93 protein-coding genes, 1 tRNA gene and 1 riboswitch are annotated in these 97252 nt (G+C 63.1%); of the genes, 48 read left to right on the top strand and 46 right to left on the bottom strand.

Annotated features, from left to right (window positions below; genetic code table 11):
- The 5 genes from ACX80B_RS16960 to folE form a co-directional block, all read right to left on the bottom strand.
- The coding region (locus ACX80B_RS16960; RefSeq protein ID WP_459298315.1) for a DUF222 domain-containing protein at positions 1-876 on the bottom strand (876 nt) is incomplete at its 3' end.
- A 176-nt stretch (positions 877-1052) separates the two neighbouring features.
- Entirely contained in the window at positions 1053-1997 is a 945-nt protein-coding gene (locus ACX80B_RS16955) for a pyrimidine reductase family protein (protein WP_459298313.1), read from the bottom strand.
- Positions 1994-2938 (bottom strand): dihydropteroate synthase, encoded by a 945-nt coding sequence (folP, locus tag ACX80B_RS16950; protein WP_459298311.1) that lies wholly within the window; start codon positions 2936-2938, stop codon positions 1994-1996. The genes ACX80B_RS16955 and folP overlap by 4 nt, the downstream gene beginning before the upstream one ends.
- Position 2939: 1 nt before the next feature.
- Positions 2940-4160 carry an NAD(P)/FAD-dependent oxidoreductase gene (locus ACX80B_RS16945; RefSeq protein ID WP_459298309.1) on the bottom strand — a complete coding sequence of 407 codons (1221 nt, stop codon included), beginning with the start codon at positions 4158-4160 and terminating at the stop codon, positions 2940-2942.
- A 20-nt stretch (positions 4161-4180) separates the two neighbouring features.
- Positions 4181-4888, bottom strand: a complete 708-nt coding sequence (folE, locus tag ACX80B_RS16940) for a GTP cyclohydrolase I (RefSeq protein ID WP_459298307.1) — start codon at positions 4886-4888, stop codon at positions 4181-4183.
- Between the two features lie 96 nt (positions 4889-4984).
- Here folE and ACX80B_RS16935 point away from each other — a divergent pair, with 96 nt between their 5' ends.
- The gene (locus ACX80B_RS16935) at positions 4985-5701 is read left to right on the top strand and encodes a helix-turn-helix transcriptional regulator (RefSeq protein WP_459298305.1); all 717 of its coding nucleotides are present in this window, start codon (positions 4985-4987) and stop codon (positions 5699-5701) included.
- Here the strand turns inward: ACX80B_RS16935 and ACX80B_RS16930 are convergent.
- Positions 5698-6087, bottom strand: a complete 390-nt coding sequence (locus tag ACX80B_RS16930) for a lipopolysaccharide assembly protein LapA domain-containing protein (protein ID WP_459298303.1) — start codon at positions 6085-6087, stop codon at positions 5698-5700. The two genes, ACX80B_RS16935 and ACX80B_RS16930, sit on opposite strands and share 4 nt — an antisense overlap.
- Positions 6088-6172: 85 nt before the next feature.
- Between ACX80B_RS16930 and ACX80B_RS16925 the strand changes: the two genes are divergently transcribed.
- The gene (locus ACX80B_RS16925; RefSeq protein ID WP_459298301.1) at positions 6173-7240 is read left to right on the top strand and encodes a glutathione S-transferase family protein; all 1068 of its coding nucleotides are present in this window, start codon (positions 6173-6175) and stop codon (positions 7238-7240) included.
- A 20-nt stretch (positions 7241-7260) separates the two neighbouring features.
- Here the strand turns inward: ACX80B_RS16925 and ACX80B_RS16920 are convergent, their stop codons facing one another.
- Positions 7261-8064, bottom strand: a complete 804-nt coding sequence (locus ACX80B_RS16920) for a GAF and ANTAR domain-containing protein (RefSeq protein WP_459298299.1) — start codon at positions 8062-8064, stop codon at positions 7261-7263.
- 268 nt (positions 8065-8332) lie between these two features.
- On the opposite strand from ACX80B_RS16920, the gene ACX80B_RS16915 reads away from it, so the two are divergent.
- From ACX80B_RS16915 to ACX80B_RS16895, 5 genes are all read left to right on the top strand, one after another.
- Positions 8333-9358 (top strand): FecCD family ABC transporter permease, encoded by a 1026-nt coding sequence (locus ACX80B_RS16915; RefSeq protein WP_459298327.1) that lies wholly within the window; start codon positions 8333-8335, stop codon positions 9356-9358.
- Positions 9359-10465 (top strand): FecCD family ABC transporter permease, encoded by a 1107-nt coding sequence (locus tag ACX80B_RS16910; protein WP_459298297.1) that lies wholly within the window; start codon positions 9359-9361, stop codon positions 10463-10465. It abuts the gene before it with no gap.
- Positions 10466-10476: 11 nt separating this feature from the next.
- The gene (locus ACX80B_RS16905; protein WP_459298295.1) at positions 10477-11355 is read left to right on the top strand and encodes an ABC transporter ATP-binding protein; all 879 of its coding nucleotides are present in this window, start codon (positions 10477-10479) and stop codon (positions 11353-11355) included.
- Positions 11352-12428, top strand: a complete 1077-nt coding sequence (locus ACX80B_RS16900; protein ID WP_459298293.1) for a siderophore-interacting protein — start codon at positions 11352-11354, stop codon at positions 12426-12428. Before ACX80B_RS16905 ends, ACX80B_RS16900 begins: the two co-directional genes overlap by 4 nt.
- A gap of 134 nt (positions 12429-12562) precedes the next feature.
- Entirely contained in the window at positions 12563-12772 is a 210-nt protein-coding gene (locus ACX80B_RS16895; RefSeq protein ID WP_459298291.1) for a hypothetical protein, read from the top strand.
- 311 nt (positions 12773-13083) lie between these two features.
- Here the strand turns inward: ACX80B_RS16895 and ACX80B_RS16890 are convergent, their stop codons facing one another.
- Positions 13084-14109, bottom strand: coding sequence for an NAD-dependent epimerase/dehydratase family protein (locus ACX80B_RS16890; RefSeq protein ID WP_459298289.1), 1026 nt, complete (start codon positions 14107-14109; stop codon positions 13084-13086).
- An 89-nt stretch (positions 14110-14198) separates the two neighbouring features.
- On the opposite strand from ACX80B_RS16890, the gene ACX80B_RS16885 reads away from it, so the two are divergent.
- Together ACX80B_RS16885 and ACX80B_RS16880 are read left to right on the top strand one after the other, a co-directional pair.
- Positions 14199-14972 carry an SGNH/GDSL hydrolase family protein gene (locus tag ACX80B_RS16885; RefSeq protein WP_459298287.1) on the top strand — a complete coding sequence of 258 codons (774 nt, stop codon included), beginning with the start codon at positions 14199-14201 and terminating at the stop codon, positions 14970-14972.
- A 29-nt stretch (positions 14973-15001) separates the two neighbouring features.
- Positions 15002-17137: a S9 family peptidase gene (locus ACX80B_RS16880; protein ID WP_459298285.1), complete on the top strand. Its 2136-nt coding sequence runs from the start codon at positions 15002-15004 to the stop codon at positions 17135-17137.
- Between the two features lie 98 nt (positions 17138-17235).
- Here the strand turns inward: ACX80B_RS16880 and ACX80B_RS16875 are convergent, their stop codons facing one another.
- Positions 17236-17871, bottom strand: coding sequence for an NADPH-dependent F420 reductase (locus ACX80B_RS16875; protein ID WP_459298283.1), 636 nt, complete (start codon positions 17869-17871; stop codon positions 17236-17238).
- Between the two features lie 161 nt (positions 17872-18032).
- Here ACX80B_RS16875 and ACX80B_RS16870 point away from each other — a divergent pair, with 161 nt between their 5' ends.
- The 7 genes from ACX80B_RS16870 (at position 18033) to ACX80B_RS16840 (ending at position 24620) form a co-directional block, all read left to right on the top strand.
- Positions 18033-18515, top strand: a complete 483-nt coding sequence (locus ACX80B_RS16870) for a MarR family winged helix-turn-helix transcriptional regulator (RefSeq protein ID WP_459298281.1) — start codon at positions 18033-18035, stop codon at positions 18513-18515.
- Between the two features lie 414 nt (positions 18516-18929).
- Positions 18930-19166, top strand: coding sequence for a 50S ribosomal protein L28 (rpmB, locus tag ACX80B_RS16865; protein WP_026536584.1), 237 nt, complete (start codon positions 18930-18932; stop codon positions 19164-19166).
- The gene (rpmG, locus tag ACX80B_RS16860; RefSeq protein ID WP_026536585.1) at positions 19166-19333 is read left to right on the top strand and encodes a 50S ribosomal protein L33; all 168 of its coding nucleotides are present in this window, start codon (positions 19166-19168) and stop codon (positions 19331-19333) included. The genes rpmB and rpmG overlap by 1 nt, the downstream gene beginning before the upstream one ends.
- Positions 19334-19335: 2 nt before the next feature.
- Entirely contained in the window at positions 19336-19641 is a 306-nt protein-coding gene (gene rpsN, locus ACX80B_RS16855; protein ID WP_026536586.1) for a 30S ribosomal protein S14, read from the top strand.
- A 278-nt stretch (positions 19642-19919) separates the two neighbouring features.
- On the top strand, positions 19920-20198 hold the full coding sequence (locus tag ACX80B_RS16850; protein WP_459298278.1) for an HU family DNA-binding protein: 279 nt from the start codon (positions 19920-19922) through the stop codon (positions 20196-20198).
- A gap of 214 nt (positions 20199-20412) precedes the next feature.
- Positions 20413-22536 (top strand): cytochrome c oxidase assembly protein, encoded by a 2124-nt coding sequence (locus ACX80B_RS16845; protein WP_459298276.1) that lies wholly within the window; start codon positions 20413-20415, stop codon positions 22534-22536.
- Complete coding sequence (locus ACX80B_RS16840) at positions 22536-24620, top strand: NHL domain-containing thioredoxin family protein (protein ID WP_459298274.1); 2085 nt, start codon at positions 22536-22538, stop codon at positions 24618-24620. The genes ACX80B_RS16845 and ACX80B_RS16840 overlap by 1 nt, the downstream gene beginning before the upstream one ends.
- Positions 24621-24623: 3 nt before the next feature.
- On the opposite strand, the gene ACX80B_RS16835 is transcribed toward ACX80B_RS16840, so the two are convergent.
- The 7 genes from ACX80B_RS16835 to ACX80B_RS16805 all read right to left on the bottom strand — a co-directional run bounded on the left by ACX80B_RS16835 (position 24624) and on the right by ACX80B_RS16805 (position 31630).
- Positions 24624-25616: a zinc ribbon domain-containing protein gene (locus ACX80B_RS16835; protein WP_459298272.1), complete on the bottom strand. Its 993-nt coding sequence runs from the start codon at positions 25614-25616 to the stop codon at positions 24624-24626.
- A gap of 73 nt (positions 25617-25689) precedes the next feature.
- Entirely contained in the window at positions 25690-26961 is a 1272-nt protein-coding gene (locus ACX80B_RS16830; RefSeq protein ID WP_459298270.1) for an ABC transporter ATP-binding protein, read from the bottom strand.
- 62 nt (positions 26962-27023) lie between these two features.
- Positions 27024-27866, bottom strand: a complete 843-nt coding sequence (locus ACX80B_RS16825; RefSeq protein WP_459298268.1) for a carbohydrate ABC transporter permease — start codon at positions 27864-27866, stop codon at positions 27024-27026.
- Positions 27866-28810: a carbohydrate ABC transporter permease gene (locus tag ACX80B_RS16820; protein ID WP_459298325.1), complete on the bottom strand. Its 945-nt coding sequence runs from the start codon at positions 28808-28810 to the stop codon at positions 27866-27868. Before ACX80B_RS16820 ends, ACX80B_RS16825 begins: the two co-directional genes overlap by 1 nt.
- An 11-nt stretch (positions 28811-28821) precedes the next feature.
- On the bottom strand, positions 28822-30141 hold the full coding sequence (locus ACX80B_RS16815; RefSeq protein WP_459298266.1) for an extracellular solute-binding protein: 1320 nt from the start codon (positions 30139-30141) through the stop codon (positions 28822-28824).
- A 194-nt stretch (positions 30142-30335) separates the two neighbouring features.
- Positions 30336-30752, bottom strand: a complete 417-nt coding sequence (panD, locus tag ACX80B_RS16810; RefSeq protein ID WP_459298264.1) for an aspartate 1-decarboxylase — start codon at positions 30750-30752, stop codon at positions 30336-30338.
- 23 nt (positions 30753-30775) lie between these two features.
- Positions 30776-31630: a LysR family transcriptional regulator gene (locus tag ACX80B_RS16805; RefSeq protein ID WP_459298262.1), complete on the bottom strand. Its 855-nt coding sequence runs from the start codon at positions 31628-31630 to the stop codon at positions 30776-30778.
- A 251-nt stretch (positions 31631-31881) separates the two neighbouring features.
- Here ACX80B_RS16805 and ACX80B_RS16800 point away from each other — a divergent pair, with 251 nt between their 5' ends.
- The 4 genes from ACX80B_RS16800 to ACX80B_RS16785 all read left to right on the top strand — a co-directional run bounded on the left by ACX80B_RS16800 (position 31882) and on the right by ACX80B_RS16785 (position 35684).
- On the top strand, positions 31882-33240 hold the full coding sequence (locus tag ACX80B_RS16800) for an MFS transporter (protein ID WP_459298260.1): 1359 nt from the start codon (positions 31882-31884) through the stop codon (positions 33238-33240).
- Positions 33241-33540: 300 nt separating this feature from the next.
- Positions 33541-34365 (top strand): DUF2382 domain-containing protein, encoded by an 825-nt coding sequence (locus tag ACX80B_RS16795; RefSeq protein ID WP_459298258.1) that lies wholly within the window; start codon positions 33541-33543, stop codon positions 34363-34365.
- 29 nt (positions 34366-34394) lie between these two features.
- Positions 34395-34667 (top strand): hypothetical protein, encoded by a 273-nt coding sequence (locus ACX80B_RS16790; protein ID WP_459298256.1) that lies wholly within the window; start codon positions 34395-34397, stop codon positions 34665-34667.
- 18 nt (positions 34668-34685) lie between these two features.
- Positions 34686-35684, top strand: coding sequence for a hypothetical protein (locus tag ACX80B_RS16785; protein WP_459298254.1), 999 nt, complete (start codon positions 34686-34688; stop codon positions 35682-35684).
- Positions 35685-35745: 61 nt separating this feature from the next.
- Here the strand turns inward: ACX80B_RS16785 and ACX80B_RS16780 are convergent.
- The 3 genes from ACX80B_RS16780 to ACX80B_RS16770 form a co-directional block, all read right to left on the bottom strand.
- Positions 35746-35816: transfer RNA gene (locus ACX80B_RS16780), tRNA-Gly, on the bottom strand.
- 138 nt (positions 35817-35954) lie between these two features.
- Positions 35955-37154 carry a cation:proton antiporter gene (locus tag ACX80B_RS16775; RefSeq protein ID WP_459298252.1) on the bottom strand — a complete coding sequence of 400 codons (1200 nt, stop codon included), beginning with the start codon at positions 37152-37154 and terminating at the stop codon, positions 35955-35957.
- A gap of 6 nt (positions 37155-37160) precedes the next feature.
- Complete coding sequence (locus ACX80B_RS16770) at positions 37161-37643, bottom strand: cation:proton antiporter regulatory subunit (protein WP_459298250.1); 483 nt, start codon at positions 37641-37643, stop codon at positions 37161-37163.
- 81 nt (positions 37644-37724) lie between these two features.
- On the opposite strand from ACX80B_RS16770, the gene kynA reads away from it, so the two are divergent.
- Both kynA and dcd read left to right on the top strand, forming a co-directional pair.
- Positions 37725-38582 (top strand): tryptophan 2,3-dioxygenase, encoded by an 858-nt coding sequence (gene kynA, locus ACX80B_RS16765; RefSeq protein ID WP_459298248.1) that lies wholly within the window; start codon positions 37725-37727, stop codon positions 38580-38582.
- Positions 38583-38632: 50 nt separating this feature from the next.
- Positions 38633-39208 (top strand): dCTP deaminase, encoded by a 576-nt coding sequence (gene dcd / locus ACX80B_RS16760; RefSeq protein ID WP_459298323.1) that lies wholly within the window; start codon positions 38633-38635, stop codon positions 39206-39208.
- Between the two features lie 46 nt (positions 39209-39254).
- Here the strand turns inward: dcd and ACX80B_RS16755 are convergent, their stop codons facing one another.
- Positions 39255-40637, bottom strand: a complete 1383-nt coding sequence (locus ACX80B_RS16755) for an MFS transporter (RefSeq protein ID WP_459298246.1) — start codon at positions 40635-40637, stop codon at positions 39255-39257.
- Between the two features lie 207 nt (positions 40638-40844).
- Between ACX80B_RS16755 and ACX80B_RS16750 the strand changes: the two genes are divergently transcribed.
- From ACX80B_RS16750 to ACX80B_RS16720, 7 genes are all read left to right on the top strand, one after another.
- Positions 40845-43838 (top strand): Na+/H+ antiporter subunit A, encoded by a 2994-nt coding sequence (locus ACX80B_RS16750; RefSeq protein ID WP_459298244.1) that lies wholly within the window; start codon positions 40845-40847, stop codon positions 43836-43838.
- On the top strand, positions 43835-44314 hold the full coding sequence (locus ACX80B_RS16745; protein WP_459298242.1) for a Na(+)/H(+) antiporter subunit C: 480 nt from the start codon (positions 43835-43837) through the stop codon (positions 44312-44314). Before ACX80B_RS16750 ends, ACX80B_RS16745 begins: the two co-directional genes overlap by 4 nt.
- A complete protein-coding gene (locus ACX80B_RS16740) occupies positions 44314-45924 on the top strand; it encodes a Na+/H+ antiporter subunit D (RefSeq protein WP_459298321.1) in 1611 nt (536 codons plus the stop codon). Before ACX80B_RS16745 ends, ACX80B_RS16740 begins: the two co-directional genes overlap by 1 nt.
- A complete protein-coding gene (locus tag ACX80B_RS16735; RefSeq protein WP_459298240.1) occupies positions 45921-46517 on the top strand; it encodes a Na+/H+ antiporter subunit E in 597 nt (198 codons plus the stop codon). Before ACX80B_RS16740 ends, ACX80B_RS16735 begins: the two co-directional genes overlap by 4 nt.
- Complete coding sequence (locus ACX80B_RS16730) at positions 46514-46774, top strand: monovalent cation/H+ antiporter complex subunit F (RefSeq protein WP_459298238.1); 261 nt, start codon at positions 46514-46516, stop codon at positions 46772-46774. The genes ACX80B_RS16735 and ACX80B_RS16730 overlap by 4 nt, the downstream gene beginning before the upstream one ends.
- Before the next feature lie 4 nt (positions 46775-46778).
- Positions 46779-47297 (top strand): monovalent cation/H(+) antiporter subunit G, encoded by a 519-nt coding sequence (gene mnhG / locus ACX80B_RS16725; protein WP_459298236.1) that lies wholly within the window; start codon positions 46779-46781, stop codon positions 47295-47297.
- 170 nt (positions 47298-47467) lie between these two features.
- Entirely contained in the window at positions 47468-48169 is a 702-nt protein-coding gene (locus tag ACX80B_RS16720) for a DUF2306 domain-containing protein (protein ID WP_459298234.1), read from the top strand.
- 56 nt (positions 48170-48225) lie between these two features.
- Here the strand turns inward: ACX80B_RS16720 and ACX80B_RS16715 are convergent, their stop codons facing one another.
- Positions 48226-48495, bottom strand: a complete 270-nt coding sequence (locus ACX80B_RS16715; protein WP_459298232.1) for a DUF4235 domain-containing protein — start codon at positions 48493-48495, stop codon at positions 48226-48228.
- A 97-nt stretch (positions 48496-48592) separates the two neighbouring features.
- Positions 48593-48732, top strand: a riboswitch (TPP riboswitch).
- Between the two features lie 86 nt (positions 48733-48818).
- On the opposite strand from ACX80B_RS16715, the gene ACX80B_RS16710 reads away from it, so the two are divergent.
- Genes ACX80B_RS16710 through ACX80B_RS16700 form a run of 3 tightly spaced genes read left to right on the top strand, consistent with a single transcriptional unit; the run spans position 48819 to position 51779 of the window.
- The gene (locus tag ACX80B_RS16710) at positions 48819-49439 is read left to right on the top strand and encodes an ECF transporter S component (protein ID WP_459298230.1); all 621 of its coding nucleotides are present in this window, start codon (positions 48819-48821) and stop codon (positions 49437-49439) included.
- A gap of 5 nt (positions 49440-49444) precedes the next feature.
- On the top strand, positions 49445-50995 hold the full coding sequence (locus ACX80B_RS16705; RefSeq protein WP_459298229.1) for an ABC transporter ATP-binding protein: 1551 nt from the start codon (positions 49445-49447) through the stop codon (positions 50993-50995).
- Positions 50985-51779: an energy-coupling factor transporter transmembrane component T family protein gene (locus ACX80B_RS16700; RefSeq protein WP_459298227.1), complete on the top strand. Its 795-nt coding sequence runs from the start codon at positions 50985-50987 to the stop codon at positions 51777-51779. Before ACX80B_RS16705 ends, ACX80B_RS16700 begins: the two co-directional genes overlap by 11 nt.
- A 3-nt stretch (positions 51780-51782) precedes the next feature.
- On the opposite strand, the gene ACX80B_RS16695 is transcribed toward ACX80B_RS16700, so the two are convergent.
- From ACX80B_RS16695 to ACX80B_RS16665, 7 genes are all read right to left on the bottom strand, one after another.
- The gene (locus ACX80B_RS16695) at positions 51783-52664 is read right to left on the bottom strand and encodes an aminodeoxychorismate lyase (RefSeq protein ID WP_459298225.1); all 882 of its coding nucleotides are present in this window, start codon (positions 52662-52664) and stop codon (positions 51783-51785) included.
- Positions 52661-53821 (bottom strand): FAD-dependent oxidoreductase, encoded by a 1161-nt coding sequence (locus ACX80B_RS16690; RefSeq protein WP_459298223.1) that lies wholly within the window; start codon positions 53819-53821, stop codon positions 52661-52663. The genes ACX80B_RS16695 and ACX80B_RS16690 overlap by 4 nt, the downstream gene beginning before the upstream one ends.
- Complete coding sequence (locus ACX80B_RS16685; RefSeq protein ID WP_459298221.1) at positions 53818-55938, bottom strand: chorismate-binding protein; 2121 nt, start codon at positions 55936-55938, stop codon at positions 53818-53820. Before ACX80B_RS16685 ends, ACX80B_RS16690 begins: the two co-directional genes overlap by 4 nt.
- Positions 55925-56425, bottom strand: a complete 501-nt coding sequence (locus ACX80B_RS16680) for a low molecular weight protein-tyrosine-phosphatase (protein WP_459298219.1) — start codon at positions 56423-56425, stop codon at positions 55925-55927. The genes ACX80B_RS16685 and ACX80B_RS16680 overlap by 14 nt, the downstream gene beginning before the upstream one ends.
- Before the next feature lie 10 nt (positions 56426-56435).
- Positions 56436-58022, bottom strand: a complete 1587-nt coding sequence (locus ACX80B_RS16675) for a phytoene desaturase family protein (RefSeq protein WP_459298319.1) — start codon at positions 58020-58022, stop codon at positions 56436-56438.
- A 69-nt stretch (positions 58023-58091) separates the two neighbouring features.
- Entirely contained in the window at positions 58092-58949 is an 858-nt protein-coding gene (locus tag ACX80B_RS16670) for a phosphatase PAP2 family protein (protein WP_459298217.1), read from the bottom strand.
- A 294-nt stretch (positions 58950-59243) separates the two neighbouring features.
- The gene (locus tag ACX80B_RS16665) at positions 59244-60053 is read right to left on the bottom strand and encodes a class I SAM-dependent methyltransferase (protein ID WP_459298215.1); all 810 of its coding nucleotides are present in this window, start codon (positions 60051-60053) and stop codon (positions 59244-59246) included.
- A 227-nt stretch (positions 60054-60280) separates the two neighbouring features.
- On the opposite strand from ACX80B_RS16665, the gene dnaK reads away from it, so the two are divergent.
- The 4 genes from dnaK to ACX80B_RS16645 all read left to right on the top strand — a co-directional run bounded on the left by dnaK (position 60281) and on the right by ACX80B_RS16645 (position 64458).
- Complete coding sequence (gene dnaK / locus ACX80B_RS16660; protein ID WP_459298213.1) at positions 60281-62173, top strand: molecular chaperone DnaK; 1893 nt, start codon at positions 60281-60283, stop codon at positions 62171-62173.
- A gap of 2 nt (positions 62174-62175) precedes the next feature.
- Positions 62176-62874, top strand: coding sequence for a nucleotide exchange factor GrpE (locus tag ACX80B_RS16655; protein WP_459298211.1), 699 nt, complete (start codon positions 62176-62178; stop codon positions 62872-62874).
- Positions 62875-62981: 107 nt separating this feature from the next.
- The gene (locus tag ACX80B_RS16650; RefSeq protein ID WP_459298209.1) at positions 62982-63962 is read left to right on the top strand and encodes a DnaJ C-terminal domain-containing protein; all 981 of its coding nucleotides are present in this window, start codon (positions 62982-62984) and stop codon (positions 63960-63962) included.
- A 67-nt stretch (positions 63963-64029) separates the two neighbouring features.
- A complete protein-coding gene (locus ACX80B_RS16645) occupies positions 64030-64458 on the top strand; it encodes a heat shock protein transcriptional repressor HspR (protein WP_459298317.1) in 429 nt (142 codons plus the stop codon).
- Here the strand turns inward: ACX80B_RS16645 and ACX80B_RS16640 are convergent.
- Positions 64455-64805: a UPF0758 domain-containing protein gene (locus ACX80B_RS16640; protein ID WP_459298207.1), complete on the bottom strand. Its 351-nt coding sequence runs from the start codon at positions 64803-64805 to the stop codon at positions 64455-64457. The genes ACX80B_RS16645 and ACX80B_RS16640 overlap by 4 nt on opposite strands.
- A gap of 183 nt (positions 64806-64988) precedes the next feature.
- On the opposite strand from ACX80B_RS16640, the gene ACX80B_RS16635 reads away from it, so the two are divergent.
- Positions 64989-66203 (top strand): amidohydrolase, encoded by a 1215-nt coding sequence (locus ACX80B_RS16635; protein WP_459298205.1) that lies wholly within the window; start codon positions 64989-64991, stop codon positions 66201-66203.
- 82 nt (positions 66204-66285) lie between these two features.
- On the opposite strand, the gene ACX80B_RS16630 is transcribed toward ACX80B_RS16635, so the two are convergent.
- Both ACX80B_RS16630 and ACX80B_RS16625 read right to left on the bottom strand, forming a co-directional pair.
- Complete coding sequence (locus tag ACX80B_RS16630; RefSeq protein ID WP_459298203.1) at positions 66286-67581, bottom strand: MFS transporter; 1296 nt, start codon at positions 67579-67581, stop codon at positions 66286-66288.
- Between the two features lie 20 nt (positions 67582-67601).
- Positions 67602-68807: a M20 metallopeptidase family protein gene (locus ACX80B_RS16625; RefSeq protein WP_459298201.1), complete on the bottom strand. Its 1206-nt coding sequence runs from the start codon at positions 68805-68807 to the stop codon at positions 67602-67604.
- A 126-nt stretch (positions 68808-68933) separates the two neighbouring features.
- Here ACX80B_RS16625 and ACX80B_RS16620 point away from each other — a divergent pair, with 126 nt between their 5' ends.
- Both ACX80B_RS16620 and ACX80B_RS16615 read left to right on the top strand, forming a co-directional pair.
- A complete protein-coding gene (locus tag ACX80B_RS16620; RefSeq protein WP_459298199.1) occupies positions 68934-69944 on the top strand; it encodes an Lrp/AsnC family transcriptional regulator in 1011 nt (336 codons plus the stop codon).
- 49 nt (positions 69945-69993) lie between these two features.
- Entirely contained in the window at positions 69994-72264 is a 2271-nt protein-coding gene (locus tag ACX80B_RS16615) for a transglycosylase domain-containing protein (protein WP_459298197.1), read from the top strand.
- Between the two features lie 182 nt (positions 72265-72446).
- Here the strand turns inward: ACX80B_RS16615 and ACX80B_RS16610 are convergent, their stop codons facing one another.
- The gene (locus ACX80B_RS16610; RefSeq protein WP_459298195.1) at positions 72447-73349 is read right to left on the bottom strand and encodes a hypothetical protein; all 903 of its coding nucleotides are present in this window, start codon (positions 73347-73349) and stop codon (positions 72447-72449) included.
- A gap of 195 nt (positions 73350-73544) precedes the next feature.
- Between ACX80B_RS16610 and ACX80B_RS16605 the strand changes: the two genes are divergently transcribed.
- Positions 73545-74042, top strand: coding sequence for a sigma-70 family RNA polymerase sigma factor (locus ACX80B_RS16605; RefSeq protein WP_459298193.1), 498 nt, complete (start codon positions 73545-73547; stop codon positions 74040-74042).
- Positions 74039-74752, top strand: coding sequence for a zf-HC2 domain-containing protein (locus ACX80B_RS16600; protein ID WP_459298191.1), 714 nt, complete (start codon positions 74039-74041; stop codon positions 74750-74752). The genes ACX80B_RS16605 and ACX80B_RS16600 overlap by 4 nt, the downstream gene beginning before the upstream one ends.
- Here the strand turns inward: ACX80B_RS16600 and trmB are convergent.
- Positions 74722-75522, bottom strand: a complete 801-nt coding sequence (gene trmB, locus ACX80B_RS16595; RefSeq protein WP_459298189.1) for a tRNA (guanosine(46)-N7)-methyltransferase TrmB — start codon at positions 75520-75522, stop codon at positions 74722-74724. The genes ACX80B_RS16600 and trmB overlap by 31 nt on opposite strands.
- Positions 75523-75843: 321 nt before the next feature.
- Between trmB and ACX80B_RS16590 the strand changes: the two genes are divergently transcribed.
- A complete protein-coding gene (locus tag ACX80B_RS16590) occupies positions 75844-77499 on the top strand; it encodes a DEAD/DEAH box helicase (RefSeq protein WP_459298187.1) in 1656 nt (551 codons plus the stop codon).
- Between the two features lie 265 nt (positions 77500-77764).
- Here the strand turns inward: ACX80B_RS16590 and ACX80B_RS16585 are convergent, their stop codons facing one another.
- Positions 77765-78907 carry a diaminopropionate ammonia-lyase gene (locus ACX80B_RS16585; RefSeq protein ID WP_459298185.1) on the bottom strand — a complete coding sequence of 381 codons (1143 nt, stop codon included), beginning with the start codon at positions 78905-78907 and terminating at the stop codon, positions 77765-77767.
- 104 nt (positions 78908-79011) lie between these two features.
- Here ACX80B_RS16585 and ACX80B_RS16580 point away from each other — a divergent pair, with 104 nt between their 5' ends.
- On the top strand, positions 79012-79416 hold the full coding sequence (locus ACX80B_RS16580; RefSeq protein ID WP_459298183.1) for a YccF domain-containing protein: 405 nt from the start codon (positions 79012-79014) through the stop codon (positions 79414-79416).
- A gap of 9 nt (positions 79417-79425) precedes the next feature.
- Here the strand turns inward: ACX80B_RS16580 and ACX80B_RS16575 are convergent, their stop codons facing one another.
- Together ACX80B_RS16575 and ACX80B_RS16570 are read right to left on the bottom strand one after the other, a co-directional pair.
- Positions 79426-80280 (bottom strand): formate/nitrite transporter family protein, encoded by an 855-nt coding sequence (locus tag ACX80B_RS16575; RefSeq protein WP_459298181.1) that lies wholly within the window; start codon positions 80278-80280, stop codon positions 79426-79428.
- A gap of 43 nt (positions 80281-80323) precedes the next feature.
- Entirely contained in the window at positions 80324-81637 is a 1314-nt protein-coding gene (locus ACX80B_RS16570; protein ID WP_459298179.1) for an MFS transporter, read from the bottom strand.
- Between the two features lie 84 nt (positions 81638-81721).
- Here ACX80B_RS16570 and ACX80B_RS16565 point away from each other — a divergent pair, with 84 nt between their 5' ends.
- On the top strand, positions 81722-82717 hold the full coding sequence (locus ACX80B_RS16565; protein WP_459298177.1) for an aldo/keto reductase: 996 nt from the start codon (positions 81722-81724) through the stop codon (positions 82715-82717).
- A 108-nt stretch (positions 82718-82825) separates the two neighbouring features.
- Here the strand turns inward: ACX80B_RS16565 and ACX80B_RS16560 are convergent, their stop codons facing one another.
- Genes ACX80B_RS16560 through ACX80B_RS16550 form a run of 3 tightly spaced genes read right to left on the bottom strand, consistent with a single transcriptional unit; the run spans position 82826 to position 86372 of the window.
- On the bottom strand, positions 82826-83320 hold the full coding sequence (locus ACX80B_RS16560; protein ID WP_459298175.1) for a metallophosphoesterase family protein: 495 nt from the start codon (positions 83318-83320) through the stop codon (positions 82826-82828).
- Between the two features lie 27 nt (positions 83321-83347).
- Positions 83348-84304 carry an alpha/beta fold hydrolase gene (locus ACX80B_RS16555; RefSeq protein ID WP_459298173.1) on the bottom strand — a complete coding sequence of 319 codons (957 nt, stop codon included), beginning with the start codon at positions 84302-84304 and terminating at the stop codon, positions 83348-83350.
- Between the two features lie 25 nt (positions 84305-84329).
- A complete protein-coding gene (locus ACX80B_RS16550) occupies positions 84330-86372 on the bottom strand; it encodes a penicillin-binding transpeptidase domain-containing protein (RefSeq protein ID WP_459298171.1) in 2043 nt (680 codons plus the stop codon).
- A gap of 92 nt (positions 86373-86464) precedes the next feature.
- Between ACX80B_RS16550 and ACX80B_RS16545 the strand changes: the two genes are divergently transcribed.
- A complete protein-coding gene (locus tag ACX80B_RS16545) occupies positions 86465-87085 on the top strand; it encodes a LysE family transporter (protein WP_459298169.1) in 621 nt (206 codons plus the stop codon).
- Positions 87086-87135: 50 nt separating this feature from the next.
- Here ACX80B_RS16545 and ACX80B_RS16540 read toward each other — a convergent pair whose 3' ends face one another.
- Together ACX80B_RS16540 and ACX80B_RS16535 are read right to left on the bottom strand one after the other, a co-directional pair.
- On the bottom strand, positions 87136-87585 hold the full coding sequence (locus tag ACX80B_RS16540) for a hypothetical protein (RefSeq protein ID WP_459298167.1): 450 nt from the start codon (positions 87583-87585) through the stop codon (positions 87136-87138).
- Positions 87582-87992, bottom strand: a complete 411-nt coding sequence (locus ACX80B_RS16535) for a cupredoxin domain-containing protein (RefSeq protein ID WP_459298165.1) — start codon at positions 87990-87992, stop codon at positions 87582-87584. Before ACX80B_RS16535 ends, ACX80B_RS16540 begins: the two co-directional genes overlap by 4 nt.
- Before the next feature lie 294 nt (positions 87993-88286).
- On the opposite strand from ACX80B_RS16535, the gene clpB reads away from it, so the two are divergent.
- Positions 88287-90896, top strand: a complete 2610-nt coding sequence (clpB, locus tag ACX80B_RS16530) for an ATP-dependent chaperone ClpB (protein ID WP_459298163.1) — start codon at positions 88287-88289, stop codon at positions 90894-90896.
- On the opposite strand, the gene ACX80B_RS16525 is transcribed toward clpB, so the two are convergent.
- Both ACX80B_RS16525 and ACX80B_RS16520 read right to left on the bottom strand, forming a co-directional pair.
- On the bottom strand, positions 90893-91906 hold the full coding sequence (locus ACX80B_RS16525; RefSeq protein ID WP_459298161.1) for a septum formation family protein: 1014 nt from the start codon (positions 91904-91906) through the stop codon (positions 90893-90895). The genes clpB and ACX80B_RS16525 overlap by 4 nt on opposite strands.
- A complete protein-coding gene (locus tag ACX80B_RS16520; RefSeq protein ID WP_459298159.1) occupies positions 91903-92289 on the bottom strand; it encodes a hypothetical protein in 387 nt (128 codons plus the stop codon). The genes ACX80B_RS16525 and ACX80B_RS16520 overlap by 4 nt, the downstream gene beginning before the upstream one ends.
- Positions 92290-92567: 278 nt before the next feature.
- On the opposite strand from ACX80B_RS16520, the gene ACX80B_RS16515 reads away from it, so the two are divergent.
- Together ACX80B_RS16515 and ACX80B_RS16510 are read left to right on the top strand one after the other, a co-directional pair.
- Entirely contained in the window at positions 92568-92801 is a 234-nt protein-coding gene (locus ACX80B_RS16515) for a DUF3073 domain-containing protein (RefSeq protein ID WP_459298157.1), read from the top strand.
- A 242-nt stretch (positions 92802-93043) separates the two neighbouring features.
- Positions 93044-93823 carry a VOC family protein gene (locus tag ACX80B_RS16510; protein ID WP_459298155.1) on the top strand — a complete coding sequence of 260 codons (780 nt, stop codon included), beginning with the start codon at positions 93044-93046 and terminating at the stop codon, positions 93821-93823.
- A gap of 194 nt (positions 93824-94017) precedes the next feature.
- Here the strand turns inward: ACX80B_RS16510 and purM are convergent, their stop codons facing one another.
- The 3 genes from purM to ACX80B_RS16495 are packed head-to-tail and all read right to left on the bottom strand — an operon-like array spanning position 94018 to position 97090.
- Positions 94018-95142, bottom strand: coding sequence for a phosphoribosylformylglycinamidine cyclo-ligase (purM, locus tag ACX80B_RS16505; protein ID WP_459298153.1), 1125 nt, complete (start codon positions 95140-95142; stop codon positions 94018-94020).
- Positions 95139-96686 (bottom strand): amidophosphoribosyltransferase, encoded by a 1548-nt coding sequence (gene purF, locus ACX80B_RS16500; RefSeq protein WP_459298151.1) that lies wholly within the window; start codon positions 96684-96686, stop codon positions 95139-95141. Before purF ends, purM begins: the two co-directional genes overlap by 4 nt.
- A gap of 50 nt (positions 96687-96736) precedes the next feature.
- Positions 96737-97090 (bottom strand): hypothetical protein, encoded by a 354-nt coding sequence (locus tag ACX80B_RS16495; protein ID WP_459298149.1) that lies wholly within the window; start codon positions 97088-97090, stop codon positions 96737-96739.
- Between the last annotated feature and the right edge of the window lie 162 nt (positions 97091-97252).

Genomic DNA, 97252 nt, shown 5'->3' with positions numbered 1-97252 from the left:
TGAGCCGGGGGACGGATTCCCACCCCTGCCACGATCGTTGTTGTTGTCATCGTTCAGGCCCGCAATTGGTCCATCTGGGATCGGCCCGGCGCCGAGGAGGAGGTCGGTGAACACGTCGGCACTCAGTTGGGCGCCGGTCCGCTCCTCGTCCGGGGAACGCAGGGACCGGGCGGCGTCGGTGATTCGGTTGAAGGCGGCGGTGGCGGCTTCGGCGGGCAGGTAGGCGCCGAGCCAGGCCATGCCGTCTTCGGCGGGCTGGAACCAGGCCCTGCGGTCGCAGGCTGCTTTCTTTTTCCGCCGGGCGCCGGATTCGGGATGCATCCGTTCGCGCAGGCGCTCGGCCTTGCCGGCCAGCTTCGGCCGTGGCAGGCCGGGAGCTTCGGTAAGCACTTCCTTCTCGAATTCGGGTTGGGCGTCTTCGGGGAGGGTTTGTGCCTGGTCGATGATGACCATGGCCTGGTCCCGGTTCAGTTCCCCGGTTTCGAGGCGTTCGAGCGTGGCGGGGAAAGAGCCGACCAGTTCGGTGCTTTCGAAAATGAGTTTCTGCGCTGTCCTCGTTGCGATGGTCAACGCCCCGCTGACTTCGCCCTCGACGTTCATCCGGGCCAGGCGTTCGGCGTTCCGTGACGGGCCGGCGGGATCGGCCTGGGGGACCGTGCCGGCGGAGGTTTCACAGAGCCGGGTGACCAGGCGGGCTTTGAGCCCCTCCGCCCACGCGATGAGCTGCCCGGCCGAGACCAGGGCCATGGTCGCTTCATCGAAGGACAAGACCCCGGGCACCACGTCGCCGAGTGGGCCGGCCAGTTCGGGAAGCTCGAAGGCACCGGTGGGAGCGCCGTCGCTGCTCCCGCCCTCTGGTGCTTCCTCGTTTGCCATACCTTCAGTACACCAGCCGCCACTGACATTATTCGAACAGGACGACGAGAACAGGTAACGAAACAATAACGAAAACGGCTCCGAGGTATTAGAAGTGGCTCAACGGAGGGGGCAGAGTGGTGCCGTAGTGGAGCGGGAGCAGGCAACACGTCCATCGATCCGCCGGACGACTGCCGCTAGACGGGATCGCCTGAGCCAGCATCCGTATTGACGTCGGAGTCCGTTTTCTCTCTGTTCGCTAAGTAGCGCATGAAAAGCATGTCTCCGGCGGCAAGCACGTGCCGCAGCGCCATTGGGATAGCGGCATTGCCCGCCACTGGGTTAGGGGCGTTGCTGGCTGTTCCGGGAACGCCTTCCTCAGGAGTGCTAACGGCAATCCGCATATCCTGCCCGGCAACCAGCGTCGGACTGAGGGAAAGGCAAAGTTCGTCGACAAGCCCAGCCTGCTGGAAGGAGCCAAACAGGTGCGGGCCGCCTTCGCACAGGATCTGCCGGTGTCCCCGCCCGGCGAGTTCCTTGAGCAGTATGTCAATGTCGATCCGGTTCTCCCCGCAGACGATCAAATCCGCACACCGCTCAAACTGCCGCCGTCGTTCCGGGGATGAATTCCCGCCGGTGACAACGATGGGCTTGACCGGCGCCTCGGTAAAAAAGGCACTGGCGGGCTCGAGATGCAAGCTTCCGGACACGACGGCGGGAACCGGGTGCTCTGTCAGGCCATGTTCCTGTCGCCATCGCCGGCCGTTTTCGTCCAGCAGGGAGCCGGCGTACCCCTCCGCCCGAACGGTCTGGGCGCCGATCAGGATGACATCGGCGGGCCAGCGGAGCAGATTGAAAATGCGCTTGTCCGCCTCTGATGCCAGTCCGCCGGACAAACCGTGCAGAGTCGCGGAACCGTCGAGGCTCGAGATGAAATTGAACCGCACCCAGGGATTCGCGTCACCAGCAGCTGGCGGGGCATACCACTCGAGCAGTTGCCCGTCCGTGGCTTCATCGACTGTGGGCCAGGGGAGCAGGCGGCGGATCGGAATGGAGGACGGGGCCGACGGCGGGGCGGAAGCAGCCGGGCTTGTCGCGGAAACAGGAGCGGGAAGCGGGCCGGGATTCGCTGTGTCAGTCACTCGTTCACGTCTCCCATGTTGTGCCGCAGGTATGCGGGCGGCCGGAACCCGAGGGTGGCCTCAGTGAACCGGACCGCGGAGTTGGCTGCTGCGACGTCATGCATCCGCACAATCCGGGCGCCGTTCAGGATGCATATGATGGCGGCGGCGAGCGATCCGTCCGTCCGCTGCCGTTTCTCCTGGTCCAGGGTCTCGCCAATGAAGTCTTTGTTCGAAACCGCTGCCAGGGTGGGGAATCCGAGGGCAGCAATCTCGTTGAATCGGCGGGTAAGTTCCAGTGAATGCATCGTGTTCTTGTTCAAATCGTGGCCGGGATCGATGATGATTTTGTCCGCCGAGATGCCCAGGTCCATCGCGAGTTCGGCCTTCGCCCAGAGAAAATCCGCCACCTCGGCCACCACATCCCGGTATTGCGGGCGGGGGTAGGGCGTACGCGGCGCGGCGAGGCTGTGCGTGATCACCAGATGCGCGCCGGAACGGGCGACGACGTCGGCAAGCTCCGTATTCTGCAGTCCAGTGGTGTCATTGACGACGGCGGCTCCCGCGGTAATTGCGGCCGCGGCAACTTCGGGACGGAAAGTGTCGACTGAAATAACGACGTCGGAAGCGGCGTGCACGCGTTCGATGACCGGGACCACGCGGTCCAGCTCCTCCGCAATGCTGACTTCACGGCCGGGCGCAAAGGGGGCGCCGCCAATGTCCACCCAATCAGCACCGGCGTCGACGGCGGCCAGCGCGGCAGTCACCGCAGCCTCCAATGCGAAGGTGCTGCCGGCGTCATAAAACGAATCCGGCGTGCGGTTCACGATGGCCATCAGTGCAATCTGGCGGTCAAAGTCCATAACGCGCGTGCCGAAGTCGTGTACCGCGTGCCGCAAGTCTGGCTGGAAGAAGGATGAGGCTGATGGGGAGGCGCTCAGCTCCGTTGCGCTTTTCGTCATATCAGACCTCGTCCAAGGGGACGTCCGGATCCGCCAGCCGCGTGGTTTCGACAGGGCGTGCGGAGCGGATCAGTTCCTGAATGCCGTCCTGGACGTCCCAGACATTGACGTTCATCCCGGCGACGACCTTTCCGTGCCGCAGCCAGAAGGCGATGAACTCACCGGACTCGACCGAGCCGCGGGTGACGATATCCGCACCCGGAGTCAGTGGGCCGTAGCCGGAGTACTCCATCCCGAGGTCGAACTGATCGGTATAGAAGTACGGGATATCGTTCTGCTGCACGGTCTGGCCGAGCATGGCCTTGGCCGCGGTTTTGCCTCCGGTGATTGCGTTGGCCCAGTGCTCGCTCCGCAGTCTGTCCTGCAGTACGGGATGGAAGGCGTTGGCGACGTCGCCCGCGGCGTAGATATTCGGGTCGGAGGTCTGCAGCGACTCATTGACCAGGATGCCGTTGCCGGTCGCGAGCCCGGCTTGCTCGGCCAGGCCGGTATTCGGAACGACGCCGATCGCAATCAGCATGACGTCAGCATCAATCCGGCTGCCGTCGTTTGTCACTACATGGGTGACTTTGCCGCCGTCGCCACTGATTTCCACGGCCGAGCCGGGTAGCTTGAAACGCACGCCGTGGCTGATGTGCAGGTTCTGGAAGGCGGTGCCCAGCTTGGGACCGAGCACACCCGACAGCGGGACGTCTTCGAGCCCCAGGACAGTCACCTCGTTGCCCAGCATGCTGGCGCTGGCCGCGACCTCCATGCCAATCCAGCCGGAGCCGACGACGACGAGCCGCCGGCCGCCGCCTGCAAGTGCGGCATGCAACCGGTCACTGTCTTCGACAGTACGGAGATAATGAACGCCGTCCAGCTCCGCTCCAGGAATGGGCAACTTCCGCGGGCTGCACCCGGTGGCCAATAGGAGGCGGTGGTAGCGAAGGCTGCGGCCGGACTCCAGCTGCACCTGTGACGCGGCGGGATCCAGGCTGGAAACCGAGTCGGTGACCAGTTCGACGTCGTGCTCCTTGTACCAATTTTCGGCGAGCACCGGCAGAACGGCGGCGTCGCCGGTCTGCAGGTATTCCTTGGAGAGTGGCGGGCGCAGGTACGGCTGATGATTCTCCGAGCCAATCAGCACGACCGGTCCGTCGAATCCCTCCGAGCGCAGCGTCTCGGCCGCCGTCGCTCCGGCCAGCCCGCCACCGGCAATCACCATTGATTCGGTTGTCATGATCGTTCCTCGTTCGTTCCTTATAGGTTCATCGGGGCGGAGAACTGGTCCCGCATGGGTCCGGCCACGGCAAGATCACCGTAGAAAGTTGAGGTCTGCGTCCGGGAGCCGCTGACCGCTACGCCGCGCAGGGACATGCATAAGTGCTCTGCCTCGAGGACGACACCGACCCCGCGCGGTTGCAGCGTTGCCTGCAGCCAGTCGGCCACTTGCTTGGTCAGCCGTTCCTGGATCTGCAGGTCGCGGGCGAAGAGTTCCAGTCCGCGGGCGAGCTTGGACAGGCCGAGCAGCCGGTCGCCGGGCAGGTAGCCGATGTGCGCGGTTCCGCGGAAGGGCAGTAGATGGTGGGCACACAGCGAGTGGAAGGGGATGTCCTTAACCAGGACCAGCTCCGAGTAGCCCTCGCTGTTCGGGAAGGTGGTCCACGTGCTGGTGCGAGGGGTGAGGAGCTCGTCGAAGGCATGGGCGACCCGGCGGGGTGTGTCGGCCAGGTGCGGGTCGGACGGGTCGCGGCCGAGCGCTTTGAGGAACTGCCGCATGGCCTGCTCGGCGGCGGCGAGATCGACCGTCGTCTCGAGCTCCGGCCCGGTGGGTTCGGCCAGGTCTGAACCGGTATGTTCCGCCAGCTCCGGCCGGGTAGGTTGGACAAGGTCCGGCCCGGTAGCCGTACCTGATGGTGCCTGCATCGAATCGAGCAGCATTTCCTGGGAGTCGGCGTCCAGTAACATGAAACCCACCTCATCGGATCTTCTATAATTGACAATTCTGACTTTAGAAGCGGATACTGTTGGTGTCAATAGCAGACGTCGACAGACAGGTTTCTGATGCAGGAGTTGCCGCACAGCCAGCGGATATCCGCTGTGACGTGCCTCGACGATCCATCGCGCCGGGCTTTGTTCGACCTGGTGTCCCGCAGCGGAGATCCGGTGAGCCGGGACGATGCGGCGGCGGCGCTGGAGATGTCCCGCAGCACGGCCTCATTCCATTTGGACCGGTTGGTTAAGGAAGGCCTGCTGGTCACCGAATTCCACAAGCTGGGCCAGAAGCAAGGTCCGGGCTCAGGCCGTCCGGCGAAGTTTTACCGGCCGGCGGTCAGCGAGGTATCGGCGTCAATTCCGGACCGGCACTATGAATTGGCCGGCGACCTGATGGCCGCTGCGATCACGGAATCTGCGACGTCGGGGGAGCCGGCCTCGGTCGTGCTTCAGCGGCTGGCCCGGGCGGCAGGCGAGAAAATGGGCGCCGAGGCAGGCACCATCGAAGCGGTCCTGGAACGCAATGGTTTCGAACCGGAGTCCGACGACGCCGGTGGTTTCGTGCTCGGCAACTGCCCCTTCCACCGGCTGGCGCGGAACCATATCGACGTCGTCTGCAGTCTTAACGGCGCATTGCTCGAGGGCGCGGTGGCCGGCTGCCAGGACAACCGGCATGAAGCGATTCCGGATCCCGAGGGCGTGTATTGCTGCGCCCGGATCGTCGTGAATGAACCGCGAAAGTCAGCGGCAGCGGAGCCAGGCGATGCTGGCGCCGCGGTCACTTAGCCTTGCTGTTTCCGGGCACGCCGTGCGTTGATCCGTATCTGTGCCAGCCGGGCGATGCCGGCAATGGCGACGACGGCGGCGCCCGCCACTGCCGCAATCAGCAGGGCCATGCCGAGCGGGACTGATCCTTCAAAACCGAAGAAAACGATGCTGACAGGTCCGTTATTCTGCAGGATGAAAATGATCAGCAGAATCAACAGCACGATCGACGCTGTAGTGGAAACCCACAACGCGCCGGTGCGTGAGCCGTGCTTTCGTCGCGGGCCGGCTCGGGAACCTGGCTGCTCCTTCGGGGCGGGGCCCCCAGTGCCCTCGGGGGCGGACCCAGCGGGGCCGCGTCCGCTCTCTGGCTCCGATGCCGGCGTTGAATCCGGGTTCTGGCTCATTGCGTAGTCCCTTCGGCTGTTGTTGCCCTTGACGATAGGCTAACAGCCAGTGGCCTTAGTATTTCACGAACGTGTAGGAGCAGTCATGAGCCAGACGAGCGAGAAGCAGGCAAAGACGATGGGCGAAAACAGCACGAAGGGCGCGTACGTCACGGGCGGCCAGGAGTTCAAGCGGGACACTAACTACATCGAAACGCGGATTACCAGGGATGGAGCCGACGGATACCCGGTTGAAGCCGGCCGCTACCGGCTGATCGCTGCGCGCGCATGCCCCTGGGCAAACCGGACCATCATCGTCCGTCGCCTGCTCGGGCTCGAAGACGCGCTGTCCATTGGATTCCCCGGACCCACGCATGACAAGCGGAGCTGGACCTTCGATCTGGATCCGGGCGGCAAGGATCCGGTGCTGGGCATCGAGCGGTTGCAGGAGGCGTTCTTCAAGCGCGATCCCGAGTATCCCCGCGGAATCACGGTGCCCGCCGTCGTCGACATTCCCTCCGGCGCTGTTGTTACGAATAATTTCCCGCAGATGACTTTGGATTTCTCCAGCGAATGGACTGAGTTCCAGCGCGACGGGGCCCCTGATCTTTACCCGGAGGACAAGCGCGACGAGATCGATAAGGTCAACAAGCGGGTCTTCACCGAGGTCAACAACGGGGTTTACCGCTGCGGTTTTGCCGGTTCACAGCAAGCGTACGACGACGCCTACGATCGCCTTTTCACCGCGCTCGACTGGCTGGAGGAGCGCCTGACCGGTCAGCGCTACCTGGTCAGCGACACGATTACAGAAGCGGATGTGCGGCTGTTCACCACATTGGTGCGCTTCGATCCGGTCTACCACGGGCACTTCAAATGCAACCGGAACAAGCTCAGCGAGATGCCGGCGTTGTGGGGCTACGCCCGCGACCTGTTCCAGACTCCCGGTTTCGGCGACACGATCGATTTTGAGCAGATCAAGCAGCACTACTACATCGTGCACGAGGACATTAATCCCACCCAGATCGTCCCCAAGGGTCCGGATCTGTCCGGCTGGATGAGTGAACATGGTCGAGAAGAGCTGGGCGGGCGGCCGTTCGGAGACGGAACTGCTCCGGGAACCGTGCGCGACGACGAGAAGGTCACCGCCGGGCACAGCCCCCACTACCCGGCCTGATCATCTCGAACCGGGTCCGATTACCGGGCTTCTTGACCGGGGATCTCGCCGGTGTCGGCGAGCTCTCCGGCCACGTCGATCAGCTTCATGTTGGCGTTCTGGCTGGCCTTGGCGAGGACGAGGAAGGCCTGCTGGCCGGTGAGTTTATGCCTTTCCATCAGGATTCCTTTGGCCTGGCCAATCAGATCCCGTGAGGAGAGCGCTTCATTAAGCTGCCTGGTCTTCTGTGAATCGGCAAAGGCGACGGCGGCATGTGCGGCGACCAGCAGGCCGATATGTTCGGATTCATCGCTGAAAACGTCGACGTCGCCGGCGTAGAGGTTCAGGGCACCAAGGTTGTCACCTTCGACGAAGAGCTGGAACGAGAGCATGCTTCCGGCGCCGGCCTGGAATGCGCGCGGGCTGAACTGCGGCCAGCGCTGCTCTTCTTTCATGTTGGCCACCCGGACTGTCTGCTGTTCGTAAACCGCGTCCAGGCAGGGGCCCTCTCCTACCTCCATCTGGATGGCATCGATCCGTTTTGGCAACTCGCTGGAGGCGGCACGTGAATTGACCTCCTTGCGTCCGGTCACAACGCTGACGGAGCCTTGTTCGACGCCGGGAATCAGCTCGATGGCGGCGTGCACCATGGACCGGAGGATGTCGTCGGGGTCTTCTTCGTTCTGCATGGAACGGGCGAGTTTGCTGAGGTGGACCGCGAGGTCGTCCTCGTGCGCCGCGGTTCCTTCGTTGCTGGCCGAGGGTCGGGCCACGCCGCCGGTCGATTCATCGGCAGGATCCCTGTCGTTGGATTCCTGGTCTTCTCCCTGCGGTTCTGCACTCATGCGTACAGTCTTGCACCGTCCTGGTTGCCGTGTCAGCAAGGATCCGGACGGCTGAATTAGGGTACAGATTCGTTTCCTATTAGGCGCCGCCATAGGCTAGCCTTACTTAAGTTCAGTTCAAAGGAATCGAGGAGGTGCTTACGTGGCCGTGGCCCCTGATACCCGGCGCACCCCTGCGGACGGAACAATCAGCACAAGGTTGCCTCCTTCCACCACCGGCGATGAAGCATCGGCCTCCTCCGTGGACCTGCACGCCGACGCTGAATCCATCCGGGAAGTCGACTCTCTCGGCCGGCCGCCAAAGAGCCGGAACGCACTCAAACTCCTGGCCGGCGTCGTCCTTCTTGTCCTCTTCTGTGCAGCCTCCCTGGCCTTCGGCGCCAGAGCGACAAGCTTCGAGGTCGTCATCGATGCCCTGTTCAACTTCAATCCAGCCAGTGGCGACCATGCGGTGGTCCGTGCCCGGATACCTCGAACCATTACCGGCCTTTGCGTGGGTGTTGCCCTCGGCCTGGCCGGAGCCGCGATGCAGGGCGTGGCACGCAACCCGCTCGCCGACCCGGGCATACTAGGCGTGAACGCGGGCGCCGCGCTTGCCGTCGTATTCGCCATCTACTTCCTCGGCATCACCGACCTGACCGGCTACATCTGGTTCGCCTTCATTGGCGCTGCTTTTGCCTCCGTTGTCGTATATGCCATCGCGAGCATGGGTCGTGAAGGTGCGACGCCGGTCAAACTCGCGCTCGCCGGGGCCGCCCTGACCGCCGGGCTGGCTTCAATTATGAATGCCATCCTCGTCTCCTCCCAGGAAACGCTGGACAATTTCCGCTTCTGGCAGGTCGGTTCGGTTTCCGGCCGCGATTGGGACCTGATTCTGCCGGTCCTGCCGTTCCTGCTGGTCGGGCTGCTGATGACGATGTTGACCGGCCGGATCCTCAACGGTCTCTCGCTTGGCGATGATGTCGCCCGCGGGCTCGGCCAGAAGGTGGGCCTGACCCGGGCGTTTACCGCTGTAGGAGTCGTCGTTTTGTGCGGGTCCGCTACGGCGATGGCCGGTCCGATCGGGTTCGTCGGGCTGGTGATCCCGCATATGGTCCGCACGATCTGCGGTCCTGACTACCGTTGGATTCTTCCCTTCTCAGCGGTCGCCGCCCCGCTGCTGGTGATCGGCGCCGATGTGGTGGGCCGGGTCATCCTGCCCCCAAGTGAAATCCAGGCTGGAATTATGACCGCGCTGGTCGGTGCGCCAGTGTTCATCTGGCTGGTCCGGCGGCGGAAGCTGGTGACACTCTAGATGGCTTCGCTTTCGCAACGGCAGGTCCTGTACCAGCACGCGGATTCCGCCCGGAATTCTCAGCGGGAACCGCTGGAATCTCCGCACATCGAGACTGTCAGGCTGGCACGCCGCAGCAACTCGCGGCGCACCAGGGTGGTGTTGCCGTCCTTGCTGTTTGCCGTCGTCGTACTCTTTTTCGTGAATATTCTGTTGGGGACATATACGGTCACGATCCCGGACTTTTTCCGGTTGATTGGTGGGGCGGAAATTCCCGGGGCGAGCTTCATCGTGATGGAATACAAGCTTCCGCGTGCGGTGGTGGCCGTGATGATCGGCGTTGCATTCGGCGTTTCCGGCACGATTTTCCAAACCATGCTCCGCAACCCGCTGGCCAGTCCTGACATCATTGGCATCAGCTATGGAGCCAGCGCCTCGGCGGTGTTCGCCATCGTCGTTTTTGGCGCTGCCGGGCTGGCCGTGTCCCTAGCAGCCTTGATCGGTGCGCTGGTAATCGCCGGCGCCATTTATGCGCTGTCCAGGCGCGGGGGTGTGGCCGGCTACCGGCTCATCCTGGTGGGCATTGGTTTCGCCGCCATCATGGCTGCAGCCGTGTCCTATCTGTTGACCCGGACGGATATCAATACCGCCCAGGATGCTTTGGTGTGGATGAACGGATCATTGAATTCGAGCAACTGGGACCGCGCGTCCATCCTCGGCATTTCCCTGCTGGTCCTGCTGCCCCTGGCCACGGTGCTGTCCAGGAGCCTGCGCGGCTTGGAAATGGGTGACGACGCCGCAGCCGGACTTGGCGTACGGGTGGAGAAGTCGCGGCTGTTGCTGGTGCTGGCCGGCGTCGCACTTGCCGCCGTCGCCACCGCAGCTGCCGGGCCGGTCGCCTTCATCGCCTTCCTGTCCGGACCCATCGCCCGGCGGGCGCTGGGCGGCAAGGCCTCATTGACCGCGGCGGCCCTGATTGGTGCGCTGATCGTGCTCGCCGCCGATTTCGTGGCCGCCAACATGATTCCCGGAGTGTCCCTGCCGGTCGGCGTCATTACCGGTGCCATGGGGGCGCCGTTCCTGCTCTGGCTGCTGGTCTCCGCCAACCGCAACGGCACGGCCGGTTAGGAAGGACCGACATGACCACTACACATTTCCTGCAGGCGCAGGATCTGACTCTGGCCTATGACGAGCGCACCGTCGTCGAAGATTTGACGATCACCATTCCCAGCGGCAAGGTAACGATGATCGTCGGCGCGAACGCCTGCGGCAAGTCGACGCTGCTGCGCGGGCTGGCACGGCTGCTAAAACCCCGTTCCGGCTCGGTTCTGTTGGATGGAAAATCGATCCACTCGGTGCCGACCCGGCAGGTGGCCACCATGCTCGGGCTGCTGCCGCAGACACCTGTCGCGCCGGACGGAATCACCGTTGCCGATCTGGTGGGCCGCGGACGCTACCCGCACCAGGGCTGGTTCCGGCAGTGGAGCAAGGGCGACGACGCCGCCGTCGCCGCTGCTTTGGCGGCTACCGACACCCTGGAACTCGCCAGCCGGTCCGTGGACGAACTGTCCGGCGGCCAACGCCAGCGCGTTTGGATTGCCATGGCGCTGGCCCAGGAAACCGACATCCTGCTTCTCGACGAACCGACCACCTTCCTGGATGTGAGCCACCAGATTGAGGTGCTGGACTTGCTGACGGACCTGAATCACCGCGCGGGCACCACTATCGCGATTGTGCTGCACGACCTGAATCTCGCCGCCCGCTACGCCGACCACTTGATCGCGATGAAGAACGGACGGATCGCAGCCACCGGTGCACCCGCCGAAGTGGTGACCGAGGCCATGGTGCAGAACGTGTTTGGAATGGATTCCCGGGTTATCGCCGATCCCATCTCGGGCACACCCATGATCATTCCCATTGGCCGACACCATGGCGCAGCGACGGCAGCGCAGGAAGCTAAAGAAACACCGCACGAGACGAATACCAGCACCGATACGCATGCAGAGGTAAGTTCATGACCGCCACCGTTGAAGCACCTCCAATGCTGACCTTCGAGGTCGAGGTAGCAGGCATTGCCGAGCTCAGCCCCAATTTCCGCCGCATCACGTTCACGGGGGAGAGGCTCGCGCAGTTCAGCCGGGGTCCGGTCGACGAACGTGGGATACGGTCCACGCTGGACTTGCGGATTAAGCTGATGGTGCCTTCGCTGGGCCACCCGTTGCCCAGGTTCGGCACGCTGGCCCAGGGGTGGTACCAGCAGTGGCTGGCGATGGATCCGGAAACCCGCGGCCACATGCGCACGTATACGGTGCGGAATGCGCGCCTCGACGGTCCGGAAGCGGAAGCGTATGGCCCGCAGATCGATGTCGATTTCGTGATCCATCTGGACGCCGATGGCAATGGCGGACCTGCCTCGAACTGGGCGTCGAAGGCGAAGGTGGGGGACCGGTTGACCATCATCGGTCCCAATGAACTCAATGGGTCCTGCCCCGGCATCGAGTGGCGGCCTCCGGCCATGGCGCGGGGCGCGGCGGCGGGCTATGTCGACGAGCTGCACCCGCACACCCGCCGTGTCCTGCTCGCCGGCGACGAAACCGCCCTGCCCGCGATCAGCTGCATCCTCGAATCGCTTCCGGCAGACTTCACCGGTAATGCCTACGTGGAGGTACCGGATGCGGACGATTTTGTCGACATCGATACCGCTTCCGGCGTTGAGATCACCTGGCTTGCCCGCAACGGCCGTCCCCATGGAGAGGCGCTGGATGCTGCTGTCCGCGGCGGGCGCGGACTGCTCAGCACCGCTGGAATGAACCACAGGGGCGAAGAACCCGAAGATGTCGACATTGATGAAGTGATTCTCTGGGATACTCCGACGACGGCGGCGCAGCGGGCTGAGGCGGCCCCAGCGGTATCGCCGGCCCGGGACAGCCCGAACGAGCACGCCGAGTCCACGAACTTCTATGCCTGGATCGCAGGCGAGGCCGGAACGGTTAAAGAGCTGCGCCGGTATCTGGTGCGGGATCTCGGCGTCGACCGTAGACGGGTGGCCTTTATGGGGTACTGGCGGCGTGGAAAGTCCGAAGGCATCTAAGCGGCGCCGGCAAAGCGGACAATGTAGCTTTTCTAAAGCATATCTGCATAAAAATTTGCTTGTGCTAAAAACTTTAACCGTGCACAGTAGTCAGTGTCAGCACAAACGACACGCCTGAAAGGAGGCTGCTGATCATGATGATGACTCTGCTTTTCGTCGTCCTTGTTATTGCCACATTTGCCGCGCTTGGAAGGGCTGCAACACCTGCAGGTGAACGGCGGCCCCTGATGTCCGGCGGCTTCAAGAACCTGGGTGCCAATGTGCGCCGCGGGTTCGACGCCGTCACGCCGCCTTGGACCGTGATCGACCCCTCCGTCAGCGGATTGACCGCAGCACGGGCATAAATAGATACCTCCCGTGGACAGCTTCGTTGCCAGAGCACATCCCGGGAAGACCCGGCCGGGCGATTAGACGATACCCAGCCGCATAAAGTCCGCCGGTGCCTCCAATTTTGGAGGCACCGGCGGATCTGTTTTGTCCCTTCTCTTCGGCGCGGAGTTCGACGCCGAGACGGAACGTGGGCGGGAGCTGCAGGCTATGAGCCTGGCACAGCCGGCGGCCAGAACCGGATTTGGACCGCCTCCGCCAGGTAAAATCGGCGGCGTTAACCCGTGGTTCCCTACTGGCGTCGTTAAAGCCGGGCGCCGCCGCGGCGTTAGTCCCGGGGTTGCAACGGCGGAGATCCGACGATTCCGCCACCTTTACCCAATCCGAAAATCACGGCCGCGAGAGCGTCCACTGACGATTTCCCCGGTGACCAGCCCAGCACATCCCTGGCGCGGCCGGTATCCATAATGGGCGCTTGCGCGGCCATGTCCACCCAGCCGGGGTCCGAACGCTGCAGCCGCAGTTTCCAGGTCACGGCCGCCAGGACACGGAGCACGTTGACGGGGATATGGAAGGTGCGATTGGCGCCGAAGAGCTTCCCCACTTCCGACGGCGTCAGCACCGGCTCGGCCGCGATATTGAATGCTCCGCGGGCACGAAGTTCCAGCACCCGCCAGTACGCGTCAGCAACGTCGTCGGCATGCACGGCCTGGAAAATCATCGTGTGCGGCAGCGGCATGATGGGGAGCTTGATCTTATCGGCCAGGTTCTTTGGCACCAGCGGCCCTAGGAAGTACCGTCCCGCCTCGCTTCCATTGGCGGTCTGGAAGATTAATCCGGGACGAAGACGGCTGACGACAATCTTCGGATAGGCAGCCTCGAACCGGTCGATAATGCGCTCCGCTGCCGCTTTCTGCCGGCTGTAGTGGGAGGTATGGATGCCACCGGTGGGCCAGTCCTCGCCGGTGCGGCGGTCCTTCGGCGCCGGGCTGTAAACCCCCACCGAGGAGGCATAGACCAAATGGCGCACGCCGGCTTTGCCCGCTGCCGCGGTGACATGCCCGGTGCCGGTGACATTGACCCGGTACAGCTCCTCCTCATCGTGGTTGGGTTGCAGAATCCAGCCAAGATGTACGACGGCGTCCACGCGTTCCAGCGCCGAGGCAAGTTTATCCGGCGCATCAAAGCGGCCGATATCGATCTCGCGCCAGGTCACACCGCGGTACGGCTCCCGGTTCGTGGCCGGCTTCCGGCGTGCAATCCCGACAATCTCTGTTGCGACGCCGGATTCCTGGATCCGGCGGAGCAGGGCTGTGCCGACATTTCCGGTGGCTCCGACAATGGCAATACGCATGGTGACGCTCCTCGCTTCCCCAACATCTCCACGCTAACCAATGCGGCCCCGTGGCAACAGTGCCTTCACTCCGGTAGTAATCTGTCTTGGTGACTTTTGCTAAGCGGTTCGTGGCCCTGGGTGACTCTTTTACCGAAGGTGTCGGCGACCCTGATCCGAATCTTCCCCATGGCGTGCGCGGTTGGGCCGACCGCGTGGCAGAGCAGCTCTGTAGGTCCGACTCTGACTGGGGCTATGCGAATCTCGCCATCCGCGGCCGGAAACTCGGCCAAATTATGGCGGAACAGATCGATGCCGCCGTCGCCCTTGAACCGACCCTGGTGAGCATCTACGCCGGCGGCAATGACATCCTGCGGACCAAGATCAATATTGATCTGCTGATGGGAAAGTACGACGACGGCATCGCCCGGCTGGCAGCCACCGGCGCCGACGTCGTGATGTTCACCGGTTTCGACGCCGTAGCCTCGCCGGTCTTCGGCAAGATGCGGGGACGCACGGCGATCTACAACGAACTGCTGCGCGAAATCGCGGACAAGCACGGGGCGATCATCGTCGACTACTGGCGTTTTGATGAATATGAAGACCGGCGGATGTGGGATACCGACCGGCTGCATATGTCCACTGCCGGACATATCAATATGGCCGCCAAGGTGCTGGAAAAGCTGGAGGCGGAACACGCCATCGAGCCTCCCCGTTTCGGTGAGCTGACGCCGGTGGCACGGCTGGAAGCGCTGAAGGCCGAGGCCGACTGGGTGCGGAACTTCGTCGGACCCTGGTTCAGCCGCCGGATCCGGGGAGTGTCCTCGGGCGATTCGCTCTCCGCCCGGTATCCCGGACTGTGCCGGGTGGCAGAACGCAGCTGAGTCTGCCGGCTCTTGGGTAGGCTTGGCCCATGTCTGAAACACCTCCCGCAGCGCCCCGGATCCCCACCACCCGCGTTCACCACGGCCACGAGTTCGTGGACAACTATGAGTGGTTGAGGGACAAGGAATCCGAGCAGGTACTGTCCCATCTCAAGGCCGAGAATGAGTACACCGATGCGGTCACGTCCGGTCAGGAGCAGCTGCGCACCGACATCTTCAACGAGATCAAGTCCCGCACTCTGGAGACCGACCTCTCCGTGCCGGCGCGCAATGGCGACTGGTGGTACTACACCCGCACGGTCGAGGGCGGCCAGTATCCGATGTTCTACCGGACGGCGGCCACCGGCGACTGGACGCCGCCCGTCATCGAACCCGGTGTCCCCTTTGAAGGCGAGCAACTTCTCCTGGATGGCAATGCCGAGGCCGAAGGCCAGGCGTTCTTCGCCATCGGCGCGTTCACCGTTTCACCATCGGGCAACTTCCTGGCCTACTCGCTGGATCTGAAAGGCGATGAGCGGTTCACGCTGCGGATCAAGGACCTCCGCACCGGCGGAATCCTCCCGGATGAAATCCCCGACGTCTTCTACTCAGCCGATTTCAGCCTGGACGCGACGGCGGTCTTCTACACCGTCGTCGACGATTCCTGGCGCCCATACGAAATTCGTCGGCATGTTCTCGGCACGCCGGTCTCCGACGACACGGCCGTCTACACCGACCCCGACCAGGGCATGTGGGTGGGCGCGGAGGCCTCGGCCAGCCGCAAGTACCTGTTCATCTCCTCGGGCTGCAGCGAATTCAGCGAGGTCCACATCCTCGATGTCTCCGTTCCCGACGCCGCCCCGCAGCTCGTCCTGAGCCGCGAGGCCAAGGTGCTGTACGACGTCGAACACGTTGAGCTGGACGGTGAGGACCGCTTTGTCGCGGTGCATGATTACGACGCCGCCAACTCGATGGTCTCGCTGGTCACCATGGGCGCTCCGCCGGCCGAATGGAAGACTGTGATTGCCCATTCCGGCACCCGGCGGATCGAGAGCGCCTCGGCGCTGCGCGGGCATCTGCTGCTCGGGGTGCGCGAGGACACCTTGGAAACGGTGAAGATCCTGCCGCTGGCCGGGCTGGGGACCGAACGGCAGCAGCCGTGGTGGTCGCCGGAGTTCGACGAGGAATTGTTCTCCTGCTCCGGTTCCGCCACCGACTACGATGCCCCGTCAATCCGGATCGCCTACCGCTCCTTCATCACCCCGCCAAGAATTTACGACGTCGGACTCGGCGCCGGGAGTGCGGACGGTGGACTGGCGGCCGGAGAACTGGCCTTGCGGAAGGAAACGCCCGTCCTGGGCGGCTACAACCCGGCGGACTATCAGCAGCGCCGGCTCTGGGTGACGGCCGCGGACGGGACGAAGATCCCGCTGTCGCTGATTTCCAAGGCCGGGATAGAACCGAACGGAACGCATAAGACGCTGATTTACGGCTATGGATCCTACGAGATCTCGATGGACCCGGAATTTTCCATCCCGCGGCTCTCGCTGCTGGACCGCGGCGTCGTCTTTGCCATTGCGCATGTGCGCGGCGGCGGCGAGTTGGGCCGGCCCTGGTACGAAGATGGCAAGAAGCTCAACAAGCGCAACAGCTTCACCGACTTGGTGGACTGTTCGCGCTACCTACTCGACGAAGGCTGGGCCGCGCCGGGACAGCTGGCCGCGATGGGCGGCAGCGCCGGTGGACTGCTGATGGGAGCGGTGCTGAACCTGGCACCGGAACTGTATTGCGGCGTCGTCGCGCAGGTGCCTTTCGTGGACGCCCTCACCAGCATTCTGGACCCGGACCTGCCGCTGTCCGCGCTGGAATGGGAGGAGTGGGGCAACCCGATCGAGAGTGCCGAGGTGTACGAATACATGGCCTCGTACTCGCCGTATGAAAATATCCGGAACGTGAAGTACCCGAAGATTGCGGCGGTGACGAGCCTGCACGACACGCGTGTGCTGTATGTGGAGCCGGCCAAGTGGGTGGCGAAACTGCGGGAGGTCGCGCCGGAGAGCGGCCCTGTGGTGCTCAAGACGGAAATGCAGGGCGGCCATGGCGGGGCCAGCGGCCGGTACGAGGGCTGGAAGGACCGGGCCTGGGACTACGCATTCGTCCTCGCCAGCTTCGAGGACCGCTCCTGATCTGCAGCGGCGCGAACCCGCGCCGTAGTTAAACGACGGTGGCGCCGCCGGCTGTGCCGGGGCGCCACTCGTTCATACCGGCGGTTGCCGGCAGGATATTAGTTGAGGATTTTGAGACCGGTGTCCCAGTTGAAGGATTCGAACGCGGGATTGGCCTGCATAGCCATCACCAGCAGTTGGATTCCTTCGAGCTCGCGTGCGTGATGCAGTCCGCCGACCTCCAAGGAGCGCAGTTCTGCATTGCGGACGAATTCGGCTACCTGGGCGCGGGCTTCATCGGCACCGGCAATGAAGACGTCCAGCGGCTTGCCATCGATCTTGCCCTCGGCCAGGGTGCCGGCGAACGTGGTGTTGAAGGCCTTGACGACCTGGGCGTTCGGCACCAGCTTGGCGATTTCTTCCGCTGCGGAACTGTCAGCCGGAACAACCAGTGAGTCGAAAGTTTCGAAGTTCAGCGGGTTGGTGATGTCGATCAGGACCTTGCCTGCCAGGGCGCCGGCGTTGGCCGAAACATACTCCTTTGCGCCGTCGAACGGCAGGGCGAGAACGACGATGCCGGCTTCCGGTGTGTCCGTGATGGAGCCGGAGGTTGCGTCCTTTCCGAGTTCAGCTGCCAGTTCCGCTGCCTTCGCGGCGTCCCGGTCGAGGAACTGTACGGTCTGGCCCGAGGCGAGTGCACGGGAGCCGATGCCGCGTCCCATGTTGCCGGTTCCGATAATGGTGATGCTGGTCATTGTTTTCTTCTTTCCGAAGAGGCGGGTAAGTAGGTTTTTCATGCTGAATCGTTCCGTAGTGGGTGGCTTCGTTTTTCCATAACTTTAAGTTACAACTGAAGCTACAACTAATGTAAACCCATTGCGGTTGAAGTGTCAAGTGCCTGTGGGATAATCGGATTATGACTGAACCCCAATGGCTCACGCCCCAGGAGCGGCAGGCCTGGCTTGCGCTTGTCTTTACCTCCACGGTGCTGCCGGCGACCTTTGACAGCCAGCTGTTGCGCGAGGGCAAACTCTCGCTTTTCAGCTACAACGTCCTGGCCATGCTCTCCGAGGCGGAGGACAGGACGCTGCCGATGAGCGAACTCGCAGCCAGGACCAGTTCCTCGCTCTCGCGGCTGTCGCACGTAGTGCGGAAGCTGGAGGACCGCGGCTGGGTCGAACGGAAGCCCAGCGCTATGGATGCCCGGGTGACGACGGCGTGTCTCACCGACGAGGGAATGTCCACCATCCAAGCCATGGCGCCGGGGCATGTCAGCACCGTGCGGGACCTGATCTTTGACGGGCTGGACGAACAGGATGTGGCTGACCTGGAACGGGTTGGCAAGAAGATTGTGGGCCGGCTGGCGCCGAATCATTGGTTGCTCCGCGATGGGGAGTGAGCACAGCAGTAACAGGTGGAAAGCGCTGCCGGCGGCGGGCCGGGGTGAGGTCAGTCACTCCGGCCCGGCCGCTGGCAGCCTCAATTAGCCATATGAACGCCGCCGCCCTAAACTGGACTAGCGTTAAGTCGCGCACTGAGGCCTGCTGACACCCAACTACGCAGGCTGTAAGTTGCGCGAGAACCCGTACATACCTAGAATTGAAGGCTGTCGTAGTGGTGGAGTCCACTCCTGAGGCACCTGATCTTCACCGTCTTCCCCGCGGCGAGGGATTCCAGCAGTCAGCTGTTGGAAGACTCTTACGGATAGTCCGCAGTAATAACGGTGTCATTACTGGTGACGGGACGCTCTTAACCGCAATGTAAACAGTTGCAAATAACTGCGTACCGTTACATCAACTACTGGAGGAGAGTCATGGCAGCCCACTGCCAAGTGACCGGAGCCGAGCCGGGCTTTGGAAACAGCATTTCGCACTCGCACCGCCGCACCAGGCGCCGGTTCGACCCGAATATTCAGAAGAAGCGCTACTGGGTCCCATCCCTGCGCCGCAACGTGACCCTGCAGGTTTCTGCCAAGGGCATCAAGACCATCGACGTGCGTGGCATTGACGCCGTGGTCGCTGACATCATGTCTCGCGGGGTGAAGCTCTAATGGCAAAAGCACAGGACGTACGTCCCATCATTAAGCTCAAGTCCACCGCGGGCACCGGGTACACCTACGTGACCCGGAAAAACCGTCGTAACAATCCTGACCGCCTGGTCATGAAGAAGTACGACCCCAAAATCCGTAAACACGTCGAATTCCGAGAGGAGCGCTAAGCATGGCGAAGAAGTCAAAGATTGCACGCAATGAGCAGCGCAAGCTTGTTGTAGACCGTTACGCCACCAAGCGCCTCGAACTGAAGAAGACGCTGGTTGACGAGAACGCTTCGGACGAAGCACGCGAAGAGGCACGCCTCGGCCTGCAGAAGTTGCCGCGCAACGCATCACCGGTGCGCCTGCGCAACCGCGACCAGATCGATGGCCGTCCGCGTGGAACACTCCAGAAGTTTGGAATCTCCCGCGTCCGCTTCCGCGACATGGCACACCGTGGCGAGCTGCCCGGCGTGACCAAGTCCAGCTGGTAAGCAACGGCTAAGGCTTTCGAAAGAGGGCGGTGACCTCTGGTTGCCGCCCTTTTTCATGCCCGGATGCCGGTCTGCACGTCAGGCTCGCCTGCGCCGGAATAGTGGTGCCGGAGCGGCTGAAACCCGTAAATACCGGCGGATTTACCGTCATTTCGCTGAAAAATCCCTGAAAATGCCCGAATTTGCAGGGTTTTTGCCGCGAAGCTGGTAGGTTTTTCGAACAGAGGCACTCACACCCGTGCTGTGCTCGAGCTGAAGAAGAGTCCAGGAGGACATAAATGGCTAAGAACCGTAGTGAACTGGTTTCCGAAGTTGCTGCCAAGGCTGACACCAGCCAGACCGCAGTGAACTCCGTCCTTGACGCCCTGTTCGAGGTTTTCTCGACCTCGATCTCCAACGGCGAGAAGATCACCATCCCGGGTTGGCTCGCAGTTGAGCGCACCGACCGTGCAGCCCGCCAGGGCCGCAACCCGCAGACGGGTGAGACCATCCAGATCGCAGCCGGTCACAGCGTCAAGCTCACTGCCGGAAGCAAGCTCAAGGCAGCGGCGAAGTAATCCTTCTGCTGACGCAGCTAAACAGCTAGACAGTCAGGGGCGGCGACCGGTTGGTTGCCGCCCCTTTCTCATGCCTGCCGGTGGTCTTGTGCCCATCCGCCGGGGGTGCCGGCGCCGAACAACCTAAGTCCAAGGTTCGCCGCCGATGTACGGACTAGAGTGATAGGTGGCACAGAATTAGTGCATTTTCTACAAAGAGTCGAGAATAGATAACGTGCCTGCAGCAAGCAATCAGACGAGTTCCAGCGCGGGGCCAGGTACGACGGCGGCACGGGCCGGCGTCGGTATCGGTTCCCCGTGGCTGTTGGTTGGCTTGGGCGCTACTGTGCTGGCCACCGTCCTGGCGCTCATCTTCTCTGGAGCAGCCGCCGCGCGGATTGCCGGAGACCCCGGCGCCATAGTCCGCTGGGGATTGCCGCTCGCCGATGCCATCCACAACATGGCGCTGGCCGCCGTCATAGGTTCCCTTCTCTTCGCGGTGGTCATCCTTCCCAAACGGACTGGTGGCTTCCGCCGCGGCAGTTCTGAAGCGGAGGCCGAACCGGAGCATCCCGCATTCGCACGGGTGATGCTGCTGGCCTCCAGCGCCTCGGTGGTCTGGACGCTGTCCGCCATCGCCGTGCTGGTGTTCACCTTTTCCGATGCGGCGGGGCTGCCCGTTAGCTCGGGGGAGCAGTACACCAGCCAGCTGATCTACTTCATGAGCGACCTCGAGGTGGGCCGGGCCTGGCTCGCGGTCACGATCATCGCCGCCATCGTAAGTACGCTGACGTTCGGCGTGCGCTCGCTGACCGGCCTTGGCCTGACGGCGGTGCTGGCCACGATGGCGCTCGTCCCGATGGCGCTGGTGGGACACTCTGCCAGTGCAGCCGACCACGAAGGCGCCGTCAGCTCGCTCGGACTCCACCTCATTGGCGTCTGCCTCTGGGTGGGCGGCATCATCGCCCTTGCCGTCGTCTCCAAGCAACTGGCCGGCAGCCGCACCACCAAGGACATCACCGCCGTCGTCCTGGGCCGATTCTCCTCCCTTGCCGGGTTTGCCTTCATCCTGGTGGCAGTCTCCGGAATCATCAACGCAGCTGTCCGGCTGGGCAACTTCGCCGCACTGACGTCCGAATACGGGCAACTGGTGCTGGTCAAGACATTTGCCACCGTGCTGCTCGGCGCGATCGGCTTCATGCACCGTCAGTGGGTGCTGCCGCAGCTGACCGCTTCATCGACAGGCCGGGCAATGTCCGCCCGCCGGGCGCTGTGGCAGCTGATCCTCGGTGAACTGAGCATCATGGGCGCCACAGTCGGCGTCGCGGTCGCGCTGAGCCGTACGGCCACACCGGTGCCGGAAGAACTGGCACCCGATGCCACTCCGGCCCGCATCCTCACTGGTTATCCGCTGCCGCCGGAGCTGACGCCGATACGCTGGCTCACAGAGTGGCGGATGGACTGGATCTGGGTCGCGCTGGCCCTCACGCTGGGAATCGCCTACCTGTTGGGCCGGCACAAGGTCAGCCGGCGTGGCGACAGCTGGTCCTGGCTGCGGACGATCAGCTGGATCATTGGTCTTCTCGCGCTGACCTACTTCACCTCCGGCCCGCCGGCGGTGTACGGGCGGGTACTGTTCAGCGCCCACATGGTCGATCACATGGCCCTGACGATGATTGTGCCGATCTTCCTGGTGCTCGGAGCCCCGATCACGCTTGCACTGAAGGCACTCAGGCCGCGCGGTGACGGCACACGCGGGATCCGTGAGTGGATCCTGGTCATAGTGCACTCGAAGTTTTCCCAGCTGGTCACCCACCCCATTTTCGTGGCGGTGAACTTCGCCGGCAGCATCATCCTGTTCTACTACTCACCACTGTTCGGGTTCGCCTTGCGGGAGCACATTGGCCATGAGCTGATGAACCTGCACTTCGTGATCACCGGCTACCTGTTCGTGCTCTCACTGATCGGCATTGATCCGGTTCCGCGCCGGGCGGCATATCCGCTGCGGCTGCTGATGCTGCTGGCGACGATGGCTTTCCACGCCTTCTTCGGTGTTGCCATCATGGGTTCGACGTCGTTGATCCAGGCCAGCTGGTTCGGAAACCTGGGCAGGCCATGGGGCCCGTCGGCGCTCGAAGACCAGCAGCTCGGCGGCGCAATCGCGTGGGGAATCGGCGAAGTCCCGACCGTCCTGGTGGCGATAATCGTCGCCATGATGTGGTCGCGGACGGACGCGCGTGAAACGAAACGTAAAGATAGGGCCGCGGACAGAAATAATGAGTCCGAACTTAGCGCTTATAACGATATGTTTGCCACACTGGCTGAACGTGACGAGAAGATAGACGAGCGAAGGACCTAATGAGAACCAACTACCGTGTGCGCGCTTCAGAACTCGAGGGCCGCGGCTGGTTGAACACCGGCGGAAAGAAACTTCAGTTAGCCGATCTCCGGGGAAAAATTGTCCTCCTCGATTTTTGGACCTTCTGCTGCATCAACTGCCTGCATGTGATCGACGAGCTGCGTCCGCTGGAGGAAAAGTACGCCGGCGAACTCGTCATTGTTGGGGTGCATTCGCCCAAGTTCGAGCACGAGGCGGATCCGGAGGCGCTGGCCTCGGCCGTGGAACGCTACGAGATCCACCACCCGGTACTGGACGACCCGGAACTGACCACCTGGCAGGCTTACACCGCCCGCGCCTGGCCGACCCTCGTCGTCGTCGATCCGGACGGTTACATCGTTGCCCACCTCGCGGGGGAGGGCCACGCTGGCGGGCTCGAGTCGCTGGTCGATGAACTGGTGGCCGAGCACGAGGCCAAAGGCACGCTGCACCGCGGCGACGGCCCCTACGTGCCCGCCGAGACGCCGTCGCGCGACCTGCGGTTCCCCGGAAAGGTGCTGGCGCTGCCATCGGGCAATTTCCTCGTCGGAGACACCGGGCACCACCGCCTGGTCGAGCTCGGACCGGACCTGACCACCGTAGTGCGCACCATCGGGACAGGAGATCGCGGCTCGGCCGACGGCGGACCTGGCCAGGCTCAGTTCAATGAACCGCAGGGACTGGCGCTGCTGCCTGAGAGCGTCCGGAACCAATGCGGGTACGACGTCGTCATCGCCGATTCTGTGAATCACCTGCTGCGCGGGGTCCGGCTGGATTCCGGCGAGGTCACCACCGTCGTCGGCTCCGGGGTGCAGCGGCTGCTCGACGCCGAGGCATCCCGCCGCACTGCCAAGGAATCGGATGCTGCCGATCTGGCGGAGGCCTCGGTCTCGCATAAGCTGGCGGAACCTGCTGTGGCTGGCTCTCCGGACGGTGCCTCCGCGGTGGCCGTATCGGACGGCTCGTCGGGGGAGTCAGCCATGCCGGCGGGCTCCGTGGCGGTGGACACGAGCAGCACGCCGTTGGAATACCGTGCGCCGCGCACCGTCGCGCTGTCCTCGCCATGGGACGTTCTCTGGTCCGAACAGGCCGAAGCGCTGATTATCGCCATGGCCGGAGTGCACCAGCTTTTCTCCTTCGATCCCGTCTCGAACAGGGTCGGCATCTTCGCCGGAACAGGCGATGAAGGGCTGCTCGACGGGGCCGCGCCGGATGCCTGGTTCGCGCAGCCCTCCGGACTGGCGCAGGACGCCAACGGCAACATCTGGGTGGCGGATTCGGAATCTTCCGCCGTGCGGGTGGTCAGCTTCCTTGATCTCAAGGGTGGGACCGGAACCGGCGTGCAGGTGCATACCGGCGTTGGCACCGGACTGTTCGACTTTGGCTTCCGCGACGGCGAGGCCGAGGACGCCCGGATGCAGCACCCGCTCGGTGTGGCGGACCTTCCCGACGGCTCTGTGGCCATCGCCGACACCTACAACGGAGCGGTCCGCCGTTACGATCCAGCCACCCGGCAGATGACGACCCTGGCGCAGGGCCTTGCCGAGCCGTCCGACGTGCTCCTGGATACCGCGGCAGCCGATGGCGGAGCGGGTGAGCCGGTCTTGATCGTGGTCGAGTCCAATAAGCACCAGCTGGTCCGGATTCCCATTCCCAAGTCCGCCCAGCGTGTGGACGAGGGTGCATCCCAGACCCAGCGGCCGCGCACGGACGTCGCTCCCGGAGCCTTCGACCTGGCCGTCCGGTTCTCGGCCCCCACGGGGCAAAAGCTGGATGACCGCTGGGGCGATCCCACCCAGTTGAAGATCTCCGCCACTCCACCGGAGTTGCTGACTGGCGGCGGTGGCACTTCCATCGGGTTGAACCGCACGCTGACCCTGTCGCCTGACATCACCGAAGGAGTCCTGCACATTACGGCCCGTGCGGCCGCTTGCGACGGCGAGGAAGGCGGCGAGATCCCTGATCACGCAGCCTGCCACATGTACCAGCAGGACTGGGGTATTCCGGTCAGCGTCTCGTCCGGTGGCGATACGGAGCTGTCGCTGGATCTCCGCGGTCTCGACTAAGGATTACTCGACGACGGGGGTAACGCTGATGCTGCCCTCGCTCACATTGAGGCGCGCCGTGAAGCGGTAGTCATGCTTCGCCCTGAGGGGGGTGATGGCGCCGGAGAAGGTGTCGATCTGCTGGCTCCGGACCATAGCGGTTCCGGTCAGTGGTTTGAGCACCCAGGCGCCGTTGAAGGCGTCGATCTCCACGGTTGGGTATTCCGTTACTGACCAGGAGATGTCGGCTCCGGGAGCCAGGAAAGGCGTCCCGGGATGGGAGAACGGGCAGTTGTCCGGGTAGAAGACGTCCTGCTTCGCGCACTCGTTCAGGTACTTGTGCAGGCTCGCATCGACGTCGTTAATGAGCTTCTGCGTCGGTTCCGCCGCGAGGGTCAGCTGTGAGGACGAAGAGTCCTGGCGCGTACTGACGGTAACCTCGGCCGGGTCAGCCGAGAAATACTTCGTCTTGTAGGAAGCCGTGTACTCGCCGGGGTAGAAGACCGCGAAAGATTGTTCGCCGCCGGGAAGCCCCACCTTTTCGCCGTTCATGGTGGCGTGGTTTCCGTTCACGACCGAAGCACTGACAGTTGGCAGCACGCTGGGAACGAACGCCCACTCATCGAAGAACATCCAGACGGTGTCCACCTTTTCCAAGGTGAAAGTGGTTGTCAGGGTGTTGCCATCGACGCTGTATTCGACCGGTATAGTCACACGCTCATCGCCTGAAGGAGCCGCTTCGCCGATCTTCACGTCCTCGACGCCGTCCATCGCAGACTGAAGCCCTTCGCCGTCGAGCATCGCCGGATTCGCATTCGGGACGGTGGCGCGTAGCAAACCCAGTGCCTCTGAGCCGTCTCCGTCTTCGAGTGCCTGCAGATACGCCTTGATCTGTTGCTGCGGGCTGTAGACGTTCACGTTGACAAGGAAGATGGTCAGGATCCCAGCTGCAATTGCCAACGTCAAACCGAGCAGCCACGCGGCTGCTATACGGACGGCGGGAGAGCTGGCATGCACGTTTTCACGTTACCGTCTCATGGCTTCAACAGTGATATTGAGGCGTAATGGAGCGAGGAGGAACACAAACAGATCAGGACGCGCGCTGCTCCCCGGCCGTGCTGTCGTGCTCGCGGGCGGTGGCGATTTCCTCGGCCCGTTCCTGGTTGGCCTCGTCGGTAAGGGCTGCGCCGGCTTCGGCATCGCGGGTGAGGTTCTCGCCGGTTTCCGGGTCGAAGAGGTGCAGCTTGCGGGTATCGAGCCACAGCTCGGATTCGCGGCCGGCCCTGAGCCGGCTCGAGGCATCCAGCGTCACCACGATCTGCGGCTTCAACTCGTCTGCATCGAGATCCTTGGCAAGGCTGTTGAGCAGATCCCGCACCTCCGGGCTGGGATCGAAGTTCAAATAACCGTACTGTTCGTTGCCGAGCCACTCTGTATGCGTCAATTCGGTCGTGAAGGTCGCCCCGTGTTGTTTCTTGGCCTCATCGACGAGTTTGGCGTCCTCAAAGTACCCGGGCCGGATCCCCACCATCACGATTTTCTTGCCCTCAGCTTTGGCCAGCTTCTCTGCCGGAACATCGAAGTCACCGAGCACTGTTTTAAGTTTGCCGTCCTCGACCTGGCCGGGGATGAAGTTCATGGAAGGTGAGCCGATGAACCCGGCGACAAAGATGTTCGCCGGCTCTTCGTAGAGTTCGCGTGGGGAAGCGATTTGCTGAAGGACGCCCTTCTTCAACACTGCCACCCGGTCGCCCAGCGTCATGGCCTCCGTCTGGTCGTGAGTAACGTAGACGGAAGTGACGGCGAGCCGGCGCTGCATCTGTGAGATCTCGGAACGCATCTGGCCGCGCAGTTTGGCATCCAGGTTGGATAGCGGCTCATCAAAGAGGAAAGCATCTGCCTGCCGGACGATCGCCCTGCCCATTGCCACCCGCTGCCGCTGGCCACCGGAGAGGTTGGCCGGTTTGCGTTGCAGATGGTCAGTGAGTTCAAGAGTCGAGGCTGCCTCTTCCACCAAGCGCTTGACTTCGTCCTCACTGTGCTTGCCCTTGGCCAGACGCAGTGGGAACGCGATGTTTTCATACACCGTCAGGTGTGGGTATAACGCGTAGTTCTGGAACACCATAGCCAGGTTCCGGTCACGCGGGGCCTTGTCATTAACCCGCTCACCATCAATGAGCAGTTCACCTTCGGTGATGTCCTCCAGGCCGACGATCATCCGCAGCAAAGTCGACTTGCCGCAGCCTGACGGGCCTACGAGGATGATGAATTCGCCGTCTGCAATATCGATGCTGACGTCATTGACCGCCGGAAAACCATCGCCGTACTTCTTCACGAGGTTCTTCAGAGTTATGGAAGCCATGGGATTCAAGTCCTTATCTGTAATCGGGCTCCGGGGGAGCGGCTAAGGGTATGGAACGAGGGTTACCCCTTGACCGCGCCCTGGGTCAATCCTGATACGATCTGCCGCTGGAAGAACAGCACCAGCAGCACGATCGGAATGGTCACAATGATCGCCGCGGCTGAGATAGCCCCGGTGGGGGACTGGAACTGCGACGCACCGGTGAAGAAGGCCAGCGCCGCCGGAACCGGCCGGGCCGCCTCGGTTGAGGTCAGCGAGATTCCATACACGAAGTCGTTCCAGGCGATGAAGAAGGCGATGATCGCCGTCGTAAATACCCCCGGTGCGGCCAGCGGGACGATGGCTTTCCGGAAGGCCTGCCAGCTGGTTGCTCCGTCCACCTGTGCCGCCTGCTCCAGTTCCCACGGAATCTGCCGGAAGAATGCGGCCAACGTCCAGATGGAGATCGGCAGTGTGAGCGAGAGGTAGGGGATGATCAGGCCGATCCAGGTGTCGTAAAGACCGATGGTCCGCCATAGGTTGAACAGTGGAGTCACGATCGAGATGACCGGGAAGATGGACACGGCCAACGCCGTCGTCAGGATCAGCTTTTTGCCTGGGAAGTTCAACCGGGCAATCGCGTAGGCACACAATGTGGCCAGTACGACGGCGATAAACGTGGCGATGACGGTGATGCCGATGGAGTTGCGCAGAGCTGGGAGGAAGAGATCCTGAGCAGAACCGACGAGGATCTGCTCGTAGTTTTCGCCCGTCCAGTTTGTTGGCAGAAGCTTGCCCGAGGTGAGGTCACTTGGTGTCTTGAATGACGTGGCAAAGATGGAAGCCACCGGAAACAGCGCGTATATCAGCACCAGGACGCTGATGATGGCCCACCAGATTTTTTCTTTTCGGGTAGAGCTTCTCATTATTTATCTCCTGTGGTGCCGGAAAGATCCACTTTGAAAAGCTTGATGGCGGCGAAGGCGATTATCAGCACGCAGATGAACAGCAATACGGAAATCGCAGAGCCTAATCCAATCTCCAACCGTGTGATGGAAGTTCGGTAAGCGAGCAAGGAGAGCACTTCAGTCCCCTGCTCGCCATTGGTCATGATGAAGACGTTGTCGAAGATCCGGAACGCGTCCAGGGCCCTGAACAGGACGGCCACCATGATGGCTGCCTTCATATTAGGGATGATCACCCGCCGCATCCGTTCCCACCAGGTGGCACCATCCACCTCGGCGGCCTCGGTCAGCTCACCCGGTACCTGGGCCAGCCCGGCCAGCAACAGGAGCGAGATAAAGGGAGTGGTTTTCCAGATTTCGGAGGCCATGATGACGAACAATGCAGTCCAGGTATCGGCGAACCAGTTCAGGTCCGGAGAGATGAACGGCAGCCAGCTGAACCAGGAGTTGATGTATCCGGAGTTGATGTCAAAGGCATAGAACCATGCATAGGCGGAGACGACGGTGATGATGCCATACGGCACCAGGATGACGGTCCGGAGCAGGCCGCGGAGGGACTTGATCGCTTTGTGCATCACCAGTGCCAATGCGAAGCCGAGCACCAGCTCGACGGCGACTGTGACGACGGTGATGAACAACGTAACGCCCAGATCCCGCCACCACACGACGTCGGTCAGGACAGTGATGTAGTTGCCGAACCAGATGAACTCGCTCTGGTCCGGGGCCGTCAGCCGCAGCGAGAACAACGACTCGACGAACGCCTGCAGGATCGGGTAGAGCGTCACCGCGAGCATCACGACGAAAGCGGGTCCGGCCAGATACCAGCCCAGACGCCGTTCTGCTTTCACCCGGTCACTATGCACCTGCTTGGGCGGTTTGCCGGCAGCGTGGCTGCGCTTGTTCAGTGTTGTACTGCTCACAGCAGTTTCTCCCCTCTGAGCACCGCGAGAATGAACTCTTCGGACTCCTCCGGCGTGACGTTGGGTTCCACGCTTACCGGCGGAGACCATAGCTGCTGTATGCCGCTGGAAATTTCGTTGTAGTACTCGGTCTGCGGACGGGGTGCGGCAAGTTCGAGAGACTCACGGATAGTTGGAGCCATGGGGAACTCTTCCTCGATACGCGGATCTTCATAAGCCTCGGAGTTCGAGGGCGGGTTGCCATTGGTGAGGAAGTAGTATGTCTGATTCTCCGGCTGGACGATGCATTCGATGGCATCGTAGGCAAGCTCGGGGTGGTCACTTTCGGCGCCGACGCCCAGGTTGATGCCGCCAAGGGGAGGAGCAGTTGGTTGATCCTCGTAGACCCGGGGAAACAAGGCCCATCCCACATCATCCAGGACCGACTGTTCCAACGTGCCGGCTTCGACGGCGGCATTCAGGGCGGGCCAGACGAACGGATAGTTGACCATGAATGACCCATCATCCGTTTGGAACCCGGTGAGGGAGTCGTTCTCGTTGGAGGTTGCAAGACCCGGACCGCCCAGTCCCTTATCGCCTATCGTGCCAATAATCCGGGCGGCCTCACGTCCGGCCTCACTGGTCAATCCCAACTGGAGTTCCTCGGCCGGAGCGCCGGGATTGCGCAGGATTTGTCCGCCCGCGGATTCGATCAGTGCATTGACCCAGACGGTCATCGACTCGGCCGGTGAACCCTGAACCCCCAGATCCTTGTTCTGGTTTTCCGCAGCCTCCATGATCTGGTTCCACGTGACAGGTTGGCTCATATCCAGATTTGCGGCCTCTGCCACTGATTCGCGATACCAGAGAATTTGCGTATTCGCCCAGAACGGAACAGTCACGAGTTCGTCCTGCCACATGGCGCCGGCCAGTGCGCCGTCCAAGGTGTTTTCAGTGGTGCGTTCGGCCACGCCATCGGGGACAGGCTCGAGGAAGAGCGCAAGCTCGGGGATAAACGGTGGATCGATGCTCATGATGTCCAGCGAGTTGTCCCCGGCTGCCAACCGCCGGGCGAGTTGTTCGCGCTGTGCGGCGGCATCTCTGGGCAACAGGGAAGTTTCGATGAAGTACTCGCCGTTTGCCGCTTCGGTGCAACGTTTGGCGAGTTCGGCCTGACCGCCTGCGTCGGGGTTGATGTACCACGTAAGGGTAGGGGCGCTCCGCTCCGGGCCGCAGCCGGTGAGTAAGGTGGCGCTGATAACCAAAGAACCAATGGTGGCTGCCAAGCGCCGGCCCCGGGTATGGGCACGGGGCCCCTTGCCGATCTGCGTACTCACCGTGCCTCCACATCCTCGTAGACAACTGTCTCTCGAAGATATGCCCTCAACCCGGATAAAGAAAGAGCATTTGCCGGTGAAGTGGAAAGTATGCTGTGTATTGTTGCCGGGACGTTATTTAAAGATCCTGAATGCAGGAGTTAAATCAGCGCGGGAAATAATGCAGCAGTAAATGAATGACGTTGCAGCTGCGGCTATCTCACAATGGAAAGCGGAGGACGCTCGACGCCGGCACTGACAGCTTCGGCCGTATCGTTGCCCAACCGGGTGATTTTGTTCTTTTCGTCGACGTGCACAACGATGGGTTCGTATTCGCGGGCTTCCGCAGTGCTCATCTGCCCGTAGGTAATCAGGATAACGAGGTCGCCCTCATGCATGAGGTGGGCGGCCGCACCGTTAATCCCCACCACTCCGGAACCGCGCTCGCCGGCGATTGAGTAGGTCTCGAGCCGTGCGCCATTGGTGATATCGACGATGGAAACCAGTTCGCCGGGCAGAATGTCGGCGGCCTCGAGCAGGTCGAGATCCACGGTGACGGAGCCGACATAGTGCAGGTCGGCGTGGGTGACCGTGGCGCGGTGGATCTTGGATTTGAACATCGTGCGATTCATAACGGAACAATTCTACCTGTGCGCTACAGCGACTTGTGCATAGTGCGGTCCAGAATGGCACTGCTGAGAGCGGAAACGAGTTCCTGATTGGCTAGAGGATTTGGCACCAGCGTGAAATCGACCTCGCCAATCGCAGGGAGATCAAAGCGGGAATGTGCCTGAGCCAGGTCATCCGGAATCAACGACTGGGGCAGTACTGCAATGCCGATGCCTGCGCGTACTGCGGCGAGAATTCCATTGACTTCACGGGTGGTGCAGGTAATGCGCCAGGTCCGTCCGGCGTTCTCCAGTGCGTCGATCGCCAGCTTCCTGCTCAGCGCCGGTGCGGGGTAACTGACCAACGGCACGGGCGCGCCAGGTTCGATGCTGGTGTGCTCCTGCCCGACCCAGGCGAAAGAGTCGCGCCGTACGGTCGTTCCTTCATCGCCGCCGGCCCACCACTTGATGAAGACTAAATCCAACTGGCCGGATCGCAGTTTGCGGTGAAGCTTGTCGCTCTGGCTGACGGTTAGTTCGAGGTTTATGTGTGGATACAGCTGGCGGAAGTTCCGCAGGATGCGCGGCAAGCCGGTAATGGCGAGGTCGTCCGCCATGCCGAACCTAAGGCGTCCCCGCATGGCTGATCCACTGAAGTAGGCCGCCGCCGCTTGGTGGGAGGCCAGTATTGTCCGTGCGAAACCAGCCATCGCATCGCCGTTGTCCGTCATCCGCACTTCCCTGGTATCGCGGGTAATGAGAAGCCTGCCGGCGGCGGATTCGAGCTTGCGGATGTGCTGGCTTACGGTGGGCTGGCTGAGTTCAAGCCGCTCTGCCGCACGAGTAAAACTCAGTGTTTCGGCTACCGCGAGAAATGTCCTGAGTTGGACTGGGTCGAACATGCTCACTCCCGTGTGAATGCAGACCGCATTACCAAACGTAATGGGACTTATAGACTGTATGTAATTCTTCAATACCCCGGAGCCAGCGTAACCTAGAAAGGGAAACCGCAGTTCCACCGGCACGCCGACGTCGTACCTCTAGATAGGTGGCACGAATATCATCGGCGGGCAATCTATAGATCCGGTCCCGCCCTTCCTTATCCCTTACAACCCTTCGGCGCACAGCTGTGCCCTCAAACCCAGGAATCACCTTGGCACCCCCACCTCAGGCCACTTCCATTGGTGGCAGTCTTGCCACAGCACCCATTCCCACCGCCGTCGAACGTCCAGCCTGGCGCGACACCTTCGTCTCGCTGAAAGTGCCAAACTTCCGGTTATTCGCGGCCTCGCACCTGGTGGCCGTAATCGCCATGTGGATGCAGCGGATTGCGCAGGACTGGCTGGTGTTCGAGCTGTCCGGCAGCGCGGCAGCGGTCGGCGTCACGGTCGCCCTGCAGTTCGCGCCCATGCTCCTGTTGGGGCCCTACGGGGGCATTATCGCAGACCGATATTCCAAGCGCTGGATCATGATAGTCGCCCAGACCGTCGCAGGAATTATGGCCGCGTTGATGGCCGTCCTGGCCCTGAGCGGGGGCATTCAGGTTTGGCATATCTACTGCATCGCGCTGGTGCTCGGGCTCGTCGTCGTCGTTGACAATCCAGCGCGGCAGGTCTTTGTCAATGAACTTGTCGGTCCGCGGCATCTGCGCAATGCCATCAGCGTGAATTCGTCCATATTCCAGGTGGGCGGCATGCTCGGCCCGGCGATCAGCGGCATCCTGATCGGCGCCGTCGGCGGTGGCTGGGCTTTTGCCGTCAATGCTGCCGCATGCCTCTACACCATCATCACGCTGGCCAAGCTGAACACCAGCCAGCTCACGAGCACCCCCTCCGTTCCCAAAGGAAAGGGCCAGTTGCGGGAGGGCTTCCGGTATGCGGTGAAGAAACCTGCGATCTTCTGGTCATCCGTCATTGGCGCCTTCGTCGCGGTCTTTGCGATGAGTTCGCCGGTGCTGATGGTGGCCTTCGCCGATAAAGTTTTCCATACCGGTGCGAGTGGCTACGGTTTGCTCAACACCTTGATCGCTTCCGGCGCCCTGGCCGGGGCGCTGGCTTCCACCCGCCGTCGGACATTGCGCCTGCGCTCTGTGATTGGCAGCGCCGGAGCATTCGGGGTGATGATGGCCTTGAGCGCGTTTGCACCCTCAATGTGGTTGTTTGCAGCCCTCATGATCTGTGCCGGCTTCTGCTGTCTGCTGTTTCTGGTCGGCGCGAACCAATTGGTGCAGATGTCCTCGAATGTGCGGATCCGCGGCCGCGTAATGAGCCTTTATGTCATGGTGCTCATTGGCGGGCAGGCAATCGGCGGTCCCATGATCGGCTGGCTGGCGGAAAATGCAGGTCCGCACGCAACTATCTTTATCGCCGGGGCGGTACCGGCGGCCGCCTCCGTCGTGATCGCCGTCATCCTCGCCCGCAGGGGACATTTGATGCTGCAATTCAGCCTGCGCCGGCGTTCGTATCCGGTAAGCATCGTCAGCCGTACGGGAACGGCTTCCAGCCATGTGTAATTGAGGCATCAAGCGTCAGCAAATCAAAACTTCTTGCGCTTCAACTTTCGGTAGAAACGCCACGCCGCAAAGGCGAGGGTTACCAATCGCAACATGATAAATATTCCTTTCCCGCCGGGTATTACGGCCGCACATTTCCTGGGACGATGCTCTGATCGCATCACCCTTGCGGAAGCGCGCGCTGACTACTAGTCTACGTAGAAAATCATAAGTGTGCTGACTAAGATATTCTGGTTTGTACCCATTGGGTTACAGAGATGGCGCGCGTCATCATCTAATTCCCCTTTCAAAGGAGGATAAATGATCAGCATTGGAGAAATAGACAACCTGCTGAAGAACTCCGGCATCATTCTGGATCAAAACGGAGACAAAGTAGGGAAAGTCGGACAGGTATTCGTCGGCGACGATTCTCAGCAACCTGAATGGGTAACGGCCAAAACCGGATTGTTTGGCCATTCTGAAACATTCATTCCCTTACGTGAAGCTTCCGCCGAAGGAAATGATGTGCGCGTTCCGTACGAACGGGACAAGATCAAGGACGCTCCCCGGACCGACCTCGCCCACGGCCACCTTGAGCGTGAGCAGGAAGCGGACCTTTACCGCTATTACGGCTTGGAACCAGAACGTGGCGGTGCACACGTCGGCGACGGTCACGGCGGGCAGGGTGTGCGCCAGGAACCTGTGCGGGAGGACGCCGGTGACGGCAGCTATGGCGGCGGCTACGATCAGGATCTAAAGCACGATGACACCTCCGACGGGCGCAATGCCGAAGGCGTTCGACTGCGTAAATACACGGTCACAGAACACGTAACGATGACAGTTCCCGTGCAGCGTGAAGAAGTCGAAGTAGTTCCGGACCCGGAGTCCGGCGGTGCGGCGGAGAGCCAGCGCGACCGGGCCGCTCAGCGCGAAACCGCGACGGCTGCGCCGGAATCGTACCCGGCTGATCAGGCCGGTTCTGGTCCAAGACCCACGACGGCAGGTGCGGCCCCACAGGTCTCCGGCGCACCTGCTGCCGGAGACGACGGCGGACGCGGTGATGCATCCGGCCCGGAGGCCGCGGGCAGGGCCGATGAGCGCCACCGGCACCGCGCCGGCGACGATCAGCGTTCCAAAGACCAGTAGAGCTTTTAATTTCATTCAAGGAGGCAGACATGAACAAGGGCAAGGACGGTAAGTCGGGAGGCGGCCGCCACGTTGCAGGACGAGACAAGGACAATAGCGGCAGTGACGAGAAGTCGGAGGGATTCGGCGAAAACCGGTATGACCAGCTCACCGGCCCTCAATCGGAAGATCTTGAGCACCCTCGCGGAACTGCAGAAGAAGCCGGCGGCGACGTCGACGAGGATGCCCCGGCGGAGGGCGTTGAGGACCCGCACAACTCCCAAGCGCACGGACGCCGCCCGGAACAGGGCAAGGACACTTAGGCCCGCTAGGAGGCAGAGATGAGCACCAGCTATACGCCGGGCAAAGGCACCGGCGACTCCAACGATGAGAACCGTAACGCCGACGAGGGCCGCCATGCGGCAGGGGACAGCGGCACGGGCAGCGCGGGCGGCCAGCCTGCCGGCGACGATACGCGGACGCAGGCCTTTGACGTTCCCGGCAGCGACGATGCGCGGACCCGCGCCATTGACCGTCCCGGCAGCGACGATGCGCGGACGCGTGCCATTGACCGTCCGGCCAGTGAAGATACCCAGACGCGCACCTTTGACCGGCGGGACGTCAGCGCCCACCAGGCCAATGATGGGGACCGGATACAGGGCGAGCGCAGCATGGATCGCTCGCACCGGCTGGACCCCGATGCGGACGAGTACGGGCGGACAACGGGGTACGGCGCGACTGCTGCCGGAAGCGGGGTGGCCGACCATGACAGCAACCTGGCGCGGGAGAAGGAAGCCTACGGCGGCATGAAGTTTGGCTCGGCATTCTTCGGCTGGCTGGCCGCGACTGGCATGACGGTGCTGTTGGCCGCGTTGGCAGCCGTCATCGCTGGAGCGATCGGTCTTGCGACCAATACTGAAGCCAGTCAGGTGGTCCAGGATCCGCAGGCTGCAGGAATCTGGGGCATCGTTATTCTGTTGCTGATTCTCTTCATCGCCTATTACTGCGGCGGGTACGTCGCCGGCCGGATGGCCCGCTTCAGCGGTGCCAAACAGGGACTGGGTGTATGGCTTTGGGCCATCATCGTGGCCGTCATCCTTACCGTTATCGGCGCCATTGCAGGCACTCAATTCGGGGCGCTGAGCAACTTCAACGGCGTGCCGCAGGTCCCTATGGATCAGGGCATTATGACGATGACCGGAATCCTCACCTTGGTGGGGCTGGTGCTGGTGACTTTGGGAGGGGCCATCCTCGGTGGCCTGGCCGGAATGAGATATCACCGCAAGGTCGACCGCGCCGGATTTGACCCGGAATACGACCGGCGCGCAGAGCGCGGCTGAACGGCCTGGCAATAGAAAATCCCCCGTCAGTGGCAAAGGCCGGCGGGGGATTTCTTTTACGAGCGGGCGACGGGAATCGAACCCGCGTATCGAGCTTGGGAAGCTAGCGCTCTACCATTGAGCTACGCCCGCATAGGGACCAACTGATCATTCCAGTCCCTGCAAAACAACGAGATTTACTTTACCCCAGTGTGGCACCGTCTCAGAACATCCCTTACGACCGCACCCCCACGGCAGCCCCGGCAAGGTCAAAATCGTCGACCTTCAGCATCAGTCCGAGGGGGTATTCCGGGTGGCCACCGGCGGTACTGGCCGGACCCGGCGGGGTTTGAGGAGCTGTTCGGCGAAGCGGGTGATGATCGGTCCCAGTATGGCCATCATGAGCACATAGGTCGTCGCCAACGCCGCAAGTTCAGGATCGACGGCGCCGGAGGCCAGGGCCAGACCGGCGATGACGATGGAGAATTCGCCGCGGGCAACTAAGGCGGCACCCGTACGTGCCCGTCCGGGCCTTCCTATCCCCTGGCGCCGGGCGGCCCACCAGCCCGTTGCGATTTTCGTGACGGTGGTGGCGACGACCAGCACCATTGCCCAATCAAGCACCGGGGGAATCGAGGCCGGGTCGGTGTTCAGGCCGAATACGACAAAGAACATGGCCGCAAACAGGTCGCGCAGCGGCTCAAGTACCCGGGAGGCGTTCTGCGCCGTCGTGCCGGAAATGGCGATGCCCACCAGGAATGCGCCGACGGCGGCCGAAACCTGCATTGTCGCCGCGATACCAGCCACGAGCAGAGCGGCTCCGAACAGGGTCAGGAGGAAGACTTCCCGGTCCTCGCTGTCAATCACGGTGGAGAGGGCTCTGCCATAGCGCAGGGCAACCACCAGGACAATGGTGACAACCAGCAGCGAAATACCGACTGCCTGCAACCCGCCCGCGAAGCTGACTCCGGCCAGGACAGTGGTGAGGATCGGCAGATAGACAGCCATGGCCAGGTCCTCGAACACCAGCAGCGATAGGATCACCGGGGTCTCCCGGTTGCCCAGCCTGCCCAGATCCGTCAGGACTTTCGCGATAATGCCTGATGAGGAAATGTACGTGATGCCGCCCATGACGAGGGCGCCGACCGGTCCCCAGCCCAGCATCAGCGCGACGAATGCACCAGGCGAAAAGTTCAGCACGATGTCGAGAATGCCGGCCATCCACGATTGGCGCATGCCTGTCACGAGCTCGCTGGCACTGTACTCCAGCCCCAACATCAATAGCAGCAGAATGACACCGATCTCGCTGGCTATCTCGCTGAATTCGGTCAGCCCGCCCAGCTCGACAAAGCCGCCATTACCAAAAAACAATCCACCCAGCAGGTAGAGAGGGATTGGGGAGAGGCCTATACGGCCAGCCAGTCGTCCCAGGAATCCGAGCCCAAAAAAGACGGCTCCCAGTTCAATGAGCGTTACGGTGCTGTGGGTCACCGGGCCTCAACCGTGCTGAAGTATTTCGGCGGCTATGTCCAGGCCATCAGCGGTCCCCACCGCTACCAGTAGATCTCCGCCCTTCAGGGTGAAATCGGGGGTGGGCGAAGGCTGCACCTGACCGGCACGCATCACTGCCACCAGCGACACTCCCGATTTCGTCCGCATCCGGGTATCCCCGAGTTTGTGTCCGTCGAATGGTGAGCCCGGGTTGACGAGGAACTGGCGCGTGTTGACTCCGGGCAGGTCCCGATGGTCTTCCCGGAGCTGCGCGATCAGCTGTGGTGATCCGAGCAGATTGCCCAGAGTGGCTGCTTCATCTGAAGTGAGCGGAATTGAGGCCAGGCAGGCATCGGGATCGTCACGCCGGGAGATGATCAGTTCAGTGTGCCCGTCGCGCTGGCTCACTATTCCGATCCGGCGGCCGGAGCCGGTCACGATATCTTTGCGGACACCGATTCCGGGCAGAGGCGTCTCTTCGACATGCATAACCTCCACTCTAGTGCCCGTGGCCTAGGGTGGAACCGACAGTTCGCACGGACCATCAGCGGCAGCGCAAAGAGGCGAGGCATGAGCAACAATAACAACACACGCAGTCTTGAGCCGGACATCGAGACCGGATTCAGTGAACGGATGAGCTATGGCTCCTATCTCCAGTTGGACCAGCTCCTCTCCGCACAACGGCCGGTCAGCAGCCCCATCCACCACGACGAGATGCTGTTCATCATCCAGCACCAGACTTCCGAGCTGTGGCTGAAGCTGGTCCTCCATGAGCTCCGGGCGGTGCGGGGGCGGCTGCAGGCAGATGATCTCCGAATGGCCATGAAAGGCATTGCGCGGATCAAGCACATTCAGCGAACTCTTACTGAGCAATGGTCGGTGCTGGCAACCCTGACACCGTCCGAATATGCCGAATTCCGAAGCGACCTTGGCTCGTCATCGGGATTCCAGTCGTATCAGTACCGGGCGGTTGAATTTCTCCTCGGCAACAAGAACGCCGGAATGCTGGCCGTCTTCGAGAGTGACCCGGAGGCACACCGGCTGTTGTCACAGCTGCTGCAGGAAACGAGTATTTACGACGAATTCCTTCGCCTGCTCGCCCGGCGGGGCTTTGATATTCCGCCGGAGTTGCTGGACCGGGACGTCAGCGAGGCCCACACCTCCAATGCGGAGCTGGTGCAGGTGTACCGGTACATCTACGAACACGCGAAGGAAAACTGGGACGTCTACGAAGCGTGCGAGGAACTGGTGGACCTGGAGGACAACTTCCAGCTCTGGCGGTTCCGGCACCTCAAAACGGTGGAACGGACCATCGGCATGAAGAAGGGAACCGGCGGATCCAGCGGGGTCGGATTCCTTCAGCGCGCGTTGAGCCTGACGTTCTTCCCCGAGCTGTATGCAGTGCGCACGGAGATCGGCATTCCCTAAGAACGGCAGACCATTGTTGGCACAGAGGGTCGATGCGGTATTTTTGGTTGGTGCTCATCTCCGACCGCGACATACGAACCGAAATCGACGACGACCGGATTGTTCTTGATCCGTATGATCCGGCCATGGTCCAGCCTTCAAGCGTGGATGTACGGATCGACCGCTACTTCAGGCTTTTCGATAACCATAAGTACGCGCACATCGACCCGGCCACAGACCAGCCTGAGTTGACCCGGCTGGTGGAGGTTGACCACGACGAACCCTTCATCCTGCACCCGGGCGAATTTGTCCTCGGATCGACGTACGAAACGGTCACCTTGCCCGATGACATTGCCGCACGGCTGGAAGGTAAATCATCGCTGGGACGGCTGGGTCTGCTGACGCATTCGACGGCGGGATTCATCGACCCGGGTTTTTCCGGCCATGTCACCCTCGAGCTGTCCAACATGGCGACACTGCCCATCAAACTCTGGCCGGGTTCGAAAATCGGCCAGCTCTGCTTTTTCCGCCTGACTTCGCCGTCCGAGCACCCATACGGTTCCGGTCCGTACGGCAACCGCTACCAGGGCCAGCGCGGTCCGACGGCCTCCCGCTCGCATTTGAATTTTCACCGCAGCGATCTCTAGCGGCCCCGGCCGGCATCCGGATTATCGGCTTGAACCAGGCGTCGGCTCAGGAAACAGGTTCGACGGCGGGGGAGACCTTGGCGGGCGGCTTGACCGGCAGCAGCACCAGTAGCCCTGCGAGCAGGACCACCATGATGCCCAGGATCCCGTAGCGCTGGCTGCCGAAGATGTTAATGAACAGCGCAAACAGGGCTGGGGCGAGAAAGCTTACCGCCCGGCCGGTGGTGGCGTAGAGACCAAACAGTTCTCCCGCCTCGCCATCCGGTGCGAGCCGGGCGAGGTAGGCCCGCGAGGATGCCTGGGCGGGACCGACGAACAGGCAGAGCAACAGGCCGAAGACCCAGAACGTAACGACTCCTGTCCAGGCGAAACCGAAGATCCCGTAGTTGCCTGCACCGAGGATGAAGATCGCCGTGCCGGAGATCAATAGTCCAATCAGGGACACAATGATCACTCGCTTGGGTCCGATTCTGTCGTCCAGTACGCCGCCGGCCAAGGATCCGAGGGCCGCAATGACGTTTCCGGCAATGGCGAAGATGATCACGTCCTGAAGGGCAAAGCCGAAGGTGCCCGCCGCAATGACGCCGCCAAAGGTGAAGACCGCGGCCAGTCCGTCACGGAAGATGGCACTGGCGAGGAGGAAATAGATGGTGTGTGGACTGGTTTTGAAGATGGCCTTGATCCGCCGGAACAGCAACCGGTAGGAGGCGGCGAAACTGATCCTTTCCTGGCGGACGGACCTAATTTCCGGAACGGCGAACAGCACTGGCAGCGCAAAGAGGGCGAACCATGCCGCCGAGAACAGCGCCACCACCCGGATGTTCAGCGCCTCCTCCGTCGCGACGCCGAAGAAACCGGGCGTGACGAACCCGAACAGCACGGTGGCCAGGGCGATAATCCCGCCGAAATACCCCATGGACCAGCCGAACCCGCTGATTTTGCCGATCGTTCCGGGGGTGGAGATCTGCACCAGCATGGCGTTGTAGTTAACGCCGGCGAATTCCATAAAGACGTTTGCCGCTGCCAGGAGGACGACCGCGAGGATCAGGAATTCCGGCTGTGGAAAGACGAAGAAACACAGCGCGGTCAGCATCACCACCAGTGCGCTGTTGACGCCGAGCCATAACTTGCGCCGTCCACCCGTGTCCGAACGCTGCCCGGTGATCGGCGCCATCAGGGCGACCAAAGCGCCAGCGATAGCCAAACCGGCGCCGAGTACCTGTGAAACATAGTCCTCACCGCCGAACGCCTCCGTGGAGGTGAGGTAAACCGTGAACACGAATGTGGTCATCACCGCGTTGAAGGCCGCCGACCCCCAGTCCCAGGACGCCCAGGCGAGAATTTGGCCCTTGTTGCCGACCTTGGTTTTTGGCCGTACGGCAGTCGTTCCTGCCGTTCGTGAGCCGGGATCAGGCGTGAGGTCGCTCATAGCCTGAATGCTATCCGACCGCGGGATCTCAGGGCGTACGGGACCCACTGAGGACCGCCGTCGGACTTTTGGTTTGTTGACCCTTGCTAGACTGAGGTCGCTGGCCCTTGACCATCCAAAGGTTGCCTGAAGGGCGTCGATGTCGCGATTTGTCGTTGGCTGAACCGCGCCCTTAGCGGGTTAATCGCCAATGCTGCGGAGATCATCGTGCTGATCGTGCTTGCCACCCACTTCATCGTGGCACTGATCGCGCCCTTAATCTTCACCAAAATCGGCCGCTCGGCGTTCTACCTGCTCGCCGCCGTTCCGGCAGTCTCCCTTATCTGGCTGATTGGCCAGTATGACGCAGTGATGGGTTCAGGTCCCGGCGCTGACCCGGGCGCCGGCGGACCACCCACCCTTGTCATCGAATGGATCCCGGATCTCCAGCTGGAACTGGCATTCCGTCTCGACGCGCTCGCCTGGATCCTGTCACTGCTGATTCTCGGCGTGGGTGCCCTGGTGCTGTTCTATTGCGCCCGGTATTTCAGGGATAACGACGTCGGCCTTGGCGCCTTTGGCTCCCAGCTGCTGGCATTCTCCGGGGTTATGTTCGGTCTGGTCATCGCGGACGACCTGATCCTGCTGTACGTTTTCTGGGAACTGACCTCCATCCTGTCGTATTTACTGATCGGCTATTCGAGGGCGCGTCTCGCCGCCCGCCGCTCCGCGTTACAGGCGCTCATCGTGACAACGTTGGGGGGCCTGGCGATGTTGGTCGGCCTGGTCATGATCGGCCAGACTGCCGGGACCTACCGGATTTCGGAGATCATGACCCTCGCGCCGGCGCTGACCGCCGGCGGAATCGCCATCGACATTGCCATTGCGCTGGTGCTGGTTGGCGCCATCACCAAGTCAGCGCTGGTGCCTTTCCACTTCTGGCTGCCCGCGGCGATGGCGGCGCCAACGCCGGTGAGCGCCTATCTGCATGCCGCCGCGATGGTGAAGGCCGGTATCTATCTGGTGGCGAGATTCGCCCCCGGCTATGCCGAAACGATTCTCTGGGATCCGCTGATCCTCACCCTCGGCCTTGCGACCATGCTCATCGGCGGCTGGCGCGCCCTGCGCCAGACCGACCTGAAACTGCTGCTCGCCTACGGGACGGTCAGCCAGCTCGGCTTCCTCACACTAGTGGTGGGCATGGGGAACCGGGACGGCGCACTGGCGGGACTGGCGCTGTTGCTGGCACATGGGCTGTTCAAGGGCACGCTGTTCCTCGTCGTCGGAATCATTGACCATCAGACCGGCACCCGCGATATCCGCAACCTCTCCGGACTTTTCCACTCGGCACCGTGGCTCAGCGCGGTGTCGTTGGTGGCGGCGGCCTCGATGGCCGGGCTGCCGTTCCTCGGCGGATTCGTCGCGAAAGAATCCGTCTATGCGGCGTTCGTCCATGAAGCGACGGATCCGCTCGGCATCACCCTGCTTGCCGGCATCGTGATTGGGTCCATGCTGACTTTCGCCTACAGTGCGCGGTTCATCAGGGGCGGATTCGGCCGCAAGGAGGGCATGGAGGACACGGACTTCACGCCGGTGACCAAGGCCTTCCTGGTGGCGCCACTGGTCCTGACGGCCGGAACGATTCTGTATGGCGTCTTTCCGGATCCGGTCAATGCCTGGATCGATCCTTACATGCAGCAATTCCGGCCCGGTGCTGGGGAAGATCCTTATCTGGCCATTTGGCACGGCCTTAACCTGCCGTTGCTGCTGAGCGTGCTCACTATCGCCGTCGGGCTGCTGCTGTTTTATAAGCGCGACGCGGTCTCGAGGATTCAAGACAGGCTGTACCCGGTATTCGATGCTGAGCGCGGCTACCGGAAAATTATTGGTGTGCTGGACGAGGTGGCGGTATGGGTCACCGGTCGCACCCAACGTGGTTCGTTGCTGTTCTATCTGTTCGTCATCCTGAGCACGGCCATCGTCATGCCCATGGGAGCATTCCTGCTCGGTAATGCCCCGATCCTGCCTACGAAGTGGCGCTGGTTCGACTCGCCGGTCCAGGCGGTGGCCGGACTCGGTATCATCCTCGGGGCCATCGCTGCGGTCCGCGCCAATAAGCGGTTCCTGGCGGTGCTGATGGTCAGCGTGACCGGGTATGGGATTGCGCTGATCTTCGCTTTGCAGGGCGCGCCGGATCTCGCCCTGACCCAGATGCTGATCGAAACGATGGTCCTGGTCGCCTTCGTCCTGGCGTTGCGTTCGCTGCCCGCCAAGCTGTGGCAGCGGACGCCTGCCGGCCATCGGGTGCTGCGGGCCGGAATCGGGGTGGCGTTCGGCCTGGTGATGATGTTCATTGCGATGGCGGCGATGGGCTCGCGCACCGCCGTCCCGATCTCGCTGCAGTATCCGGAGTTGGCGTACGAGATCGGTCAGGGAGCGAATATTGTCAATGTCACCCTGGTGGACATCCGGGCGTGGGACACCTACGGCGAAATCTCTGTCCTCGCCATCGCAGCCACCGGCGTTGCCAGCCTGATCTTCGTCCGCAGCCGGGGAGACCGCCGGCGCCGTGCCGACGGCGTCGCGACCGGTTCCGTGGACCGCGGCCGGGAGAACCTCAAAGAGTATGGCCGGGAAGCGGCGGCGCTGGCGCTGACCCGGAAGTTTTCCAATGTGGAACGGGACGCCTGGCTGGTCGCCGGCCGTACCTTGGCTCCGGAACGGCGCTCCATCATCTTCGAGGTCATCACCCGGTTGCTCTTCCACAGCGTGGTGATTTTCTCCATTTACCTGCTGCTCGCCGGGCATAACAGCCCTGGCGGCGGATTCGCGGGCGGCTTGATGGCCGGCCTGGCCCTGGCCATCCGCTATCTGGCCGGTGGCCGGTTCGAGCTCGCCGAGGCGACACCGGTCAGCGCGGGGCTGCTGCTGGGCCTGGGCCTTGGCATCGCCTCACTGGCAGGGCTGGTTCCCGCGCTGCTGGGCGGCGAGGTGTTCCAGAGTTTCGTTTTCGAAGCCACCTGGCCGGTGTTTGGCGAGATCAAGTTCGTCACTTCCACCATTTTCGACATCGGCGTGTACCTTGTCGTCGTCGGCCTGGTTTTGGATGTTCTGCGAAGCCTCGGTTCCGAGATTGACGAACGTACCGAAAACGGTTCCGACGACGGCGGCGAGTCACAGCGCAACGCCGACCGCGCCAGCGGACGGGCGGTGTCCAGGTGAGCGTGAACTTCACCCTGCTGATCGTCATGGGAGCACTGTTTGCCACGGGGATCTACCTGCTCCTGGAGCGAAGCCTGACCCGGGTCCTGCTTGGCATCATCCTGCTGGCCAACGGCGTTAATATCCTGTTGCTGAACACTGGAGGGTTCGCCGGTCCGGCGCCGCTGTACGAAGAGAATATTCCAGCCGATGCATATAACGATCCACTCCCGCAGGCGATGATCCTGACCTCGATCGTGATCTCCTTTGCCATCACGGCGTTCCTGCTTGGCATTATCTACCGCTCCTGGATCATCGGCCGGCAGGACGAGGTCCAGGACGATATTGAGGACCGCAGGGTGGCCAGCCAAGGCAGTTACGACGCCGAAGACGACGCCGACGTTCCCTTGGAGACCTCCGAGTTCAGCGGTCCCGACAACCTGGACGAGAAGGAAGAAACGCCCGGGAACAGAAATCCGAAGGAGGCCGGCCGATGATCAATATCACGAGCCTGGCCCCTCTTGCGGTGGTCCTGCCATTCCTTGGCGCGGCGATCACATTCGTCCTGATCCGCCATCCACGGGCACAACGGGCCGTGAGCATCACCCTGCTCAGCGTGACCATCAGCCTCGAAGTCCTCCTGCTCGTTTTGATCTGGGGCTCGGGGCCGCAGTCCGTGAACCTCGGCGGCTGGCTGCCTCCGTGGGGCATCGTGATGGTGGTGGACCAGTTCTCATCCCTGATGCTGGTCGTGTCCTCGGCGGTCAGCCTCGCCGTGTTGATTTATGCCACCGGGCAGGGCGTCGCGGACCGGGACGAAGACGGTCCGGTCTCAATATTCCATCCGACGTATTTGATCCTGGTGGCCGGTGTCTCGAACGCCTTCCTCTCCGGTGACTTGTTCAACCTCTACGTCGGCTTCGAAATCCTGCTGACGGCGAGCTATGTGCTGATGACTCTCGGCGGGACCGGCCCCCGCATCCGCGCGGGGGTGACATACGCCGTCGTCAGCGTTGTCTCCTCGCTGCTGTTCCTGATAGCCATCGCGATGATCTATGGTGCCACCGGCACGGTCAATATGGCGGACCTGTCCATCAAACTGGCGGAGCTGGATCCGGGCACGCAGAACATGCTGCACCTGATGCTGCTGGTGGCGTTCGGTATTAAAGCGGCGGTGTTCCCGCTGTCGTTCTGGCTTCCGGACAGTTATCCAACCGCCCCGGCCCCGGTCACTGCTGTGTTTGCCGGGTTGCTGACCAAGGTCGGCGTCTACGCGATGGTCCGCACCGAAACGCTGTTGTTTCCGGGTGACAGGCTGAACGGATTACTCATGGTCGCGGCCGCGTTGACCATGATCGTCGGGATCCTCGGTGCTTTGGCACAGACCGATATCAAACGTATGTTGTCCTTCACCCTGGTCAGCCATATCGGCTACATGCTGTTTGGGCTCGCCGTTTCCACAGTGGTGGGACTGGGCGCCACGGTCTACTACGTCGTCCACCACATCACCATCCAGACGAGCCTGTTCCTGGTCGCCGGCCTGATTGAGCGGCGCGGCGGTACGGCTTCGATTGACAGATTGGGTGGGCTGGCCAGACTGTCGCCGTTGCTGGGAGTGCTGTACCTGGTGCCGGCTTTGAACCTGGGCGGCATCCCGCCGTTCTCCGGTTTCCTCGGAAAACTCGGGCTGCTGCAGGCCGGTATCGAGCTGGGCACTCCGCTGGCGTACGTACTGGTGGTCAGCGCCGTGTTGGTTTCGCTGCTGACGCTGCTCGCCATGGTGCGCGTGTGGAACAGGGCATTCTGGCGTCGGCCGGAGGATGCGGAGTACCCGGATCCGGTCCTGCTGGCGGTGAAGAATGATGGCTCCGCCGTCCGCACGTCAGCGGACGTTTCCGGGGATGGCAATGGACGCTTGTCCAGCAAGGAAGAAGTTCCGCTGTTGCCGGGTGCCATGGTGGGAGCGACCATCGGACTGGTCGCCATGGGCGTGGCCCTGACGGTGTTCGCCGGTCCCTTGTTTGAATTGAGCGACGATGCCGCCCGCGGGATGCTCGACCGCGTGCCCTACATTGAGGCAGTGCTGGGAGAGGGGGCAGCAGAATGAAGCATCCCAGGGTTTCCCTCCGGCAGGAGTTGCCGCTGATCATCTGGCTGGTGCTGGTCTGGGGTGCTCTCTGGAGCGACTTCAGCGTCGGCAATCTCCTCTTCGGGGCGCTCATTGCGTGGGCTATCACGCAATTGTTCTACCTGCCACCCGTCGAGCTGAGTGGCCGTTTCAATATCCTGCACGGCATTACCTTCGCCGGAATCTTCCTGCTGCAACTGGTCAAAGCCAGCGTTGAGGTCTTCTACCTGGCGGTCACGCAGGGCCCACGGCTGAACAATGCGGTCGTTGCGGTGCAGCTGCGGAGTTCGTCGGACCTGTTGGTGACCACTACCGGACATGTGATTTCGCTGATTCCCGGAAGCCTCGTGGTTGAGGTGGACCGTTCGACGTCGACGCTGTACCTGCACTGCATGAATGTGAGCAGCACCGAGGAAGCCGACGTGGTCCGGAACAGGGTGCGGGGTGTCGAGGTCAGGCTCATCAGGGCGATGGGATCGCGGGAGGAACTTGAGATGGTCCGCCGGGAAGTGGATGGCCGTACTGAGGCCGAATGGCCGTCAGCAACGGGCAGAAAGGAGGACCAGTCATGATGCAGATTGTCCTCGTCATCGTAAGCGTGGTCCTGTCCCTTGCCGCGGCCGGCACCATCTACCGGATTGCCAAGGGGCCGTCGCTGCTCGACCGGGTCCTGGCCACCGACGTGCTGCTGGCCATCTTCGCCGCCGGACTGGCCACGGATATGGCCATCAACCAGCACCTGGAGAACCTGGTGCTGCTGGTATCGCTGTCGTTGATTGGCTTCATCGGGTCTGTCACGGTTGCGCGCTTCGTATCGGACAAGAGGTGATGGCTTGAATACCCACGTCCTGCTCGACTCGATCGCAGCCATCTGCCTGATCGCTGGTGCGCTGATGTCTTTGGCGGCGGCTATTGGCCTGATCCGGTTTCCTGATCTGCTCTCGCGCATGCACTCGGCAACCAAGCCGCAGGTGCTCGGCCTGTTCCTGATGCTTGTCGCCGTCGCGATCCAGCTGCGCAGCTGGGCCCTGGTTCCGGTTCTGCTGATCGCCTGGGTTTTCCAGCTCCTCACCGCCCCCGTCTCCGCGCATATGGTGGGGCGCGCCGGCTACCGGACCAAGCACCTGCGCAAGGAATTGCTGAAGGTGGACGAGTTGGACGAGGTCGTGGCGGCCGCCGCGCAGTACCGCGCCTCAGAGTACAAGGAAGCGGCCGAGGCCGGGGAAAGCGTGGAAGAAGCGGTCGAGGACCAGGGAGGGGCTCCGCTGCCCGACGACGCCGAAACTCCGGCTGCGCGGGTCGATGAACCGGACGAGGAAGAGCGCGTCCGCAGACGGAGTGAACGCGGCTAAACTCCGCCGGCCCACGAACTGCGGGCGAGAGACTCGTTCGGTGCGGTTGAACCGCTTGGTGCCGCATTGGTGCCATGCGACCCTATTGGTGCCTTACTTTCGCAGGATACGATCGCGTACAACGAACGGAAGCAGCTTCCGTGCATCCCCCTTCTTGAAAGGGCCAGGCCATGGCCACGGGAAACGCCCTCGCCCCCACGCCAGTCAGCCGTCGCCGGGCACGGTGGCTCGTGCCCACCGCTTTGATCATCCTCAGTCTCGTTCCGGTGATCGCAGGGGTGTCGCGCATTGGCGATTTGGCGGGCGGTGCGGTCACGGCAGATAACGAGCGGTTCTTCGAAGCGCCCATTCCCGTGCTGATCCACATTCCCACTGTCACCGTGTACCTGCTGCTCGGGGCCTTCCAATTCGTTCCCTCCCTGCGCCGCGGGAAGCGCGGCAGGGCGAACTGGCACCGCCTCGCCGGGCGCATTCTCGTCCCCACAGGTCTACTCGCCGCCCTGTCCGGTTTGTGGATGGCAGTCTTCTACGACCTCCCGCCCCTGGATGGCGTCCTCCTGTTGGTGCTTCGGCTGCTCTTCGGCTCGGCTATGGTGGCGAGCCTTGTGCTGGGGTTCCTGGCGGTGCGGCGTCGGAACTATGTGAGGCACAGCGAGTGGATGTCCAGGGCCTACGCCATCGGTATCGCCCAGGGAACCATCGTGGTGGTGACCATTCCCTGGATTCTCCTCGTCGGCCCGGTCACTGAACTGAGCAGGGCCGTACTCATCGGCTCATCATGGGTGCTGAGCCTGGCAGTGGCCGAGTACTTTATCCACCGACGCGCGCAGAAATCCGCGCGGTCAACCCGCACGCCCATCCGACCCGCCTGACAAGTCAAACAAAAATGTTGCCGGGGCAATGGTTCTAATCGTTGCTGATGGCCGCCCTAGGCGGCGTCGATGGAGTCGGAATGCTTGCCGAACTTCTGGATAGCGCGCTGCGTACCCCGGCCGGCCGTGACCTGGATGATCGTGGCGGTGGCCGCGGTCAGGAGGCCCCAGACCAGCGCTTCCTTCCACGAATTCTCCAGGTCATCCGCTGCGGTCGGTGGATTCCTGCCGGTCTTCTTCTCCCAGCTGGCGGAAACGATCTTCTTGGCCGCGAATGTTGCACCAACGGTGACGGCGGTGCCGAGAAGTTTGAAGATGACGTTCATGGTTACTCCGATCAATCGGGCTGTTCATGCTTTGTTTCAGCCTAACCGTTCCCGGTCGGTGTATCGAGTATGCGGCGGTGTAGACTTGGAGATGCAATAAATACGACAGGGGAGCGCCCTGATCGCGGTGGAACGACTTGCACCGGGAACAGGAACGGCGCTGAGAGTGCGGGAAAGCCGCTGACCCTCGAACCTGATCCGGCTAGTACCGGCGAAGGGAGTCGAGTTCTCAGAGCGACCTCGGTGATGTCCGTGGATCGAACGTGCCTCGGACCTATTACCGCGGATCGTTCTCCCCTCCTGAAACACAGGAGGATTTCAGAATGGCCACTCAACACAGTGACCCACAACAAGTCACCGGCCGGAAGCCGAACACCCATTGGCGCGTGGTGGACATCGTCGTCGCGTCGGTCGTCGCCGTCGCGGTAGGGGTCATCTTCTGGGTCTGGACCCAAGGTTACGCGGTCATCGCCGTCATCACGACGGCCTTTCCGCCGCTTGCCGGGCTCTATACCGGCGGATGGCTGATCGCCGGCATCATTGGTGGACTGCTGATCCGCAAACCCGGCGCGGCGCTGTACTGCGAACTGGTAGCCGCGGCCGTGGAGGGGCTGCTGGGCACGCATTTCGGCATGACCGTGATTATCTCCGGCCTGCTGCAGGGCCTCGGTGCGGAACTTGTCTTTGCTGCCTTCCGCTACCGCAAATGGACGCTGCCGGTCACGCTGCTGGCCGGATTGGTGTCCGGCATGGCGCTGGGCGTGAACGAGAACTTCCTCTATAACGTCGAGTGGGCGGTGGAGTGGAAGCTGGTCTACGTCGCCTTGACCTCGATTTCCGGCGTAGTGGTGGCGGGGCTGCTGTCCTGGTTTGGCTACAAGGCGTTGCTGCCGACCGGTGTGCTCTCCGGCCTTGCATCCGGACGAGCCGCCAAACGTATCTAGGCCAGATGCTTTCCACCACGACACCCTCCCGGCAACGGTCCCGTCCTGCCGCCGTTTCGGCGCAGGACTGGGGCTGGCGACACGCCGGCCGTACGGACCCGGCGGTGCGGAATCTGGATCTGCAAATCAATGCCGGGGAGCGCGTCCTGCTCCTTGGGCCGTCCGGAGCGGGCAAATCAACGTTGCTGCACGGACTCGCCGGCTTGCTGGGCGCTGACGACGACAGCTCCGAGTACGGCCGCCTGCTTATCGACGGCGAACCCGCCGCAAGCCTAAGGGGCCGGGCAGGTCTGGTGCAGCAGGACCCGGACTCGCAGGTGGTCCTTTCCCGGGTCGGCGATGACGTTGCATTCGGCGCCGAGAACCTGTCGGTGCCGCGGGCTGAAATCTGGACCCGGGTTCACCAGGCACTTGAAGCGGTCGGCCTCAATCTGCCACTGGACCGCCCGACGTCGGCCCTGTCCGGCGGGCAGAAGCAACGGCTTGCGTTGGCAGGAATTTTGGCAATGCAGCCGGGCTTGCTGTTGCTGGACGAACCGACGGCGAACCTCGACCCTGGCGGCGTGCTCGATGTCCGCGACGCCGTTCTGCGGTCAGTGCAGGAAACCGGTGCGACCCTGGTGGTTGTCGAGCACAGGGTCGCGGTGTGGGCCGATGCGGTGGACCGGATTATTGTCCTCGATCCGGGCGGAGGGGTGTTGGCCGATGGTGCTCCCAGTGCAGTTCTGGGCCGCGCACGGCAGCCGCTGCTGGATGCCGGCGTGTGGGTTCCCGGGCACCGGCCAACGACCCGGCCGCGGCACAATTCCGGTTCGGGCAAGCCGCTGCTGTCGGCGGTGGACTTGGCGGTATCCAGGGAGCAGGCACGACGACGGCACCCGGCGCGGCCTGCCGCTTCCGGTATCGACCTTGACGTTTCCGCCGGAAAGGCGTTGAGCATTACAGGCCCGAATGGAGCGGGAAAGTCGACTCTTGCGTTGACCTTGGCTGGACTATTGCCGGCCGCAGGCGGTGCAGTGAAGGCGCAGCCTGCCCTGGCACGCGGTGTGGAATCCAGTCCCTTCCGCTGGCACTCGAAGGACTTGATCTCACGGATCGGTACCGTATTCCAGGAACCGGAGCATCAGTTCGTGACCAATAGGGTCTATGACGAACTGGCTTTCGGCCCGCGCCAACTCGAGGGCGGTGTCGATACCGACAAGGGCGTGGGCGAACTGCTGGAGCGGCTGCGGCTGACCCGGCTGGCCGAGGCGAACCCCTTTACACTCTCCGGCGGGGAAAAGCGGCGGTTGTCAGTGGCCACGGTCCTGGCCTCGAGTCCGGATGTGCTGGTGCTCGATGAACCAACCTTCGGACAGGATGCCAATACCTGGGCGGAGCTTGCCAGCCTGCTCTCCGGGCTGCTGGATGAGGGCACCGCCGTCGTTTCAGTGACCCACGATGAGGATTTCACCGATGTTCTGGGCGGCGCCCGGTTGCACCTGGTTCCAGATGGAGAAACCGGTGGCGCGGGGGAGCCCGCAACCACGAGGGGATTTGGTGCACATGAGCACTGACGTCCTGGCGCCGCCCCGGAGCACCGCTCTGCTGTCGCGGGCCAACCCGGTGTCCAAGCTCGCGGCGGCGTTCCTGATCACGATCGCGTTGGTGCTGACGGTCGACTGGGTCTCGGCGACGATCGCGCTGGCCTGTGAGCTGGCGTTGCTGCCGCTGGCGGGTTTGAGCCTGCGGGTGTTGCTTTCGCGGGGCTGGCCGATCCTGTTTGCCGCACTGGTCGGCGGGTACGGAACCGCATTGTTGGCCGAGGACAGCGGTGCGGTCCTTGTGGACTGGGGAATCATCACCTTCAGCGAGGGATCACTGCAGGCCGGTATTGCCATCATGCTGCGTGGTCTAGCCATCGCCCTTCCGGGAATCATTGTCCTCGCCAGCACGGACCCCACCGACCTGGCGGATGGTCTGGCGCAGAAGCTGAGGCTGCCGCACCGGTTCGTGCTCGGTGCCTTGGCGGCGATGCGGCTGGTCGGGCTGCTGCTCGAGGAGTGGCGAACCCTTGGTATGGCGCGCCGGGCCCGCGGCGTCGGCTCGAATGGCGGCTACACCGGACGGTTCAAGGCATCGCTGGGGCAGGCGCTGGCCCTGCTGGTCCAGGCCATCCGGCGGGCGACGCGGCTTGCCACGACCATGGAGGCGCGCGGATTCGGTGGAGCGGAACGTACTTGGGCACGCGAATCGCGCTACAGCATTCTCGACCTGTGGGTGCTGTGCGGAGCGGCCGTGATCACCGCGCTCGCCGTGGGAGCCGCCGTCGTCCTGGGTACTTGGAACCCGATCTTCTGACGCCTAAACGATGTTTTCCAGCAGGGTAGTCAGCTCGGAGGTCAGGGCGGGCGATGTCAATATGGGATTTCCATCGATGCTGTTGACCGGCGCGAGGAGCCGGATGCTGGAAATGAGCCAGACCGCGTCGGCCGTTTTCAAGTCATCCGGCTCGAGCGGCCCGTAGCCAAGTTTCCAGCCAGCCTCTTCGGCCGCGGAGAAGAGCGCACCCTGCGTCGTGCCGGGCAGGATGCCGCTGTCGCGCCGCGGGGTCAGCAGTTCCTTCACGCCTTCGCGCTGCCGGGCGATCAGCACGGTCGAGGTTGGGCCCTCGAGGACCTTTCCATCGGAACTGGTGAAGATGACGTCATCGGCGCCCTGGTCTTTTGCATACCGGATGGCGGCCATGTTCACCGCATAGGACAGAGTCTTGGCGCCCTGCAGCAGCCACGGCGCACGTTCGGCAATCGCGCTGTCATAGCCGCGGTCAAGCAACAGTACGGCAAGTCCGGTTTCGCGCTGCCCCTGCGAGGTGGCTGGCGGCAGGAAGGCGCTGACCCACGACGTCGGAGCAGCGGCTCCTTCGACACCGCGGGTGGTGATCAGCTTCAGCACCACCTCCGGGGCAGCTGCCTGCTCGGTGGCCGCGAATTCGGCGAGCGCGGTGGTAATCGCCCGGCGCCAGGCCTGCTGATCCGGAATCTCCAAGTGCATCGCCCGGGCGGAAACGTCGAGCCGGTCCAGGTGTGCCTGCAGTTTCCGGGGAGTGCCGTGGACGACCAGCAGGGACTCGAATATGCCGTCGCCGCGGGTTGCGCCCAGGTCGGTGGCCATCAGCTGCGGCTGGGTGGCATCGGCGATCCGGCCATGTTCGGAACCGGGGTCCAGGAAAACCAGAACAGTCATGGTTTCACCTTAGCGCCGGTCTTGCCCACCAACCGGTCACTGAAGAAGCGGTCCGCCCCGGGAAGGGTCATCAGCCGCAGCACGAGCCGGCGGACCCAGAGCCAGAGCGGATTCGAGGGCACAAACCAGGAGGCAGCGCGGCGGCCGGCCTGCTGATGCACCTCGACCCGGGGGCGCCAGTTCTTCTCGTAGTTATCCAGACCGGTGGCGATGTCGGCTGCCGACGCCAGTTCCCGTGCCAGTTCCTGCGCCCCGGCCACGGCCAGGGATGCACCCTGTCCGGCCAGCAGTGAGACGGCATGGGCGGCGTCCCCCACCAGGACCACCCGGCCGCTGCGCCACCGCGGCATGATGATCTGACCGACCTGGTCGTAGTAGACCTCCGGCGGGCACTTTTCCAAGGCGCTTGGCATAAACCAGCCGAGTTGTGCGTAGCGTCTTCGGAGTTCCTCCCGTGGATTGGCGGGTAGCCGGCGGTCGTTCGCCCGGTGGACGGTGAATATTGCGACGTCACCGCCTCGCAGTCCGTAGATTCCGGCTTGCCGGTCGACGGTATCCGTCAGCGAAAACTGAGCACCGGTTCCCGCGTTCATGACCGGATCATGAAAGATGAAGGCGGCCGTGTGATACCCGAGATAGCGCAGGTATTCTTCCTCCGGACCAAAGATCCGGGACCGCAGCGCCGAATGAATCCCCTCGGCGCTGATCAGCAGGTCGGCTTCCTCTGCCGAGCCGTCGCTGAGGGTGAGGCTGACGCCGTCGTCATTGTTCCGGAGTGAGTCAATCGTCGTCGAGTAGCGCAGTTGTACATTCCCGGGCAGAGATTCCAGCAGGGCCAGCTCCAAGTCGGGGCGCATGATGCTCAGCAGCCTGCCGTCGACCATGCGGGCAAACCGTTCATAGCTCAACATCGCCCGGGCCCGGCCGCGTTTGTCGATATAGGCGACCCTGTCGATGGGATACGCCAGTTCGCGCAGCCGCGGTATCAGTCCGAGCGCTTCCGCTGCCTCGAAACCGGGACCGAAGAAGTCCATCATGTACCCCTCGCTCCGCCGGGCCGGAGCGCGCTCAAGTACGACGACGTCCCAGCCGGCGCCGGCAAGGAACCGGGCATTGGACAGCCCGGCGATTCCAGCGCCGCTGATCACTGCTTTCATGCTTGTCCTCCTGGTCTTGCATCCGGCGGAAATTCAGCGCCGAGTGCGGACAGGACGCCGTAGGCCTTTGTCTGGACTTCCTCCCATTCCGACTCGGGATTCGAATCAGCGGTGATCGCTCCGCCGACTCCGAGGGACAACCGCTGGCCATCAGCACCATCCTCGATCACCAGACTACGGATTACCACCGACAGATCAGCGGCACCGTTCAGGGAGAAGTAGCCGAGGGCGCCGGAATAGATCCCGCGGGGCAGCTTTTCCAGGTCGTCAAGGATCGACATTGTGCTGATTTTTGGCGCCCCCGTCATGGAACCGGCAGGAAAAGCTGCGGCGACGGCGGCGGCCCGGTCGGCGCCCGGACGCAGCCTGGCATCTATGGTGCTGACCAGCTGATGCACGGTCGCATAGCTTTCCACCGCGCACAATCTCGAAACCCGCAGCGAATCCGGAACCGCGAAGTGCGAGAGATCATTACGGAGCAGATCCACGATCATGATGTTCTCCGCCCGGTCCTTCAGGGAGTTGGACAGCTCCTTCCGGAGGGCGGCGTCGCGGCCGGGATCCGGATCCCGGCGCCGCGTGCCCTTAATCGGTTCGGCGCGCAAAGATCCGTCAGCGCCGATCCGCAGGAACCGCTCCGGAGAGGTGCTGGCAACGCTGAGCCCATCCAGCTGGACGTAGGCGGCAAACGGGGCGGGACTGCGATGCCGCAGGTCGAGGTAGGTCTGCCAGGGATCGATCGGGCTGTCCGGCCGGCAATCCAGCTGCGTGGTCAGGCAGATTTCGTAGGAGTTGCCCTCGGCGATCTGCTTCCGCGCCGAGTCGATGCGGTCGAGATAGTCCTTCCGGGGGTTCCTGACCTCGAACCGAAGCGCAGGATTCCCGGCCAGGACGGCCGGATCCTGATCATCGGGAGCCGCGGCTTGAGTCAGGACAGGCCGGGGTTCCGCGGAGGTCCCTTTCGCTGGTGCGGGCAGGTGTGCAACCCGATCGGCAGTATGGCCCAGCCACTCCGCCGCCTCGGCATGTGTCGCCTCGTCTTCGAGCGCCAGCAGGTATATGCACCTCTGGGCATGGTCGAAAACGAGGCACCGGCCGGTGAAGATCAGTGCGGCGTCAGGGGTGCTGCTTTCGATGTCGGCCCCACCTGTTTCGCGCTTGAGTTCATATCCCAGGCAGCCGAGCCAGCCGAGGGTGAATTCACCCGGATAATCGTCCGGTGCGGTCAAGGTTCCGTGTCCCCAAACCGAATCCAGCCAGCGGAAGAAGGGGCCCCGGATGCGGCTGGAGACCGCACCGGAGCGGACCTCGGTCAGGCCTGAACTGTGGGTTGCCGCCCTGCCGTAACTGCCGCCGTCGTCGGCCATAATGCTGAACCGGCTGGAGCTGTGCCCGCTGCCGGAGTCGGAGCTGTCCAGCCACACCGTCCTGGGATTTCCGCCATAGAGTTCTGAAAAACACAGTGCAGCATCGGGAAACAGGTCAAGACGCTGCATCCGCAGGGAAACGCTGTTCCAGCGCGTGCGTTCGGGCAGCAGGAGTGCCTCCGCTTGGGGAAGTGTTACCAGAGCCGCCACCACCTGTTCGCGGACCATGTCATCGCCCGGGCCCTGGACCACCAAATCGGCGGCAGCCGCCACATCATCGAGTTCCAGCAGGGCGGCCTCCTGCTCCGCCCACTGGTCCCAGTAGGGTGCGAAAAGATCTCCATCGCGGGCCAGCGCACGTTGCTTTCGGTCGCTTTCGAGGGCCTCCAACCAGATGACGACGTCGACCAGCGCGCGTGCCTGTTGGTGCGCCGCTCCGACGCCTTCAACGACAACGATCCCGGCAGCACGGGTACAGCGGGCCGCGCCCTCGGCTCCCGCCTCCCAGTCCCACGGATTCCAGTGCGCGTCATTGCCCAGGCTCAAGGGCGTCAAAACCGTTTCCCGGTATGTTTCCAATCCCGCAGGCAAGCCATTCCATCCGGGGTATATATCTTCGAGGTGGAAGAGTGAAACACTGTGATATTCGCGCAGCCTGGCCACCAGTTCCACCGCCAGGGTCGTCTTGCCTGCCCCGGACCGCCCATCGATGGCGATGATCAGCGGGCGCGGAGATTTACCGTCGTTCATCGAGGACCTGTTGGACATGCCGGACGATGCCCGGAACGGCCGCCTCGATCAGGTCCCAGCTGTTATCGAAACCGGACTCGTCGCCGTACCACGGATCCTCAATTCCCTGCTCGGAAGGGTCCTGGCCGGCCATGTCCGGATCGAAGTCCCGGAGCATCCGGACCTTGGTTCTGCCGTCGTCATCGGGGGCAAGTGCGCGCAGGTCTTCATAGTGGTCGTAATTGAGCGCCAGAATCAGATCGCGTTCACGGAACCAGCTGTCCTCGAACCGGCGCGCACGGTGTTCTGCGCTGGTGATGCCCTGCAGTTCCAGTTTCCGGGAAGCCCGGCGGTCGATCGGCCGGCCAACCTCGTAATCGGTGGTTCCGGCGGAATCGACGGTCGCCGAGTCGGCGAGACCGGCCTCCTCGAGTGCCCGGGTGAGCATCAGCTCGGCCATCGGGGAGCGGCAGATATTTCCTGTGCAGACGGTGATGATGCGGAACATGCGCCCAAGTCTACCCAGCGGCATCGTCCTCCAGTACGGCCATGGCTGCGCTGTATCCGCCCAGCCCGCTGACCCCGCCACCGCGTTGCGATCCTGCTCCGCACAGCAGAATCCGGTCGTGCCCGGTGGCAACTCCCCAGCGCTGGGCCGCAGTGTCCAACGGAGCGTCGTCCTCGGCGAAAGGCCAGGACAGCGGGCCGTGGAAGATGTTTCCTCCGGGCATGTTCAGCGTGTGCTCCAGGTCCAGAGTCGTCTTGGTCTCCACACAGAGTCCGCCGTTGCCGTCACGGAGCAGGCAGTCCTCGATGGGTTCGGCCAAGACGCTGTTCAGGGAAGCCAACGTAGCCGCTTGCAACCCGGAGCGCATCCGCTCGTTGTTCTCGTCGGTCAGCAACCGGTGCGGCGTCTGCAGGGTGAATACCGTCAATGTGTGTGCTCCGGCTCTGCGGAGTTCCGGGGAGAGAATGGACGGATCAGCCAACGAGTGGCAGTAGATTTCCGCCGGCAGCGGATCCGGAATCAGTCCGGTCCCGGCCTGGTCGTAAGCCGCCTCCAGTTGGCTGTAGAGCTCGTTGATATGGAAGGTGCCGCCAAACGCCGCCTCCGGTGCGACGCCGGGATCCTTCAGCTTGGGCAGCCGGGAGAGCAGGAGGTTAACCTTGGCCTGGGCTCCTTCCGGTGCTGGTTGAGCCGATTGCGTCGGCTGCAGAGCCTGATCGTTCCCGAGGAGCCTCGCCAGGACCACAGGGGCCGCGTTGGAGAGCACCCGGCCCGCCTGCACGCTCCGGGAGGTCCCCTCCAGCTCATAGCTCACAGTTCCGCCGGGCGAAACACTGGTGACGTCCGCACCGGTAAATATCCGGACGCCCACGGCGTCCGCCGCCCGCACCAGGGCATCGGTGAGGGCCCCCATTCCGCCGACGGGCACGTCCCAGTCGCCGGTCCCGCCGCCTGCCACGTGGTAGAAAAAGCACCTGTTCTGGCTCAGGTCCGGCTCGTGCGCCCGGGCGTAAGTGCTGATCAGCCCATCCGTGAGGACCACGCCCCGGACCAGGTCATTCTGCACCGATCGTTCAATGACCTCGCCAATGGGCCGTTCGATGAAGTCGTCCCACAGCTGATTATCGCCAACGAGGTCCCTGACCTCGGACCGGCGCAGCAGCGGCTTCATCATTGTCGGCCACAGGGTCCGTGCCAGCTTCCCGGTCCGCTCGTAGAGCCGGTTGAAACCGTCGACGTCGGCGCCGGCACCGATGGCCTCGAAGGAGGCTGCCGTAATGTCGTCGTCGTTATTGTCCACCAGCAGCCCCTGGGCGGTGCCGGGAAGCGGGGTGTAGGAGGAGTAGCGGCGCCGGACCAGCTTCAGATCCAGACCCAGATCCGCCATGATTTGCCGGGGGAGGAGGCTGATCAGGTAGGAATAGCGCGACAACCGCGCGTCGATTCCGGGGAAGGCCTGAGCCGAAACCGTGGCTCCGCCAATGTGGTCCTGGCGTTCAAGCAGCAGCACCGACTTGCCGGCTTTGGCCAGGTAGCTTGCCGCGACCAGGCCATTGTGCCCACCGCCGACAATGACGACGTCGTACTCTTCCTGCATCGAATCCATGCGCTCACACTAGCAAGCGGGAAGGCACACGATCGCTGGGGGATTACAGCGGCGTAAGGACTATCTGGTAGTGCGCCGCGGGGAATCTCCGGCCACGAACCCGCGCATCATAGCCGGAGCCGGAGCCGGACTATGTGTGGGAGCCGGAGCCGGGGCCGGACTGGGTGTGGGAGCCGGAGCCGGCGTGGGACTGGAGGCCGAAGTGGGAGCCGGGCGGGACGATACCCGATAGGCGCCTTGGCGCAGCGAGTAGTTGTCAGGAGAGGCCGGGCGCGGCCGTTCCGGGAACATGTCGTTGAGATAGATGACGGCCCGAAGGACGATTCCACCGGTCACGAAACCTGCGATGAGGTCGGTGCTCCAGTGCCAGCCCAGGTAAATCGAACTGACCATGGTCAGCGCGGCGATGACGGCGACACCGAGCGAAAGCAGGTTCAAGGTTTTCCTGCTGGTGGAGGTGTACCGGCTGAGCAGGAAGACGATGACTCCATACAGGGCAACGGACTGCGCCGCATGTCCGGAAGGGTAAATGATGCCGTAGCCACCATGGTTGAAAATGCCGCCGTGGAAAAAGGAGGGATCGCCCAAAACGGGGGACGGCCGGGCGATGATGACCTTCATGGCGCCGACCATGCCCACCACGCCGATTTCGGTGGCGGCGGCGATCATCACGGGGCGCCAGCTGTGCGCGCGGACGGAGAGCACGATGGCGGTTACGGCCAGCAGTGGTACCACCACCGCCTGACTGGCGATGGGATCGACGACGTCGTCAACGAAGGAGCGCCATCCCGGGAAGATCTCTTCGGACCAAGGCTGATTAAGCGCCCGGTCAAGACCATGCAGCGGGCCACTGGCCAGCACGGTGATAAAGATCAGCAGGGAGACCAGGACGGGCAGGGAGGTCAGGAGTCCTGTCAATGCGGTAAATTTAGAGGCGGGAGCAGACGATTGACGCCCGGCGGGTGCTACGCGCACCGCAGAGGCAGCGCGGGTATCCGTCCGATCGAGCACAATTCTCTCCTGTACGTAGACGTCCCCCACTTGCGTCCCCTGATTACGCAGTTTATAGCACTGCTTTATGGACCGCGAGGATATCGAAGGGTCTTGGGGCCGATGTGTCTCAATTCACGCTCATATGTGCGCCAGCATTGCCACTCGGTTCAACAACGACCACGACAGTTGTGAAATTCCCTCAAAACTGGAATGGGTAAGTCAGGACTCCACTCTGGCCAGGATCTCGGCATGGATCATCACAAACCAGCCGTCAGGATCCTGGCCCCATTTCCGGAACCCCTCGGCTATGCGCGTCAGGTCCGACAGGTTGGCGAGACCGCGCTCGAGCGCCTGTTCCGCGAACGATGAGTGCAGAATCCGTTCAGCCCAGGAGTCCGCGAACCTGGACCGCTCCGGTTCGGCCGCGTAGACCCACGTGGTGGCAGAGGGGACGATGTCGGTAAGGCCGGCCCGCCGCGCCCAGTTCAACAACCGCCGTCCTGCATTGGGCTCGGCTCCGTTCCCGCGGGCGATTTTCTGGTACAGGTCCATCCAATCGCGCAGCGCCGGCGCCTCCGGATACCAGTTCATGGCCCCGTAGTCTCCTTCGCGGACGGCGATGATGCCGCCGTCTTTGGCGACACGGCGCATTTCCTTCAGGGCCGCGACCGGGTCGGTCAGGTGGTGCAGTATCTGGTGCGCGTGGACGATATCGAAGGAGCCGTCGTCGTACTCCAGGTTGTAGATATCCCCGGTGCGGAAGTCCAGGTTGTCCAGTCCCCGGGTGGCGGCAAGTTCACAGGCGTGGGCGATGACGTTGGCTTCGCGGTCGACGCCGGTGACCCTGCCTGGCGCGACAATTTCAGCGAAGTCTGCGGTAATGCTGCCAGGGCCACTGCCGACGTCGAGCACGCTGCGCCCCGGAATCAGGTTCGGAAGCAGGTAGGCGGCCGAGTCAGCTGCGGTCCGCAGGGCATGGGACCGGACCACGCTCTCATGATGGCCGTGGGAATAGACGTCTTCGCTCATATCCGGCACGCTACTCCGGCTTGATGGCAGCGTGGAAGTGAATGAGTCGTAGTGTTTCATAATCTGCATCGCGGCCTCTTGCCATGCAGCGGCGGCCAGCCTGCACGCCGGCGGCCGCCCGAGAGAGAGTTGAGTCGACGGGGCTCAACTCTACTTGACATCTCCTCTCAGTGTGGCAAACTTGAGTGCAGAACGCTCAACCAGCGTCATACGCGAAAGGAACATACATGTCACGTGCAGTAGGTATCGACCTCGGAACGACCAACTCCGTCGTCTCCGTACTTGAAGGTGGCGAGCCCACCGTCATCGCCAACGCTGAGGGCGCACGCACGACGCCGTCCGTTGTCGCATTCTCCAAGGCCGGCGAAGTTCTGGTTGGCGAAATTGCCAAGCGCCAGGCCGTTAACAACATCGATCGGACGATCGCTTCCGTCAAGCGCCACATGGGCACCGACTGGGACGTTAAGATCGACGAGAAAACTTACACCGCGCAGGAAATTTCCGCGCGTGTGCTGCAGAAGTTGAAGACCGACGCCGAGTCCTACCTGGGCGAAAAGGTGACCGACGCCGTCGTCACCGTTCCGGCCTACTTCAACGACGCCGAGCGTCAGGCCACCAAGGAAGCCGGCGAGATCGCCGGACTGAACGTGCTCCGTATTGTCAACGAGCCGACCGCAGCCGCCCTGGCCTACGGCCTGGACAAGGGCAAGGAAGACGAACTCATCCTGGTCTTCGACCTCGGTGGCGGTACCTTCGACGTCTCGCTGCTCGAAGTCGGCAAGGACGAAGATGACTTTTCCACCATCCAGGTGAAGTCCACTTCCGGTGATAACCGCCTCGGTGGCGACGACTGGGATCAGCGCATTGTGGACTACCTGCTGCAGCAGACCAAGTCCAAGACCGGCGTCGACCTGTCCAAGGACAAGATTGCCCTGCAGCGTCTCCGCGAAGCTTCCGAGCAGGCCAAGCGGGAGCTATCCTCGGCGACGAACACCAACATCTCGCTGCAGTACCTCTCGGTCACCCCGGATGGGCCCGTTCACCTGGACGAGCAGATGTCCCGCGCCAAGTTCCAGGACATGACCTCGGATCTGCTGGACCGGACCAAGAAGCCGTTCCAGGACGTCATCAAGGAAGCCGGAATCTCCGTCTCCGAAATCGACCACATCGTCATGGTGGGCGGTTCGACCCGTATGCCGGCCGTGACCGACCTGGTCAAGGAGATGGCAGGCGGCAAGGAGCCCAATAAGGGTGTCAACCCGGATGAGGTCGTTGCCGTCGGCGCTGCGCTGCAGGCCGGTGTGCTGAAGGGCGACCGCAAGGACGTCCTGCTGATCGACGTCACCCCGCTGTCCCTCGGTATCGAGACCAAGGGTGGTGTGATGACCAAGCTGATCGAGCGCAACACCGCGATCCCGACCAAGCGGTCCGAGACCTTCACCACCGCGGATGACAACCAGCCATCGGTTTCCATCCAGGTCTTCCAGGGCGAGCGCGAGTTCACCCGGGACAACAAGCCGCTGGGCACCTTCGAGCTGACCGGTATTGCGCCGGCCCCGCGCGGAGTTCCGCAGGTCGAGGTCACCTTCGACATCGATGCCAACGGTATTGTCCACGTTTCCGCAAAGGACAAGGGCACCGGTACCGAGCAGTCGATGACCATCACCGGTGGTTCCTCACTGCCGAAGGAAGACATCGAGCGCATGGTCCGCGAGGCCGAGGAGCACGCAGCCGAGGATAAGGAACGCCGCGAGAAGGCGGATATCCGTAACAACGCTGAACAGTTGGCGTACTCCGTCGACAAGCTCCTGACCGAGAACGACGAGAAGCTGCCCGAGGACGTCAAGACCGAGGTCAAGGCCGACGTCGACTCCCTCAAGGAAGCGCTCGCCGGAGACGATGAGGATGCGGTCAAGCCTGCGTTTGAGAAACTGCAGACTTCGCAGACCAAGCTCGGCGAGGCCATCTACGCCCAGGCTCAGCAGGACGCGGAAGCCGGAGCGCCGGCTGACAGCGCTGCCGGTGCCGAGGGTGCGGAAACAAACCCCAACGGCCAGGCGCAGTCCGATGAAGACATCGTCGACGCTGAGATCGTGGACGAAGAAGAGCAGAAGAAGTAGTTATGGCTGACAAGAACGATCCCAAGGTCGACCCACCGGAAGACCCTGAGAACGACGCCGGCATCCAGGGTGAGGGCGCGGAGGTGCCCTCACCCGCGGGTGAGGAGGAGATTATCGAGGCCGAGGTTGTTGACGGACCGGGCGACGGTTCGGACCCCAGCGATAGCGATGCTTCGGGCGACGGCGGGGCCGGTTCAACTGATCGGAACATGGATGTGGACGAGGGTGACGCCCTAGCCCAGGCAGAGGCAATCCTCGACGAGGAAGCTTCCAAGTCCGAGTCGGAGGTCCTGGCAGCCGAGCGGCTCGTGGACCTGCAGCGGTTGCAGGCGGAATACGTCAACTACCGCCGCAGGGTGGAACGGGACCGGGATGTTGCCCGCGAGATGGCAGTTATCTCCGTGCTCAACTCCCTGTTGCCCGTCCTGGACGACATTGAGGCAGCCCGTCAGCATGGCGACCTCGATGGCAGCCCGTTTGCTTCGATCTCGAACAAGCTCGATGCGGTCCTGAACCAGCATGGTCTGGTCCGATACGGTGAAGTCGGCGTCGAATTCGACCCGAACATCCACGAAGCGCTGCTCCAGCAGCCAAGCACGGATGTGGAGGTCGAGACCGTCAGCCACGTTCTCCGTGCCGGTTACAAGTCGGGCGACCGGGTCCTGCGCGCCGCGCAGGTGGGTGTCTCCGTACCGGAATAATCTTCCGGCAGAGTGTAAAAGCACTGAATAAGCTCCGGGGTCTGGGAACCACATACGATGGTTTCCAGACCCCGGGACACTACAGATTTTGATTGAGAGGAGGCGCCATGGCGGCCAGTCAGGATTGGATCGACAAAGACTTCTACAAGGTCCTCGGTGTCTCCAAAGACGCCACGCAGGCCGACATCAAGAAGGCTTACCGCAAGCTGGCGCGCACGCACCACCCGGACCAGAATCCGGGCAACGCTGCCGCGGAAACGACTTTTAAGAACATCAGCGAGGCTTACTCCGTGCTGTCCGACGACGAGCAGCGCGAACAGTATGACGCCATCCATGCCATGGGTTCCGGTGCGCGCTTCACGTCCGGCGGGGCCGGCGGGCCGAGCGGCGGGGCCGGGTTCGAGGACGTATTCGGCGGACTGTTCAACCAGGGCACCGGACGGCGGGGCCGCAGCCGGTACTCGACAGGCGGATTCGATACCTCAGGGTTGCCGCCGGAATTCGCAGACCTGTTCGGCGGAGGCGGGTTCCAGCCGCCGCCCTCGAAGGGCGCCGACCTTACCGCGAACACATCAATCTCCTTCGGCGGATCGATCAAGGGCACGACGATAGGCCTTCGGAACTCCCGCGGCGATGTAACGCAAGTGCGTATCCCCGCAGGGGTGAAGGATGGGCAGAAGATCCGCGTCCGTGGCAAAGGCCAGACCGGACCTGCCGGAAATGGGGACCTGGTGGTGACGGTCAACGTCAAGCCGCATGAATTCTTCGTCCGCGAGGGCGACAATATCCGCATCCACGTTCCGGTCACCTTCCCGGAGGCCGCCATGGGCGCCCAAATATCGGTTCCGACGCTGACCGGTGACACTGTCAGGGTCAAGATTCCGGCCGGGACGCCCTCCGGCCGCACGCTAAGGGTCAAAGGCAAGGGCGTTTCGACGTCGAAGGTTACCGGCGACCTGCTCGTGACCATCGATGTTGTGGTGCCGCAGCGCTTGTCCAAGGACGCCGAAGCAGCGGTGGCCGCCTTCGCAGAAGCAACCTCCGACGGTGATCCGCGTGGAGCACTGAAGGAGAAGGCAAAGTTGTAATTCCGATTCCCCATCCGGCGTGGCCGGACGGGGGTTCAAGATAAGATTCCCGGACAAGGAGGACATGATGGGACTGGACGTGAATGCGCCGCTCTTTGTGATCTCCGTGGCCGCCGAACTGGCGGAAATGCATCCGCAGACGCTGCGTCAGTATGACCGGCTCGGCATTGTGAGGCCGAGCCGTGCGCCCGGCCGGTCCCGCCGTTATTCGCAACGCGATGTGGATGCCCTGCGTGAAGTCCAGCGGCTCTCGGGCGAAGGTGTATCGCTTGAAGGCATCAAGCGGATTCTGGAACTGGAAAACCAGGTGGATGCGCTTCGCGCGAAGGTATCCGAACTGACCGCGGAACTCCAAGAGGCCAAATCCGGCCGGCTAAGCCGCAGGGACGCTGCCCGGGTCTTCGCGGCCGGAAGTGTTGGCGGCGACGTGGTTACCCTCGCCCAGGGCCAGCGGCCGCGGCCGCGTTCGTCCGCCGTCGTCCTTTGGCGTCCCTAACCGGCATCGCCCGGCGCGCTTGATAGAGCCCGTTGTGGCCGGCGGCGCTGCAGTCCGCGCTGTGACCGCCGTGCCAGCTCCATGGAGGCGGCAAGACGCATGGCCAGTGCCTGACCAACTCCTTCCGCCTCCTGCAGCTCGTCGACAGAGGCGATCGACAACCCGGCCGCTCCACCGAATTTCTTCAGCAGTGACCGGGCAAGCTCGAGGCTGCTCCGGCCACGTCCTCCGGAACCGATGATGATGGCGAGGACCTCTGCATCCTTGAGCCGGCGGACCCCGACCATGAGCAGCCGTTCCCGCGGTCTTTCCTCGATGGGCATTTCCATAATGCTTCGTGATGTCATGTCCCGAGACTACGGATGCAGCGACGGCGTCAGGAGGGCGGCGCCTCTCAATGTGGACAGCGCTCATTCCGTGCACCGTTGTGGAGGCAGAGAGCCGGCGCCTGTCACAGCCGTGGAATAGGCTGGAGCCGGTCAGCTGGTCCTCGTGCGGGGGCCAGGAGTAGAGAATCCCGGAGGTCGTCCGTGCCACACACCATCCTTCGTTGCGTCCGGCCGTGGGGCGGGCAACCCGCTGACGTGACCCTCGGCTCCGGCCGGATTACCGCCGTCGAGCCGCACGATCCACAAACGGAGCACCACTGCAACGTGGTTGAAGGCCGCGGCAGGCTGCTGCTGCCCTCGTTCTCCGACGTCCATGTGCATCTGGATTCCACCCGTCTCGGCCTGCCGTTCCGGGAGCATACCGGTTCCCCTGGCGTCTGGGGGATGATGCTCAACGACCGAAGGAACTGGCGTACGGCAGAGGTGGGCATCCGGGAGCGGGTGGCCCATGCCCTGGAGCTGATGATCGCCCGCGGGACCACGAGGGTCCGCAGTTTCGCGCAAGTCGATGCCGACTGCCGGCTGGAACGCTTCGACGCCGTCGCGGCCGCCCGCGAGATCCACCGGGACCGCGCGGATGTGCAGATCATCGCCTTCCCACAGGCCGGCCTGCTGCGGGAACCGGGCAGCGTCGAGGTATTGGAAGAGGCGCTGAAACAGGGCGCCGACGTGGTGGGTGGCATCGATCCCTGCGCGCTGGACCGCGATCCCGCCAAACACCTGGATATCGTGTTCTCCCTGGCCGAAAAGTACCAGGTCCCGATCGATATCCACCTGCACGAACCGGGACAGCTGGGCGTATTCAGTGCCGACCTGATCGTGGAGCGGACCAAGGCCCTCGGGATGCAATCAAAAGTCACCATTTCACATGGCTACGCGCTCTGGGGTGTCAACGAGACCATCACCCGCAGGCTGATCGAGGACTTTGCCGGGGCGGACATCTCGACAGCCACTGTTGCGCCAGCGGCTCCGGCTGTGCTCCCTCTGCAGCAGCTGTCCGAAGCGGGCGTCCGGGTGGGGCTTGGACAGGACGGGCAGCGTGACTACTGGTCGCCATACGGAAACGCGGACATGCTGGACCGAACGTGGCAGCTCGCCTTCACGAGCGGATTCCGCACCGACCAGCTGATTGAACATTGCCTGGCCGTCGCTTCGGTGGGCGGAGGTTCAATGATGTTCGACGACGTCGCCCGGCTGGCATCAGTTGCGGACCGGCCCGGGGTCTCAGCAGGGGACCCGGCAGAGCTGGTTCTGGTCGAGGGCGAAACAGTCACCTCAGCCATCATGGACCGGCCGGCCAACCGTACCGTGATCCATCGCGGCCGCGTCGTCGCCAATCAACTGGAGATTATCTGACAGCGCGAAACGGCGGTGCAGCGTCTTCCGCTGCACCGCCGTCCTGGAGGGGCGCCATCGCGCCGCCCTCCCGCCTGAGTGTTTAGCGCAGGTCCTTGCCCTTTGTCTCCGGAATGGTGAAGATCACCAGGAAGGACACCACCAGCAGGGTGACGGTGTAGAGGGCGAACGCAGTCGGTCCGCCGATCGAGTTAAGCCAGGTCTGCAGGTAGGGGGCGGTGCCGCCGAAGACGGCCACGCAGATCGAGTAAGGAACGCCGACACCTACGGTGCGGATGCTTGTCGGGAAAAGCTCCGCGTAGACGGCGGGAACAATCGATGCGCTGCCGGCGATGAAGATCAGCATCACCGACATGGCGATGAACAGCTGGAAGGCGGAATCCTGCAGCAGCCAGGTCATCGGGAAGAACATTAGTGCACAACCGAGGGCGCTGGTCCAGAGGATGGGGCGCCGGCCGTACCGGTCGGAGAGCTTGCCCCATACCGGGAGGGCGGCCAGGAACACCAGGTTCGCTGCCACTCCGGCCCACAGCGCGGCGCCGCGGTCGACACCCAGCGACGTGGAGGCGAAGGTGGGAGCGACAACGCCCCACGCGTAGTAGGTCACTGTCAGACCTACAGTCATGCCAATCACCTGCAGGGCCTGTTTGCGGTATTTGACGATTTGTCCCCACATCGGCTCATGCTTTGTCTCCCCGGATTCGGTGAAGACGTCGGTTTCCTTCATCCGCATCCGCATGAACAAGGCGTACAGGCCAAACACCGCGCCGAGCGCGAACGGAATCCGCCAGCCCCAGGCCAGCATCTGGTCTTCGGAAAGAGCCAGGGTGAGGATCGCGCCGAGCAGGGTGCCGGACAGGATTCCCACGGTGCCGGAGAAGTAGATCAGGCTGGCCCAGAAACCGCGCCGCTCGCGGGGTGCCGTCTCCGAGAGGTAAGTCTGTGCGCTCGGCAGCTCCCCACCGTGGGCGAGTCCTTGAATCAACCGTGCTACCAGCAGCATCAACGAGGCGAAGGCACCCACTGCTATAAAGGTCGGCGTGATGGCGATCAGCAGGCTGCCGACTGAAGCCAGTGCCACGGCCAGGGTCATGGAGAACTTGCGGCCCTTGCGGTCGGCTATCCAACCGAAAACGAAGCCGCCGAATGGCCTCGCGAGGAAGCCGACGGCGAAAACCGCCAAGGTCGACAGCACGGCCGAAAGCGGATCCGCATTATTGAAGAGCTGGCCGGCGAAGAATGGGGCGAACGTGGCGTAAATCGCCCAGTCATACCATTCGAGGGCGTTGCCGACGCCGGTTCCGAGTACCGACTTGCGCTTCTGTTGCGCGGCGGTCAGTTCCCCAGAGGAGAGTGTGGTGGGTGTTGTAGTCGTCATTTTCTTTTGCTCCGGTTGTACTACTTGGCGGTGAGCCGGTTCAGGGCCAGCTCGGTGTACAGGGCTGCCCCGTCACTGAGGACGGCATCGTCGAACGTTGCATACGGTGAATGATTGAACGGCGCCGACATGTGGTCTTCGCCGGGCGCTGTGGCGCCAAGCCCGATGAAGCTGCCGGGAACTTCGTTGAGTACCCGGGAGAAATCCTCGGATCCGCTTAATGGTGTGGCCCAGCGGCTGTGCCGGTCTTCGCCGAACAGCTCGTCGATGACATTTTCGGCGCGGGTGGTTTCATCCACATCCGTGATCGTCAGCGGATATTCGGTGCGGTAATCGACGTCGACCTCGATTCCATGCGCGGCGGCGATTCCCTTCAGCAGCTTTGGCACTGCCGCCATCATTTTTTCCTGCGCCGCCGCCGAGAACGTACGGACGGTCGCGTCGAAGGAAGCAGTCTCCGGAATGACATTGCGTTTGGTGCCCGCTTCGAGCCGGCCCACGGTGAGGACCACAGGGTCGAACATGTTGAACTGGCGGGTGATCATGACCTGAAGGGCGGTGATCATTTCCGCCACCGCGGTCACCGGGTCCTTGGCCAGATGCGGCGCGGAACCGTGACCACCGGCACCGAGGACGGTCACGAACAGTCCGTCAGAGGCCGACATCATCACTTCGCGTTTTGTGGCGAAGGTGCCATGCGGTTCAAGGGCCGAAAACACGTGCATGCCGAAGGCTGCGTCAACCTTGCGGCCGGAGGCCTCCAGGACTCCTTCGCGGACCATGACGGAGGCTCCGTCGTACCCTTCTTCTCCGGGCTGGAACATGAAGACGACGTCGCCCGCCAGTTGGTGACGCCGGTCAGCCAGAAGCTCGGCCGACCCCATCAGCATGGCGGTGTGCAGATCATGGCCACAGGCATGCATGGCGCCATCAATCCGGGACGTGAAATCCGCTCCGCTGCGTTCCTGCACGGGAAGGGCATCCATATCGGCCCGCAACAGTACTGCCTGCCGGTCGGGTCCGGCCGCGGCCTCACCGCGGAGAACGGCAGTGACCGAGCTGCAATCAGTGCCGAGACTGATATCCAGGGGCAGGCCGGAGAGGGATTTGAGGACCCGTTCCTGGGTCCGGGGCAGCTCCAGGCCAATCTCCGGCTCCTGGTGCATTGCCCGGCGGAAGCCCTGCAAATCGCCCTGCAGCTGTTGTGCGTCAGCACGTACGCTCACTGTTTCTCTCCTCAGCGTGGAAATAGGTGCATGTCCAGTGTGAAGTGATGTAGCCTACAGTCGTGTAAATCGCACGAAATTTACATATTGATCATCTTTCCTTCAGGATATGTGCACGGAGACGCCATGGAAGTGACAGAAGAAGATCTGGCGCTGGTTCACGCGCTGCAGATTGCCCCGCGGGTCACCTGGGCGCAGGCGGCAGACGTCCTCGGTGCGCATCCGACGACGCTTGCTGCCAGGTGGGACCGGTTGCGGGCGGCCGGCGCCGCCTGGGTGACTGCCTATCCGGTCGGATCGCCCGAACAAATGTCGCTTTCCTTCCATGACGTGGAATGCGAATTGGATAAACGTCCGGCCGTGGTGCAGGATCTATGTGCAATCCCGGAGGTCATTTCCGTGGAGGAGAGTGCCCGTAACCGGGACATGATGCTCACCGTCATCACACCCTCGTTGCAGGAGCTGAGCCGGCAGGTGCTGCCCCGGGTTATCGGCATCGATGGTTTAACGAAATGCCAAACCTCGGTTGCTACGAGGCTGCATTCGGCTGGCCATGCATGGCGCCTCAATGTGCTCAACCGGACACAGCAGGCAATGCTGGCGCAGTTCGCCGCCGTCGACCCCGCGGAGCCCGGGCGGCTGCCGGACAGCTACTGGCCGATCATGCAGGTTCTCGCCCGTGACGGACGGGCCAGCGTGGCCGATATTGCGCGGCAGACCGGCGTCCATCCGGCCACGGCGCGGAGGCAGTTGAACCGGATCCTGGCCGGCAACACTTTGTCATTCCGCTGCGAAATTGCGCAGTCGTATTCCGGTCTGCCGGTTAGTTGTCAGTGGTTCGCCAGGGTTCCGGCAGGCGAGCATCGGAAAGCCGCTGCGGCGTTGAAATCCTTCCGCAATCTGCGCCTCTGCGTTTCCACCAGCGGACTCACCAACTTTATTTTCGTGCTCTGGCTCCGGTCGGTGGCGGATGTTCTAACCGCTGAACAAACGATTTCGGAACGTGTCCCGGGAATCGAACTGGTCGAAAGCGCGATTACCCTCAACCATGCCAAACGGGTTGGATGGTTGTTGAACCCGGACGGAACTGCGACCGGCGACGTCGTCGTTCCCAACGTTCCCACTCCGTTGGGATAATCGCCGAAAGGGCAGGGATAAACAGCTGTCCGGCTGTAAACTGATAGGCATGGCAGCCCGGCAGTCGTCCGGCAAGAAATTGGTCCTCACCTTGGGACGGATTTTCGGTTTTCTGGGAATCAGCGCCTTGTGTGGGGTGCTGGCGGCTGCTCTCTTTATTCCCTTCGTGGCAGGCACCGCGGTCACCGGTGTCAGGTCGATCGACTTTTTCGACGAGTTGCCCTCCGAATTGGCCCTCACGCCGCTTTCCCAACCGTCCCGGGTCCTGGCGGCCGATGGATCCAGGATCGCCAATGTCTATGAAGAGAACCGCAAACCCGTGGGCCTGAGTGATGTCGCGGATGTCATGGAAGATGCAATCATCTCGATCGAGGATTCCAGGTTCTATGAACACAATGGTGTCGATCCTCAGGGAATCATGCGCGCGGCTGCCAACAACGTCATGAACGGGGCACGGCAGGGCGCTTCCACCATCACCCAGCAATACGTCACCAATGTGCAGAATGAAGCGATCAAGAGTTCGAACAGCAATGAGGAGCTGTTGATTGGCGACAACAAGGACCTGGGCGACAAGGTGCGTGAGGCCAAACTCGCCATCGCCGTCGAAAAGCGGTTCACCAAAGAGGAAATCCTCACCGGCTACCTCAACATCGTCTTCTTCAATCCAAACGCCTATGGTGTCGAGGCCGCCGCCCAATACTTCTACGGCATCCCAGCCTCCGAGTTGAACCTGCAACAGTCAGCCATGCTGGCGGGCATGGTTCGCGGACCGAGTCTTTACGATCCGACGCTCAACCCGGATATCGCCAAGGAGCGGCGCGACGTAGTGCTGAACGCCATGCTCCAGCAAGGAAAAGTCACTCAAGGAGAGCACGACGAGGCTGCCGCGACGGACCTTGGCCTTAAGGTGAGCCCGGTCAGGAATGGCTGCGTCGCGGCGAATGTGGCCCAGTACTTTTGCGACTATGTCGAGCACGTGTTCGTGTCGCACGGGGCCCCGCCTGCTCCTCCTGCGGACATGCTTGAGAATGAGCCTGAGAAGGCTGAGCAGATGCGGATCGCCCGGAGCAATTACTTTGAAGACAGGGAGAAACTGCTGCGCCGCGGGGGGCTGACCATCCAGACGACGCTGGATCCCAGGCTGCAGAAGGTCGCCCAGGACGAGGTCGAGGACACTGCACCTCCGGCAGCCAACCCCGATAGGATCGGCGCCTCGATGGTCACAGTTGAGCCGGGCACGGGCAAGATCCTGGCGATGGCCCAGAACACCCAATTGGCCGCACCCAAGGGTCAGTGGAGCAATAGCTTCAACTTCAACGCCGACGCCAATATGGGCGGCACCGGCGGCTACCAACTCGGATCGGCGTATAAGCCCTACACCTTGGCTGCCTGGCTCGACGATGGGCGTTCCCTGGGTGACACAGTGGATGCTTCCCAACGGCGCTACGAAAGGGACTTCCCCTGGGAGGCGGGCTGCGTGCCCGGAGAGGACTACTTCGGGCATTACGACCCGGACGATCCCCTCGAAGAGACCTTTCTGCTCAGCAACTTCTCCAGAGGCTTCTACGAAAGAATGTCCGTGCTGGATGGCATCGTACAGTCGATCAATACGGCAACGATGGCATCGGCCGCGGAACTGGATCTTTGCGATATTGCCGACATGGCCAATGCAACCGGACTGCACGATGGACGGACCGGCGAAGATATCAACAATCTGCTGATCTCATCCCTTATCGGCGGCGGCAGCTACTCCGTCAGTCCGTTGTCCATGGCCTCATCCTTCGCCACTTTCTCGTCCGGAGGAACTTACTGCCAGCCATACGCAATTCTCTCCGTCACCGACCGCAATGGGGAAAAACTGGACATCCCCCGGCAGGATTGTGAGCGAAGGGTGGATAGAGAAGTGGCGCAGGGCGTCAACTACGCCCTGCAGGAAGTTATCGAGCGCGGTTCTGGATTCGAGCTAAATCCGGAAGTCCCTGCCGCATTGAAGACGGGCACCACAAACGATTCAGTCCAAACCTGGACCGTCGGGTACACCCGCGGCCTCTCCACCGCATCCTGGGTCGGTAACCCGGACAAGAACCGTTCCCTCAACGGCCTTCGGTTCTTGGGGAACGGCACGACTCTGGACTACGTCGACGGTGCCACCTACGCCGGCGAGGCGTGGTCCGCTTACATGACTAAAGTCGCGGACCTGTATCCGACCTCTGGTTTCCCGAACCCACCTGGGGAAATGATCGAGCGGCAGGACAGCGGGCAGGATGACGACCCGCAGGACAGCGGGCAGGATGAAGACCCGGAAGGCGACGATGACTGATTGTTGGCGCCAGGAACATTGAATGTTGGCGCCTGCTTCTTCTCCACGCCACCGATGAAACAACGTATCAACACCAACGATGACCTGCCGCACATGCCGGCGTTCCGCCGCCTCCATCCTGCAAACTGGGTATTGCAGGACGTCGACGGCGGAACGCCGGGGGATGGAGCCGGCCTGGCCGGTTACGGTGTGTCGGTGATCTTGTCTCCGTTCGGGGCGACGAGCCACCAGACGTCGCCGACTGCCTGGCCGGTGATGTCGCCGGCTTCCTTGTCGTCTACGTAGTAGTAGATCGGCAGGCCGTCGATGGTGGCCTGGAGCTCGCCGTCGGGTGTTTCGATGGTGCCTACTTCGCCGGTGACGCCGTCGACTTCGGGTGTTTCGCTGTCGACGATGACCGGTGGCCAGGCGACGAGGCAGTCGCCGGTGCAGGTGCTTTCGCCGGAGTTGGGTTCGTCGTTGTCGAAGTAGTAGACGGCCATGCCTTCGCCGTCGACGACGATCTCGCCCACCGGGCTGTCGGCCGTCATCAGGGCTGCGCCGGACGCGGCTGACGGTGTGTCGGTGATTTTGTCTCCGTTCGGGGCGACGAGCCACCAGACGTCGCCGACTGCCTGGCCGGTGATGTCGCCGGCTTCCTTGTCGTCTACGTAGTAGTAGATCGGCAGGCCGTCGATGGTGGCCTGGAGCTCGCCGTCGGGTGTTTCGATGGTGCCTACTTCGCCGGTGACGCCGTCGACTTCGGGTGTTTCGCTGTCGACGATGACCGGTGGCCAGGCGACGAGGCAGTCGCCGGTGCAGGTGCTTTCGCCGGAGTTGGGTACGTCCTGATCGAAGTAATAGACGGCCATGCCTTCGCCGTCGACGACGATCTCGCCCACCGGGCTTTCGGCGGTCATCAGGGCTGCGGCAGCAGCGGCCGGGCTTTCCTCGGTGTCACCACCTCCGCCTGTATCTGCCGATTCCGTTTGTGCAGCTTCCGACTCCGCAGGGGCTCCTGCATCATCCGCTGTCCCTCCACAAGCAGTCAGTGCCAGCAACGCCGCCGCGCCAACTGCCCAACTTGTAGTCCATAGGTTTTTCATGACCGGTTCCTCCCGGAAAGTCCAATGCTTAATGTGGCAGTGGCGAACGAATTGCCGTCACTATTTATCGAGACGCTATTTCAGTGCAGAATGGTTCAACGAGGAGCCGAAAATTGTGATGAACCTGCCGGAGCGTGCGCACGTCGTAATAGGTACCGGCCGCGGACAGTGCGGTTTGGGGGCGAGGACGGCCTAATGTCCATGGACAGTGAGGCGGTTATGCGCTTATACCGGGAGCATGGCCCGGCGCTTCGGCGCTTTGCGGCTTCGGCGACATCGAATCCCGACCAGGCCGAAGACATTGTCCAGGAGTCAATTCTGCGGGTCTGGCAGCATGCCCCTGAACAGACGACGAATATGCGCGGATACCTCTTCCGGACCGCACGCAACGTCATCATCGACAACTACCGCCGCCGCACGCACCGGCCGGTGGAAGCAGGACCGGACCACCTTGACGACAGTTCTTACGGCGACGGCGTCGACCAGCTCCTTTTGAAGCTGACAGTGGAGGAAGCGCTGGGCAGTTTGAGTCCTGAACACCGGGGCGTAATTGTCGCGCTGCACTACCGGGGCCTCACCGTTGCGCAGACCGCGGAGCTGCTGCAAATCCCTGTCGGAACGGTAAAGTCCCGTGCTTACTATGGACTCCGGGAGTTGCGGGAAGCGTTAAGCGGTATGGGGGTGAAGTCATGAAACCTGACCATGACGACATCCAACAATCGATCGGCGTCTATGTCCTGGGCGGTCTCGAGCCCACGGAACGGGAGGTGCTGGAGGACCATCTCAGGGAGTGCACCGACTGCCGGGTTGAATATGAGAATCTCAATCGGCTGCCTGCCCTGCTGGATACGCTGGACTCCACCGAGGCGGACTCCACCCTGAACACCGGCAGCAAGCAGGCGCGGGGAGAACACGAGATGCGTGCCGTCGTCGGCTTGATGGACAAGATTGCGCGGCGCCGGAGGCAGGAACGACGGCGGGCGGGCATCCTGGTCGCTGCGGCGGCCGCGGCCTTCTTTGCAGTGGGAATCATGCTCGGCCCGATCGTCAACACGCCGGAGCAGACCGTGGACCAGTTCACGATGTCGGGCGAATCCGGCGCCGTCGTCGAAGTCAACCTGGTGCACAAGCAATGGGGCACAGAGATTGTGCTCGACGGCGAGGACCTGCCAACCAGCGGTGAATTGACCTTATGGATCACCAACAGCGATGGAGCGGTCGAAGAAGTCGCAACCTGGAGCGCCACTGATGGTGGTGTCGTCCGATTGACCGGGGCAACGTCAACGAAGCCGGAGCAGATAGCGGGCGTGAGCGTCGGCGGCGCCGGGCAGGGACAGGTCGCCTCAGTGACGGTCGATATTGACGCCGCTGATCAGGCTCCGGGGCCGGAGGTCCGCCTGTAGGTCAGGTCGTGGATGTTCCGGCCGGCTTCGCCAGCTTTCTTTTCAAAACCGGTCAAGGCCCGGCCTTCGAAGCGCGGCGCCCACCCGCCGGCCGGGTCTTCGGCACTGGTTCGTTCGCCGGCGTGCACATTCGTGAAACCTCCGGCGCCGTCGCCCACCTCGCGCATGACCTCCGCATAGTCGGCCCAGTCTGTAGCCAGCCGCCACAGCCCGCCGGGCTTCAGCACCCGCGCGGCCAGTTCGGCAAAATGGGGTGAGACCATACGCCGCTTATGGTGCCTGGCCTTGTGCCACGGATCAGGGAAGAACACCCAGAGTTCATCAACCGATTCGCGCGGCAGGGTCGTCTCCAGGACCTCCGGCGCGTTTGCCTGGATCAGGCGGATGTTGTTGAGCCCGTGCCGGCCAATCTGCATCAGGGTCTGGGCGATGCCCGGTGTGTAAACCTCGATGGCGAGGAAATTCTGCTCCGGATGCTCCTTGGCGGCTTCGACGACGGCTTCGCCGACGCCCGGGCCAATCTCCACAATCAGGGGAGCTTCGCGGCCAAAGGCTGTCCCGGCGTCGAACACGTAATCCGGATCGACCGACGTATCAGCGATATGCCGCGGCACGTCGATCACGAACTCGTCCCGGTAGGTATCCCACGCCTTCTGCCGGCCAGCGCTGAGCCGGGCACCGCGGCGCACGAAAGAGACAGGCTTGGTGCGGAAGTTGGGCTGCGGATTGCCCCGGGGCGTATCGTCGTCGGGCATTGGTTCAGTACTCATCGCCCTCCAGAATAGCCGCTGGTCCCGCTGTGATGCGCGTCTCCAAATGCGGGCAGGCCGCCAGGCACTGATAGACTCGGGATACTTGTTCCGCAGCAATGCGGACCTGCGTCGATGAATCTGACGACAATCCTTAGCGATTTCAGCGCCCCAGCGCTGTGCTCCACCCCGCGGAAGTTCCTCATGGTTGGCTGATCCCAGTCGAATATGCCATTGGAAACGCATTGATAGATATGCCGGGTGCGACTCTTCATATTTCTTCGGCGGACCCGCGCGCCAACCGGCAGCGACGGGACAACGACCGAAAGACTTTTGCATTTCATGACTACTTTCTCTGCCCTTGGTGTGCCCAAGCCGCTGAACGCCCTTCTTGCCGGACAAGGCATCGAGGAGCCCTTTCCCATCCAGGTCAAGACCCTGCCGGACACCCTCGGCGGACGCGATGTCCTGGGCCGCGGCCGCACCGGATCGGGTAAAACCCTCGCCTTTGCGCTGCCGCTGGTATCCCGCCTGGCCGACGCCGAAGCGGCCTACCGCCGCAAGCCCGGCCGACCGCTCGGCCTGGTCCTGGCGCCGACGCGCGAGCTGGCAACACAGATCAACAAGACAATTGAGCCGCTGGCCAATGAGCTTGGCCTGACGACGACGGTGATTTATGGCGGCGTCTCCCAGCAGCGCCAGGAAAAGGCGCTGCGTGCCGGCGTCGACATTGTCATTGCCTGCCCCGGCCGGCTCGAAGACCTGATGAACCAGAAGATCATTACTCTTGAGTCGGTTGAGATCACCGTGCTGGACGAGGCCGACCACATGGCGGACCTCGGCTTCCTGCCGGTGGTGAAGCGCCTGCTGGACAAGACCCCTGCCCAGGGCCAGCGGATGCTCTTCTCGGCCACACTGGATAACGGCGTCGACAAGATCGTTGCGCGCTACCTGTCCAACCAGCTGACGCACTCCGTCGACGACCCGCAGGCAGCGGTCACCACGATGGAGCACCACGTGCTGATGATCCGGGACCAGACCGAGAAGAAGAAGCTGATCCAGGAGCTCGCCGCCGGCAAGGGCCGCAGGCTGCTGTTCATGCGGACCAAGCACCAGGCCCGCAAGATGGCCAAGCAGCTCACGACGGCCGGTATTCCGGCGGTCGACCTGCACGGCAACCTCTCACAGAACGCCCGTGACCGGAACTTGGCCGAGTTCTCCAGCGGTGACGTCCGCGTTCTGGTTGCCACCGACGTCGCAGCCCGCGGTGTGCACGTGGACGACGTCGAGCTCGTCATCCACGTGGACCCGCCCACCGAGCACAAGGCCTACCTGCACCGTTCCGGCCGGACCGCGCGTGCCGGGTCCGACGGCGTCGTTGTCACACTGACGCTGCCGGAGCAGAAGAACGATGTGAAGAAGCTGATGAAGGCGGCCGGAGTGGACGTGGCGTTTGAGAACGTCACGCCGAACTCGCCCCTGGTCGGCAAGCTGGTGGGGGAGAAGGCTGAAACGGTCGACCCCGCCGTCCGTGCCCGCGAACTTGCTGCGCAGAGCGTACAGAAGTACTCCGGACAGTCCACGGGGGCCAATGCCGAGCGCAAGCGCGCCCGGCGTGCCGGCGGCCGTGGTGGTTCCGGCGGACGCGGCAAGGTCGCTCCCGAGGCGGGAAGCGGTGGCCGCAGTGGCGGCGCACGAGGCAACCGGTCCGGGCGTCCTGCGGGCGAGCGTTCCGGCCGTACTGCGGGCGAGCGGACAAGTTCCGGCGGCCAGCGGTCTGCCGAGCGCGGACACGTCGTGAGCCCCGGTGGTTCCGGCGGAGCACGCCAGGGCGGATCGAAGCCTGCCAATTCCGGAGGCCGGGCGAACGCGTCCAGCGCACACAATCCGGGCAACCGCGGCCAGGCTCCAGCCGGCACCGGGCGTCCGTCGGCCGGTAAGCGTTCCGGTTCGCGCCGGGCCAGCGCACCGGCTTCCAACGCGCGCCGCGCCAGCTAAGGCACAGTCGCCCGGGTTCAGCCCGCCATGCGTATAAAACTGCCCGGGTCTGCTCTTCACGAGCGGGCCCGGGCAGTTTTGCGCCGTGAATAATGGCTGGTTTGAGTAGGAATGTTCGCGCCGGGAGTAGAAACCGGCCAAAACCGTCCATTCTGTGCTCATTCGCGGGAGTTCTACTCCTGAGCCGAACGAACCGTCGCGTTATCCCCGCGTTCATGCTGGACAGGGCCGCCGTCGATGGCGGGCCCGGGCAGTTTTGCGTCCGTCAGCCTTCGACGGGGTTGGCTTCGCGGCTTTCCGTGCTGAGCAGAACGACGACGGATTGCGCAGTGACGCCCATGCCTTCCCGGACTGCCGGATCGGCGAACGCGGTCTCCAGCCCGGCCAGAGAGGCCGCGCCACACGGTCCGGAATCGATGCCCAGGCCCTCAAGCTCCTCGACGGCCGCCAGATCCTCGTCCTCGGTAATCGATACGGCTGCGTCAATGCCACCGTGCAGGACGGGCCAGGCGATGGTGGAAACCTTGCCGCAATTGAGCCCCGCCATCCGGGTGCGCCCGGTCTGGACCGCGACCGGACGGTTTGCTTTCAGGGACTCCAGCAGGCAGGCCGCTTCCACCGGTTCGACGCTCAGCAGCGAAGGTTGGACCGTGGTTGAGTCCCGGTCGTTGCCGCGGTAATGCGCCGCCGTAGCCTGGATCAGCGAACCGACCCCGCATGGCGTTACGACGACGTCAGGACCTTCAAGCCCGGCCTCCGCAAGCTGCGCATCCAGTTCCCGGAAAATGGTCGAATACCCCTCGACGATCCATCCGGGAATCCGCTCATAGCCCTCCCAGGCGGTGTCCTGGACCATCATCGCGTCCGGGTCGGAATCCGCCGCCGCAGTAGCCTGGATGACCACATCATCGTAGGGAGCATTGACCTCTGTGAGTTCCGCGCCTTCGCTGAGGATGCCTTCCTTGGCCCGCTGGCCGATTTCGGCCGGGACGAATACGTGCGCTGCAAGATCGAGCAGCTTGGCGGTGTGGGCGACGGCGCGGCCGTGGTTGCCGTCCGTTGCGCACACCAGTTTGAGGCCACCGGAACCGCCGAAGCGTTCCGCCAGATCCTCGAAGGTCCAGTCGAAGTCGGGGTCTTCAGTCCGCTCCGCCAATGCTTTGTGGATGGCCCAGGAGGCACCGACCATTTTGAAGGCCGGAAGGCCGAATCGCCGGGCTTCTTCCTTCACGAACACTTGACCGACGCCGAGACTGTCGGCCAGTCCGGGTGATTCCCGCAGCGCGGTCACCTCGTAACCAGGCAGGCTGCGGTGGAAATCGAGGACCTCGGCCGGCGCGGGTTCGGTCCTGAATTCGCGGGCAGCGGCGTTGACATACCAAGTCGGACGCTCTGAATAGTCAGTCACCTGTCCATTGTGTCGAAGAGCGACCCACACCGCCAGCACTTTCAGTGGTCGCTGGGGGATTACCCCGATAGCCGGGCCCGCAACTCATCGGAGAGAATGGAAGCATGAACGCGATTCTGAACATCATCTGGCTTCTGCTTGGCGGCATCTGGTTGGCACTGGGATACTTCCTGGCCGGCGTGATCTGCTGCGTGCTTATCGTCACCATTCCGTTTGGCATCGCCTCATTCCGGGTTGGCGCCTACGCCCTGTGGCCCTTCGGCCGGACCGTCGTCGACCGCGGCGGGCGGACCTACTTTATGTCCACGCTCGGCAACATTGTTTGGGTCGTCGTGGCCGGAATCTGGATCGCGATCGGCCACGTCGTGACGGCGGTTGCCCAGGCGATCACGATTATCGGCATCCCGCTGGCAATCGCCAACATCAAGATGATCCCCGTGTCGCTGATGCCGCTTGGCAAGGAAATCGTGCCGACGTCGCGCCCGTTTGTGCAGCCAATCCGCCGCTAGGCGCGGGTCTCATTCGCCGCGTTCGTGTTTTTCACCGTGCGGAGCGTCCGGATTCCGGGGTGATTCCCGGCGTCGTTTCTGGATCAGTTCTTTGGTCCGGACCAAACGCAGCGAGGTTACCAGCAGCAGTCCGCCAAGGATGTTGAACAGCAGGGTATAGCCGAACCATCCCAGCCACTGCAGGTAGCCGATGTCCGCCCCGGCCTGGATGGCGCCGAAGATCAGCAGCGAGTCCAGGATTGAGTGGAACAGCTGGAGCCCGGACAGCAGCAGTCCGCCGGCGACCGCCGCGACGATCTTGGCCGGAACCGACTCAGTGCCGTGCTGCATCCGGGTCATCAGCGTGATCGTGCTGCCGCCCAGGATCGCCAGGCAGATTGTCTGCAGGTCGAACGGTGCGTCGATGAAATGCTTGGCGGAGGTAGTGATGGTTCCGGTCCACTCCGGGAATGCCTGCATCACGATCCACATGAAGATCCAGCCCCCCAGCAGGTTGGCCGCGAGGGTTCCGCTCCAGAGCTTGAGCAGCTGTGGAACGCTGGCTGCCCGGGCCGCGACTGCGGTGATGGGTACCAGGAAGTCTTCGGTGAACAACTCACTTTTGGCCAACAGCAGCGCAATGAGACCGATGCTGAATGCCAAACCCGCCAGAAGGTGATTATGCGTCTCATGCAGGACAGCCAGATAAGCCATCACTCCAACACCGATCTCCAAACCGCCGAAGAAACCGGTAATGAACATACCGCGGAATGTACGCTCGAGCCGTTCGGCGCCTTCGCGCACGATCACGTCGAACGAGCGGGCCAATTCGTCTTCGACGGGCTCATTACTGTCTCCCAGTTCGCGACGGCGTTCTTCGGTCATGTGCCCGTGCTCCGGTCTGCAGGATCTGATGGAAAAATATTGCTCAGTCTACGACGGCGGACCGGGTCTGCGTGCGCGGGCTTCGGCTGAGGCGGGTTGCGGCCGGAAGGCAGGCGGCGACAGCGACGGCGGTAACAGCGAAGGCGGGGCCGTAACCCAGCGTTTGCGCGATGATACCCAAGCCCAGGGCGCCGGCTCCAGTGCCGGCGTCGTAACCGATGTTCCACACTGAGCTGGCAGTGCCATAGCCTTCCGGACCGGCGCGGCGGAACATGGCCACGACGGTGTCGTTTTGCGCTGCTCCGAAAGCGGCCCCGAACATGGTCGAGCCGAGCACGATGAGGATTGCGCCCAGGACTCCGGGACCGGACCAACTGGCAGTCGCCGACCAGAGGGCTGCCGCAACCAGGACCATGCCGGCCGCGGCCGTGATGATGCTGGGCAGGATCAGGACCGGGCGCCCGGACCTGTCGCTGACGTTGCCGGCGACCCACCGCCCCGCCACGGTCAATGCGCCATAGCCGAGCAGCGCCGTCGTCGCCAGCAGTGGCACCGAGCTGAGCGGGATGGCGAGGAAGGTGACGATGGCGCTTGAGGCGAGGGCGAGGGCCAACATGATGAGCAGCGGTGCGATCAATGCCAGCCAGACGGCGGCGGTGGAGGTCCGTGGGGTGGGCTTCTGCGTCGCTCCGTCCGGCACCCCGGTTTGGGCTCCGGCCTGCGCTCCGTCACCGCCGGCCTGCGCTCCGTCACCGCCGGCGTGCCAGAGCGCCGCGGCTGCAACTGCGCCGATCAGCGGCGTGAGGGTGGCGATCCAGAAGACGACGTCGAAGCCCAGGTTAAGCGCCATCCAGACACCGAGGGAAAGGAGGACCAGGTTGGGAATCCCCACCGCGACTCCGTAATACGCGGCGGCACGGCCCAAGTGTTGGGCCGGCACAAGTCGTGCAGACAATGCGGCGCCGACGACCGTCACCATCCCGAACCCGATTCCCCGCACCGCGGAAATGGCGATCACCGGAACAAGGTCGGCACTGAGCAGCAGCAGGGGAGTGGGAAGTCCGAGCAGGAGAGCTCCGGCCGCGAAAGTCCAGCGATAGCCACCGTGAGCCAGCAGCCAAGGCATGGCGACCTGGGTCAGGACCGTTGTAAGCATAAACGAAGCCGTGGTGGCTCCGGCTCCGAATTCCCCGGCCCCTCCGCGCGTTGCCCAGAGCGGAACCGTCGCAAGCAGCAGGGTGTAACCGGAGAAGCAGGTGATGGTGGCGGCCAGAAGCAACCTGAACGCCGTACTATGTAGCCCGGCACGGCCAGGAGACTTCTGGCCGTGTGGCAACGAAGGCATGGATCCGGGCATACTCTCTTTCTAATACACGCGCGCAGAATCGGTATCATTCACGCCACGGAGTGCGGCGCCTTGATACATCGGAAGGGGCAGGAAATGGAACTATCGCATACAGCTCTCGGCGATGGGCTGAGCGTCAGCGGTCTTGGACTCGGCGGCATGGCATTGACCCCCGTTTACGGCGAGGTCGAGCCCTCGGAGGCGCTTGCCACGTTGAATTACGCGGTCGACGCCGGTGTCAGTTTCATCGACACGGCAAACGTCTACGGCGGCGGCAGCAATGAGGAATTGATCGGCCGGATGCTGGCGAACCGCCGGGACGAGGTCACGATAGCGACCAAGTTCGGCATCATGGGCACGCCTGCGGAGGGCTACACCGGCACCCGCGGCGACGCCGGCTATGTCCGCGAATCCGCCGAGGCAAGCCTGCGGCGGCTCGGAACTGACGTCATCGACCTTTACTACCTGCACCGCCGTGACCTGACCGTGCCGATCGAGGAGACCGTCGGGGCGATGTCCCGGCTCGTGACTGAGGGCAAGGTCCGGCACCTGGGTCTGTCGGAGGTCACGGCCGACGAGTTGCGGGCCGCTCACGCGGTGCATCCGATAGCGGCGGTGCAGAGCGAATGGTCAATCTGGAGCCGGGATGTCGAGCAGCACGTCGTGCCCGCCGCGGCCGGACTTGGCGTCGGGTTTGTGCCGTACTCGCCGCTGGGCCGCGGTTTCCTGACTGGGACGGTGAGCGCCGCAAGCCTGGGCAAGAACGACTTCCGGCACAACATTCCGAGGTTCGCCACCGGGGCCGTGGACGCGAATTCGCGCGTGGTGGAAGTTGTCCAATCCGTTGCGGCCGATGTGGGTGCGACGCCGGCACAGGTCGCCTTGGCCTGGCTGCTGGTGCAGGGGGAGCGGTTCGGGCTTGGGGTGGTGCCGATTCCGGGGACGCGCAAGCCTGCCCGGATCGAGGAAAACATCGGCGCGCTTTCCACCGTTCTGACGGATGCACACCTGGCCGAACTGGCCTCAGCGGCGGCGATGGCGGTCGGCGAACGGTCCGCGGACCCGAACTGGGTATCCCAGGGCCGCGAATAACTTACGTGTCGGCCAGCCCACTATTCGACTGCTCCCAGTGGGCCAGAACAGGCAGGGCCCACTTTGGGTAGCTGAATAGTGGGCTGGACTGCCGCGATTGCGCCGAGCCTACAGGCGGTGCAGCTCCACGGTGAGGTTGCCGCCGTCGACCGTGGCAGTCATATAGGTGCAGTGCGGCTGGCGCCGGCGGTCGGTCGGGGAGCCGGGGTTGAGCAGGCGCAGGCCGTTCGGCGTGATTGTGTCCCATGGGATGTGGCTGTGGCCGAACACCACAACGTCCACCCCGGGGAATTGCTTATCCATCCGCGCCTCGCGTCCCTGCTTGGCGCCCGTTTCGTGAATGACAGCCAGCCGGAGGTCCTCGATTCCGGTCTCCGCGATCAGGGGTAACCGGTCGTGGAATTCCGGACCGTCGTTGTTCCCATAGCAGGCGATCAACCGTTTGGACCGCTTTGCCAGTTCGTCGAGGAGCGCGGCTTCCACCCAGTCCCCGGCATGGATGACGACGTCGGCCGCGTCCACTGCCTGCCATAGTCCGGCAGGTAGAATTTTCGCCCGTTTAGGCAGATGGGTGTCCGCCATGATGACCAGCTTCGTCGTCATGCCGTCTCCTCCAAGGCCGGCTCAGCCTTACTCATAGTCCGGGCCGGTTCTGTCCCACAGCGCGGTCCAGTTCCGGATCCGGGCGGCGCAGTCCCGGGGATGCGTGAACGGCCACCAGTGTCCGGCGTCGACCTCCATCCGCTGGAAACGCGGTACCCACTGGCCGACGCCGTCGACCAAAGCGGGCAATAGGGCGACGTCGCGCAGGGGTACGACGACGGCGGCCGGCACTTGGCAGCGCGGCTGCGGCCCACGTGCCATGTAGGGAAGGATGTTCGCCCGGTACAGTGCCAGCCCAAGGATGAACTCCCGGGTGACGGTGCGGCCGCGGATAACCGGGTGGGTTTTGCGGGGCGAAAGTTTCCAGAGCAATTCGGGCAGCACCGGCACTTGGAACAGCGATACGTACCAGGAACGGGTCATTTGCCGTACAAGGACCGGCCAGGCGGAGGGCCGGCGCCGGCGCAGCCTGATCCACTGCCGCAGGTGGTTCAGGTTAGGCCCTGAGACCGACATCAGGGAGGCAAGATAGCGAGTGGCCGAAGGGTGTTCGGATGCGTGCCAGGCCTGGATTGAACCCCAGTCGTGGCCGAAGACGTGCACAGGTCCGGCATTGGCGGAGGCGATCACGGCGAACATGTCCTCCACAAGCCGCTGCATCCGGAACCGGTCCAACCGGGCGTCGGCAGTAGTGGATTGGCCCGCGTTGCGGGTGTCGTAGGCCAGGATCCGGTACTCGTCCCCGAGTTCGGCGATCAGCGGCTCAAAGACCCGGTGGTCGTCCGGAAAGCCGTGCACGAGCAGGAGCACCGGACGGTCGCTGTCCGCCCGCGCACCGTATTCGAAAACGGCCAGCCGCGCGCCGGCATTGTCCACCGTGCGGATGGTGTGCGGCTGCGGTGCCACTGAGGTGTGCGGCGCGGCTGAGATGTGCGGCTGCGGCGGGTCTGAGGTGCGCGTCCGTGGCGCGTCGGAGGTGTTCATGCGCAGGAAGCGGCTGCCCGCCACGTCATGGTTTGCCGACGATGTCCGCGGCACCGGCGAGGAACGCCTCCATCAATGGACCGCCGGAGGTGGAACCATACTCGCCTTCCTCCACGAACACGGCAACGGCCAGGTCGCCCTGGACCGCCACCATCCAGGCATGCGTACGCGGGGGTGTTTCGGTTCCAAATTCCGCGGTACCGGTCTTGGCGATGACGGGTTCGCCGGGAATATCCAGCAGCATGGAGGCGCCGCCTTCGGTCACCACGGCGCGCATCATGTCACGCAGCATGGCTGCCTCTTCTTCGGTGACGGGTTTGACGTCGGTGGCCGCCTCCGCACTGCCTTCCTCCGGGGAGGCGGACGCGCCGCCGCCTGTTCCGCCGGTGGATTCCGAACCGGAATCCGGACCGGCGTCCGCGCCCGGGCCGCTGGCCAGTAGTTTCGGGGTAACCCTGTCGCCCTCGCCGACGGAAGCACCCATCGTGGCCAGCGCCAGCGGGGAAACCAGCACCTGGCCCTGGCCGATCATCGACGCGGCATGGGCCGTGCCCTCCGCCTCGGTGGGAACATTGCCGAGGAAGGCAGGAAAGCCCAGCTCGGTTTCGACGCCGATTCCCAGCGCCGCCGCCGCATCCGCAAGTTCGCCCTGCGGCAGCGTGTCGCTCTCGGCGAGAAAGGCCGTATTGCAGGAATGCTCGATCGCTTGCTTCAGCGGGATCTGGCCCAGAGCGCTCTGCGGATAGGTCGGCGCGTTGCTGTACTGGGCGCCGTCGACGGTGACGTTTTCCGTGCAGGAAACGGTGGACTGCGGAGTCATGCCCTGCCGGATCAAACCCAGCGACGTGGCGACCTTGAAAGTGGAACCGGGCGGATACTGCCCGAGCATCCCCGTCGCCAAACCATTGCTTCCCGGTCCGGTGGCCGTTGTCAGTATTTCGCCGGTGGAGGGTTGGATCGCCACGATCGCGCTCGCCGACTCCTCGGCGGTGAGCACGTCTTCGGCCAGCGCCTGCAGCTCCCGGTTGAGCGTCGTTTTCAGTGGGTCGCCCGGCCTGGGCTGCGTCTCGAAGAGCGTTCTCGGTTGCGCAGGAGCTGCTTCGGCGCCTTCCCCGGAAACCTGTTCCCCGGAGGGTTCTGTTGCCGGCTGGACCAGTACGGTGATTCCGGGTTTGCCGCTGAGCTGCTCATCGTGGATCTGCTGCAGACCGGACAACCCAGTGACATCCCCGGCCTCCAACGCCCCGTCCGAGGCTTCGATCAACTCTGCGGTGGCCGGCCCGACCGTCCCGAGGACCGGCCGCGCAAACTCCCGCGTCGGTGCAAGGGACATGGTGTCCTCGATCCCACGCGCCCCTTCAATCGCATCGATTTCCCCGTCCGTGATGGTCCGGTCGGCATCGTCGCGGATGGTCAACGCCTCGACGAACGCAGCCTCACCGGCCGACTCCACCAGTGAAACGTAACTGCCGGCGTCGACCCCCACCAGGTTGGCGATGGCGGCGGCGGAATCAGCCAATTGGCCGGCCCCGATCCGGCTCTTGTCGATACCGATCCGGATCACGGGGCGGTCAGTGACCAGAACTTCACCGCCGGCGCCGAGGATCTGTGCCCGTTCGCCAGGCGTGGAGCGCATGGCCAGGGTTTCACCGGGTTTGAGTTCGGGAACGACGACGTCGGGAGCCCAGGAGACGAGCCACTGGCCCTCTTCGCCACGGGTCATCTCCGCGTTGCTGGTATAGGACCAATCCTTTGGCCCCTCGATGTCCCAGGTGTACTTGAGTTCGGCGGTCGCAGCGTCGTCGTTCTCTTCATTGATTTCGACGCCGGCGACGGTGACTTCCGGGGCGAGCGGGTCCATCCCGGCGGTAATGCGCTGCAGAGCCTTGTTGGGGGCGGCCCCGGACGCCTGGGCAAACGGAACGGAGGATATATCCAGCTTGGAGAGACCGGTGGCGAGTTTGTCGGCGGCCGGTTCGGGAGGCGGGCCGTCGTCGGCGCAACTGGTCAGTGATGCCGCCAGCGCAGCCACCGCCGTACCGGTAATGAATCGCCTGATTATGCCCACGATGCGCAGCCCTCCAACTTCGTATTACGCGATCTACACCAGTTGAGCCTACGGCATCGCCGTGCAGCGATGATGACCCCTATACTAGGCCGGTGAACCCCACTGTTTGGATGGCGCTTCTTGGCGCCCAATCGATGATCAGCCTGACTCCCGGAGCCGGCGCCATCAACACGATGAGCAACACCCTCAACGTCGGAATCCGGCGTTCCATCTGGGGAATCCTCGGGCAGCAGTTGGCGTTGCTGATCCATATCGCCATCGTAGCGGCCGGGCTGGGACTCCTGGTCGCCAGTTCACCAGTGGCCTTTGATGTGATCCGCTATTCCGGTGCTGCATATCTGATCTATCTCGGCGTCCGGAAGTTCCTGAGCGTGCCCGCGCGAAGCGGTGAGGAAGTGTTGGAGCGGCTCCAGGAGGGTGCGCGCTCACTTCTGGTCCGCGGTCTCTGGGTGAATTTGCTCAATCCGAAAGCGATCGTCTTCTTTCTGGCATTCATGCCGCAGTTTATCCGCCCAGCCGAGGAGCTCCTGCCCCAATACGCGGTCCTCGGTGTGACGGTAGTCGTTGTCGACATCGCCATCATGCTGTTCGTCTTTGCCGCCTGCGCGCGCCAGTTTCAACGGTTCACGCAGAGCCAGCGCGGGCAACGGGCCATGAACCGCACGTTCGGAACGTTGTTTGTCGGCGTCGGAGTGGCGCTCGCGGTTCTTTAGCGCCGCCGTCGTTTGCCCCGCCGTCGGGAGTTACGCCGCCTTCCCAGCGTTTAGCGCCGCCGTCGTCCCACCATGGTGAAACCGATGACGGCCAGAATGCCGGCGATTGCTTCGGCCACCGCCGTCAAAGTCTTCTCGAAGTACCAGATCGGCTCGTACATCGCCGGCATGGGCCCGATCGCCGGTACATCCACATAGCGGTAAAGGATGACGGCGAATAGCGCGGCGAACGCGATCATCGCGGCAAGGGCGTAGGAGAGCTTGCTGCCGCGGACCAGGACGTAGACCGCGATCAGGATCGCGACGATCGACTGGATCACGAACAGCGTTCCCTGCCCGATACCGCCGGGCGCTGCTTGCTGGTAGCCGGGAGCCAATTGCAGATGGACCACGGCGTCGACCACGAGTGCGGCGGCGATGACGATTCGCAGCACGAGCATCATAGGTGCGTGCCGGCTGCGGGCCTTCCTGCTTCGGGCAGCTGTTGGAGTGCGCATCATTTCACCACCAGAGTTCCTGCCATATTGGGATGGTATGTGCAGATATAGGGGTACTCGCCCGGCTCTTCAGGGGCGGTGAAGGTGACGGTTTCCCCGCCTTCGAAGACGACATCGAAGACGCCGTCCTCCTCGGAGGTCACCGTGTGCGGTGCGCTGTCCTTGTTGATAATGGTGATCGTTGCGCCTGGACTGACGGATTCAGGACCGATGTATTCGAAGTTCTCCACGGTGATCACCACCTCTTCGGCGGAACCATCCTCCGGCTCCCCGGCCGGGGACTCCCCGGCGGGCGCGCTCGACGACGATTCAGGCTCCGGAGCAGGCTCTTCTGTGGTACCTCCACAGCCAGTAACCCCCACCAAAGCGGCCGCAAAAATAATACTGAGAACGCCTTTACTGATATTCATGCTGTTCCTTCCATCGATTGGTCACTAATGGTTGTTTAGAGCGGGCCAAAACAACCATTTCTGTCCAATCGACAGTCAGGAGCCGGAGCTCGACCGGTATTTTTGTGTACCTTCAAGTATGGGGCGGCAACGGCGCGTTTCATAGGCTTGAAAAGACAATCTTTGGCCTCAATTAGGGCGCTCTTGGTAACGATGCAGCACTGTACTTCAATACTTGAGTGCAGTAGACTCAAGTTAGCTTAGTAGTATGAGCGCATGCAGAAAGAATTGAAGGATCGGTAAGGGGAGTCCAGCTTGGATACTAAATTCACCACGAAGAGCCAGGCGGCTTTGTCCGCGGCGGCGATGAATGCCTCGACGGCTGGTAATCCGCAGGTCGAGCCTGCCCATCTGTTGAAAGCGTTGATGGACCAGCGTGAGGGCGTTGCTGTCGCGCTGCTCAAGGCCGCCGGGCTGGATCCGGATGTGGTCAGCGTACAGGCCAGTTCCGCCATCAAGGCGCTGCCGGCCTCGTCCGGTACTTCCGTGGCCCAGGCCGAATACTCGCGTGGAATCCTGCAGGTCATCAAGATGGCGCAGCAGGAAGCGGACCAGTTGGGCGACACCTACATCTCCACCGAGCACCTGCTGCTCGCGCTGGCCGCCGACAACACCGCCGTCGGACGCCTGTTGCGCGATGCGGGGGCGGGGCACGAAGCACTGAAGGCTGCCTTGCCGGGGCTTCGTGGTGACCGCAAGGTTGACACCCCGGACCCGGAAAACACCTTCCAGGCCCTCGAGAAGTTCGGCGTCGACCTGACCGGGATCGCCCGCTCCGGCAAGCTCGATCCCGTAATCGGCCGGGACGCGGAAATCCGCCGCGTGGTCCAGGTGCTCAGCCGGCGGACCAAAAACAACCCAGTGCTGATCGGCGAACCCGGCGTGGGCAAAACCGCCGTCGTCGAAGGCCTGGCCCAGCGGATTGTGGCGGGGGACGTTCCCGAATCGCTGCGCGGCAAGACGCTGATCAGCCTCGACCTATCGGCGATGGTCGCCGGCGCGAAGTACCGCGGCGAGTTCGAGGAGCGGCTCAAGGCTGTGCTCGAGGAGATTAAGAGCGCCGCAGGCCAGGTGGTGACGTTCATCGATGAGCTGCATACCGTCGTCGGCGCAGGTGGTTCCGAGGGCGCGATGGACGCCGGCAATATGCTCAAGCCGATGCTGGCCCGCGGCGAACTGCGGCTGATCGGTGCGACCACGCTGGATGAATACCGTGAGCGGATCGAGAAGGATGCCGCGCTGGAGCGCCGTTTCCAGCAGGTCTTTGTCGGTGAACCTTCCGTGGCCGACACAATCGGCATCCTGCGCGGGTTGAAGGAACGGTACGAGGCGCACCACAAAGTGGCGATCGCCGACTCCGCTCTGGTGGCGGCCGCAACCCTGTCCAACCGGTACATCAGCGGCCGGCAGCTGCCGGACAAGGCCATCGACCTGGTCGACGAGGCAGCGTCCCGGCTCCGGATGGAGATCGACTCTGCACCGGAGGAAATCGACGAACTGCAGCGCACCGTGGACCGGTTGACGATGGAGGAGCTGGCGTTGAGCGGGGAGTCGGATCCGGCCTCGGTTGAACGGCTGGAGTCATTGCGTGCGGACATGGCTGACCGGAAGGAACAGCTGGCCGCCCTGACCGCACGTTGGGAAGCCGAGCGCGCCGGCCTGAACCGGGTCGGCGATTTGAAGGCGAAGCTGGACGAGCTTCGCTCACAGGCGGACAAGGCCCAGCGCGACGGCGACCTGGAGATAGCCTCCCGGCTGCTCTATGGCGAGATTCCCGCCGTCGAACGCGATTTGAATACTGCCCAGGAGCAGGAGGAAAACGTCGGCCAGCCCCTGGATCTGATGGTGTCCGAGGACGTGACGGCGGACGATATTGCCGAGGTGATTTCCGCGTGGACCGGCATTCCAGCCGGGCGGATGCTGCAGGGCGAAACCGGGAAACTGTTGCAGATGGAGCAGTTGCTCGGCGCCCGGTTGATCGGACAGACCAAGGCGGTTGCCTCCGTTTCGGATGCGGTGCGCCGTGCCCGGGCGGGAATTTCGGACCCGGACCGGCCCACGGGTTCGTTCCTGTTCCTCGGACCGACCGGTGTCGGCAAAACCGAGCTGGCGAAGGCGTTGGCTGACTTCCTCTTCGACGACGAGCGGGCCATGGTCCGGATCGACATGAGCGAGTACTCGGAGAAGCATTCGGTCTCCCGCCTGGTTGGTGCCCCTCCGGGCTACGTTGGTTACGAGGAGGGCGGCCAGCTGACCGAGTCTGTCCGCCGCCGGCCTTACAGTGTGGTGCTGCTCGACGAGGTGGAAAAAGCGCATCCCGAGGTGTTCGACATCCTGCTGCAGGTGCTCGACGACGGCCGCCTCACCGATGGCCAGGGCCGCACCGTGGACTTCCGCAACGTCATCCTGGTCCTGACCTCCAACCTCGGATCGCAGTTCCTGGTTGATCCGCAGCTCGAGGACCGGGAGAAGCGCGACGCCGTGATGAATGTGGTGAATGCTTCCTTCAAACCGGAATTCCTCAACCGGCTCGACGACGTCATCATGTTCGACGCCCTGAGCCTGGATGAGCTGTCGCAGATAGTCGACCTCGCCGTGCAGGCGCTGGCCGTGCGGCTGCAGGAGCGCCGCCTCACGCTGGATGTGACGGATGCAGCGCGGGAGTGGCTGGCATTGACCGGTTATGACCCGGCATACGGGGCGCGTCCGCTGCGCCGGCTGGTGCAGCGCGAGATCGGCGACCGGCTGGCCCGGGGCATCCTGGCCGGTGAAATTCCGGACGGCGCCACGGTCGTGGTCGACAAGGACGACGCCGAGGATACCCTGACGGTGACCGCGGGAGAACCGGTGCGGTCCGGCGGCTAATCGATTAGCGAGCCGGTAATCTGGCCGCTGGTAATGCGGATGAAGCAGTCCACCCGGCGATCCCCGGCCTCCCATGATTCGGGCTGGGGGTACGCCGTTTGCTGCCGCAGCCGTTCCTCGTACTGGTTGGCTTCCTGGGAGAGCTCGGTGTTGCGGCACAGTTCGCTCGCACGATCGGCGAGGGCATCTTCCCCTGGGAACCCGGCGTCGTCCTCATAGCTGAAGGTATTGACCAGCTGGGCTTGGTGCGGGGTTTCACAGGTCACGACGGTGGCTGGCTGGGTCGCGTCCGCGAACTCCGTGAAGCACTGGCCCTCTTCGAAATCGAACGGTGAAACGTCCTCGGCGATAATTCCGTTACTGCCGGCGTTGGGCTGCGCGCCAGTGTCCCGGGTACCGGTCAGGGCCGTGATGAGCAGGATGATGCCGACGACGAGGGCCGCAGCGATGCCGATTCCGAGGAGCAGGGGAGCCTTCGACGATTTCCGGCGGGGACGCGTCGGCGGCTGCTGGCCGAACGGTGCTCCCTGCCAATCCGCGGGCGGCAGATAGGTGACGTGCTCTTCCTGGTTCGTGTTCGAACCGGATGATGAGTGATCCGCCCAGAGGCTTGATGGCCGCTCTGTCCCCGGATAGGAAGGTGGATCATCGGGCCAGTCTTCGGACGGTGGCTGTTCCGCTCCGGGATTGGGCGGTGGCTGGATGGTTCCGGCGCTTGCCGGCGGCCGGGTGGGAGCCGGTGGGGCGTTGAGGCTTCCACCGTGGTCGCGTTGGTGCGGTTCGGAGGCCTTCGCGGCGCCCGGGCCTTCGCCGGTACCCCGGTGGCCGTCGTCGTTATTCTCGTCCTTGCCGTCTTCGTCTGGAGTGGAGGGATAGGAGTGGGGTTCGGCCTCAGGCTCGGGAGCGTCCGAGGCTTCGCCGCTCGCCGGCTCCTGCGGCGTCTCATCGGCCCCGGGAGAGGAGGGGTACTCATTCTCCTTTGGGTCGCGCTCGTCGTTGTTTTCGCTCATGGTTCCTGCTCGTCGGTGACTTCCGCCCGGGCCTTCGAGGCGGCGGCCTGGATTTTCTGCGAAACGGCTTCTTTATCCCTGGCCGATTTTGACAGCCGCCCGCCGGCCAACGTACCGGCCTGTTCCACTTCCTGCTCTACGGCCTCGGCCTCCGCATTGACTTCGTGAAGCGACGCCTCCGCAGCGACGTCCGGGCTGATGACAGGCTCGGCCAGTGTCGGAGTAGGCAGCTCCAGTTCATCGGGGGAGACGGTCAGGAGTCCGTCGTCGTCAATCAGGGTCTCCGGTGGAGCGGAGGGGTCCGGAGCCGACGGGTCCGGCGCGATGACACCGTCGTCGTCGAAGGCAGCATCGTGCGACTGTGCGTCTTCTGCTTCATTCATGGAAGACCCCTCCCTCTGCTGCGGCGATTCCGGACCCCGGGGTGGTGCAAACCCCGTTGGAATGACTCTATCGAATATCGACAAAGGCTTGCAGGGGTGCGCCGGTCTGAGCGAGCGCTTATGCTCTACGCGTACTGAACGTGAGGGGCCGGTCCCGAGGACGCGGATTTCGAAGAAAGCATGTAATCTAGAGATACGACAAATTGAACATTCTCCGGGGGCCGCGTTGGGTTGCTCCAGTGCCTGCACCCGGAACGACGTACAGAGGGGGTCACGCCATGGGGCGCGGCCGTCAAAAGGCAAAAGCTACCAAGCAGGCACGGGACATTAAGTACTTCAGCCCGTCCACTGACTATTCGGCACTGCAGCGCGAGCTCGCCAGTGCGAATCGTCACGCCTCGAATGGTTATTCCGACCGTTTTTCAGAAGACGGGGATGACTATGAGGACAAGTACGCGGATCAGTTTGACGATGAGGACGACGACGGGGATCCTTCCCGCCGCATCGGCTGACTCCTCATCAGCACGGACCTCTGTGGGCTCCGGGCGGTTGCGCGTCTCAAGCTGACAAGTTCAGGCACTGAACTTATATCTACTGCGGTACATCCACTTCCGGGGTGTGCCGCAGTAGGTGTTTAACCATCGTGGCCTTCACCGGGGCGTGGCTGCCCCGCAAGCGGGGCTCAATGGCCGCGCTCTTTCGAATCTGCAGACAACGTGTTTGGATTGTTCCAAAAGACCTGAAGAGGAGCGCAATGACCAAAGTCGAGAAGTTCGCACAGGGAGCACCGGCCTGGGTGGACCTGCAATCACCGGATCAGGAAGCTTCCAAGCGGTTCTACGCTGAACTCTTCGGCTGGGAGTATCAGGACAACCCGATGACGCCCGAGTACGTGTACTCCATGGCATCCGTCGGCGGCTCTGCCGTGGGCGCGATCGCTCCGCAGGCCACAGAGGCCGTCAACGCCGGGATCACCACGGCTTGGAATACCTACTTCGCGGTTGATGACATCGATGCCGTCGTGGAAAAGGTTGCCCCCGCCGGCGGCCGGGTCCTGATGGGGGCCGACGACGTGGAAGGCTTTGGCCGGATGGCGCTGATCGAAGACTCGATCGGTGCACCGCTGACGCTCTGGCAGGGCAAATCTCTGGCCGGTGCGGAACTGATCAATGAACCTGGCTCCTTCGTCTGGCATGAGCTTGCGGCCGGAAACTGGGAGCACGCGGTGCCGTTCTACATCGACGTCCTGGGAGCCGAGAAGGCCGAAGTTCCGATGGAGGATGGCAACTTCACGATGCTGCGGGTCGGCGGCCAATACGTTGCGGGATTCCGCGACCAGGAAGATGAGAAATCCACGCCGCGGTGGGAGGTCTACTTCGGGATTGCGGACGTGGACGCCGGGATCGCCACAGCGCGCGCGTCAGGCGCGAAAGTCCTCGTTGAACCGTTCGACGTCGAGGGCATCGGCCGGATGGCAATGCTCAGCGACCCGCAGGGGGCCGTCTTCTGGATCCTGCAGGAACCCGCCGCCTAGCCCGTTGGACGCGCCCGGCTAGTTGGACCCGCCCGGCTAGTTGGACGCGCCCGCTTAGTTGGACCCGCCAGGCAACGAGACCGCAGTAGGTGCTATTTCCAGAGTTGGAAAGAGCACCTACTACGGTCTCGTTTGCATGAAGGTGATTCCCGCGAAGGCCAGTTCAGTCCGGGTGGATCACTGGACCGGGCCGGTCAGGCGTAGTTGTTGACCATCCGGACCGCTCCGCCGTCGACGCCTTTGGCGCCCTGGGTGTAGTCGGGTCCGGCGGTGCTCCGCGATGTGTCCGTCTTCTCCACCGTGCCCATGACCCAGGCGGGCATGCCGCGTTCGGTCAGGCGGGCGATGGCGGCGTCTGCGCCGGACGGGTCGACGATGGCAACCATGCCGACGCCGAGGTTCAGTGTGCGCTCCAGATCCGCGAGCGGGACCTGGCCCAGTTCGGAAACCAGCTGGAAGATGGCGGGCAGCTGCCAGCTGGAACGGTCCACGGTGGCCTCCAGTCCGGACGGCAGGACGCGGGCCAGATTGGCCGCCAGTCCGCCGCCGGTAATGTGGCTGAATCCGTGTACTCCGGCGGCTTCATACCGGGCGAGGTCCAGGCAGTCGGAGGCGTAGACCCGCGTCGGCTCCAGGAGCTCCTCGCCAAGAGTGCGGCCAAGGTCGGAAACCTGACGGTCAAGAGTCCAGCCGGCGACATTGATAACCCGGCGGACCAGAGAATACCCGTTGGAGTGCAGCCCAGACGAGGCCAGTCCGATGACGACGTCGCTTGCCTTCACGCGCTCCGGCCCCAGCAGACGATCGGCTTCCACCACGCCCGTGGCGGCGCCGGCGACGTCGTACTCATTTTCGGCCAGCAGACCGGGATGCTCCGCGGTCTCCCCGCCGACCAATGCAGTTCCGGCGGTGGCGCAGGCTGCGGCGATACCGCGGACGATACCCGCGATCCGCTCTGGAACCACCTTGCCGCAGGCGATGTAGTCGGTCATGTACAGCGGCTCGGCACCGACCACCACGATGTCATCGACGACCATGCCGACCAGGTCAAAGCCGATGGTGTCGTGCACGTCCATGGCCTGGGCGATGGCAACCTTGGTGCCGACGCCGTCGGTGGAGGTTGCCAGCAAAGGCTGCCGGTACGTGAGCAGCTTGGAAACGTCGTAGAGCCCGGCAAACCCGCCGACGCCGCCGACAACCTGGGGTCCATGCGTGGCCTTGACCGCTTCCTTCATCAGCTCGACGGCCTTGTCACCGGCCTCGACATCGACGCCGGAATCGGCATAGGTGATCGAGGCAGGTCGGGGGGACTCGGTCATACTCGCTCTTTCCGGTTCTTGTCCGTGTCCTCAAGGAGGGAATTCAGTTCCGAATCCGGACCCGGCTCGCAGCCAGACTTCGGACCGCGTTCCAGGACATTCTTGCCCAGGCGTTCTTCGGGAGGGAGTTCGATTGGGTATTCGCCGGTGAAACAGGCCGTGCACAGCGTGGAGCGCGGCTGCATCGTCGCTTCGATCATGCCGTCGCCGGAGATGTAGGCGAGACTGTCCGCACCCACGGACTTGGCGATTTCGTCGATGGCGGCGCCGTTGGCGATCAGCTCCGCACGGGAGGCAAAGTCGATGCCGTAGAAGCATGGCCAGCGGATCGGCGGGGAGGAGATTTTCACATGCACCTCGGCGGCACCGGCTTCCCGGAGCATCCGCACGACGGCGCGCTGGGTGTTGCCGCGTACGATCGAGTCATCCACCACGATGATCCGCTTGCCGCGGATGACGGATTCGAGCGCATTCAGCTTGAGCCGGATGCCGAGCTGGCGCAGCGTCTGGCTGGGCTGGATGAAGGTACGGCCGACGTAGGCGTTCTTGACGAAGCCGTGGGCAAACGGGATGCCTGATTCCTCGGCGAAACCAACAGCGGCAGGCGTACCGGACTCGGGAACCGGAATTACGACGTCGGCGTCCGCGTCATTTTCCCGCGAGAGCTGCCGTCCCATTTCCACCCGGGATTCATACACCGAACGGCCGGCGATCGTAGCGTCCGGCCGGGCAAGGTACACGTACTCGAAGACGCAGCCTGCGGGGGTTTTCTCGGCGAATCGCTGTGTGCGGACGCCGTTCTCGTCGATGGCGATGAACTCGCCGGGCTCGATCTCGCGGATGAAGCTGGCACCGACGGTGGCGAGTGCGGAGGACTCGGAGGCCACCACCCAGCCCCGGTCGAGCCGGCCGAGGACCAGGGGACGCACGCCATACTGGTCGCGGGCAGCGTAGAGGGTTCCCTCGTCCATGAAGGTGAAGCAGAACGCGCCCTGTAGTTTGGGCAGAATTTCCAGCGCGGTAGCCTCCAGTGAACGGTCGTCGTCGCCGGCCAGCAGTGCTGTGACGAGCGCAGTATCGGAGGTGTTTCCCTGCGCCATTTCGCCGCTGCGTGGAGTTCCGTGGCGTTCGATCACGAGATCGTAGAGATCCGCGGAGTTGGTGAGGTTTCCGTTGTGCGCCAGGGCCACGGTGCCGGCGGCGGTGGCGCCGAGGGTCGGCTGCGCGTTGGCCCAGTTGGAGGAGCCCGTCGTCGAATAGCGGCAGTGTCCGATGGCGATGTGCCCCTGCAGCGTGTTCAGCACCGTCTCGTTGAATACCTGCGAAACCAGGCCCATGTCCTTGTAGACATTGATCCGGGAGCCGTCGCTCGTCGCTATGCCTGCGGACTCCTGCCCGCGGTGCTGCAAGGCATAGAGGCCGTAGTAAGCCAGTTTTGCGACTTCTTCTCCGGGTGCCCATACGCCAAAGACCCCGCATGCATCCTGGGGGCCTTTTTCACCGGGTAATAAGTCGTGGGTAAGTTTTCCATCTCCGCGCGCCACGTTCCCAGTGTCTCACGATTGGGCATCAGCTTTCTAACCCGGTGAAGGCGTTACGGGCGGGGGCGTTCGGGGCCCTGCTCCTCATCGACGGGTTCGTCGTCGGTGGAGAGGCTTTCCGTGGCCCGTTCCTCTTCGGTGCTTTCGACGACGGCGTTCCGGCTCCGGCGGACGCTGATCCAGTCGAAGAGCAGGGCAGCGAGGGCTCCCAGCAGCAGACCGGGAATGAGCAACAGGACGGAGAAGAATCCCAGAACCGTTGCACGGCTGAAATCCGCGCCTTCCGGGCCGGTGAACGCGATGATCCCGGCGGCTATGAGTCCCAGAAGAGCACCAATGACCAAAAACGGGATGATTTTCGGTGCCCGGCGGATTGTGACGTTACGCCGTTCTGGTTCGGAACTCATACCTTAAGGCTACCGGTTCAGGATCGGGTTCAGGTGTGGCCTGGAATTACCTGTAATGTCTCGGGACATCGGTAGAACGATGTCCCGAGACATTAGTCTTTAACGAGTCACCTGTTCAGGCGGGAAATTGCTTTTTGGTAGTTCTTCGATGGGTCGATTTTG

It is taken from the genome of Arthrobacter monumenti, assembly GCF_054511255.1.
This window is presented reverse-complemented; position numbering and strand designations above follow the sequence as displayed.

Bases quoted from the DNA above. Each gene is read 5' to 3' on its own strand.
- folP (WP_459298311.1), bottom strand. From the start codon at position 2,938: ATGACGAAAAGCGCAACGGAGCTGAGCGCCTCCCCATCAGCCTCATCC.
- ACX80B_RS16945 (WP_459298309.1), bottom strand. From the start codon at position 4,160: ATGACAACCGAATCAATGGTGATTGCCGGTGGCGGGCTGGCCGGAGCG.
- folE (WP_459298307.1), bottom strand. From the start codon at position 4,888: ATGTTACTGGACGCCGACTCCCAGGAAATGCTGCTCGATTCGATGCAG.
- ACX80B_RS16935 (WP_459298305.1), top strand. From the start codon at position 4,985: ATGCAGGAGTTGCCGCACAGCCAGCGGATATCCGCTGTGACGTGCCTC.
- ACX80B_RS16930 (WP_459298303.1), bottom strand. From the start codon at position 6,087: ATGAGCCAGAACCCGGATTCAACGCCGGCATCGGAGCCAGAGAGCGGA.
- ACX80B_RS16925 (WP_459298301.1), top strand. From the start codon at position 6,173: ATGAGCCAGACGAGCGAGAAGCAGGCAAAGACGATGGGCGAAAACAGC.
- ACX80B_RS16920 (WP_459298299.1), bottom strand. From the start codon at position 8,064: ATGAGTGCAGAACCGCAGGGAGAAGACCAGGAATCCAACGACAGGGAT.
- ACX80B_RS16910 (WP_459298297.1), top strand. From the start codon at position 9,359: ATGGCTTCGCTTTCGCAACGGCAGGTCCTGTACCAGCACGCGGATTCC.
- ACX80B_RS16905 (WP_459298295.1), top strand. From the start codon at position 10,477: ATGACCACTACACATTTCCTGCAGGCGCAGGATCTGACTCTGGCCTAT.
- ACX80B_RS16900 (WP_459298293.1), top strand. From the start codon at position 11,352: ATGACCGCCACCGTTGAAGCACCTCCAATGCTGACCTTCGAGGTCGAG.
- ACX80B_RS16895 (WP_459298291.1), top strand. From the start codon at position 12,563: ATGATGATGACTCTGCTTTTCGTCGTCCTTGTTATTGCCACATTTGCC.
- ACX80B_RS16890 (WP_459298289.1), bottom strand. From the start codon at position 14,109: ATGCGTATTGCCATTGTCGGAGCCACCGGAAATGTCGGCACAGCCCTG.
- ACX80B_RS16880 (WP_459298285.1), top strand. From the start codon at position 15,002: ATGTCTGAAACACCTCCCGCAGCGCCCCGGATCCCCACCACCCGCGTT.
- ACX80B_RS16875 (WP_459298283.1), bottom strand. From the start codon at position 17,871: ATGACCAGCATCACCATTATCGGAACCGGCAACATGGGACGCGGCATC.
- ACX80B_RS16870 (WP_459298281.1), top strand. From the start codon at position 18,033: ATGACTGAACCCCAATGGCTCACGCCCCAGGAGCGGCAGGCCTGGCTT.
- rpmB (WP_026536584.1), top strand. From the start codon at position 18,930: ATGGCAGCCCACTGCCAAGTGACCGGAGCCGAGCCGGGCTTTGGAAAC.
- rpmG (WP_026536585.1), top strand. From the start codon at position 19,166: ATGGCAAAAGCACAGGACGTACGTCCCATCATTAAGCTCAAGTCCACC.
- rpsN (WP_026536586.1), top strand. From the start codon at position 19,336: ATGGCGAAGAAGTCAAAGATTGCACGCAATGAGCAGCGCAAGCTTGTT.
- ACX80B_RS16850 (WP_459298278.1), top strand. From the start codon at position 19,920: ATGGCTAAGAACCGTAGTGAACTGGTTTCCGAAGTTGCTGCCAAGGCT.
- ACX80B_RS16840 (WP_459298274.1), top strand. From the start codon at position 22,536: ATGAGAACCAACTACCGTGTGCGCGCTTCAGAACTCGAGGGCCGCGGC.
- ACX80B_RS16830 (WP_459298270.1), bottom strand. From the start codon at position 26,961: ATGGCTTCCATAACTCTGAAGAACCTCGTGAAGAAGTACGGCGATGGT.
- ACX80B_RS16825 (WP_459298268.1), bottom strand. From the start codon at position 27,866: ATGAGAAGCTCTACCCGAAAAGAAAAAATCTGGTGGGCCATCATCAGC.
- panD (WP_459298264.1), bottom strand. From the start codon at position 30,752: ATGAATCGCACGATGTTCAAATCCAAGATCCACCGCGCCACGGTCACC.
- ACX80B_RS16805 (WP_459298262.1), bottom strand. From the start codon at position 31,630: ATGTTCGACCCAGTCCAACTCAGGACATTTCTCGCGGTAGCCGAAACA.
- ACX80B_RS16795 (WP_459298258.1), top strand. From the start codon at position 33,541: ATGATCAGCATTGGAGAAATAGACAACCTGCTGAAGAACTCCGGCATC.
- ACX80B_RS16790 (WP_459298256.1), top strand. From the start codon at position 34,395: ATGAACAAGGGCAAGGACGGTAAGTCGGGAGGCGGCCGCCACGTTGCA.
- ACX80B_RS16785 (WP_459298254.1), top strand. From the start codon at position 34,686: ATGAGCACCAGCTATACGCCGGGCAAAGGCACCGGCGACTCCAACGAT.
- ACX80B_RS16770 (WP_459298250.1), bottom strand. From the start codon at position 37,643: ATGCATGTCGAAGAGACGCCTCTGCCCGGAATCGGTGTCCGCAAAGAT.
- kynA (WP_459298248.1), top strand. From the start codon at position 37,725: ATGAGCAACAATAACAACACACGCAGTCTTGAGCCGGACATCGAGACC.
- ACX80B_RS16755 (WP_459298246.1), bottom strand. From the start codon at position 40,637: ATGAGCGACCTCACGCCTGATCCCGGCTCACGAACGGCAGGAACGACT.
- ACX80B_RS16735 (WP_459298240.1), top strand. From the start codon at position 45,921: ATGAAGCATCCCAGGGTTTCCCTCCGGCAGGAGTTGCCGCTGATCATC.
- ACX80B_RS16730 (WP_459298238.1), top strand. From the start codon at position 46,514: ATGATGCAGATTGTCCTCGTCATCGTAAGCGTGGTCCTGTCCCTTGCC.
- ACX80B_RS16720 (WP_459298234.1), top strand. From the start codon at position 47,468: ATGGCCACGGGAAACGCCCTCGCCCCCACGCCAGTCAGCCGTCGCCGG.
- ACX80B_RS16715 (WP_459298232.1), bottom strand. From the start codon at position 48,495: ATGAACGTCATCTTCAAACTTCTCGGCACCGCCGTCACCGTTGGTGCA.
- ACX80B_RS16710 (WP_459298230.1), top strand. From the start codon at position 48,819: ATGGCCACTCAACACAGTGACCCACAACAAGTCACCGGCCGGAAGCCG.
- ACX80B_RS16705 (WP_459298229.1), top strand. From the start codon at position 49,445: ATGCTTTCCACCACGACACCCTCCCGGCAACGGTCCCGTCCTGCCGCC.
- ACX80B_RS16700 (WP_459298227.1), top strand. From the start codon at position 50,985: ATGAGCACTGACGTCCTGGCGCCGCCCCGGAGCACCGCTCTGCTGTCG.
- ACX80B_RS16695 (WP_459298225.1), bottom strand. From the start codon at position 52,664: ATGACTGTTCTGGTTTTCCTGGACCCCGGTTCCGAACATGGCCGGATC.
- ACX80B_RS16690 (WP_459298223.1), bottom strand. From the start codon at position 53,821: ATGAAAGCAGTGATCAGCGGCGCTGGAATCGCCGGGCTGTCCAATGCC.
- ACX80B_RS16685 (WP_459298221.1), bottom strand. From the start codon at position 55,938: ATGAACGACGGTAAATCTCCGCGCCCGCTGATCATCGCCATCGATGGG.
- ACX80B_RS16680 (WP_459298219.1), bottom strand. From the start codon at position 56,425: ATGTTCCGCATCATCACCGTCTGCACAGGAAATATCTGCCGCTCCCCG.
- ACX80B_RS16675 (WP_459298319.1), bottom strand. From the start codon at position 58,022: ATGCAGGAAGAGTACGACGTCGTCATTGTCGGCGGTGGGCACAATGGC.
- ACX80B_RS16665 (WP_459298215.1), bottom strand. From the start codon at position 60,053: ATGAGCGAAGACGTCTATTCCCACGGCCATCATGAGAGCGTGGTCCGG.
- dnaK (WP_459298213.1), top strand. From the start codon at position 60,281: ATGTCACGTGCAGTAGGTATCGACCTCGGAACGACCAACTCCGTCGTC.
- ACX80B_RS16655 (WP_459298211.1), top strand. From the start codon at position 62,176: ATGGCTGACAAGAACGATCCCAAGGTCGACCCACCGGAAGACCCTGAG.
- ACX80B_RS16650 (WP_459298209.1), top strand. From the start codon at position 62,982: ATGGCGGCCAGTCAGGATTGGATCGACAAAGACTTCTACAAGGTCCTC.
- ACX80B_RS16645 (WP_459298317.1), top strand. From the start codon at position 64,030: ATGGGACTGGACGTGAATGCGCCGCTCTTTGTGATCTCCGTGGCCGCC.
- ACX80B_RS16640 (WP_459298207.1), bottom strand. From the start codon at position 64,805: ATGACATCACGAAGCATTATGGAAATGCCCATCGAGGAAAGACCGCGG.
- ACX80B_RS16630 (WP_459298203.1), bottom strand. From the start codon at position 67,581: ATGACGACTACAACACCCACCACACTCTCCTCTGGGGAACTGACCGCC.
- ACX80B_RS16620 (WP_459298199.1), top strand. From the start codon at position 68,934: ATGGAAGTGACAGAAGAAGATCTGGCGCTGGTTCACGCGCTGCAGATT.
- ACX80B_RS16615 (WP_459298197.1), top strand. From the start codon at position 69,994: ATGGCAGCCCGGCAGTCGTCCGGCAAGAAATTGGTCCTCACCTTGGGA.
- ACX80B_RS16610 (WP_459298195.1), bottom strand. From the start codon at position 73,349: ATGAAAAACCTATGGACTACAAGTTGGGCAGTTGGCGCGGCGGCGTTG.
- ACX80B_RS16605 (WP_459298193.1), top strand. From the start codon at position 73,545: ATGTCCATGGACAGTGAGGCGGTTATGCGCTTATACCGGGAGCATGGC.
- ACX80B_RS16600 (WP_459298191.1), top strand. From the start codon at position 74,039: ATGAAACCTGACCATGACGACATCCAACAATCGATCGGCGTCTATGTC.
- trmB (WP_459298189.1), bottom strand. From the start codon at position 75,522: ATGAGTACTGAACCAATGCCCGACGACGATACGCCCCGGGGCAATCCG.
- ACX80B_RS16590 (WP_459298187.1), top strand. From the start codon at position 75,844: ATGACTACTTTCTCTGCCCTTGGTGTGCCCAAGCCGCTGAACGCCCTT.
- ACX80B_RS16580 (WP_459298183.1), top strand. From the start codon at position 79,012: ATGAACGCGATTCTGAACATCATCTGGCTTCTGCTTGGCGGCATCTGG.
- ACX80B_RS16575 (WP_459298181.1), bottom strand. From the start codon at position 80,280: ATGACCGAAGAACGCCGTCGCGAACTGGGAGACAGTAATGAGCCCGTC.
- ACX80B_RS16570 (WP_459298179.1), bottom strand. From the start codon at position 81,637: ATGCCCGGATCCATGCCTTCGTTGCCACACGGCCAGAAGTCTCCTGGC.
- ACX80B_RS16565 (WP_459298177.1), top strand. From the start codon at position 81,722: ATGGAACTATCGCATACAGCTCTCGGCGATGGGCTGAGCGTCAGCGGT.
- ACX80B_RS16560 (WP_459298175.1), bottom strand. From the start codon at position 83,320: ATGACGACGAAGCTGGTCATCATGGCGGACACCCATCTGCCTAAACGG.
- ACX80B_RS16555 (WP_459298173.1), bottom strand. From the start codon at position 84,304: ATGAACACCTCCGACGCGCCACGGACGCGCACCTCAGACCCGCCGCAG.
- ACX80B_RS16540 (WP_459298167.1), bottom strand. From the start codon at position 87,585: ATGATGCGCACTCCAACAGCTGCCCGAAGCAGGAAGGCCCGCAGCCGG.
- ACX80B_RS16535 (WP_459298165.1), bottom strand. From the start codon at position 87,992: ATGAATATCAGTAAAGGCGTTCTCAGTATTATTTTTGCGGCCGCTTTG.
- ACX80B_RS16525 (WP_459298161.1), bottom strand. From the start codon at position 91,906: ATGAGCGAAAACAACGACGAGCGCGACCCAAAGGAGAATGAGTACCCC.
- ACX80B_RS16520 (WP_459298159.1), bottom strand. From the start codon at position 92,289: ATGAATGAAGCAGAAGACGCACAGTCGCACGATGCTGCCTTCGACGAC.
- ACX80B_RS16515 (WP_459298157.1), top strand. From the start codon at position 92,568: ATGGGGCGCGGCCGTCAAAAGGCAAAAGCTACCAAGCAGGCACGGGAC.
- ACX80B_RS16510 (WP_459298155.1), top strand. From the start codon at position 93,044: ATGACCAAAGTCGAGAAGTTCGCACAGGGAGCACCGGCCTGGGTGGAC.
- purM (WP_459298153.1), bottom strand. From the start codon at position 95,142: ATGACCGAGTCCCCCCGACCTGCCTCGATCACCTATGCCGATTCCGGC.
- ACX80B_RS16495 (WP_459298149.1), bottom strand. From the start codon at position 97,090: ATGAGTTCCGAACCAGAACGGCGTAACGTCACAATCCGCCGGGCACCG.